Annotated in this window: 95 protein-coding genes and 3 pseudogenes (1 of these 98 running past the window's edge); 55 read left to right on the forward strand and 43 right to left on the reverse strand. The window is 72.4% G+C overall.

Translation table 11 applies throughout. The features are described from left to right. Positions 1 to 482 precede the first annotated feature (482 nt). Positions 483 to 1,298 carry a hypothetical protein gene (locus ACFYY6_RS11980; RefSeq protein ID WP_351523295.1) on the forward strand — a complete coding sequence of 272 codons (816 nt, stop codon included), beginning with the start codon at positions 483 to 485 and terminating at the stop codon, positions 1,296 to 1,298. 262 nt (positions 1,299 to 1,560) lie between these two features. Further along, positions 1,561 to 2,658 (forward strand): glycosyltransferase family 4 protein, encoded by a 1,098-nt coding sequence (locus tag ACFYY6_RS11985; protein WP_351523296.1) that lies wholly within the window; start codon positions 1,561 to 1,563, stop codon positions 2,656 to 2,658. A gap of 25 nt (positions 2,659 to 2,683) precedes the next feature. Here ACFYY6_RS11985 and ACFYY6_RS11990 read toward each other — a convergent pair whose 3' ends face one another. Together ACFYY6_RS11990 and ACFYY6_RS11995 are read right to left on the reverse strand one after the other, a co-directional pair. Further along, positions 2,684 to 4,312, reverse strand: a complete 1,629-nt coding sequence (locus tag ACFYY6_RS11990; RefSeq protein WP_351523298.1) for a PucR family transcriptional regulator — start codon at positions 4,310 to 4,312, stop codon at positions 2,684 to 2,686. A gap of 118 nt (positions 4,313 to 4,430) precedes the next feature. Further along, complete coding sequence (locus tag ACFYY6_RS11995) at positions 4,431 to 6,233, reverse strand: glycoside hydrolase family 15 protein (RefSeq protein ID WP_386610167.1); 1,803 nt, start codon at positions 6,231 to 6,233, stop codon at positions 4,431 to 4,433. Between the two features lie 425 nt (positions 6,234 to 6,658). Between ACFYY6_RS11995 and ACFYY6_RS12000 the strand changes: the two genes are divergently transcribed. From ACFYY6_RS12000 to ACFYY6_RS12065, 14 genes and pseudogenes are all read left to right on the forward strand, one after another. Beyond that, positions 6,659 to 8,344 (forward strand): CTP synthase, encoded by a 1,686-nt coding sequence (locus ACFYY6_RS12000; protein ID WP_389192910.1) that lies wholly within the window; start codon positions 6,659 to 6,661, stop codon positions 8,342 to 8,344. 89 nt (positions 8,345 to 8,433) lie between these two features. Then, a complete protein-coding gene (locus tag ACFYY6_RS12005; RefSeq protein ID WP_351523302.1) occupies positions 8,434 to 9,060 on the forward strand; it encodes an NUDIX hydrolase in 627 nt (208 codons plus the stop codon). Positions 9,061 to 9,277: 217 nt separating this feature from the next. Continuing rightward, complete coding sequence (locus tag ACFYY6_RS12010) at positions 9,278 to 11,341, forward strand: tetratricopeptide repeat protein (RefSeq protein ID WP_389192913.1); 2,064 nt, start codon at positions 9,278 to 9,280, stop codon at positions 11,339 to 11,341. 143 nt (positions 11,342 to 11,484) lie between these two features. Continuing rightward, the gene (gene ald, locus ACFYY6_RS12015) at positions 11,485 to 12,600 is read left to right on the forward strand and encodes an alanine dehydrogenase (protein ID WP_351523340.1); all 1,116 of its coding nucleotides are present in this window, start codon (positions 11,485 to 11,487) and stop codon (positions 12,598 to 12,600) included. 415 nt (positions 12,601 to 13,015) lie between these two features. Then, positions 13,016 to 14,134: a ParA family protein gene (locus ACFYY6_RS12020; RefSeq protein ID WP_351523306.1), complete on the forward strand. Its 1,119-nt coding sequence runs from the start codon at positions 13,016 to 13,018 to the stop codon at positions 14,132 to 14,134. Then, positions 14,131 to 14,721, forward strand: a complete 591-nt coding sequence (locus tag ACFYY6_RS12025; RefSeq protein WP_351523342.1) for a hypothetical protein — start codon at positions 14,131 to 14,133, stop codon at positions 14,719 to 14,721. The genes ACFYY6_RS12020 and ACFYY6_RS12025 overlap by 4 nt, the downstream gene beginning before the upstream one ends. A 132-nt stretch (positions 14,722 to 14,853) precedes the next feature. Next, positions 14,854 to 16,077: a segregation/condensation protein A gene (locus ACFYY6_RS12030; protein WP_389192916.1), complete on the forward strand. Its 1,224-nt coding sequence runs from the start codon at positions 14,854 to 14,856 to the stop codon at positions 16,075 to 16,077. After that, positions 16,074 to 16,721, forward strand: coding sequence for an SMC-Scp complex subunit ScpB (gene scpB, locus ACFYY6_RS12035; RefSeq protein ID WP_389192919.1), 648 nt, complete (start codon positions 16,074 to 16,076; stop codon positions 16,719 to 16,721). The genes ACFYY6_RS12030 and scpB overlap by 4 nt, the downstream gene beginning before the upstream one ends. After that, a complete protein-coding gene (locus ACFYY6_RS12040) occupies positions 16,721 to 17,827 on the forward strand; it encodes a pseudouridine synthase (RefSeq protein ID WP_351523312.1) in 1,107 nt (368 codons plus the stop codon). Before scpB ends, ACFYY6_RS12040 begins: the two co-directional genes overlap by 1 nt. A gap of 220 nt (positions 17,828 to 18,047) precedes the next feature. Then, positions 18,048 to 18,707, forward strand: coding sequence for a nicotinamide riboside transporter PnuC (pnuC, locus tag ACFYY6_RS12045; RefSeq protein ID WP_389192922.1), 660 nt, complete (start codon positions 18,048 to 18,050; stop codon positions 18,705 to 18,707). Next, positions 18,704 to 19,783 (forward strand): AAA family ATPase, encoded by a 1,080-nt coding sequence (locus ACFYY6_RS12050; protein WP_351523316.1) that lies wholly within the window; start codon positions 18,704 to 18,706, stop codon positions 19,781 to 19,783. The genes pnuC and ACFYY6_RS12050 overlap by 4 nt, the downstream gene beginning before the upstream one ends. Beyond that, positions 19,780 to 20,514, forward strand: a complete 735-nt coding sequence (locus tag ACFYY6_RS12055) for an NUDIX domain-containing protein (protein WP_351523318.1) — start codon at positions 19,780 to 19,782, stop codon at positions 20,512 to 20,514. Before ACFYY6_RS12050 ends, ACFYY6_RS12055 begins: the two co-directional genes overlap by 4 nt. 119 nt (positions 20,515 to 20,633) lie before the next feature. Further along, positions 20,634 to 21,656: an ADP-ribosylglycohydrolase family protein gene (locus ACFYY6_RS12060; protein WP_351523320.1), complete on the forward strand. Its 1,023-nt coding sequence runs from the start codon at positions 20,634 to 20,636 to the stop codon at positions 21,654 to 21,656. 3 nt (positions 21,657 to 21,659) lie between these two features. Beyond that, positions 21,660 to 22,136 (forward strand): annotated as a pseudogene (locus tag ACFYY6_RS12065) (DNA polymerase beta superfamily protein); the annotation flags it as partial. Between the two features lie 11 nt (positions 22,137 to 22,147). On the opposite strand, the gene ACFYY6_RS12070 reads toward ACFYY6_RS12065, so the two are convergent. Continuing rightward, a complete protein-coding gene (locus tag ACFYY6_RS12070; protein ID WP_389192925.1) occupies positions 22,148 to 22,852 on the reverse strand; it encodes a DNA polymerase beta superfamily protein in 705 nt (234 codons plus the stop codon). Positions 22,853 to 23,478: 626 nt separating this feature from the next. On the opposite strand from ACFYY6_RS12070, the gene aroH reads away from it, so the two are divergent. From aroH to der, 5 genes are all read left to right on the forward strand, one after another. Continuing rightward, positions 23,479 to 23,841, forward strand: coding sequence for a chorismate mutase (aroH, locus tag ACFYY6_RS12075; protein WP_351523326.1), 363 nt, complete (start codon positions 23,479 to 23,481; stop codon positions 23,839 to 23,841). Then, positions 23,838 to 24,923 (forward strand): prephenate dehydrogenase, encoded by a 1,086-nt coding sequence (locus ACFYY6_RS12080; protein ID WP_351523328.1) that lies wholly within the window; start codon positions 23,838 to 23,840, stop codon positions 24,921 to 24,923. The genes aroH and ACFYY6_RS12080 overlap by 4 nt, the downstream gene beginning before the upstream one ends. A 184-nt stretch (positions 24,924 to 25,107) precedes the next feature. Further along, positions 25,108 to 25,824: a (d)CMP kinase gene (cmk, locus tag ACFYY6_RS12085; RefSeq protein ID WP_351523330.1), complete on the forward strand. Its 717-nt coding sequence runs from the start codon at positions 25,108 to 25,110 to the stop codon at positions 25,822 to 25,824. Positions 25,825 to 25,892: 68 nt separating this feature from the next. Continuing rightward, a complete protein-coding gene (locus ACFYY6_RS12090; RefSeq protein ID WP_386610169.1) occupies positions 25,893 to 26,480 on the forward strand; it encodes a lysophospholipid acyltransferase family protein in 588 nt (195 codons plus the stop codon). A gap of 110 nt (positions 26,481 to 26,590) precedes the next feature. Continuing rightward, entirely contained in the window at positions 26,591 to 28,060 is a 1,470-nt protein-coding gene (gene der / locus ACFYY6_RS12095; protein WP_351523334.1) for a ribosome biogenesis GTPase Der, read from the forward strand. Positions 28,061 to 28,279: 219 nt separating this feature from the next. On the opposite strand, the gene ACFYY6_RS12100 is transcribed toward der, so the two are convergent. Next, a complete protein-coding gene (locus ACFYY6_RS12100; RefSeq protein ID WP_351523336.1) occupies positions 28,280 to 28,648 on the reverse strand; it encodes a hypothetical protein in 369 nt (122 codons plus the stop codon). 188 nt (positions 28,649 to 28,836) lie between these two features. Further along, positions 28,837 to 29,637 carry a hypothetical protein gene (locus ACFYY6_RS12105; protein WP_351525990.1) on the reverse strand — a complete coding sequence of 267 codons (801 nt, stop codon included), beginning with the start codon at positions 29,635 to 29,637 and terminating at the stop codon, positions 28,837 to 28,839. 355 nt (positions 29,638 to 29,992) lie between these two features. Between ACFYY6_RS12105 and ACFYY6_RS12110 the strand changes: the two genes are divergently transcribed. From ACFYY6_RS12110 to ACFYY6_RS12120, 3 genes are all read left to right on the forward strand, one after another. Next, complete coding sequence (locus tag ACFYY6_RS12110; protein WP_351525988.1) at positions 29,993 to 31,276, forward strand: glycosyltransferase family 4 protein; 1,284 nt, start codon at positions 29,993 to 29,995, stop codon at positions 31,274 to 31,276. After that, the gene (locus ACFYY6_RS12115; RefSeq protein ID WP_351525986.1) at positions 31,273 to 32,154 is read left to right on the forward strand and encodes a transferase; all 882 of its coding nucleotides are present in this window, start codon (positions 31,273 to 31,275) and stop codon (positions 32,152 to 32,154) included. Before ACFYY6_RS12110 ends, ACFYY6_RS12115 begins: the two co-directional genes overlap by 4 nt. A 511-nt stretch (positions 32,155 to 32,665) precedes the next feature. Next, positions 32,666 to 32,881 carry an I78 family peptidase inhibitor gene (locus ACFYY6_RS12120; protein ID WP_351525984.1) on the forward strand — a complete coding sequence of 72 codons (216 nt, stop codon included), beginning with the start codon at positions 32,666 to 32,668 and terminating at the stop codon, positions 32,879 to 32,881. Between the two features lie 97 nt (positions 32,882 to 32,978). Here ACFYY6_RS12120 and ACFYY6_RS12125 read toward each other — a convergent pair whose 3' ends face one another. Then, positions 32,979 to 34,016, reverse strand: a complete 1,038-nt coding sequence (locus tag ACFYY6_RS12125; protein WP_351525876.1) for a phosphatase PAP2 family protein — start codon at positions 34,014 to 34,016, stop codon at positions 32,979 to 32,981. A gap of 540 nt (positions 34,017 to 34,556) precedes the next feature. Here ACFYY6_RS12125 and ACFYY6_RS12130 point away from each other — a divergent pair. Both ACFYY6_RS12130 and ACFYY6_RS12135 read left to right on the forward strand, forming a co-directional pair. Further along, complete coding sequence (locus ACFYY6_RS12130) at positions 34,557 to 36,311, forward strand: MFS transporter (RefSeq protein WP_389192930.1); 1,755 nt, start codon at positions 34,557 to 34,559, stop codon at positions 36,309 to 36,311. Positions 36,312 to 36,468: 157 nt separating this feature from the next. Next, entirely contained in the window at positions 36,469 to 37,683 is a 1,215-nt protein-coding gene (locus ACFYY6_RS12135) for an acyl-CoA dehydrogenase family protein (protein WP_351525872.1), read from the forward strand. Positions 37,684 to 37,705: 22 nt separating this feature from the next. On the opposite strand, the gene ACFYY6_RS12140 is transcribed toward ACFYY6_RS12135, so the two are convergent. Further along, on the reverse strand, positions 37,706 to 38,149 hold the full coding sequence (locus ACFYY6_RS12140; RefSeq protein ID WP_351523344.1) for a cell division protein SepF: 444 nt from the start codon (positions 38,147 to 38,149) through the stop codon (positions 37,706 to 37,708). Positions 38,150 to 38,458: 309 nt separating this feature from the next. Here ACFYY6_RS12140 and ACFYY6_RS12145 point away from each other — a divergent pair, with 309 nt between their 5' ends. Next, complete coding sequence (locus ACFYY6_RS12145; protein ID WP_351523346.1) at positions 38,459 to 39,760, forward strand: DUF5685 family protein; 1,302 nt, start codon at positions 38,459 to 38,461, stop codon at positions 39,758 to 39,760. A gap of 3 nt (positions 39,761 to 39,763) precedes the next feature. Here the strand turns inward: ACFYY6_RS12145 and ACFYY6_RS12150 are convergent, their stop codons facing one another. Then, complete coding sequence (locus tag ACFYY6_RS12150; RefSeq protein ID WP_386607344.1) at positions 39,764 to 39,934, reverse strand: hypothetical protein; 171 nt, start codon at positions 39,932 to 39,934, stop codon at positions 39,764 to 39,766. A 270-nt stretch (positions 39,935 to 40,204) separates the two neighbouring features. Between ACFYY6_RS12150 and ACFYY6_RS12155 the strand changes: the two genes are divergently transcribed. After that, positions 40,205 to 41,104 (forward strand): S1 family peptidase, encoded by a 900-nt coding sequence (locus ACFYY6_RS12155; protein WP_351523348.1) that lies wholly within the window; start codon positions 40,205 to 40,207, stop codon positions 41,102 to 41,104. Between the two features lie 254 nt (positions 41,105 to 41,358). Beyond that, positions 41,359 to 41,838 carry a hypothetical protein gene (locus ACFYY6_RS12160; RefSeq protein ID WP_073791630.1) on the forward strand — a complete coding sequence of 160 codons (480 nt, stop codon included), beginning with the start codon at positions 41,359 to 41,361 and terminating at the stop codon, positions 41,836 to 41,838. 42 nt (positions 41,839 to 41,880) lie between these two features. On the opposite strand, the gene ACFYY6_RS12165 is transcribed toward ACFYY6_RS12160, so the two are convergent. Beyond that, positions 41,881 to 42,807 carry a DUF4231 domain-containing protein gene (locus ACFYY6_RS12165; RefSeq protein ID WP_351523350.1) on the reverse strand — a complete coding sequence of 309 codons (927 nt, stop codon included), beginning with the start codon at positions 42,805 to 42,807 and terminating at the stop codon, positions 41,881 to 41,883. 274 nt (positions 42,808 to 43,081) lie between these two features. Between ACFYY6_RS12165 and ACFYY6_RS12170 the strand changes: the two genes are divergently transcribed. The 5 genes from ACFYY6_RS12170 to fxsT all read left to right on the forward strand — a co-directional run bounded on the left by ACFYY6_RS12170 (position 43,082) and on the right by fxsT (position 52,079). Further along, the gene (locus ACFYY6_RS12170; protein ID WP_386607345.1) at positions 43,082 to 43,810 is read left to right on the forward strand and encodes a hypothetical protein; all 729 of its coding nucleotides are present in this window, start codon (positions 43,082 to 43,084) and stop codon (positions 43,808 to 43,810) included. A gap of 309 nt (positions 43,811 to 44,119) precedes the next feature. After that, the gene (fxsA, locus tag ACFYY6_RS12175) at positions 44,120 to 44,287 is read left to right on the forward strand and encodes an FxSxx-COOH cyclophane-containing RiPP peptide (RefSeq protein ID WP_360108120.1); all 168 of its coding nucleotides are present in this window, start codon (positions 44,120 to 44,122) and stop codon (positions 44,285 to 44,287) included. Between the two features lie 30 nt (positions 44,288 to 44,317). After that, positions 44,318 to 46,579 (forward strand): radical SAM/SPASM protein FxsBH, inactivated beta-hydroxylase extension form, encoded by a 2,262-nt coding sequence (locus ACFYY6_RS12180; protein WP_351523356.1) that lies wholly within the window; start codon positions 44,318 to 44,320, stop codon positions 46,577 to 46,579. 225 nt (positions 46,580 to 46,804) lie between these two features. Then, entirely contained in the window at positions 46,805 to 48,163 is a 1,359-nt protein-coding gene (gene fsxC, locus ACFYY6_RS12185; RefSeq protein WP_351523359.1) for an FxsC protein, read from the forward strand. Next, complete coding sequence (gene fxsT, locus ACFYY6_RS12190; protein WP_351523361.1) at positions 48,147 to 52,079, forward strand: FxSxx-COOH system tetratricopeptide repeat protein; 3,933 nt, start codon at positions 48,147 to 48,149, stop codon at positions 52,077 to 52,079. The genes fsxC and fxsT overlap by 17 nt, the downstream gene beginning before the upstream one ends. Positions 52,080 to 52,127: 48 nt before the next feature. Here the strand turns inward: fxsT and ACFYY6_RS12195 are convergent, their stop codons facing one another. From ACFYY6_RS12195 to ACFYY6_RS12205, 3 genes are all read right to left on the reverse strand, one after another. Then, a complete protein-coding gene (locus ACFYY6_RS12195) occupies positions 52,128 to 53,003 on the reverse strand; it encodes an alpha/beta fold hydrolase (RefSeq protein ID WP_351629234.1) in 876 nt (291 codons plus the stop codon). A gap of 153 nt (positions 53,004 to 53,156) precedes the next feature. After that, positions 53,157 to 53,363 carry a DUF397 domain-containing protein gene (locus tag ACFYY6_RS12200; RefSeq protein ID WP_351629237.1) on the reverse strand — a complete coding sequence of 69 codons (207 nt, stop codon included), beginning with the start codon at positions 53,361 to 53,363 and terminating at the stop codon, positions 53,157 to 53,159. Then, positions 53,360 to 54,205, reverse strand: a complete 846-nt coding sequence (locus ACFYY6_RS12205; RefSeq protein WP_351629240.1) for a helix-turn-helix transcriptional regulator — start codon at positions 54,203 to 54,205, stop codon at positions 53,360 to 53,362. The genes ACFYY6_RS12200 and ACFYY6_RS12205 overlap by 4 nt, the downstream gene beginning before the upstream one ends. A gap of 246 nt (positions 54,206 to 54,451) precedes the next feature. On the opposite strand from ACFYY6_RS12205, the gene ACFYY6_RS12210 reads away from it, so the two are divergent. Next, entirely contained in the window at positions 54,452 to 54,904 is a 453-nt protein-coding gene (locus ACFYY6_RS12210; protein ID WP_351629243.1) for an ATP-binding protein, read from the forward strand. A 40-nt stretch (positions 54,905 to 54,944) separates the two neighbouring features. On the opposite strand, the gene ACFYY6_RS12215 is transcribed toward ACFYY6_RS12210, so the two are convergent. Continuing rightward, positions 54,945 to 55,460, reverse strand: coding sequence for a hypothetical protein (locus tag ACFYY6_RS12215; protein ID WP_351629245.1), 516 nt, complete (start codon positions 55,458 to 55,460; stop codon positions 54,945 to 54,947). 106 nt (positions 55,461 to 55,566) lie between these two features. After that, positions 55,567 to 56,607 carry an ABC transporter permease gene (locus ACFYY6_RS12220; RefSeq protein WP_351523373.1) on the reverse strand — a complete coding sequence of 347 codons (1,041 nt, stop codon included), beginning with the start codon at positions 56,605 to 56,607 and terminating at the stop codon, positions 55,567 to 55,569. A gap of 192 nt (positions 56,608 to 56,799) precedes the next feature. Between ACFYY6_RS12220 and ACFYY6_RS12225 the strand changes: the two genes are divergently transcribed. From ACFYY6_RS12225 to ACFYY6_RS12235, 3 genes are all read left to right on the forward strand, one after another. Then, positions 56,800 to 60,501: a DNA polymerase III subunit alpha gene (locus ACFYY6_RS12225; RefSeq protein WP_389192937.1), complete on the forward strand. Its 3,702-nt coding sequence runs from the start codon at positions 56,800 to 56,802 to the stop codon at positions 60,499 to 60,501. Further along, the gene (locus ACFYY6_RS12230; RefSeq protein ID WP_389192940.1) at positions 60,498 to 61,535 is read left to right on the forward strand and encodes a hypothetical protein; all 1,038 of its coding nucleotides are present in this window, start codon (positions 60,498 to 60,500) and stop codon (positions 61,533 to 61,535) included. The genes ACFYY6_RS12225 and ACFYY6_RS12230 overlap by 4 nt, the downstream gene beginning before the upstream one ends. 358 nt (positions 61,536 to 61,893) lie before the next feature. After that, positions 61,894 to 62,799 (forward strand): esterase/lipase family protein, encoded by a 906-nt coding sequence (locus tag ACFYY6_RS12235; RefSeq protein ID WP_389192943.1) that lies wholly within the window; start codon positions 61,894 to 61,896, stop codon positions 62,797 to 62,799. 422 nt (positions 62,800 to 63,221) lie between these two features. Here the strand turns inward: ACFYY6_RS12235 and ACFYY6_RS12240 are convergent, their stop codons facing one another. Further along, positions 63,222 to 63,791 (reverse strand): DinB family protein, encoded by a 570-nt coding sequence (locus ACFYY6_RS12240; RefSeq protein WP_389192946.1) that lies wholly within the window; start codon positions 63,789 to 63,791, stop codon positions 63,222 to 63,224. 193 nt (positions 63,792 to 63,984) lie between these two features. Between ACFYY6_RS12240 and ACFYY6_RS12245 the strand changes: the two genes are divergently transcribed. Beyond that, positions 63,985 to 65,532, forward strand: a complete 1,548-nt coding sequence (locus tag ACFYY6_RS12245; RefSeq protein ID WP_386607352.1) for a methyltransferase domain-containing protein — start codon at positions 63,985 to 63,987, stop codon at positions 65,530 to 65,532. Positions 65,533 to 65,627: 95 nt separating this feature from the next. On the opposite strand, the gene htpG is transcribed toward ACFYY6_RS12245, so the two are convergent. The 3 genes from htpG to ACFYY6_RS12260 form a co-directional block, all read right to left on the reverse strand. Next, on the reverse strand, positions 65,628 to 67,571 hold the full coding sequence (htpG, locus tag ACFYY6_RS12250; RefSeq protein WP_351522932.1) for a molecular chaperone HtpG: 1,944 nt from the start codon (positions 67,569 to 67,571) through the stop codon (positions 65,628 to 65,630). A gap of 216 nt (positions 67,572 to 67,787) precedes the next feature. Further along, on the reverse strand, positions 67,788 to 68,282 hold the full coding sequence (locus tag ACFYY6_RS12255) for a DUF402 domain-containing protein (RefSeq protein ID WP_351522930.1): 495 nt from the start codon (positions 68,280 to 68,282) through the stop codon (positions 67,788 to 67,790). Then, entirely contained in the window at positions 68,263 to 69,183 is a 921-nt protein-coding gene (locus tag ACFYY6_RS12260) for a GNAT family N-acetyltransferase (RefSeq protein ID WP_388650210.1), read from the reverse strand. The genes ACFYY6_RS12255 and ACFYY6_RS12260 overlap by 20 nt, the downstream gene beginning before the upstream one ends. A 160-nt stretch (positions 69,184 to 69,343) precedes the next feature. On the opposite strand from ACFYY6_RS12260, the gene ACFYY6_RS12265 reads away from it, so the two are divergent. Further along, on the forward strand, positions 69,344 to 69,721 hold the full coding sequence (locus tag ACFYY6_RS12265) for a GntR family transcriptional regulator (RefSeq protein ID WP_351522926.1): 378 nt from the start codon (positions 69,344 to 69,346) through the stop codon (positions 69,719 to 69,721). 131 nt (positions 69,722 to 69,852) lie between these two features. Here ACFYY6_RS12265 and ACFYY6_RS12270 read toward each other — a convergent pair whose 3' ends face one another. Next, positions 69,853 to 70,956: a DUF5925 domain-containing protein gene (locus tag ACFYY6_RS12270; protein ID WP_388650207.1), complete on the reverse strand. Its 1,104-nt coding sequence runs from the start codon at positions 70,954 to 70,956 to the stop codon at positions 69,853 to 69,855. A gap of 216 nt (positions 70,957 to 71,172) precedes the next feature. Here ACFYY6_RS12270 and ACFYY6_RS12275 point away from each other — a divergent pair, with 216 nt between their 5' ends. Next, positions 71,173 to 71,982 (forward strand): SGNH/GDSL hydrolase family protein, encoded by an 810-nt coding sequence (locus ACFYY6_RS12275; protein ID WP_351522922.1) that lies wholly within the window; start codon positions 71,173 to 71,175, stop codon positions 71,980 to 71,982. A gap of 267 nt (positions 71,983 to 72,249) precedes the next feature. Continuing rightward, positions 72,250 to 72,513, forward strand: coding sequence for a hypothetical protein (locus ACFYY6_RS12280; RefSeq protein ID WP_351522920.1), 264 nt, complete (start codon positions 72,250 to 72,252; stop codon positions 72,511 to 72,513). Between the two features lie 163 nt (positions 72,514 to 72,676). On the opposite strand, the gene ACFYY6_RS12285 is transcribed toward ACFYY6_RS12280, so the two are convergent. Beyond that, entirely contained in the window at positions 72,677 to 73,507 is an 831-nt protein-coding gene (locus ACFYY6_RS12285; protein ID WP_351629268.1) for an ABC transporter permease, read from the reverse strand. Continuing rightward, positions 73,504 to 74,481 carry an ATP-binding cassette domain-containing protein gene (locus ACFYY6_RS12290; RefSeq protein ID WP_389192951.1) on the reverse strand — a complete coding sequence of 326 codons (978 nt, stop codon included), beginning with the start codon at positions 74,479 to 74,481 and terminating at the stop codon, positions 73,504 to 73,506. Before ACFYY6_RS12290 ends, ACFYY6_RS12285 begins: the two co-directional genes overlap by 4 nt. Positions 74,482 to 74,546: 65 nt before the next feature. Here ACFYY6_RS12290 and ACFYY6_RS12295 point away from each other — a divergent pair, with 65 nt between their 5' ends. Then, complete coding sequence (locus tag ACFYY6_RS12295) at positions 74,547 to 75,254, forward strand: TetR/AcrR family transcriptional regulator (RefSeq protein WP_351522914.1); 708 nt, start codon at positions 74,547 to 74,549, stop codon at positions 75,252 to 75,254. A gap of 78 nt (positions 75,255 to 75,332) precedes the next feature. Here the strand turns inward: ACFYY6_RS12295 and ACFYY6_RS12300 are convergent, their stop codons facing one another. The 3 genes from ACFYY6_RS12300 to hmgA all read right to left on the reverse strand — a co-directional run bounded on the left by ACFYY6_RS12300 (position 75,333) and on the right by hmgA (position 78,968). Beyond that, a complete protein-coding gene (locus tag ACFYY6_RS12300) occupies positions 75,333 to 76,595 on the reverse strand; it encodes a type ISP restriction/modification enzyme (protein WP_351522912.1) in 1,263 nt (420 codons plus the stop codon). 192 nt (positions 76,596 to 76,787) lie between these two features. Then, positions 76,788 to 77,555, reverse strand: coding sequence for a GntR family transcriptional regulator (locus ACFYY6_RS12305; RefSeq protein ID WP_351522910.1), 768 nt, complete (start codon positions 77,553 to 77,555; stop codon positions 76,788 to 76,790). Positions 77,556 to 77,639: 84 nt separating this feature from the next. Beyond that, positions 77,640 to 78,968: a homogentisate 1,2-dioxygenase gene (gene hmgA / locus ACFYY6_RS12310; RefSeq protein ID WP_351629275.1), complete on the reverse strand. Its 1,329-nt coding sequence runs from the start codon at positions 78,966 to 78,968 to the stop codon at positions 77,640 to 77,642. A gap of 176 nt (positions 78,969 to 79,144) precedes the next feature. Between hmgA and ACFYY6_RS12315 the strand changes: the two genes are divergently transcribed. Then, complete coding sequence (locus ACFYY6_RS12315) at positions 79,145 to 79,825, forward strand: TetR/AcrR family transcriptional regulator (protein ID WP_351522906.1); 681 nt, start codon at positions 79,145 to 79,147, stop codon at positions 79,823 to 79,825. Between the two features lie 33 nt (positions 79,826 to 79,858). Beyond that, entirely contained in the window at positions 79,859 to 81,763 is a 1,905-nt protein-coding gene (locus tag ACFYY6_RS12320; RefSeq protein WP_351522904.1) for an ABC transporter ATP-binding protein, read from the forward strand. 219 nt (positions 81,764 to 81,982) lie between these two features. Here the strand turns inward: ACFYY6_RS12320 and ACFYY6_RS12325 are convergent. Continuing rightward, positions 81,983 to 82,271: pseudogene (locus tag ACFYY6_RS12325) on the reverse strand (EamA family transporter); the annotation flags it as partial. Between the two features lie 39 nt (positions 82,272 to 82,310). Further along, entirely contained in the window at positions 82,311 to 83,033 is a 723-nt protein-coding gene (locus ACFYY6_RS12330) for an ArsR/SmtB family transcription factor (protein ID WP_389192955.1), read from the reverse strand. 165 nt (positions 83,034 to 83,198) lie between these two features. Between ACFYY6_RS12330 and ACFYY6_RS12335 the strand changes: the two genes are divergently transcribed. Beyond that, entirely contained in the window at positions 83,199 to 83,822 is a 624-nt protein-coding gene (locus ACFYY6_RS12335; RefSeq protein WP_351522900.1) for a TetR/AcrR family transcriptional regulator, read from the forward strand. Positions 83,823 to 83,952: 130 nt separating this feature from the next. Here the strand turns inward: ACFYY6_RS12335 and ACFYY6_RS12340 are convergent, their stop codons facing one another. Continuing rightward, entirely contained in the window at positions 83,953 to 84,414 is a 462-nt protein-coding gene (locus ACFYY6_RS12340; protein WP_351522898.1) for a MaoC family dehydratase, read from the reverse strand. A gap of 192 nt (positions 84,415 to 84,606) precedes the next feature. On the opposite strand from ACFYY6_RS12340, the gene soxR reads away from it, so the two are divergent. After that, positions 84,607 to 85,140, forward strand: a complete 534-nt coding sequence (gene soxR / locus ACFYY6_RS12345; RefSeq protein ID WP_389192958.1) for a redox-sensitive transcriptional activator SoxR — start codon at positions 84,607 to 84,609, stop codon at positions 85,138 to 85,140. A gap of 199 nt (positions 85,141 to 85,339) precedes the next feature. On the opposite strand, the gene ACFYY6_RS12350 is transcribed toward soxR, so the two are convergent. Next, positions 85,340 to 85,951, reverse strand: a complete 612-nt coding sequence (locus tag ACFYY6_RS12350) for a hypothetical protein (protein WP_351522894.1) — start codon at positions 85,949 to 85,951, stop codon at positions 85,340 to 85,342. A gap of 227 nt (positions 85,952 to 86,178) precedes the next feature. Between ACFYY6_RS12350 and ACFYY6_RS12355 the strand changes: the two genes are divergently transcribed. Beyond that, positions 86,179 to 89,007 carry a penicillin acylase family protein gene (locus tag ACFYY6_RS12355; RefSeq protein WP_351522892.1) on the forward strand — a complete coding sequence of 943 codons (2,829 nt, stop codon included), beginning with the start codon at positions 86,179 to 86,181 and terminating at the stop codon, positions 89,005 to 89,007. A gap of 95 nt (positions 89,008 to 89,102) precedes the next feature. Here the strand turns inward: ACFYY6_RS12355 and ACFYY6_RS12360 are convergent, their stop codons facing one another. Next, the gene (locus ACFYY6_RS12360) at positions 89,103 to 90,386 is read right to left on the reverse strand and encodes a DUF1343 domain-containing protein (protein ID WP_351522890.1); all 1,284 of its coding nucleotides are present in this window, start codon (positions 90,384 to 90,386) and stop codon (positions 89,103 to 89,105) included. Positions 90,387 to 90,658: 272 nt separating this feature from the next. Here ACFYY6_RS12360 and ACFYY6_RS12365 point away from each other — a divergent pair, with 272 nt between their 5' ends. The 3 genes from ACFYY6_RS12365 (at position 90,659) to ACFYY6_RS12375 (ending at position 97,472) form a co-directional block, all read left to right on the forward strand. Next, on the forward strand, positions 90,659 to 91,429 hold the full coding sequence (locus tag ACFYY6_RS12365; RefSeq protein ID WP_386607357.1) for an SDR family oxidoreductase: 771 nt from the start codon (positions 90,659 to 90,661) through the stop codon (positions 91,427 to 91,429). Positions 91,430 to 91,727: 298 nt separating this feature from the next. After that, entirely contained in the window at positions 91,728 to 92,330 is a 603-nt protein-coding gene (locus ACFYY6_RS12370; RefSeq protein WP_351522887.1) for a TetR/AcrR family transcriptional regulator, read from the forward strand. Positions 92,331 to 92,492: 162 nt separating this feature from the next. Beyond that, positions 92,493 to 97,472 carry a HEAT repeat domain-containing protein gene (locus ACFYY6_RS12375; RefSeq protein WP_389192962.1) on the forward strand — a complete coding sequence of 1,660 codons (4,980 nt, stop codon included), beginning with the start codon at positions 92,493 to 92,495 and terminating at the stop codon, positions 97,470 to 97,472. Between the two features lie 237 nt (positions 97,473 to 97,709). Here ACFYY6_RS12375 and ACFYY6_RS12380 read toward each other — a convergent pair whose 3' ends face one another. The 7 genes and pseudogenes from ACFYY6_RS12380 to ACFYY6_RS12410 form a co-directional block, all read right to left on the reverse strand. After that, a complete protein-coding gene (locus ACFYY6_RS12380; protein WP_351629291.1) occupies positions 97,710 to 98,924 on the reverse strand; it encodes an acyl-CoA dehydrogenase family protein in 1,215 nt (404 codons plus the stop codon). A gap of 6 nt (positions 98,925 to 98,930) precedes the next feature. Then, positions 98,931 to 99,953: a phosphotransferase family protein gene (locus ACFYY6_RS12385; RefSeq protein WP_351526015.1), complete on the reverse strand. Its 1,023-nt coding sequence runs from the start codon at positions 99,951 to 99,953 to the stop codon at positions 98,931 to 98,933. A gap of 219 nt (positions 99,954 to 100,172) precedes the next feature. Next, complete coding sequence (locus ACFYY6_RS12390; RefSeq protein WP_351526017.1) at positions 100,173 to 100,484, reverse strand: DUF202 domain-containing protein; 312 nt, start codon at positions 100,482 to 100,484, stop codon at positions 100,173 to 100,175. Continuing rightward, a complete protein-coding gene (locus ACFYY6_RS12395; RefSeq protein WP_351526019.1) occupies positions 100,481 to 100,876 on the reverse strand; it encodes a DUF202 domain-containing protein in 396 nt (131 codons plus the stop codon). The genes ACFYY6_RS12390 and ACFYY6_RS12395 overlap by 4 nt, the downstream gene beginning before the upstream one ends. A gap of 43 nt (positions 100,877 to 100,919) precedes the next feature. Next, positions 100,920 to 101,504, reverse strand: a complete 585-nt coding sequence (locus ACFYY6_RS12400) for an NUDIX domain-containing protein (protein ID WP_351629298.1) — start codon at positions 101,502 to 101,504, stop codon at positions 100,920 to 100,922. Positions 101,505 to 101,564: 60 nt separating this feature from the next. Continuing rightward, positions 101,565 to 101,663, reverse strand: a pseudogene (locus ACFYY6_RS12405) (SDR family NAD(P)-dependent oxidoreductase); the annotation flags it as partial. A gap of 16 nt (positions 101,664 to 101,679) precedes the next feature. Continuing rightward, positions 101,680 to 102,573 carry a DMT family transporter gene (locus ACFYY6_RS12410; RefSeq protein WP_351519171.1) on the reverse strand — a complete coding sequence of 298 codons (894 nt, stop codon included), beginning with the start codon at positions 102,571 to 102,573 and terminating at the stop codon, positions 101,680 to 101,682. A gap of 241 nt (positions 102,574 to 102,814) precedes the next feature. Here ACFYY6_RS12410 and ACFYY6_RS12415 point away from each other — a divergent pair, with 241 nt between their 5' ends. Both ACFYY6_RS12415 and ACFYY6_RS12420 read left to right on the forward strand, forming a co-directional pair. Further along, positions 102,815 to 104,470, forward strand: coding sequence for an FAD-binding dehydrogenase (locus tag ACFYY6_RS12415; protein ID WP_351519173.1), 1,656 nt, complete (start codon positions 102,815 to 102,817; stop codon positions 104,468 to 104,470). Positions 104,471 to 104,558: 88 nt separating this feature from the next. Beyond that, positions 104,559 to 105,500 carry a LysR substrate-binding domain-containing protein gene (locus ACFYY6_RS12420; protein WP_351519174.1) on the forward strand — a complete coding sequence of 314 codons (942 nt, stop codon included), beginning with the start codon at positions 104,559 to 104,561 and terminating at the stop codon, positions 105,498 to 105,500. A gap of 134 nt (positions 105,501 to 105,634) precedes the next feature. Here ACFYY6_RS12420 and ACFYY6_RS12425 read toward each other — a convergent pair whose 3' ends face one another. The 6 genes from ACFYY6_RS12425 to ACFYY6_RS12450 all read right to left on the reverse strand — a co-directional run bounded on the left by ACFYY6_RS12425 (position 105,635) and on the right by ACFYY6_RS12450 (position 112,060). Continuing rightward, positions 105,635 to 107,455: an acyl-CoA dehydrogenase gene (locus ACFYY6_RS12425; protein ID WP_386607359.1), complete on the reverse strand. Its 1,821-nt coding sequence runs from the start codon at positions 107,453 to 107,455 to the stop codon at positions 105,635 to 105,637. Between the two features lie 245 nt (positions 107,456 to 107,700). After that, positions 107,701 to 108,708, reverse strand: coding sequence for an amidohydrolase family protein (locus ACFYY6_RS12430; protein ID WP_351629303.1), 1,008 nt, complete (start codon positions 108,706 to 108,708; stop codon positions 107,701 to 107,703). Positions 108,709 to 108,710: 2 nt separating this feature from the next. Next, complete coding sequence (locus ACFYY6_RS12435) at positions 108,711 to 109,232, reverse strand: 3-hydroxyanthranilate 3,4-dioxygenase (RefSeq protein WP_389192967.1); 522 nt, start codon at positions 109,230 to 109,232, stop codon at positions 108,711 to 108,713. Beyond that, on the reverse strand, positions 109,229 to 109,684 hold the full coding sequence (locus ACFYY6_RS12440) for a RidA family protein (RefSeq protein WP_351519179.1): 456 nt from the start codon (positions 109,682 to 109,684) through the stop codon (positions 109,229 to 109,231). The genes ACFYY6_RS12435 and ACFYY6_RS12440 overlap by 4 nt, the downstream gene beginning before the upstream one ends. Continuing rightward, entirely contained in the window at positions 109,684 to 110,448 is a 765-nt protein-coding gene (locus tag ACFYY6_RS12445; RefSeq protein ID WP_351519180.1) for a 4-oxalocrotonate decarboxylase, read from the reverse strand. Before ACFYY6_RS12445 ends, ACFYY6_RS12440 begins: the two co-directional genes overlap by 1 nt. 136 nt (positions 110,449 to 110,584) lie before the next feature. Then, positions 110,585 to 112,060 (reverse strand): 2-hydroxymuconic semialdehyde dehydrogenase, encoded by a 1,476-nt coding sequence (locus tag ACFYY6_RS12450; RefSeq protein WP_073787897.1) that lies wholly within the window; start codon positions 112,058 to 112,060, stop codon positions 110,585 to 110,587. A gap of 293 nt (positions 112,061 to 112,353) precedes the next feature. On the opposite strand from ACFYY6_RS12450, the gene ACFYY6_RS12455 reads away from it, so the two are divergent. Together ACFYY6_RS12455 and ACFYY6_RS12460 are read left to right on the forward strand one after the other, a co-directional pair. Further along, positions 112,354 to 113,703 carry an MFS transporter gene (locus tag ACFYY6_RS12455; protein ID WP_073787896.1) on the forward strand — a complete coding sequence of 450 codons (1,350 nt, stop codon included), beginning with the start codon at positions 112,354 to 112,356 and terminating at the stop codon, positions 113,701 to 113,703. Continuing rightward, complete coding sequence (locus ACFYY6_RS12460) at positions 113,700 to 114,953, forward strand: carboxylesterase family protein (RefSeq protein WP_389192971.1); 1,254 nt, start codon at positions 113,700 to 113,702, stop codon at positions 114,951 to 114,953. Before ACFYY6_RS12455 ends, ACFYY6_RS12460 begins: the two co-directional genes overlap by 4 nt. 126 nt (positions 114,954 to 115,079) lie before the next feature. On the opposite strand, the gene ACFYY6_RS12465 is transcribed toward ACFYY6_RS12460, so the two are convergent. After that, positions 115,080 to 115,343, reverse strand: partial view of an ASCH domain-containing protein gene (locus tag ACFYY6_RS12465; RefSeq protein WP_351519186.1) — the 3' portion only. The gene runs 186 nt beyond the window's last position; 264 of the gene's 450 nt are visible here — the last part of the coding sequence; its start codon lies off the right edge, out of view; the stop codon is at positions 115,080 to 115,082.

Here is a 115,343-nt window from a genome sequence, read left to right on the forward strand (position 1 = left end):
CGGATGGGGTCTCCCCTGCTCGAACGAAGTCGAGAGCTTGGGGAAGGGCTACGTGGGCTTTCGGCCAACGCCGAAGGGGGTCCCCCCTGGCCCTTAAGGCCTTGGGGGAGTACGTGCCGGACGGTGCGACGGGGCAAACGTTGCCGGTCACGGCACTAGTGCCGCGACCGGAAGGGTTCACCGGCTCGCGAGGCCCGGCACGGTACCTCGCCGCGTTGTCGCATCACCCGAGTACGCACCGTACGAGGGCGGTCCTCCGCCTTACGACGCACCGCACCGGACGCCGCGAGCTTCCCGGCAAACCTTTCCGGCCACAGCACTAGCGGACGGACGTCGTCGCGGGCAGGCGTGGCGGCACGGCCGTCCGCGGACTTCACGCCGTGGTCGCCGGTGGGTCGGCCCGGCGCCGGCGGTCGTCCCGTCGTTGCCGTCGCAGGGCTCCGCCGGACGGACCCGGCGGGCCGCCCCGTAGTCTGGCCCGCATGCGAGCGGCCTTCGGCAGAACAGTGGTGTCCGGCGCCGTCGCGGCCGCGGTCGCCGCGGGTGCGTACCGCGCGTTGCGGTCCCGTCCGCGTGAGCGCTGGCGGCGCGTCAACCACGGGGGCCGGAGCGTCGATCTGTACGCGGGACCGGCCGTCGCGCTCGGCGCCGCGGCCGGGGCGGCCGTTCTGCCACTGCCCGCCCGTACCCGGTGCGCCGCGTCGCTCGCGGTGCTGGCGGCGGCGGGCTGCGGTGCGTACGACGACCTCGCCGGTGCCGGCGACCCGCGCCGGGGGTTCGGCGCCCACCTCGGTGCCCTGCGGGACGGCGAGGTGACCAGCGGTGCCGTCAAGCTGCTCGGGATCGGGGCGGCCGGGCTCGCGGCCGGCGCGCTGATGAAGGAACGCCCCGTCGACCGGCTCCTGGCCGGGGTGGTGATCGCCGCGACCGCGCATCTGGTCAATCTGGTGGACGTACGTCCCGCCGCTGCCGCCGTCACCGTGCTCGCGCTCGGGGCCCCGGGGCTGCCGGGAGGCGGCACCGCCGCAGCCCTCGCGGCAGCGCCGATGGGGGCGGCGGCGGCCCTCGTCGGGGACGACCTGGGCGAGCGCACCATGATCGGGGACACCGGGGCCCACGCCCTGGGCGCGGCGCTCGGTGTCGCCGTCGTCGCGGGGCGCGGCCGGGCCGGACTGCTCGTCCACGCGACGGGGCTCGTCGCCGCCGCCGGGTACGGGGAGCGGGTGAGCGGGCTCGTCCGGTCATTGTGGGACCGGGCGGCGTGGGGCCGGGCGGCAACGGACACCGGACGCGGCTGACTCCCGGTCCCGGAGCGCCGTGGTCCGGCGGCGCGGCAGAGGCCCCACCCGCCCGGGCGACGGCCCGCGGGCCACGGGCCTTCGGCCTGTCAGGTCGATGTGGCAACCTCGCGCCGTCATTTCACCCATGGGAGTGGTGCGTCGCGGTCGGTCGCCGGAGTACGCGCGGGACGTTGGCCTGACTGTGCCGGAACGTGCGTACGGACTGGCATCCTTGGCGATGCCCTTTTCGCCGACTCGGGAGCCCCGGGAGCCAACCAACGTGTCACAGCTGCGTACGGTCCACGTCCTGGGCGGCGGCAGCGCGGGCAGCAGCGCCCACGTCAGCTCGCTGGCAGCCGGACTGGTGGCGAGGGGCGTGCACGTCACCGTCTGTGCCCCGGCCGGACTCGACCGGTTCCACCACTTCGCCGGTACGGGCGCCTGCTTCGCTCCGGTGCCACGGCGCAGCGACCCCGCAGCCGTCGCCGCCCTGCGCACCGCCTGCGCGACGGCGGACGTGGTCCACGCGCACGGCCCGCACGCCGCCGTGCGCGCCGCTCTCGCGCTCGGCGGGCGCCGGATCCCGCTGGTCGTCACCTGGCACGCCCGCGCTCACGCCGAGGGCGCCCGGGCCCGGCTGCTCCGTCTCATGGAGCGAAGGGCCGCCCGGGCGGCGGCGGTTGTGCTCGGCACGACCTCGGAACTGGTCGACCGGGCACGGATGCGCGGAGCGCGCGATGCCCGGCTCTCCCCGGTCTCGGCCCCTGTAACACACCCGGACGACCGCATCGATCCGGCCAAGACGCGTGCCGAACTCGGTGCGGTAGGACGGTCATTGGTCTTCTCGTACGGGAGTCTCGTGCCGCACCACGGGTACGACCTGCTGTTCGACGCCGCTCGGGCCTGGCGCGATCCCGGCACCGCGCCCCTGCTGATCGTCGCGGGGGAGGGGCGGCAACGGCAGGCCCTGCAGCGCCGGATCAGGGACGAGGAGTTGCCGGTCCGGCTCATCGGCGAGCGCGAGGACATCGCGGAACTGCTCACCGCCGCCGACCTGGCGGTGCTGCCCAGCCGGTGGGAGGCGCGCTCGGTGCTGGCCCAGCAGGCGCTGCGGCTGGGCGTCCCCCTGGTCGCCACCGCCGTCGGGGGAGTGCCCGAACTCGTCGGGGACGGGGCGGAGCTCGTGCCGTACGGGAACGCGGAGGCGCTCGCGCGCACGGTGACCGGACTGCTCGGCGACCCGGAGCGGCGTGCGCGGCTGGTGGCCGCCGGGCGTTCCCAGGCCGCGAGTTGGCCCACGGAGGACGACACCATCGTCCAGGTGCTCAGCGTCTACGATGAGCTGACGCGCCCTCCGGTGATGCCGCGGGCGCGGTGAGCGGTCCGCCCGCCGCTCCCCGGCATCACCGCGGCGTGTGACGGCGGGCCCGGAGCGCCAGGCTCAGGGCCAGCACCGTCTGGGGGTCGTCCAGATCGGTGCCGAGCAACTCGCCGATGCGGGCCAGCCGGTTGTACAAGGTCTGGCGGTTCAGGTGCAGCTCGCGTGCCGTCTCCGCCTTGCGGCCCGCATGGGCCAGATACGTCTCCAGCGTCGGGAGCAGCGGGGGCCGCGAGGTCCGGTCGTGATCGCGCAGCGGACCGATCGCCCGTTCCACGAACGCCGCCAGATCGGGGTGGTCCCGCAGCCGCCACAGCAGCAGGTCGATGTCCAGTCGCCGGGCGTCGTACCAGGGCCGGTCGCCCAGACCCTGCGCCGCCGTCGCCGTCTCGGCGGCGTGCCGCAGCCCGGCACCGGCCGCCGCCCAGCCACCCGCGACACCCACCACCACGACCGGCGGCTGCGATCCGGCCCGTTCCAGACCGGCGCGTTCCACACCGGCCCGCAGCGCCGCCGCGACCCGGTCCGCGACCGCCGTGCGCTCCGACTCGGCCCGCAGCCCCAGCAGCACCGGAACCCGGCCCTCCACCGGCCGCACCCCGAGCAGCACCGGCACCCCCACCGACGAGAGCTCGTCCAGCACGGCCCGTGCCAGCAGCGCCCAGTTCCCGGACCCGGACAGCTCGGGCGCCAGCCGCATCACCACCGGCAGCAGCGGCGACGCACCCGGTTTGAAGCCGAGTACGCGGGCCTGCGCCGGTGCGTCCTCCGGCGCGATCCGGCCCTCCGAGAGATCCGTCAGGAAGTCGCCCCGGCCACGCGCGGCCAGCTCCTCCTCCTGACGTGCCTGCATCAGCACGACGGCGAGCAGCCCGGCCGCCCGTTCCGCCGCCATCCGGTGCACCGGCAGCAGCGGCCCCGACACGGCCGGCAGCACCAGCCCGGCCCGTACCGAACCGGTCCCCGGACCACCGCCCGGCACGTCCACCAGCACCGAGCCGACGGGCGGCGCCTCACGGGCCGCCCGGCCGCCGCGCAGGCCCTCCCACACCTGGAGCGGATCGGCGCTCACCGGGCCGGACCCGGGGCCCGCCGCGTACAGCAGCTGACCGTCCGCCGTCTCCAGGAAGACCGGGGTGGCCGCGAAGTCCGCCAGGATGCCCAGCACCTGCGGCACCCCGCCGCCGCCGAGCAGCGCCTGGGTGCACCGCCGGTGCACGTCCTCGGCCTGCCGCAGCAGCGCGTAGTGACCGTTGACGATCTCGGTGTGGATCTCCTCGGTCACCGTCACGAACGGCACCTCCCGGTGCAGTTGCACCAGCGGCAGACCGGCCGTGCGGGCGGCGTCGACGATGGAGGCGGGCAGTCGGCCGAAGCGCGGCCCGAGTTCCACCACCAGGGCGGCGATGCCCCGTTCGGCGAGCCTGCGGACGAAGGCCCGCTGTTCCGCGGGGCGGGTGCCGAGCCCCAGACCGGTGGTGAGCAGCAGCTCACCGCCCTTGAGCAGCGAGGCGATGTTCGGCACCTCGCCGGCGTGCACCCAGCGCACCGTGCGGTTCAGCCGGTCGGCGCCGGCCACCACCTCGGGGAGCCCGCTGCGCAGTCCCGGCAGTTCGAGCGCCCGCTGCACGGTGATTCCGCCCTGTGTCTCCACGGGGACTGCACCTTGCGTCTCCACTGGCTCCGTCCTCGCGTTTCCACTCGGGTCCTACGGGTGGTCGCCCCGGTCCGGGAAGATACCGGCCGGGGCGCCGAATCAGGCTGCCGGCCGCTCAGCCGACGTACGCCCCGCTCGCCGTCAGGCGCAGTGCGGTGTCGATCAGCGGCACATGGCTGAACGCCTGGGGGAAGTTGCCGACCTGTCGCTGGAGCCGGGGGTCCCACTCCTCGGCGAGCAGCCCCAGGTCGTTGCGCAGGGACAGCAGCCTCTCGAAGAGCTGGCGGGCCTCCTCGACCCGGCCGATCATCGCCAGGTCGTCCGCCAGCCAGAACGAGCAGGCCAGGAACGCGCCCTCGTCGCCCTCCAGGCCGTCCACTCCGGCATCCTCGCCGTGGGTGGGGTAGCGCAGCACGAAGCCGTCCTCCGTGGCCAGCTCGCGCTGGATCGCCTCGATCGTGCCGATCACGCGCTTGTCGTCCGGCGGCAGGAAGCCCATCTGCGGGATCAGCAGGAGGGAGGCGTCCAGCTCCTTCGAGCCGTAGGACTGCGTGAACGTGTTGCGTTCCTCGTCGTAGCCCCGCTCGCAGACGTCGCGGTGGATCTCGTCGCGCAGTTCGCGCAGCCGCTTCACCGGGCCCTCCGCGTCCCCGGACTCGATCAGCTTGATCGTGCGGTCGACGGCCACCCAGGCCATCACCTTGGAGTGGACGAAGTGGCGGCGCGGGCCGCGCACCTCCCAGATGCCCTCGTCCGGCTCGTCCCAGTGCTTCTCCAGGTACTCGATCAGCTTGAGCTGGAGCCCCATCGCGTAGTCGTTGCGGGTCAGCCCGGTCATGTGGGCGAGGTGCAGTGCCTCGATGACCTCGCCGTACACGTCCAGCTGGAGCTGGCCCGCCGCGCCGTTGCCGACCCGGACCGGAGCGGAGTTCTCGTAGCCGGGCAGCCAGTCCAGCTCGGCCTCGCCCAGCTCGCGCTCGCCCGCGATGCCGTACATGATCTGCAGGTTCTCCGGGTCGCCGGCGACCGCCCGCAGCAGCCACTCCCGCCAGGCGCGGGCCTCCTCGCGGTAGCCGGTGCGCAGCAGGGAGGACAGGGTGATCGCGGCGTCGCGCAGCCAGGTGTAGCGGTAGTCCCAGTTCCGGGAGCCGCCGATGTCCTCGGGCAACGAGGTGGTCGGGGCCGCGACGATGCCGCCGGTCGGCGCGTACGTCAGGGCCTTGAGGACGATCAGCGAGCGGACCACGGCCTCCCGGTAGGGCCCGTGGTACGTGCACTGCTCGACCCACTCGCGCCAGAACTCCTCGGTGGCCTCGAGCGAACCCTCCGGGTCCGGCAGGCCCGGCGGCTCGTGGTGCGAGGGCTGCCAGCTGATCGTGAACGCGATCCGGTCGCCCGGCGCGACCGTGAAGTCGGAGTACGTCGTCAGGTTCTCGCCGTAGGTGTCTGCCGAGGTGTCCAGCCAGACCGAGTCCGGGCCGGCGACGGCGACCGTACGGCCGTCGATCTTGTGCACCCAGGGCGTCACACGGCCGTAGCTGAACCGCATCCGCAGCTCGGAACGCATCGGCACCCGGCCGCTGACGCCCTCCACGATCCGGATCACCTGGGGGGCACCGTCACGCGGCGGCATGAAATCGGTCACCCTGACCGTTCCGCGCGGGGTGTCCCATTCCGATTCCAGGACGAGGGAGTCGCCCCGGTACCGGCGGCGGGCCGCGGACGGGGGCTGTTCCTCGTCCTCCCACGCCGGACCCAGGCGCCAGAAGCCATGCTCCTCGGTACCCAGTAGTCCCGCGAAAACGGCGTGAGAATCGAATCGGGGAAGGCACAGCCAGTCCACTGTGCCGTCCCGGCAGACCAGGGCGGCGGTCTGCATGTCTCCGATGAGTGCGTAATCCTCGATGCGCCCGGCCACGTGCGTCTCCAGTCGAACGGCCATGTCACCCCGTAGGGCATTACTGCGGGTCAGGAGGTCACCGCGAAGGGATTGTGGTGGGGGAAAAGATGTGGGGGAAAACCTGCGAACCCGATACCTCGCCCGCAGCGAGTGTCCGAGCAGGATACGACGCACCCGGGTGGTCCGCGCGACCGTCTTGACAACGGGTCCGTCCCGAACAGTGTGGCGTGGACGGCTTGCGATGATCTCGTGTGGTGAATGTGCGGGATATGGCCGGAAGCAGGCCCCCTTTGTCGCTGATACCCTGGTAGCCCGTGGACCGGTGGTCGTCGGCGACAGCAGACGCGGCCCCCGAACCGCAGCGACTGGCCCCGCCGGGACCCCTCCGGACGGCGAGGCCGGAACGCCCCTCAAGACCGCGACCACGGGAGCCCCCTTTGGCTATGCAGCCCACATCCACGACGACCAAGCACATCTTCGTCACCGGGGGTGTCGCCTCTTCCCTCGGCAAGGGTCTGACTGCCTCCAGCCTCGGCGCCCTGCTCAAGGCGCGCGGACTCCGGGTCACCATGCAGAAGCTCGACCCGTACCTGAACGTCGACCCGGGCACGATGAACCCCTTCCAGCACGGCGAGGTGTTCGTCACCAACGACGGCGCCGAGACCGACCTGGACATCGGCCACTACGAGCGCTTCCTGGACGTCGACCTCGACGGCTCGGCCAACGTCACCACCGGCCAGGTCTACTCGCAGGTGATCGCCAAGGAGCGGCGCGGCGAGTACCTCGGCGACACCGTGCAGGTCATCCCGCACATCACCAACGAGATCAAGCACCGCATCCGCCGCATGGCCACCGACGACGTCGACGTCGTGATCACCGAGGTCGGCGGCACGGTCGGCGACATCGAGTCGCTGCCGTTCCTGGAAACCGTCCGCCAGGTCCGCCACGAGGTCGGCCGGGACAACGTCTTCGTCGTGCACATCTCGCTGCTGCCCTACATCGGCCCGTCCGGTGAGCTGAAGACCAAGCCCACCCAGCACTCCGTCGCGGCGCTGCGCAACATCGGTATCCAGCCGGACGCCATCGTACTGCGCGCCGACCGCGACGTGCCGACCGCCATCAAGCGCAAGATCTCGCTGATGTGCGACGTCGACGAGGCCGCCGTGGTGGCCTGTGTGGACGCCAAGTCGATCTACGACATCCCGAAGGTGCTGCACACCGAGGGCCTGGACGCCTACGTCGTGCGCAAGCTCGACCTGCCGTTCCGCGACGTCGACTGGACCACCTGGGACGACCTGCTGGACCGTGTCCACAACCCCGACCACGAGGTCACCGTCGCGCTCGTCGGCAAGTACATCGACCTGCCCGACGCCTACCTCTCGGTCACCGAGGCCATCCGGGCCGGCGGCTTCGCCAACAAGGCCCGGGTCAAGGTCGAGTGGGTCGCCTCCGACGACTGCAAGACCCCGGCCGGTGCCGCCAAGCGGCTCTCCGACGTCGACGCGATCTGCGTGCCCGGCGGCTTCGGCGACCGCGGCGTCGACGGCAAGATCGGTGCCATCCGGTACGCCCGCGAGCACAAGGTGCCGCTGCTCGGTCTCTGCCTCGGCCTCCAGTGCGTCGTGATCGAGGCGGCGCGCAACCTCGCCGAGATCTCCGACGCCAACTCCACCGAGTTCGACCCCGCCACCGCGCACCCCGTCATCTCGACGATGGAGGAGCAGCTGGCCTACGTCGAGGGCGCCGGCGACCTGGGCGGCACCATGCGGCTCGGCCTGTACCCGGCGAAGCTCGCCGAGGGCTCGCTGGTCCGTGAGGCGTACGACGACGAACCGTACGTGGAGGAGCGCCACCGCCACCGTTACGAGGTCAACAACGCCTACCGCGCCGAACTGGAGAAGAAGGCCGGACTGGTCTTCTCCGGCACCTCCCCGGACAACAAGCTCGTCGAGTACGTCGAGTACCCGCGCGAGGTCCACCCCTACCTGGTCGCCACCCAGGCGCACCCGGAGCTCCGCTCCCGTCCGACCCGCCCGCACCCGCTCTTCGCCGGCCTGGTGAAGGCGGCCGTCGCGCGCAGGGTGGGCGCGCCGGCCGGTGGCGGGCAGGGCGCCGCCTCGGGCAAGTAGTCCGGCGGTACGCAGGTATTAACGTTGACCGGGGTACGGGTCCGACCAGGACGCGTGCCCCGGTTTTCGTTTTCTGCGGAAGGACGTAGATGGGTATCCAGGACACGCCCGAGGAATGGCAGGTCACCGCGACCGAGACGCCCTTCACCGGCAACAAGACCAGTGTCCGCACCGACGAGGTCGTGATGCCCGACGGCACGGTCGTGCGCCGTGACTACCAGGTCCACCCCGGCTCGGTCGCGGTGCTGGCCCTCGACGAGGAGGACCGGGTCCTGGTACTGCGGCAGTACCGCCACCCGGTGCGCCACAAGCTCTGGGAGATCCCGGCCGGACTGCTCGACGTCCCCGGCGAGAACCCGCTGCACGCCGCGCAGCGCGAGCTCTACGAGGAGGCGTACGCCAAGGCCGAGGACTGGCGGGTGCTGACCGACGTCTACACCACGCCGGGCGGCTGCGACGAGGCCGTACGGATCTTCCTCGCCCGGGGTCTCTCCGAGGCGGACGGGGAGCGTTTCGAGGTCTCCGAGGAGGAGGCCGACATGGAGCTGGCCAGGGTGCCGCTCCAGGAGCTGGTACGGGGCGTGCTCGCCGGGGAGCTGCACAACAACTGCCTCGTCGTGGGGGTCCTCTCGCTCGCGTCGGCGCTCGCGGGCGACGGGATCGACTCGCTGCGCCCGGCCGGGGCGCCGTGGCCGGCCCGCCCGTTCGAGAGCTGACGGCCCGTCGGTCCGGGCGGTCCGGGCGGTCCGGGCACCGCGGGCGGACCGGGTGGTACAGGCGGATCGGACCCTTCTGATCGGACAAGGCGATGATCCGAACGGGGGACCTCCGCGCCATGCTCCACACCGATCGTCCACACGTCTGAACTACGCTCGGAACGCCCTGACCGGACCCTCGGCGGGCGACGCGTGCGGCGGAAGTGGAGCGTGGCCCGTGACGGATCAGGCTGTGGACACCGGCAGCCCGGCCGAGACGGCGGGGAGCGAAGGGACGTCCGACGCCACGGCACCCCAATTCTTCGGTCGCGAACGCGAGTTGAAGCAGCTGCACGCCGACATCGAACACGTCGGACTGGACACCCTGGCCGGCCGTAAACCCGCCCGCGCCCGGGTCCTGCTGATCGCCGGACGCCCCGGCTCCGGACGCACCGCGCTCGCCGGGGAGCTGGCCCGCCGGCTGCTCGCCGACGACGACCGCCGCGACGGTCCGTTCCGGGCCCGGCTCACCGATCCGGGCGGCGCCCGCGTCCCCACCGAGCACACCGCGCGGGAACTGCTCGACCAGATGGGCGTGACCGGGCCGCCCGGCGCCGACGGCGACGAACTGTCCGGAATGGTCCGCGAGGCGCTCGCCGGACGCCGCGCACTGCTGCTCCTCGACGACGCCGCGGACGCCGAACAGGTCGACCCGCTGCTCCCCGACGACTCCGACTGCCTCGTCGTCGCCACCTCCGAGGGTCCGCTGACCGGCATCCCGGACGTCCGCCCCTGCACGCTCGGCGGCCTGGACGCGGCCTCCGCCGTCCGGCTGCTCGCCGGTCTCATCGGCGACGTGAGGATCACCGTCGACCCGCGCACCGCGGAGTCCCTCGCCGAGGAGTGCGGCGGGCTGCCGGCCGCACTGCTGATGGCGGGCGGCTGGCTCGCGGCCCACCCCATGGCCTCGGTCGCCGACCTCGCCCGACGGCTCCGCGAGCAGCCGGACGACTCCGAGCGGTCCATCGGTGCCCGCCCCCTGGCCCGGGCCCTGCGGCTGGTCCACGACTCTCTGCCGCCCGCCGCCGCCCGCACGCTGCGCCTGCTCGCCCTCGCCCCCGGCGGGACGGCCGACGTCCACAGCGCCTCCGCGCTCTCGGGCTGCTCCGTCCACACCGCCCGGACGACCCTCGACGGCCTCGTCGCCCTCGGGCTGCTGCGCAGCGACGGGACGGACCGGCCGCAGTACGAGGTGCCCGGCTGCCTCGAACCGCTGCTGTGGACCCTGCTGGAGGCCAGGGACCGGCCCGCGGAGGTCCAGCTCGCCCGGGCCCGGATGCTGGAGCGGACCGTACGGCTGCTGCAGTCCTGCCGGGCGGTCACCGAGCCCGAGGGCTCCCCGGCCCGACGGGGGCTCGCCGCGCTGCCGCGTTCCCTGCGCTTCCCCGGTCCCGACGAGGCCGCCGCCTGGCTGCGGAGCCGTCGGCCCGCCCTGCTGGCATCGGCCCGGCTCGCCGTGGCGGACGGCGGACTCGACACCCTGGCAAGGCGGTTGGTGTCGGCGCTGGTGCGGGCGCTGGCCGTGCACGAGGGCACCGAGGCCGCCGCACCCGACCTGTACGGACTGCACGGCCTGGTCCTGGCCGTCGCCGAGCGGCGGAACCTGCCGCGGGAGCGGGCCGCGGCGCTGCTCAACCTCGCCGACCTCGACGCGGGAACCGGCCGCACGCGGGAGGCGCTGGCCCGCTACCGGGCCGCGCTGGACGCCGGAAGGGCCGCGAAGGATCCGTACGCCACCGGCCGCGCGATGGAATCCGTGGGAGGTGCCTATGCCGAACTGGGGGACTACCAGCGGGCCGCCGACTGGTTCGGCCGGGCCCTGGCCCAGCGCCTCACCCGGGACGAGCGGGCCGACGAGGCGCGGTTGTACGGGCGGCTGGGCGCCGTCCACACCTATGCCGGGAGGTACGGAGAGGCCCTGCGGAACTGGCGGGCCGCCGCGGCCGGGTACCGCAGGCTCGGCGACGTACCGGCCCAGGCGCGGGCGCTGAGCGAGGCGGCCCGGGTGCAGGAGTACGCGGGCCGGCCGCGCGAATCGCTGCAGACCTGCCAGGAGGCCGTGCACTGGGCCGGGCGGGCCGGGGACGTACGGCTCCAGGCCGCGCTCCAGCTGCGGCTGGCCGACACGTTCGAGCGGCTCGGCGACCCGGCCGCGGCCCGGCTGCACCGGGGGCTGGCCGACAGTCTGCTGCGAGGCGAGGGTGCGGCCTACGAAATCCGTAGTGGGGTGACTGAAAATTAGTGCTTTGTAAGGCTAGACAGCGTGAAGTCCTTCATTAGACTGGCTGTACCGCGTGTGTTCGCGGTGTCTCCATTTACGCAGTGTCTATCCGGGTATGTGTAGCCATGTCCGGGTAACCCTCTGAGCCAAGGACCGTGATCGACGTGAAGGTCGGCATCCCCCGCGAAGTCAAGAACAACGAGTTCCGCGTGGCGATCACGCCCGCCGGTGTGCACGAGCTCGTCCGCAACGGCCACCAGGTCCTCGTCGAGCAGAACGCGGGCGCCGGCTCCTCCATCACGGACGAGGAGTACGTCGCCGCCGGGGCGCAGATCCTCCCCACCGCGGACGAGGTCTGGGCCGCCGCGGACCTGCTGCTCAAGGTCAAGGAGCCGATCGCGGAGGAGTACCACCGCCTCCGCAAGGACCAGACGCTCTTCACCTACCTGCACCTCGCCGCCTCCCGCGAGTGCACGGACGCGCTCCTGGAGTCGGGTACGACGTCCATAGCGTACGAGACCGTCGAGACCGCGAACCGCGCCCTGCCGCTGCTCGCCCCCATGTCCGAGGTGGCGGGCCGGCTGGCCCCGCAGGTGGGTGCCTACCACCTGATGCGCTCGGCCGGTGGCCGCGGCGTGCTGCCCGCGGGCGTCCCGGGCACGGCAGCCGGCAAGGCCGTCGTCATCGGCGGCGGTGTCTCCGGCTGGAACGCCACGCAGATCGCCGTCGGGCTGGGCTTCCACGTCACGCTGCTCGACAAGGACATCAACAAGCTGCGCGAGGCCGACAAGATCTTCGGCACCAAGGTGCAGACCGTCGTGTCCAACGCCTTCGAGCTGGAGAAGGCCGTCGTCGAGGCCGACCTCGTCATCGGTGCCGTGCTCATCCCGGGCGCCAAGGCCCCGAAGCTGGTCACCAACGAGCTCGTCGCCAAGATGAAGCCCGGAAGCGTACTTGTCGACATTGCGATCGACCAGGGCGGCTGCTTCGAGGACTCGCACCCGACAACGCACGCCGAGCCGACCTTCAAGGTCCACGAGTCGGTCTTCTACTGCGTCGCGAACATGCCGGGCGCGGTGCCGAACACCTCCACCTACGCCCTCACCAACGCCACGCTGCCGTACATCGTGGAGCTCGCCAACCGCGGCTGGGTCGAGGCCCTGCGCCGGGACGCCGCCCTCGCCAAGGGTCTCAACACCCATGACGGCAAGGTCGTCTACCGCGAGGTCGCCGAGGCGCACGGTCTGGAGCACGTCGAGCTGAGCACGCTCCTCGGCTGACGTTCCGCGCAGTCCGCGGGCTTCGCAGTCCAAGCGGGCCGGGAGGGTGCCTCCCCACCTCCCGTCAACCTCATACGTCGGGCCGGACCTTGCCGAGCAGGGTCCGGCCCGACGCGTGCCCGGACCCGGCCGGCCGTCGTTCAACTCGTCTCGAACGCGGCCCTTCGACCGATTCGTGCCCCCGATAAAGGTGCGTCTCGATGCTCGTGCACTCTTGACAGCGAGGTGTTCGATTGCCGACACGACCGGCCGGGTCCGGTGGATTGTGTTGCTGCGAAGCGGTGACACGCCATAGAGTCGCCAATCGTCGGCATGGTGCCACGCTGACCTATCGATAAGTTTCCTGGTCACTTCCAAGGAGGTAAGACGACTTGTGAATGAGTCGACATTTACTCCCGGGGGTGTTCGTCCAGGGATGCCCGCACGGGGCCGGGGCCCGCACGGGCCGGAGGCTGTCGGCTCCGTCGCTGTCCGCACCTTCGCCACCAACCAGCACATGACGACAGCCCCCCAGATGATGGACGGCCTACACGTGAACGCCATGGCCGGCAACGAGAGTGGCCGAGAGACCGCCCGCTTCGCCGACTTCGACGAGGTGCCCCAGGGGCACTTCTACGACCCCGATGCCGAGTACGAGCCCGATCCGGAGTACGCGGCCACCCTCGCGCCCGACGCTGCCCGCCAGCGCCGCGAGCGGATCGGCCCGACCGGTCGGCCCCTGCCCTACTTCCCGATCCCGGGCCCGCTGACCGACCACGGCCCCGCGAAGATCATCGCGATGTGCAACCAGAAGGGCGGCGTCGGCAAGACCACGTCGACCATCAACCTGGGTGCCGCGCTGGCGGAGTACGGGCGCCGGGTCCTGCTCGTCGACTTCGACCCGCAGGGCGCCCTGTCGGTCGGACTCGGCGTCAACCCGATGGAGCTCGACCTCACGGTCTACAACCTGCTCATGGAGCGGGGCATGTCGGCCGACGACGTCCTGCTGAAGACCGCGGTCCCGAACATGGACCTGCTGCCCAGCAACATCGACCTGTCGGCCGCCGAGGTGCAGCTGGTCAGCGAGGTCGCCCGGGAATCCACGCTGCAGCGCGCCCTGAAGCCGCTGATGGCCGACTACGACTACATCGTGATCGACTGCCAGCCCTCGCTCGGCCTGCTCACGGTGAACGCCCTGACGGCCGCTCACAAGGTCATAGTTCCGCTGGAGTGCGAGTTCTTCGCGCTGCGAGGGGTGGCGCTGCTCACCGAGACCATCGAGAAGGTCCAGGAGCGGCTCAACCCCGAGCTGGAGCTCGACGGCATCCTCGCGACCATGTACGACTCCCGCACGGTGCACAGCCGCGAGGTCCTCGCGCGCGTCGTCGAGGCGTTCGACGACCACGTCTACCACACGGTCATCGGGCGCACCGTGCGCTTCCCCGAGACCACGGTCGCCGGTGAGCCCATCACCACGTACGCCTCGAACTCCGTCGGTGCCGCCGCCTATCGCCAGCTCGCCAGGGAGGTGCTCGCCCGGTGTCACGCCGAGTGAGTCTGCCCGGAGCCGACGAGCTGTTCCGTACCACCGGGGGCATGGGCCTCCAGTCCTCGTCCCCGGTGGACCGGCGGCGCAAGGCGAACGGTGAGGCCCGGGTGCCGGGTCCCGCCGGTGAGAACGACCCCGGGACCGAAGGGTCCGGGACGGGCGCGGCCGAGGCGGCCGACGTCCGGGAGGAGCACACGGCGGCGGACGCCCACGCGGCGCAGCCGCGCGGCCGGGGAGCCGAGGACGAGCGGGGGACGGCGGCCGGGCAGCCGGTGCGCAGGTCCCGGCCGACCGCGTCCCCGGACCGGGAGGCGGCGTCCGTCCCCGCCGTGCAGCAGCAGCGCAGGCGCGGCGGCGGTCGCGGGGCGAACCGGCGGCCCAGCGGCCGGGAGCGCCACGACGAGAAGATCACGGTCTACGTCTCGGCCGAGGAACTGATGGATCTGGAGCACGCCCGTCTCGTGCTGCGCGGTGAGCACGGACTCGCGGTCGACCGGGGCCGGATCGTCCGCGAGGCGGTCGCCGTGGTGCTGGCCGACCTGGAGTCGCGGGGCGACGCGAGCATCCTCGTACGGCGGCTGCGCGGGCGCTGAGCGGGTCGCCGGTAGCCTGCCCGGAGTGCCGCCGCGGCCGGTCGCCCGCCCGGGGCCGCCGCGGGCCGATCGGCCGGACCCTTCGTACGGGCCGCCGCCCGCCGCCCGTATCCCGCTTGCCCCAGGACCCTCATGCCGACGACCGACGAGCCCGCCCGCACTTCCCGCCGCCCCCTGGGCCGCGGCCCGGGCGGCCGGGCCGCGCCGGAGCCCGGGCCGGGGGAGAGGGAGGGCCGGGGGCCCGGGCAGGAACCGGCCCCCGCCCCGCCCGCCGTGGCCGACGTGGCTCCGGGTGGCCCTGCGGCCCATGACGGACGGGCCCCCGACGGGCGGATTCCCGACGGGCGGATCCCCGGCGGTCGCGCCGATGACGGGCGCGCTCATGGTGGTCGGGCCGACGGTGGACGGTCCGACGATGGACGGGCTTCCGACGGGCAGGCGGACGACGGCCGGTTCACCGTGCGGCTGGCGAACTTCGAGGGCCCGTTCGACCTGCTCCTTCAGCTGATCTCCAAGCACAAGCTCGATGTGACCGAGGTCGCGCTGTCCAAGGTCACCGACGAGTTCATGGCGTACATCCACGCGATGGGGCCGGACTGGGACCTGGACCAGACCACCGAGTTCCTCGTCGTCGCCGCGACCCTCCTGGACCTCAAGGCCGCCCGGCTGCTGCCCGCCGCCGAGGTGGAGGACGAGGCGGACCTGGCGCTGCTCGAAGCCCGGGACCTGCTGTTCGCGCGGCTGCTCCAGTACCGCGCGTACAAGCGCGTCGCGGAGATCTTCGACGGCCGGCTGGTGTCGGAGGGACGGCGCTTCCCTCGCACCGTGGGGCTGGAGCGGCACCATGCCGAGCTGCTTCCCGAGGTCGTCATCAGCATCGGGGCCGAAGGCTTCGCCCGGCTCGCCGTGAAGGCGATGCGGCCGAGACCCGAGCCGCAGGTGTACGTCGACCACATCCACGCACCACTGGTCAGCGTGCGGGAACAGGCCGAGGTCGTGGTGGCACGGCTGCGCGGGGCGGGGGAGATCAGTTTCCGGGAGCTCACCGAGGACGCCCCGGACACCCTCACCGTGGTCGCCCGCTTCCTCGCGCTGCTGGAGCTGTACCGGGAGAAGGCCGTCGCACTCGACCAGGACGTGGCCCTCGGGGAACTCCTGGTGCGCTGGGCCGGGGGCGAGGGGGCCGGTCCCGTCGTCACGGACGAGTTCGACGCCGGGAACGGGACCGGGGCACAGGAAGCCGGGAACGGCGCCGAGGCGCGGGACGCGGGGGAGGACGGCGCCGAGGACAGGGCCGGGGACGACACCGGGGGCAGGGCCGGGGCGCGGGACGTCCAGGAGGATGGGAAGGCATGACACAGCAGGGAACCACCGGCTCCGCCGTCGCGGATCTCGCACTGAAGCCCGCTCTGGAGGCCGTCCTCATGGTCGTCGACGAGCCCGCCACCGAGGAACACCTCGCCAAGGTGCTTCAGCGGCCCCGCGCGGACGTCGCCGACGCGCTGCGCGAGCTGGCCGACGAGTACACCGCCGGGCGCCGGGGCTTCGAGCTGCGGCTGGTGGCCGGCGGCTGGCGCTTCTACACCCGGCCCGAGTACGCGGCGGCCGTCGAGGGCTTCGTCCTGGACGGCCAGCAGGCCCGGCTCACCCAGGCGGCACTGGAGACCCTGGCCGTGGTCGCGTACCGCCAGCCGGTCAGCCGGTCCAGGGTCTCCGCGGTCCGCGGCGTGAACTGCGACGGGGTCATGCGGACCCTGCTCCAGCGGGGGCTCGTCGACGAGGCGGGCACGGAACCCGAAACAGGTGCGATCCTGTACAGGACGACGAACTACTTTCTGGAGCGGATGGGCCTGCGCGGCCTGGACGAGCTCCCGGAGCTCGCGCCCTTCCTCCCCGAGGCGGACGCGATCGAGGCCGAGACGCGAGAGGGTGTGCCGTCGTTCGATCCGGACGCACCGGACACCCCCGATACCCACGCAGACGACAAGACGGACTTTTGATGCGAAGCAGTGGCAGGAACAGCGGAAGCGGCGGCGGCCGGAGCGGCGGCGACCGGAATCCCCGGGGTGCCGGTGCCGGTCGCGGCGGTCGGCAGGAGCAGCGTCCCGGCAGGCCCCGGCCGGAGGAGCGCCGCTACGACGTGGGCGCCCCGGGCGGGCAGGGCGGCGAAGGTCCCCGCAAGGGTCGCGGCGCGGCGGCGCGCGGCGGTGCCAAGGGCGGCCCGAAGCCCCCGCAGGCCCGCGACGAACGCGGCGGCGGCCGGCGCGGGCAGGGCGCCCCGTCCCGCCCGCGCGAGCTCGACGCCAAGATCGAGCAGCGCAACCGGGACCGCTACGCGGGCAGGCCCGAGGTCAGGACGCCCAAGACCTTCCCGGGAGCCGAGCAGGAGGGCGAGCGGCTGCAGAAGGTCCTCGCCAGGGCCGGGCTGGGTTCGCGCCGCGCCTGCGAGGAGCTGATCGAGCAGGCACGCGTCGAGGTCAACGGCGAGGTCGTCCTGGAGCAGGGCCGACGCGTCGACGTGCACAAGGACGAGATCAAGGTCGACGGGCTGACCGTCGCCGCCCAGTCGTACCTCTTCTTCGCGCTGAACAAGCCCGCCGGTGTCGTCTCCTCCATGGAGGACCCGGACGGCCGCCAGTGCCTCGGCGACTACGTCACCAACCGCGAGACGCGGCTGTTCCACGTGGGTCGGCTCGACACCGAGACCGAGGGCATCCTCCTGCTCACCAACCACGGTGAGCTGGCCCACCGGCTGACCCACCCCAAGTACGGGGTGAAGAAGACCTACCTGGCCGCCATCCAGGGGCCGCTCCCGCGCGACCTGGGCAAGCGGCTCAAGGACGGCATCCCGCTGGAGGACGGGTACGCCCGCGCCGACCACTTCCGGGTCGTCGAGAACACCGGCAAGAACTACCTGGTCGAGGTCACCCTCCACGAGGGCCGCAAGCACATCGTCCGCCGGATGCTGGCCGAGGCCGGCTTCCCCGTCGAACGGCTCGTCCGGACGTCGTTCGGGCCGATCCCGCTGGGCGACCAGAAGTCCGGCTGGCTGCGCCGCCTCACGAACACCGAGGTCGGCATGCTGATGCGCGAGGTCGGTCTGTAGTCCCGCGGCTCCGTCCGCCGCGCCGCGGCCGGTCCGCGTTCCCGCACCGCCGTTCGTAGCGTCGCGCGCGCTCCCGCGCCCCGTCCGGGGCGCTCCGGCTCCGCCCGTTCCGAGGCCCGCGTCCGGTTCCCGTTCTCGCACGTCGAGCGGGAACCGGACGCGGGCCTTTCGGCATGCCCACTCCTCCTTTATAGTCAGAGTGACTATTAAGGAGGCGGGAGTGAGTCTCGCGGATGTCCTCGATCCCCTGCAGCAACCCCTGGTGACGGTCCTCGGCACCCCGGTCAGCTGGACCGAGGTGCTCGGTTTCGGCAGCGGGGCGCTGTGCGTCTGGCTCGTGGCCCGCCAGCACATCGCCAACTGGCCGATCGGCATCGCCAACAACCTCTTCTTCATCGTGTTGTTCGCCCAGTCCGGGCTGTACGCCGACGCCGGCCTCCAGGTCGTCTTCATCGCCCTCGCCGTGTTCGGCTGGTGGACCTGGACCCACGGGGGTGGACCAGGTGCGCCCGACCTGCCGGTGCGTCGCACCACGCGCACCGAATGGGGCCTGCTGCTCGCGGCGGGGGCGGTGGGGACCTGCGCCCTCACCGTCCTGCTGGACCGTGCCACCGACTCCACCGTGCCCTTCTGGGACGCCCTGACGACCGCGCTGTCCCTGACGGCCACGTACGGGCAGTGCCGCAAGCTCGTCGAGTCCTGGGGGCTCTGGATCGCCGCCGACGTGGTGTACATCCCGCTCTACGCGCACAAGGAGCTCTACCTCACCTCCCTGCTGTACATCGGCTTCCTGATGCTGTGCCTGGCCGGCCTGCGCAACTGGCGGCGCGACCTCGCCGCGCGGCAGCAGCGGCAGCGGCCCGTGGGGGTGACGGCGTGAAGCGCTTCGGGCACGGGCTCGTCCTCGGCAAGTTCTATCCGCCGCACGCCGGTCACCACCATCTCGTGCGCACCGCGCGGGACCGGTGCGAGCGGCTGACCGTCCTGGTCTGCGCCGCCTCCGTCGAATCCGTACCGCTCGCCGACCGGGTGGCCTGGATGCGGGAGACGCACCCGGACGTACGGGTCGTGGGCGCCGTCGACGACATCCCCATGGACCTCCACGACCCGGCGATCTGGGACGCGCACATGGCCGTCTTCACCCGGGCCGTGCCCGAACCGGTCGACGCCGTCTTCACCTCGGAGTCGTACGGGGACGAGCTGGCCCGCAGATTCGGTGCCGTACCCGTCTGCGTCGACCCCGACCGCACGGTCTTCCCGGTCTCCGGCACCGCCGTCCGCAAGGACCCGGTCGGCTGCTGGGACTTCCTCGAACCGCCCGTCCGGGCCGCGCTCGCCCGCCGGGTCGTCGTCCTCGGCGCGGAATCCACCGGCACCACGACGATGGCCCGCGCGCTCGCCGACCACTACCGGCGGCGCGGCGGGGTCTGGGCGCGCACCGGGTACGTCGCCGAGTACGGACGGGAGTTCAGCGAACGGAAGCTGGCCGAGCTGCGCTCCCGGCGGCCCGACGCCCAGTGGGAGGCCGTCACCTTCGGCACGGAGGACTTCCCGCTGATCGCCCGGGCGCAGAACGACGCGGAGGAGACGGCCGCGCGCGCCGGGTCGCCGGTGCTGTTCTGCGACACCGACTCCTTCGCCACCACCGTCTGGCACGAACGCTACGTCGGCGGACGCAACCCCCTCGTCGAGGAGATCGCCGACCGGGTCCCGCACCACCTGTGGCTGCTCACCGATCACGAGGGCGTCGCGTTCGAGGACGACGGGCTGCGCGACGGCGAGGAACTGCGGCCCTGGATGACCGACCGCTTCCGCGCCGAACTCGCCCGTACCGGAAGGCGGTTCGTCGAACTCACCGGGCCCCACCCGGAACGCCTGGCCACCGCCGTCGCCGCCGTCGACGCCCTGCTCGCCGCCGGCTGGGACTTCGCCCCGCCCCTCCCGGAGCGCCGATGACGAGCACCGGTGTCCCCGCGGGCTACGACCCGTACGCCTTCGAACCGTTCGCGGTCACCGTCGATCTCGCCGTCTTCACGGTCCGCGCCGCCCGGCTCGACGTCCTGCTCGTCGAGCGGGGCGAGGACCCGTACAAGGGCTGCTGGGCACTGCCCGGCGGCTTCGTCCGGCCCCGCGAGTCCGCCGAGGACGCCGCCCGCCGCGAACTCGCCGAGGAGACCGGGCTGACCCCGGACACGGCCTCGGCCCTCCACCTGGAACAGCTGCGCACCTACAGCGACCCGGACCGGGACCCGAGGATGCGGGTCGTCTCCGTCGCGTACGCCGCACTCGTCCCCGACCTGCCCGAACCGCGCGGCGGCGGCGACGCGGCCAGTGCCCGCTGGTGGGACGCCGGGGCCACCGGTCCGCTCGCCTTCGACCACGACCGGATCCTCACCGACGCCTACGACCGGATCGGCGCCAAGCTCGAATACACCTGCCTGGCCACCGCGTTCTGCCCGCCCGAATTCACCCTGGGGGAACTCCAGCAGGTGTACGAGACGGTCTGGGGCGTCACGCTCGACCGGCCCAACTTCCGGCGCAAGGTCCTCGCCACACCCGGCTTCGTCCAGGCGGTGGAGGGACCGCCGCGCCGCACCGGCGGACGCGGCAAGCCCGCCGCGCTCTACCGGGCGGGCGCCGCCACCGCCCTGCACCCGCCGCTCCTGAGGCCGGAAGGCCACTCCTGACGCCGGACAGCCGTTCCCGGCACCGCAGGACCGTTCCCGGTCCTGCAAGACCGCTGACGACACCGGAAGACCGCTGACGACACCGCAAGACCGCTGACGACACCGGAAGGAAGAACCACGTGATCGTGACCAGGACCACCACCAAGCAGGCCGCCACCGGAGCACTCACCGGGCTCGCGCTCGGCGACGCACTGGGCTTCCCGACCGAGTTCAACAACGTGCCGTCGATCCTCGCCAAGTGCGGTCCGTGGCGGCAGATGCGGCTGCCGAATCCCGCGTACGTGACCGACGACACCCAGATGACGCTCGCCCTGGCGCGGGGCATACGCACCGCCATGGACCGCGGGCTGCTCACCCCGCTGCGACTGGTCCGCCCGGTGCGCGAGGAGTTCGTCGACTGGTACCACTCGCCCGACAACAACCGGGCTCCGGGCCGTACCTGCATGACCGCCTGCCGGCTGCTCGACAGCGACCGGCTGTGGCAGGAGGCCAGCCGGACCGGGTCCAAGGGCTGCGGCGCCAACATGAGGGTCGTACCGGTCGGACTCGCCCCCGGGCTGAGCGACGAACAGCGCTCCGGCGCCGCCCAGTTGCAGGCGGCCCTCACCCACGGCCACCCGACCGCCCTCGCCGCGTCCGACCTGACGGCCCGCGCTGTGTACCTGCTGGCGCAGGGGGCGGAGCCGATGGGCCTGATCGGGCAGCTGCGCAGTTACGCCTACGAGAACGGCGGACGCTACCTCACGCGCTGGCTCGGCGACCTGTGGCGGTACGCGGGCGACTCGTCCCCGGAGCAGTACATCCGGCGCGGCTGGGAGGAATGCCTCGACGCCCTGGCCCGCGTCCAGGACGCCGTGCGCGACCCGTCCCCGGAGACCGACCCCTGCGAGACCACCGGCGACGGCTGGGTCGCGGAGGAGGCGCTCGCCACGGCCCTGCACTGCTTCCTGCTCTTTCCCGAGGACCCCGTCACCGCCCTGCGCCGGGCCGCCTGCACCCGTGGCGACTCGGACTCCCTCGGCTGCCTCACCGGCGCGTTCGCGGGTGCCCACCTGGGGGCGGGCGCCTGGCCCAAGGAGTGGTCGGAGCGGATCGAGTACCGCAGCGACCTGTTGGCACTGGGGGCGCTCTGGGACGCTTGATCCATGCGCATGGAGACGGAACACCTCCAGGAGGCCGGGCTGCCGGTCACGGACTTCGGCCCGGTCCTCGCCGGGGAACGCGACCCGCTGGTGTTCGTCACGGTCTCCGGGGCGCATCTGTACGGGTTTCCGTCCGGGGACTCGGATGTGGACCTTCGGGGGGTCCATCTCCTGCCCGCGGAGGATCTCCTCGGGCTGCGCCCGCCCGAGGAGACACGCTCGCGGATGTGGGACCGGGACGGGGTCGAGATGGACCTCGTCACCCACGACCTGCGGAAGTTCGTCCGGCTGATGCTGAAACCGAACGGCTACGTGCTCGAACAGCTGCTGTCCCCGCTCGTGGTGCGCACGAGCGGACCGCACGCGGAACTGGTGGACCTGGCCCCCGCCGTGCTCACCCGCCGCCACGCCCACCACTACCGCGGCTTCGCCCGCACCCAGCGGGCGCTCCACGAGAAGACCGGAGAACTGAAGCCCCTGTTCTAAGGCGGTCACCCCTGATCGTGTCGCAGCGCGGACGCCCGGCGGGTGCGCACGAGGAAGTCCTCCACGCGGGAGCGGTCCGGTTGCGGGGGGAGCGGCGAGGTCCGTACGGCCTCGTCGTTCTCCTCCGCCAGACGGGTCATCCGGCGTTCGACCTCCGGCCAGGGCACCTCGCCGCGCTTGACCGCCAGCAAATCCTCCCGGGCCGGCCCCACCTCGATCACGAGCCCGCCGGTGCGCAGCAGATCACGGCCGGTGGTCAGCAGCCGCAGCAGATGCATGGCGTGCTTCCAGCGCGGCGCCCCGTACTGCCGGACGTCCGCCTCCAGCTTCCTGCGCTGCCCCAGCGCGTACCGGACGAAGGTCCGATGGGCCAGCCGGGACAGGAACGCGTCGCGCAGGGAGAGGAGTTCACGGCCCACGTCGTCGATGCGCTCCACCAGCGGCGAGTGCAGGCACTCCAGCACATTGGGGTTGGCGCGCAGGGCCAGTTCGCAGAAGCGTTCCAGCTCCCAGGAGAACTGCTCCTCCGCCGGCCCCTCGACATGCGTCGGCGGCTTGTCGAACCGCCAGAACAGCGGGGTCGGTGCGAGGAAGACGCCGCGCCGGTCGGTGTCACTGCCGTCCGTGGCGAGCCCGAAGGCGCGCGAGCCCATCACACACGAGTAGACCGTGTGATCGCGCACCAGAGCCTCGGGATCGGGGGTGATCATGCCCGCGAGGCTACGCGAGCGGGCGCGTCCCGCGCCGGGAGATTTACGCTGCCCGGACCGCCGCGCCCCCGCCGACGGTCCGGGCCCGTGCGGTGGTCCGCGCCTCCTCCGCGACCGCGGGCCGATGGCGGCTCCGCCGCGTTCAAGTGGCAGAGACCGGGGTTCTGCTCGACATTGTCGATAAAACACCCCTCCGGAAAGGCGGGACCATGGCGGGAAACGACCTCGGCAGCCTGCTCGGCGGACCGCTGGGCGGCGGCCAGGGAGGCGCGGGCGGCGGTGCGGGTTGACCCCGACGGGCGAGGTCCCGGCGGGCCGCTCGATCGAGGAACTGGTCCGGGAGCAGCGACTTCGAGGCCGCTGGGCCCTGTCGTCGAGGTGCCGCCGTTCGGCCCGGGGCCGGGCCGTGCGGCGTCCTGTGCTTCCCCGAGTTCTCGGCTTCGCCCGCACAGGGGAGACCCCATTGATCGCGAGGCTGCGGGGCGCCCGCCCACCGGGCGTGTGCGGGCGTTCCGGCAGCGCGGCGAGGCGCCGCGGCCGTCGTCGGGCGCCCGCCAGGGATCAGCCGGACAGACCTTAGGCTGGTCGCGCGGAAGGATCATGTACGCGAGAGTCGGGAGCACGACGTGGTGGTTCGAGCGGTCCGTGGAGCCGTCCAGCTGGATCAGGACGACGCCGGGCACATGGCCGAGCGGGTCGGCGCCCTGCTCACCTCCGTCCTGGAGCGCAACAGCCTCGTCGCGGACGACCTGATCAGCATCTGGTTCACCGCCACCCCCGACCTGCACAGCGACTTCCCGGCGGCCGCGGCGCGCGGGCTCGGTATCGTCGACGTGCCGCTGATCTGCGCCCAGGAGCTGGACGTCGCGGGAGCCATGCCCCGCGTGGTGCGGGTCCTCGCGCATGTCGAGACGTACCTTCCCAAGTCCGAGATCACGCACGTGTACCTCGGTGCCACCGCCGCCCTCCGCAAGGACATCGCCCAGTGAGAACCGCCCTCGTCATCGGAACGGGCCTCGTCGGCACCTCCGCAGCCCTCGCCCTGGCCGGGCGCGGCATCCAGGTCCACCTCGTCGACCACGACCCCGAGTCGGCCCGCACCGCGGCGGCGCTCGGCGCCGGTACGGACGAGCCGCCCGAGGACCGTGTCGACCTGGCGGTCGTTGCCGTGCCGCCCGCCCACGTGGCCCCGGTGCTGGCGAGTGCCATGCGCGACGGCGTCGCCCGCGGCTACCTCGACGTGGCCAGCGTCAAGGGCGGCCCGCGCCGCGAGCTGGAGGCGCTCGGCGTCGACCTCGCCCCGTACATCGGTACGCACCCGATGGCGGGCAAGGAGCGGTCCGGCCCCCTCGCGGCCACCGCCGATCTCTTCGAGGGGCGCCCCTGGGTCCTCACCCCGACCCGGGACACCGACACCGAGGTCCTCAACCTCGCCCTGGAACTGGTCGCGCTGTGCCGTGCCGTCCCGGTCGTCATGGATGCCGTCGCACACGACCGGGCCGTCGCGCTGGTCTCCCACACCCCGCAGCTGATCTCGTCGATGGTCGCCGCCCGCCTGGAGGAGGCCGACGAGACCGCCGTACGCCTCTGCGGCCAGGGCATCAGGGACGTCACCCGGATCGCCGCGTCCGATCCCCGGATGTGGGTGGAGATCCTCTCCGCCAACCCCGGGCCGGTCGCCGACGTGCTGGCCGGGGTCGCCGCCGATCTCGACGAGACGGTACGGGCGCTGCGCGCCCTGGAGTCCGCCGACGACGAGCGGCGGCGCGAGGGCACCGAGGGCATCGAGGACCTCCTGCGCCGCGGCAACGCGGGCCGGGTGCGGGTGCCCGGCAAGCACGGGGCGGCCCCCGCCTCGTACGAGATGGTGTCCGTGCTCATCAGCGACCGGCCGGGCGAGCTGGCCCGGATCTTCGCCGACGCCGAACGGGCCGGGGTCAACGTCGAGGACGTGCGCATCGAGCACGCCACCGGGCAGCAGGCGGGCCTGGTCCAGCTGATGGTCGAGCCCAGCGCAGCTCTCGGGCTGAGTGCGGCCCTGCGCGAGCGCGGCTGGGCCATACGGCAGTAGGCACTACGGGGCCCGCCCGGGACGGGCCCGTCCCCGGCGGGCGGCGAGCCCGGGGACGGGCCGCCCCGGGCGGCGGTCCCGGGCGGTTGTCCACAGGGGTGCGGAGGACCGTCCCGACACTCGGTAACCTTGTGCGGGGCGGGTTCGCGCGCGCCCCCGTCCGCCCACCCCGTGTACCAGGAAGGTGTCCACCGCCGTGGAAACCGCAAGCGCCGCCGCCCGGACGGCCCCGGCCGCAGTGATCGTCGCCATCGACGGACCCTCCGGCACCGGCAAGTCGAGCACGTCCAAGGCCGTCGCCGCCCAGCTCGGTCTGAGCTACCTGGACACCGGCGCCCAGTACCGGGCGATCACCTGGTGGATGCTGAACAACGGCATCGACATCGAGGACGCCTCGGAGGTGGCGACCGCCGCCGCCAAGCCGGTCATCGTCTCCGGCACGGACCCGGCCGCCCCGACGATCACCGTCGACGGCGCGGACGCCTCGGGCCCGATCCGTACCCAGGAGGTCACCGCCAAGGTCAGCGCCGTCAGCGCGGTTCCCGAGGTCCGCACCCGGATCACCGAGCTGCAGCGCACCATCGCCGCGGCGGCCGAGTGGGGCATAGTGGTCGAGGGCCGCGACATCGGCACCACGGTGCTGCCCGACGCCGACCTGAAGATCTTCCTCACCGCGTCGCCGGAGGCACGTGCCGCCCGCCGCAGCAAGGAGATCAAGGGCTCCGATCTCGCCACCACCAAGGAGGCGCTGATCAAGCGCGACACGGCGGACTCCGGCCGCAAGACCTCGCCGCTGGCGAAGGCGGACGACGCCGTCGAGGTGGACACCACCGAGCTGACCCTCCAGCAGGTCATCGAGTGCGTCGTCACCCTCGTCGAGGAGAAGCGGACCGCGAAGTGACCCGAGCCACCACGGGCTCGCCCTCACCGCGCGGCGCGGCGGTCGGACGCGGGATCGGGATCGGCCTGATGTACGGGCTGTGGAAGCCCCGCGTCCTCGGCGCGTGGCGGGTGCCCGCCACCGGACCGGTCATACTCGCGGTGAACCACTCCCACAACATCGACGGCCCGATGCTGATGGGCACCGCACCCCGGCCCGTCCACTTCCTGATCAAGAAGGAGGCGTTCGTCGGCCCGCTCGACCCGTTCCTGCGCGGAATCGGTCAGCTGAAGGTGGACCGCACGACCGCCGACCGCACCGCCATCACCAACGCCCTCGGGGTGCTGGAGAACGGCGGCGCCCTCGGGATATTCCCCGAGGGCACCAGGGGCGAGGGCGACTTCGCCGCCCTGCGCGCCGGGCTCGCGTACTTCGCGGTGCGCAGCGGGGCCCCGATCGTGCCGGTGGCCGTCCTGGGCAGCACCGAGCGCCGCGGTCGGCTGATACGGGCGCTGCCGCCGCTGCGCAGCCGGGTCGACGTCGTGTTCGGGGACCCCTTCGAAGCGGCGGCGGCGGGCGGCCGCCGGACCCGCGCGGCGCTGGACGAGGCGACGGCGCGGATCCAGGCGCGACTGACCGCCCACCTGGAGGAGGCCCGGCGTTTCACCGGGCGCTGAGGGGCGTCCCGTGCGCCCGCCGAGGGGCACGGGGATCCCTTGCGTAAGACTTGAGTAGTGGGCCGCTCGATGGCGGCCCATCGATGATGAGGCAAAGAGGAACGGACTTCATGAACGACCAGATTCACTCCGGGGGCTCGGACCACGAGCACGGAGCGCTTGGCGACGCCGAGTACGCGGAGTTCATGGAGCTCGCCGCGGAGGAGGGCTTCGACGCCGAGGAGATCGAGGGCGCGATCGACGCCGCGGGGCACGGGCCGCTGCCCGTCCTCGCCGTCGTCGGACGCCCCAATGTCGGCAAGTCGACACTGGTGAACCGGATCATCGGCCGCCGTGAGGCGGTCGTCGAGGACCGGCCCGGGGTCACCCGCGACCGTGTCACCTACGAGGCCGAATGGGCGGGCCGCCGTTTCAAGGTTGTCGACACCGGCGGCTGGGAGCAGGACGTGCTGGGCATCGACGCCTCCGTCGCCGCCCAGGCCGAGTACGCGATCGAGGCGGCCGACGCGGTCGTCTTCGTGGTCGACGCGAAGGTCGGCGCCACCGACACCGACGAGGCCGTCGTCAAGCTGCTGCGCCGGGCCGGCAAGCCCGTGGTGCTGTGCGCCAACAAGGTCGACGGCCAGAGCGGCGAGGCGGACGCCGCCATGCTCTGGTCGCTGGGTCTCGGCGAACCGCACCCGGTCTCCTCGCTGCACGGCCGCGGCACCGGCGACCTGCTCGACGCCGTGCTCGAAGCACTGCCCGAGGCCCCGGCACAGACCTTCGGCGCCGCGGTCGGCGGCCCCCGCCGGATCGCCCTCATCGGCCGTCCGAACGTCGGCAAGTCGTCGCTGCTCAACAAGGTGGCCAACGAGGACCGCGTCGTCGTCAACGAGCTGGCGGGCACCACGCGCGACCCGGTCGACGAGCTGATCGAGCTCGGCGGCGTCACCTGGAAGTTCATCGACACGGCCGGCATCCGCCGCCGCGTCCACCTCCAGGAGGGCGCGGACTACTACGCGTCGCTGCGCACCGCCGCCGCCGTGGAGAAGGCCGAGGTCGCCGTCGTCCTGATCGACGCGGGCGAGACCATCAGCGTCCAGGACCAGCGCATCATCACCATGGCCGTGGAGGCCGGGCGTGCCCTGGTGATCGCGTACAACAAGTGGGACACCCTCGACGAGGAGCGGCGCTACTACCTGGAGCGCGAGATCGAGACGGAGCTGGCGCAGGTCGGGTGGGCCCCGCGGGTCAACATCTCCGCCGCCACCGGCCGCCACATGGAGAAGCTGGTCCCCGCGATCGAGACCGCTCTCGCCGGCTGGGAGACCCGTGTCCCCACTGGACGGCTGAACGCGTTCCTCGGCGAACTCGTCGCCTCCCACCCGCACCCGATCCGCGGCGGCAAGCAGCCCCGGATCCTCTTCGGCACCCAGGCGGGCACCAAGCCGCCGCGGTTCGTGCTGTTCGCCTCCGGCTTCCTGGAGCACGGCTACCGGCGCTTCGTCGAGCGCCGACTGCGTGAGGAGTTCGGCTTCGAGGGCACGCCGATCCACATCTCGGTGCGGGTCCGCGAGAAGCGCGGTCGCAACAAGTAACGGCCAGGGGCCGACAGGGAGCGTCGTCGTGCGGCTTCGGCCACGAGGTGGCGGAGGGAGCCGATGCGGCACATCGGCGGCCGACGACAACGCGGTGAGAGCAGCCGCAGAGCGGCGTGAGCCCGCTCACGGTCGCCCCCGGCCGTGACGTCCGGGCGCGCGTGACGGAGCCCCGGACCGATTCGTGAACGGATGCGGTCCGGGGCTCCGTCATGCGGTTCAGACGCCGCGCGAGCCCGGCGGGAGAGCGGCCTGGGCCCGCCCGGAATGCCGTCCCACCCGCTGCCAGGCGGCGGGACCGCCGGTGTGGGAGGCCGCGCCGCCATGGCGTCCGGTGGACCCGCCGTGCGCGGAGGACGCGCTGTGTACGGACAGGCCGGTGGAGAGGCCCGCCGGGTGACCGGAGGAGTGGCCGGTCAGCGGGGAGCGCCCGCCGAGCAGTCCGAGGCCGAAGGCCACGAAGCCGAGATTCTCCTCGCCGCTACGATCGCCCGGCAGCGCCCGGAACGACCGGCGGTACTCGGAGTACAGCGCGTCGTAGATCGGGGTCTGGGACTGACCGCCCGAGGGCTCCCGCGAGGGGCGCATGGCAGGGATCGGGCTCGGGCGTTGACGGGAGGAGTCGTATGAGTGCACGTATCTGCCAACGACCCCGGGGTCCGTCGGATGCGGGCCCGGCCGAGAATTAACTGTTCGCCGCAGCCTCGGGCCTGTCTTCGGGCCGCCGCACGCCGTGCGGCGGCCCGAAGACAGGCCCGGGCCCCGGTGAGCGCGAATCAGGTCCCGGCCAGCGGCATCGCCGCGGCGACCAGGAGGCCGTTCGCGGCGGCCTTGTCCAGGGCGTCGCGCAGCAGGTCCTCGCGGGGCTGCTGGCCGATCGCCCCCGCCGGGGCGGCGTAGACGAGCACCGTCCGCGTCTTGTTGGCCGCGGTCCGCCAGCCCTCGGTGACCTGGAGCGGTGCGTGCGCCTGCCACCAGGCGACCTGGGGCCCGCCGTCGGTGCCCGGCTGGAGCACGGCGTGCAGCCGCCCCATGGCGAGCAGGATCGACCAGCCGGGCAGGGCCGCGGGCACCTGCTCCATCCGGTGGACCGGCTGGAAGCCCTGCTCCAGGAGCAGTTGGAGGAACTCGTCGCCCCGGCTGCCGTCCGTGCCCGGGCGGACGATCGCGCCCGTCGGCTCGACGACGAGCGCCGGGTGGAGATCGTCGTCGATCAGCACGAGTCCGCTGGTGATCCCGAGGACGGCCTGCTCGGCTCCGATGCCCTCCGGAAGCACCCGCCGGCCCTGCGGCTCCGCCTCCCCACCGGCGATGCTGCGCACCGCGCCCTGCAACTGCTCCTCCGCGACCCTGACGACCTGCGAGGGGATGCAGCTCGCATGGGCGAAGGCGAGGACGGCGGTCTCCTCGCCGACGAAGAGGACCGTGCTGGTGCGTTCCTGTCCGGAGTCGCCGGGGGTACGGCACGAGGTGCAGTCGTAACTGCCTGGGGTGTTGTCGCCGACGAGCAGTCGGTCGGCTTCGGCGTCGCCGATCTCGGCGCGTACGTCCTCGCTGACGTCGAGCATGCGCGGCACGGGTGGCTCCTCGAACTCGGTGCGTGCGCCGGGCGCTTCCCGGCTCATGAAAGGGACAACGGGCGATCCGAGGCAGGGGTCACGCGAGAAAGGGAACGTAATCGAACCATCTGACGTAGAGAGTGAATCTCACGTTCCGAGGGGTGATTACGCCCCATGTGTGCCGATTGATGCCGGGCGAGGTGAGCCAATCTGCTGTGCAGCGGTTCACCGATACATCGATAAATCAGGAAAACAGGTGAACGCAAAGGTGGCTGAAACTGGTCCAGGCACGGAATGAACCGATGGCCGATCCGACCCGTCCTGGCAAGTGCGGCCCGCCGTTGACCCGCCGAACCAGGAGCCATGGCACTTCATGCACATCTCTTTCCTGCTCCACAACGCCTATGGAGTCGGGGGCACGATCCGTACGACGTTCAACCTCGCCGGGACGCTGGCCGAGCACCATGACGTGGAGATCGTGTCCGTGTTCCGGCACCGGGACGTCCCGGTGCTGGGTGCCCCGGGGGGCGTCCGCCTCGGTCACCTCGTCGATCTGCGGAAGAAGAGTCCGACCTACGACGGCGACGCCGCCGACCACGCCCGCCCCGCGTCCGTGTTCCCACGCGGCGACAGCAGGTACCGGCAGTACAGCAGGCTGACCGACGCCCGGGTGGCGGACCATCTGCGCTCCCTGGACGCGGACGTCGTCGTCGGCACCCGCCCCGGGCTCAACGTGCAGATCAGCAGGCAGACCCGGCGCGGGCCCGTACGGATCGGGCAGGAGCACCTCACCCTCGACAGCCACGGCTACCGGCTGCGCCGCGAGATCGGGCACCGCTACGCCCTGCTCGACGCGATCACCACCGTCACCGAGGCCGACGCCCGCGCCTACCGGGCCGGGTTCAGGCTGCCCGGCGTGCGCATCGAGGCCATCCCGAACAGCGTGCCCGTCCCGCGGATCGCACCCGCCGACGGCACCGGCAAGTGGGTCGTCGCCGCGGGCCGGCTGCACCGGGTCAAGCGGTACGACCTGCTTGTCCGCGCGTTCGCCGACGTGGTCGCCGTCCGCCCGGACTGGCGGCTGCGCATCTACGGATCCGGCGACGCGACCGGGAACGAGCGCCGGGCGCTGCTCGCGCTCGTCGGCGAACTCGGCCTGCACAACCACGTGTTCCTGATGGGCGCGGTCGATCCTCTGGAGGCCGAGTGGCCCAAGGGGTCGATCGCCGCGGTCACGTCGGACCGCGAGTCCTTCGGCATGACCATCGTGGAGGCGATGCGCTGCGGCCTGCCGGTCGTCGCCACCGACTGCCCGCACGGCCCGCGCGAGATCATCGGGGACGGCAGCGACGGACGGCTGGTGCCCGTCGGCGACCCGGTGGCGCTGAAGGACGCACTCCTCGGCCTGATCGAGGACGACGAGGCCCGGCGGCGCTTCGGGCGCGCCGCGCTGGCCGCGTCCGAGCGCTTCGACCCGGCGCGGATCGCCGAACGCCACGAGCGGCTCTTCACCGAACTCGCCTCCCGGGTCCCGCACGACCGCTCCCACGGCGCGCTGCGCACCACACTGCACCGGTCCCGGAGCGCCGTGCTGGACGGGGCGTACGCCGTGCGCCACAAGACCGCAGACATCATCCGCAGGAGGAAGTCCGCATGACCGTCCCCGCAGAACGTACGACCCTCGCCGCGGAGCGGCGGGCACCGCTGGCCGACTGCGTCGCGGGCCCGGACGGGTCGATCACCTTCGAACTCGACGTCCCCGCCTGCGGAACCGACGGCCCCGGCTCGGGCCGTGACGGCGGGGAGGCCCCCGAGCTGCTCCTCCGGCTGCGCGGCGGGAGGGGCGACGGAGCCGTTCTCCGGCTTCCCCTGGCCCCGGTGGAGGAGGGGCGGTTCCGGGCGGTGCTGCCGAGCACGGTGGAGCCCGCCGAGGGCCGCTGGGACGTCCATGTGCGGCGGCCGGGCGCGGGCGACGGCGGGGAGACGGCGGTCGAGCCCGGCATCAGGGACCTGCGACTGCTGATGGACCGTGTACCGGAGGGCGGGCGGGTCGCGGTCCGTATCCCCTACCCGACCGCCGACGGTCGGCTCGCCCTGCACTGCTGGATCCGCTCACCGCACGCCGAGGCCGGGCCGGTGACCTTCGAGGGGAACGGGATGACCGTCGAGGGCACCCTGTACGGGGTCGCGCTCGGCGACGGCGCCCATGTGGAGGCGAGGCGGACCGGCGCCCCCGACCGGGTGTGCCGGGTGCCCGCCGACGGGAGCGACGGGGCGTTCGCCTTCACGCTGCCGTTCGACCGGCTCGTGGACGGGCCGGTGCGCGACGAGCGGCTGTGGTCGCTCTGGCTGGTCCCCGGGGCCGGGGAACGGGCCGGAGCGGTGCGGATCTCCCGCCTCCTCGACGACGTGTGGGACCGCAAGAACGTCTTCGTCTACCCGGGCCGCGACATCGGGGAAGGGGCCCGGGCCACTCCGTGCTACACGGGCGACAACGACCTCTGCGTACGGGTCGGACCCGGCCCCGGAGCCTGACCGGGGAGGTCGGGGCGGCCACCGCGGACCGGTCGCGGACCCCGGGCCTGCCGCGGTCCTCGGCCGTCCGTGACCGGTGGGGCCGGAACACCGGGGCGGTCCTCGGCCGCCGCCCGGACGGCGTACCCGTGCCCGCCCGAGCCCCGCCGTCCCGGGATGCCGCCGCCTCTCCCCGCGCCCCGACCCGAATTTTGTGACCAGACGATAAGGGTGCCATAAGGAAGCGTGAATTCCCCGTGGTGCGACGTTCGCCTCGGATATTGGGCGGAGAAATTCCGATTCCTCGGGGCGACGTGATTCCCGCGATTTTTCGCACCCGGCGCATGATTTCCCGAAGTTTTCCGATTACCCTCCGTCGGGGCGTGGACGGTGTGTTCGGGGCGCGTGACGACGCCGGAACCGATGTCGTGATCCTGTGACACAAGTGTGACCGGCAAGGGATGTGCGGATGACGTGCGACGGATCCGGTCCCGGCTTTCCCCGCGGCTCCCGGACACCTACGGTGAGGGGTATGGCGACTTCGTCGAACCGTCCCGTCCAGCCCCAGGACTCGCCCGGCACGTACGTCGGCCTCGCCGCCGACGCGGCCGAACGGCGGGCCCGTACGCGCGGCTGGACCACCGTCAGATCCGTGCCGCCGGGCACGGTCATCACCATGGAGTTCCGGGCCGGGCGGATCAACTTCGAGGTCGCGGACTCGGTCGTCACCCGCTGCTGGGTGGGCTGAGCCCGGCCGCGGCATGAGTGAGGGCCCCGACCGTGTCGGGGCCCTCACTCATGCCGGGGGGAGGCGGGGTGCGTACCGGCCTCACCGCCCGCGGGGGTCAGCCGCCGGTCACCGGCCGGGCCGACGCCGCTCCGCCGCGCGGCACCCGGTCCGGGTGCGGCGGCCGACGGCTGCCGGTGGGAGTGACCGGGGTCCGCTCCGAGCGCGGCAGATGGACCTGGTGCGACGGCGGGCCCGAGTGGGCGAGCGGCCGGGTGCCCGCGACCGCGGTGGTCGCCGGGGGGCCGCCCACGGCGACCGGCTCCGGCACCGGACCTCCGGCCGGGACGTCGTCGCCGTCCGGCAGCGGGAACGCCTCGGTCCGGGGGCCCGCGACCGGGACGGGTACGGAGGGCACGGGACGGCCGAGCCCCCGCAGGCTCTCGCGCTGCGCGAAGATCCAGGTCTCGGTCCGGGCGATGAGCGGCTCGACCCAGGGCAGCGCCAGCAGGATCAGCAGCCCCGCGGCCCAGCCCAGCAGCACATCGCTGAGCCAGTGCGTGCCGAGGTAGACGGTGGTGAGCCCGACGCCGAGCGAGACGATCGCCGAGAGGGCCGACAGGTAGCGCCTGGCCCTCGGCGTGGTGGCCAGATAGGCGAGGATCCCCCAGGTCACCACCGCGTTGGCGGTGTGACCCGAGGGAAATATGTCGCCGCCGGCGAAGAGTTCCGCGGAGCCGATTTGGGTCGCGTAATGCGGCCCGAGCCGCCCCAGGCCGATCTTGACCGCGCCGACCGTCGCGTTGAGCAGCAGCAGCGCCGCACCGAGCGTCAGCAGGGGCCGCAGCGTGTGCTGCCGCCAGGAGCGCCAGCCGAGCCAGCAGGCGACCATGGTGGCGGTGGGGCCGCGCTGGCCGAGCACGACGTAGTAGTCGAGGAACGCATGGATTTCCGGCCATTGCTGATACGGCCGGAAGAGCATGACCTTCCAGTCCAGCGCCACCAGCCAGGAGGAGACCAGCACGGCGACGACGATGGCGACATAGAACGCCAACGTCCCGCCGAAGAGAGCGACACGGTGACGGCTCATCCGCGGCGGGTCTATCTTCGGCGGCTCCGGCTCCCGGTCCAGGCGGGCAAAGATGTCGGTACGCACCCAATCGACGTTACAGCGAGTGAGTGCGCGACCAGGGCGTTCAGGTCTCTTTGTGATGACGATGTGATGTGGGCTATGTCTCGGAAGGGCCTTAATTCCTGACCCTGAGAAGCGTATCGACACGCTTTTGCGTCATTCATTTCGCACTTATTTCGGAAGGGTGCTCGGTGCGGGCGGAAAATCCCAGGAGGTGTCGGTACGAAAACAAACCGCACCACAGAAGGAAGGACGGACGGTGCCCGTCCGGTCACCGAAAGTTCCCGGGTCGGGCCCGGCGATCGCTCCGCGGGCCGGGGCGAGTACCTTCTGTGCCGGGCGCGGAGGTCGTTCGCGCGGGCCGGAGGGGCGAGCGCCACCCGCCGCTGGCGCAGGCCGCACTCCACGGCCCGTCGAGGTATGAGGTGGACCACGTGTGAGTTCTCCGAACTCGCGTACGCTGACGGATCACTCGCCCGTCGATGCCGGGCCCCGAGGGGCGGCGCGTCCGCCGCGTACCCGGCCGGCCCGCCGAGCGCGAGGGACCTTTTGGGAGGTACATGCATGTCCGGGACGACCACAGCCCGAGCCCGGTCACGCCCGGTGGGCGGCGGTGCCAATCGATGGGTCGTCCTCGTCGTCCTCTGCCTCAGCCTGCTGCTCGTGGCGCTCGACGCGACCGTGCTGCACGTCGCGGTCCCCTCCCTCACCGAGGACCTGCGGCCCAGCGCCGTCGATCTGCTGTGGATCGTGGACGCCTACCCGCTGGTCTGTGCCTCGCTGCTGATCCTCTTCGGGACGCTCGGCGACCGGGTCGGCCGCCGCCGCGTCCTGCTGCTCGGTTACGCGCTCTTCGGCATCGCCTCCGGGATCGCCGCGCTGGCCGACACCCCCGGCTTGCTCATAGCGGCGCGCGCCCTGCTCGGCGTCGGCGGGGCGATGATCATGCCCGCCACGCTGTCGATCCTCCGCCAGGTCTTCCCCGACCGCCGTGAGCGGGCCGTGGCGATCGGCGTCTGGTCGGCGGTCGCCGCCGTCGGGGCCGCCACCGGGCCCGTGGTCGGCGGCTTCCTCGTCGAGCACTTCTGGTGGGGCTCGGTCTTCCTGATCAACATCCCGCTGATGGCCCTGGTGCTGCCCGTCGGCCGCCTGCTGCTGCCCGAGTCGCGTGGCGGTGGCGACGGCCCGTGGGACGTGTTCGGCGCACTGATGGCCGCGGCGGGGGTGCTCGGCGTGGTGCTCGGAGTGAAGCGGGCGGGTGCCGGGGAGGGGCTGCTCAGCCCGACCGCGCTGGTCCCGCTGCTCGTCGGGGCGGTGCTGCTCGTCCTGTTCGCGCGCCGCCAGAAGCGGCGAACGCATCCGCTGATCGACATCGGGATGTTCGCCAGGCCCGCCTTCTCCACCGCGGTCGGCTGCATCGTCGTCGCGATGCTGGCCCTGGTCGGGCTGCAGCTGATAGCCGTGCAGTACCTCCAGCTCGTCCTCGGCCTGAGCCCGTTGGAGACCGGTCTGCGGCTGCTGCCGCTCACGTTCGCCGCCATGGCGGCGGGCGCCACCGGCTCGTACACCCTGCACCGCGTCGGGCCGCGCCGGATGGTCGGCTGGGGTTTCGTGCTCACCGCCGCCTCGGTGCTGGTCCTGACCGCGATGGGCCGGCACGACCGGCCCGCCCTGCTGGCCGCGGCCTTCGTCGCACTCGGCTTCGGGCTCCAGACCACGCTCTTCGGGGCGTACGAATCCATGCTCAGCGACGCCCCGGCCGACCGGGCGGGCGGCGCGGCGGCCATCGGCGAGACCTCCTACCAGCTCGGCGCGGGCATGGGCATCGCCTTTCTCGGCAGCGTCATGAACGCCGCCTACGCCCCCGGACTCGCGAAGCTGTCCGACAAGGGCGTCTCCGCCGCCGACAGGGAGGCCGCCGCGCACTCCCTCGGCGAGGCGTACCAGGTGGCCGACAGGATCGGCGGTCCGCTGGGGGAGTCGCTGCGGACCACGGCCTGCGGCTCCTTCATCACGGGACTGCACGTCACGCTGCTGGTCAGTGCGGCCCTCCTGCTGCTCGGGGCACTCGCCGCGCTGCGGCTGCCGCGCAGGACGGAGGATCCGGCCCCGTCCGCCGAGCCGGAGGACACGCCCGCCTCCCCCGTCGGACCGGAGGGCCCGGCCACGGCCCGCCGTGTGACGGAGGGGGCCGGTGCGGGCGAAGGGGTTCCCGAGGCGCGTCAGGCCCTTTGCGAGGGCTCCGCGCGACGTACGCTCCCGGCGCCCGCCCGCCGCAGGCCCGCGGAAGCGACCGGCTCTGGACGGGCGGGGCACTGACCCGTAACGTCGCCTCGACGCCATGACCCACACCGCTGGTTCCGGGTCGGCCGGCCCACGGTGCGGGGAGCGGGACCGGCCGGGTGCGCACCCGGCTCCGTGACACCGCCCGCGCCGTCCGGCCCGGCGACACGCGAGCCGCCCGGAGGCATTCCCCATGTCCACCACCCCGTCCGCGAAGCTCCCGCCCTTCGACCCCGCCGACCCCCTCGGCATCGACGATCTGCTCGGCACCGAGGACCTGGCCATCCGCGACACCGTCCGTGACTGGGCGGCCGACCGGATCCTGCCGCACATCGCCGAGTGGTACGAGAACGGCGAACTGCCCGGCATCCGTGAACTGGCCCGCGAACTCGGCTCGCTCGGCGCCCTCGGGATGTCCCTGAGCGGCTACGGCTGCGCGGGGGCCACCGCCGTCCAGTACGGGCTGGCCTGCCTCGAACTCGAGGCGGCGGACTCGGGGATCCGCTCGCTGGTCTCCGTACAGGGCTCGCTCGCCATGTACGCCATCCACCGCTACGGCTCCGAGGAGCAGCGGCGGCGGTGGCTGCCCGGCATGGCCGCCGGGGAGATCATCGGCTGCTTCGGCCTCACCGAGCCGGACCATGGTTCCGACCCGGCCGGGATGCGGACGTACGCCCGGCGCGAGAGCGGTGGGGACTGGGTGCTCACCGGCCGCAAGATGTGGATCACCAACGGCTCGGTCGCCGGGGTCGCCGTCGTCTGGGCGCGGACCGACGAGGGCGGGCCGGGTGCCGGGATCCGCGGGTTCGTCGTGCCGACCGACGCCCCGGGCTTCTCCGCGCCGGAGATCAGGCACAAGTGGTCCCTGCGCGCCTCGGTCACCAGCGAACTGGTCCTCGACGAGGTGCGGCTGCCGGCCGATGCCGTGCTTCCCGGGGTCACCGGACTGAGCGGCCCGCTCAGTTGTCTCGGCCACGCCCGCTACGGCATCGTCTGGGGCGCCATGGGCGCGGCGCGCGCCAGTTTCGAGGCGGCGCTCGGCTACGCGCGGACGCGGGAGCAGTTCGGCAGGCCCATCGGCGGCTTCCAGCTCACCCAGGCAAAGCTCGCGGACATGGCCGTGGAACTGCACAAGGGGATCCTGCTCGCCCACCACCTCGGGCGGCGGATGGACGCGGGCACGCTCCGCCCGGAGCAGGTCAGTTTCGGGAAGCTCAACAACGTGCGGGAGGCGATCGGGATCTGCCGCACCGCGCGCACGATCCTCGGCGCCAACGGGATCTCGCTGGAATACCCCGTGATGCGCCACGCGACGAATCTGGAGTCGGTGCTCACCTACGAGGGGACCGTGGAGATGCACCAGCTGGTGCTGGGCAAGGCGCTCACCGGGCTCGACGCGTTCCGGTAGGACGGTCGGGGGAGCGCCCTGCTCAGCTCTGGTTGAAGAAGCCGTCGGCCGGCCGGCCGACGGCTTCGCCGCTGAGCACCTGGGTGTCGGCCGGGGTCAGCAGGAAGACGCGGGTGGCCACCCGCTCGATCGAACCGCGCAGCCCGAAGGTCAGCCCGGCGGCGAAGTCCACGACGCGCTTGGCGTCGGTGGGGTCCATGGCCGTGAGGTTGACGATCACCGGCACGCCGTCCCGGAACAGCTCCCCGACCGCCCGGGCGTCCCGGAAGCTGTCCGGGGTGACGGTGGCGATCCGACGGTCCGTCTCCTCGGCCTTCCCGGCGGTCGCCTGCACCCTGGGGTCGGTCACCCACGCCTGACCGGTCCCGGTGTGCGCGACCTCGGCGTACTCGTCGTCGTCGTAGTACCGCTCGTCGTTGTCCTCTACGAGGCCCAGCCAGGCACTCGCCCTGCGCACCGATCCCATGGACGCCTCCTCTCACCGCGGTTCCGTGTTGCTCCGCATCTCTTTCGTATCCCTATGGTCGTCCATGATGCGGATCGTGCGCCAAGTGGATAGTCGGCGCGCAGGGGATTCGTGACGGTACTGGTGCAGAAGATGTGGCGGTTCGTCAGGGTTTGCCCTACATCGATGGTCTGAAAGAAAGAAAATGTGATGCACCGGTCCGTACGGGTGACATGCAGCACGTACGGGTGAACGGATGGCTCGATTACGATGCTCGTCGCGCGGGTGCACGAACCCGGCGCGACAGTGGACGACATTCGGGGGATCGTCGTGTTCGGAATCGTCAGGCCCTGCGCCCATCGCCTGTCCGAGGGGATGAGGACGGAGTGGATGGCCCATCTCTGCGGGCTCTGCCTCGCGCTTCGCGCGGACCACGGGCAGTTCGCCCGCCTCGTCACGAACTACGACGGCCTGATCGTCTCAGTTCTGACGGAGGCTCAGTCCGAGCGCACCACGGGGTGGCGCCGGACAGCGGGGCCCTGTCCGCTGCGCGCCATGCGGACCGCTCCGGTCGCCCGGGGCGAGGGGGCCCGGCTGGCCGCGGCCGTCTCGCTGGTGCTGGCCTCCGCGAAGGTGCGGGACCATGTCGCGGACGGGGACGGCTGGATGAGGCGCCGTCCGGTCGCGGCCGCGGCGCGCCGGGTCGCCGCCGGGTGGGACCGGGCAGGCGCGCGCACCGGCGCGCAACTCGGATTCGACACGGCGCTCCTCGTCGACGCGGTCGACCGGCAGAGCGGCATCGAACTGCTCGCCGGGCCCGGAACGCCGCTGCTGACGGTCACCGAGCCGACCGAGACCGCCACCGCCGCGGCCTTCGCCCACACCGCGGTGCTCGCCGGGCGGCCGGGGAACGCGGAGCCGCTGGCCGAGGCGGGCCGCCTCTTCGGACGCCTGGCGCATCTGCTGGACGCCGTGGAGGACCAGGAAGCTGACGCGGCGTCGGGCTCCTGGAACCCGCTCACCGCGACCGGCACCTCCCGGGACGAGGCCCGGCGGCTGTGCGACGACGCCGTGCGCGGCGTGCGGCTGGCGCTGCGGGACGCCGAGTTCACCGACGGCAGGCTGGCCCATGTGCTGCTGGCCCACGAGCTCCGGCAGTCGGTGGACCGGGCTTTCGGTACCACGACGTGCTCGCACCGGGCGGACGGCGCGGCGCCGTCCGGGAACCTCCGCGGCACGGACACGGACGGGACCGTCCACGGCGTGGCCGAGGACGGGATCGCCGCCGCGCCGGGCACCGGGCCGGCCGGATCATACGGGCCGCCGCCCGGCAACCCGTACGCCCCGAGCCCCGGCAACCCGTACACCCCGGGGCCCGGTGGCCCGCCGCTGCCGCCCGAGCCGCCGCGCGACCGGCGCGGGCTGATCGCGGGCTGCCTGGTGTGGGCGGGGCTGGCCTGCACCTGCCAGATGTGCTGCGGCACGTTCGAGGACCCGTGGACCCATCAGCGCCGTGAGGGGCTGTGCCACCAGTGCGACTGCGGCGACTGCTGCGAAGCGTGCAACTGCTGCAGCGGCTGCGGGGACTGCTGCGAGTCCTGCAGTTGCTGCGACTGCGACTGCAGCTGCTGACGGTCACTCGATCGCGGGCGGGGAGATCCGCGAGGACGCGAGCGCCGACGCCGTGATGCCCCACTTCCGCAGGATCCGGTCGCAGGTGCCGTCCGCCTTCAGGCTGACCGGATGAACACCGGACCGCCGCCCGGCAACACCCTCCCCTTCGCCGCCGAGGCGGGCGAACGCCACCGCGTCGACCGCTGAACCGACGCCCCGTCGTCCCCTTCCGGAACACCGGCCCCGGCGGCTCCGCACGCCGCCGGGCCGGTGCACGGCGGAACGCGCCAGGGGCGGTCGGCCCCCTTGCGTAAGAAGTTGACCCCTTGAATACTCCCGTGCAGCGCTTGTCAGGAACACGGCATGTTTTCGCCTCCGGTGGACCGTCGTGCGAACGACTGCGCCTCACGGGTCCGGCCACCCCACGGGCGGGCCCCCGACTTCCCTCGGGAGGAACGAAAAGTGAGGATCAAGCGCACAACCCCCCACGGCGACATCGTCAGACGCGGCCGGGCCGTCGCCGTCGCAGCGGGCCTCGTCGCCCTCGCGGCCCTGACGGTCCCCAGCGCCCAGGCCGACTCCGCCACCAATTCCGGCGCCGCCCGGCTCGCCGCCGCGAGCGACGCCGTGCTCGAGGCCGACGTGGCGGGCACCGCCTGGAGCGTCGACCCGAAGTCCGGCACCGTGGTGGTCTCCGCGGACAGCACGGTCTCACAGGCCGAGATCAAGCGGATCAAGCAGTCCGCCGGCGCGAACGCGGACGCCCTGCGCATCGAACGCACCCCCGGGAAGCTCACCAAGCTGCTCTCCGGCGGCGACGCGATCTACGCCCCCGGCTGGCGCTGCTCGCTCGGCTTCAACGTCCGCAGCGGCAGTACGTACTACTTCCTGACCGCCGGTCACTGCACCGACGGCAACCCGCCCTGGTACACCAGCTCCTCGCAGACCACCAGCATCGGCCCGACGGTCGGCTCCAGCTTCCCGACCAACGACTACGGCCTCGTGCGCTACGACAACACCTCCGTCCCGCACGACGGCACCGTCGGCAGTGTCGACATCACCGGCGCGGCCGACGCCACGGTGGGCATGTCCGTCACCCGTCGCGGCTCCACCACGGGCACCCACAGCGGATCCGTCACGGGTCTCAACGCCACGGTGAACTACGGCAACGGGGACGTCGTGTACGGCATGATCAAGACCAATGTGTGCGCGGAGCCCGGCGACTCCGGCGGTCCGCTCTACTCCGGTTCCAAGGCGATCGGCCTCACCTCCGGGGGCAGTGGCAACTGCTCCTCGGGCGGTACCACCTACTTCCAGCCGGTCACCGAGGCGCTCAGCGCGTACGGGGTCAGCGTCTACTGACCCCGCCGCTCCTCCCGCACCCCCTGCTGCTCGCGTTCGTCCCGCGAAGGCGAGTACGGCATCTGCTCGGGCGACACCCTGCAGAGAGAGGAAGCCCCTGCCCGAATGCTGGGCGGGGGCTCCCGCTCACCCCGCGCCTTTTGAGAGGATGTGGGGCAGGTCGGTCATGCAGGAGCAAACGGGGGCGGATGCTGTGCCTCCCGGAGGGTGTCCTCCGGGAACCCCCGGCAGACACCCCAGGGGGTTGCGGATCCGTGAATCGCATCGGAGTGACCGGTCATCGCAGCATTCCGCAGGAGGCGCACGCGCATGTGCTGGCGGGCATCCAGACGGTCCTGCGCGGTCTGGAGGGCTCCCTGGAAGCGCTCTCCAGCCTGGCGGTGGGGGCGGACCAGATCTTCGCCGACCTCGCCCTGGCCCGCGGCGCCGAACTGACCGTGGTCGTTCCCAGCGGTGACTACGAGTCCTCCTTCGCCGACGCGGCCGAACTCGCCCGCTACCGGGCCCTCAAGAACCGCGCGGCCCGCGAGGTCCGGCTGGACTTCCCGCACTCCACCGACGAGGCGTACTACGCGGCGGGCGCGTACATCGCCGACCACTGCGACCGGCTGCTCGCCGTGTGGGACGGCAGGCCGGCCCGCGGCCTCGGTGGCACCGGCGACATCGTGACGTACGCCCGCCGTCTGGGCCGCCCGGTCACCGTGATCTGGCGCGAGGGCGTGGAGCGCGGCTGACCGCGGTCCGCGTCCACCCGCCCGTGAGCGATTGACGCCCCCTCACATCTGGTGGCGGGCCAGCCAGTCGGTGTGCTGCGGGGAGACGATGCGCTCGGTCTCGAACACGGCACGCGGCCACTGCCGCTCGGTCAGCGTCGTCTCCATCGCCACCTGCATCGACTCCAGGTCCTGCTCCACCAACGAGTGGGCCGAGATCAGCGGGTGGTGGCGGCGGATCTCGGCCCACGCCAGACAGGCCGCAGCGGCGGCCGACAGGACCCCGGTCAGGGCGAAGGACTGCATGACGGAGAATGTCCGCAACAGGGCGAACAGCAGGGCCAGCGCGGTCAGTACGGCGATCGTGCTCGACCAGAGCAGGGTGGCCCGGCGCGACACCTCCTGGCGCCTGCGGTACCACGTGCGCTGCTCGATCAGCCGGTCGCGCACGTACGTCTCCTTGCGCACGGTGAACGCCTTGTTCCGCAACTCCCGCATGGAATCCGTGATCAGACCGCCCGAGTCCGCCGTCAGGTCGCGGGGATCGGTCCAGCCCACCTTGCACAGCTCCTGAAGCCCCTCCTCGAGGCGGTTCGCGAACACCGCCTCGGGATGCGGCGTACTGGTGTCGAAGGGGGCGCCGTGCACCGAGTAGCGCCAGCACATCGACTTGATGAACTCCGCGGCCGAGCGGTTGAGCTGCCATTGCGACTTCGCCCTGCGCCGGGTGGCGAGGTAGGTCGTGATCAGCACGCCCGTGTAGGACAGCACGCCGATGGCGTCGACGAGTTGGAAGGTGCCGCCCAGCTCGGCGCGCCAGGGCAGGGCCGCCGGCACCGTGCCCAGGACCAGCAGGATCAGCTGGACGCGGGTGGTGTTCACCGCCTCCCGCTGGCTCGCGACGGCGATCGCGTCCGTGTGGTGGAAGAGCTCCGGCAGGTCAGCGTTCCTGAACACCATGCTCTGGAGCGGTCCGGGAATCGCCGTCATGTTCACTCCCCGTCTGAGGTGATGGAGGCGTTCTGCGGTGGTGGAGGCATGAGGGTAAGTGGCGTCACCGGGCGCGGCAACGGCCCCGGCCGCGCAACGGCTGTTTTCGGTCCCGCCCGGCCGATTCCGGCCCCGTCGCGCCCCGTTCCCGTCCGCCGCACCCTTCTCGTGCGCCCCGAAGCGTTGTGGGAAGGGCGGTCAACTGGCAATATTTTAAGGTCAGTTACCACTGATGCACCTCTCGGTTTCCGTTGTCGCGGGGGAGAAGTCGAGAATGAGTCAGGCAGGCCGTCAGGGCGCGGATCCGGGGTCCGACGCCCAGCGACGGATCCGCAGGAGCCCCTTGCTGTTCGCCTTGCCGATGGCCCTTCTCCTCCTGCTGGTCGCCGTGCTCGGCTGGGAGACCGTCCGTGCCAACGTCTCGGCCGGGGCGCGGACCGAGTGGCCGTGGCGTCTGCAACTGCTCGACGGGGAGGCGCTGGGCAGCCTGCTCGCCGTCGCGGCGGGAGCCGTGCTGGCCCGCGCGCAGTACGCCCGCACGGTGCGGCCGTACCTGGGCTGGCGGGCCGCCTGGGTGACCGGCGAGATCACGCGGGACGTGCCCGCGTGGCGGGTCGGGGTCATGAACGGCGGCCAGCACCTCGCCGTCGTCGAATCCTGGGACTGCAGGGTGGTGATGAGGGGCGCGCGGGACCTCCCGGACGCGCCGTGGGGCAGCGTCCCCGCCGCCTGCGACGAGCTGGCAGGGGCCGGCCTGGTGGCCGGTGAGGACTTCCGGCTCATCGACTTCGGGGCGGGGTTCCCCCTGGTGGGGGCGGGAAGCCACGAGACGGTGCTGGTGGGGGCGTTCTCGGAGAACTTCGTCGGCCGGGTCGAGTCCGTGTACGTGCGCGCCAGGATCACGGACGTCGTGGGCGACACCCACGAGCGGATCATGGACTGCATGAAGGGCGTACGGGCGACCGAACCCCCACCGGCCGACGGGACGCCCCGCCGGCTGTGACGGAGAGCCGCCCGCCGTGCGAAGGCACTCCCCGCCGGCCGTCCGCACGACCGGTGGCGCGACGGTCGCCGAGCCCGGATGCGCGGGCCCGCGCGCACCTCTTCCACCGGCGCATTTCTCCCGGTCGCGGGCGCCCGCGCGGGTGCTTCCCGTGACGCCTGATGCGTTCTGTATGCCACTCGCGTGACGAGTGGATCTCCGCGGTTGCCAAGCCCGTTGAGGGGAGTAAAGTCGTTTCGCCGGGCACTGTGATGATGCGGAAACCGGCTGCTTTGTTCATGATCCGGAACACACCCCTCAAGGATGGCCGTGAAGACCTCAGAATCCCCTCGTGCCTTCGCTGTCGCGAAGAAGGGCCGCATGTCGCTCGCCGAGATCGACACCCGCGGCGCAGAAGCCAACCGGAAGCTCGGCCGCGTGTTCTCGGCCCCCGCAGACCGCCACACCCAGGCGTCCACCTTCAGTTCCGCGCTCTGATTCGCGCCGCATGCTGGCTAGACTGAGGGAATGACAGGACCCCTGGTCCCATTCCGCGAATTCGTGCTCAAAGTGCACAGCAGGTGCGATCTTGCCTGCGACCATTGCTACGTCTACGAACATGCAGATCAGAGTTGGCGTACCCGCCCCAGAACAATCTCTGACGAAGTCATCTTCCGGACAGCTCAGCGCCTGGCCGAGCATGCCTCAGCGCATGCGTTGCCCTCCGTGTCAGTGATCCTGCACGGAGGGGAGCCCCTACTGGCGGGCCCCGCCCGATTGCGCCGCGTCTGCGAAGCGCTCACCTCCGCCTTCGAGGGCGTCGCGGAGCTCGACCTCCGCATCCACACCAACGGGACCCAGCTCAGCCCGCGTTATCTCGACCTCTTCGACGAGTTCGGCGTCAGGGTCGGCATCTCCCTCGACGGCGACCGCGCCGCCAACGACCGGCACCGCCGCTACGCCGACGGACGCAGCAGCCACCCCCTGGTCCTCAAGGCCGTCGAACTGCTGCGGCAGGAGCGTTACCGGCACCTCAACCTCGGCCTGCTGTGCACCGTCGACATCCGCAACGACCCGCACGCGGTCCTGGACGCGCTCGTCGAACTCGAACCGCCGCTCATCGACTTCCTGCTGCCGCATGCGACATGGGACCAGCCGCCGCTCCGCCCGGACGGATCGCCCACGGCCTACGCCGACTGGCTCCTCGCGGTCTTCGACCGCTGGGAGGAGCGGGGGCGTCCGGCACCGGTGCGCATGTTCTCCTCGGTGTTCTCCACCCTGAGCGGGGGGCCCAGCCTCACCGAGTCCCTGGGGCTCGCCCCCACCGACCTCGTCGTGGTGGAGACCGACGGCCGGCTGGAACAGGTCGACTCGCTCAAGAGCGCCTACGAGGGCGCGGCCGCCACCGGATTCGACGTCTTCGGCCACACCTTCGACGAGGTGGCCGCCCATCCCGGGGTACGCGCCCGCCAGCTCGGGCTGGCCGGCGTCGGCGAGACCTGCCGGCGCTGCCCGGTCGTGCGGTCGTGCGGAGGCGGTCTCTACACCCATCGCTACGATCCCACGGGGCCGGACGGCGCCTTCGACAACCCGTCCGTGTACTGCGCCGACCTGGAGGCCCTGGTGCGCGGCATCGAGGCGCGCACGGCGGAGTCCCTCGTCGCGCCCGCGGTGACCGACACCGTCGAGCTGGCCGCCGCCCAGCAGGACCTCACCCGCACCCTCCTCGCCCGGTTGAACGCCGACATCGGGCGGCGCGGCGGCGAGGAGTGGGCGACCGCCTGGGAGCTGGCCGCCGCCGTCGAGGAGTCCGAGGAGGGCGCCCGCGGCCTGGACGAGGTGCTGGCCCTGCCGTACACCCGTAGCTGGCTGCTCCACGCGCTGGAGCTGGTCCACGAGCGCCGCGGGGCCGTACGGGTGGCGCGACGGCTCCCGGCGTACCTCGCGTCGGCCGTCGTGCGGGCCGGACTGGATCTGCCCGTACGGGTGCGGTTCTCGGACGGCCGTCTCTTCCTGCCCGGCCTCGGCGAGGCGCGGGTCGGGGCTGTGGGGGAGTGCGGCACGGCCCTGGTGCGGGGCACCGGGGACGGCTTCGTCGTGCGGCACGAGGGTGCCGGTACGGACGTCGTGCGGCTGCGGGAGGCGACGCCCGCATGGCGGCCGCTGCGCCGGTCGGCGGCACCCGGCCCGGTGCCGGAACCGTGCCCCGGTCCGGTGTCCGCGTTTGTGTCCGGCCTGGTGCTCGACGACCTCGACCCGTTCCGCGACTGCTTCCCCACGCCCGCCGCGCCCGCGCTCGACGACCGTGCCGCCGCCGCCCTGGCGGCCAGGATCGACGAGGCGTGGGCGGTGATCGGGTCGAAGGCGCCCGGACGCGTCCGGGAGATGGCGGGTTTCCTCACCACCCTCACCCCGCTGACCGGGCTGGGCCCTTCGGAGTGCTCCGTCGGACGGCACGGACAGGGCGCTCTCGGGATCCCCGTGGACGGCGGCCCCGAGGAGCTGGCGTCCGGACTGCTCCGTGGTTTCCGGCGAGCCGAATTGCGGGCGCTTCGCGATGTCACGGATCTTTACGCGGCAGACGGCTCCTGGGACCATCGAATGCCCTGGCAGGAAGAGCCCGTTCCATTTTCCCGGTTGCTGTCCGACACCTATGAACGGATCGCATTGGGGGCTTTCGGGTCACGATGGCTGGAAGGCGTACCGGAGGCACTTGACACGCTGGAGAGAGCCGCCGAACTGACCGTTCACGGGAAACGGCTGTTGGACCTGATGCGAAAAGAGATCTGAGGGAATTCGAAGTCGATATTCCGTTTGAGTCGGGACGTCTGAGCAACGCCGGTACACACGGGACAAGTGGGAGAAAGGGTCGCAGACCGAATTCGATCAAGGAAAAGATCGAATGAATCCGGGAACCTATGACCGGAAACCGGCGTTGAATGACCGAACGCCATGGGGGTGGAGCAACGTCCGCTCCGGAATGATGAATTCGCTCGCATTCATCTCTCTCCTCGGATGCGGGTGCTCACACAGGACGGGGGTCGTGTGCACGCAACAACGCAACAGCGAGCGGCGGACCATCGGCCGTACTTCTTCTTGAGCTATGCCCATACACCGGGGTACGGCCGTGGAACCGACCCCGACATGTGGGTCGAGCGGCTCTTCCAGGATCTCTGCGGCCATGTGATGGCCATGACCGATCTGCCCGCCGGCGCGTCCGCCGGGTTCATCGACCGGGAGATAGGCGCCGGCGAGGGCTGGTCTGAGCGACTGGGCGAAGTCCTCGCCACCTGCCGGGTGTTCGTTCCGCTGTTCTCGCCGCGCTATTTCGCCAGCGAGATGTGCGGCAAGGAGTGGTACGCCTTCGCGCAGCGCGCCATTCACCATCGAGCCCGCTCCAACCAGCGCGCCGAGGCGATCGTCCCGGCGCTCTGGGTCCCGGTGCCGCCGAGTCAACTCCCGGGCCCCGCCGAGCGGTTGCAGTTCAATCACCGCGATTTCGGCGACCGCTACGTCAGCGACGGGCTGTACGGACTCATCAAACTCCGGCTTTTCGCCGAGGAGTACGAGCGCGCGGTGTACGAACTCGCCAAGCGCATAGTCAACGTGGCGGACACCATTCGGCTCGGCACCGGGCGCCCCGTGGACTATCGCATGGCCCCCAGCGCCTTCGGCCCGCCCAACAGCACGGTCGCCCCCCGTCCGATGCAGGTGACGATAGCGGCGCCCACCCGGCACGACCTGCCCGAGGGGCGCAGTGCCGACTACTACGGCGACACCCCGCAGGACTGGAACCCCTACCACCCGTCCTCGGTGCGCCCCCTGGCCTATGTCGCCGAGGACCTGGTCCGTTCCCTCAACTACCAGGCCACCATCTCCTCGTTCGACGAGGAGTCCGGGCACCCGGAGGGCAAGCAGGCACCCAGCCGGCCGGAGATCCTGCTCGTCGACCGCTGGGCCCTCCAGGACGAGGACAGGCGTAGGCGGCTCGCCGCCTTCGACGCCGAGAACCGTCCCTGGGTGACGATGGTCGTGCCGTGGAACCGGGAGGACCAGGAGAGCCGGGCGGCCGAGGCGGAGCTGACCGAGAAGCTCGAACGGACCATGCCGACCAAGATGCGCCAGGGCCGGGCCTTCTGCCGGGCCGCCGCCAAGGGCGTACCCAGCATGGAGGCGTTCGGGCAGATCCTGCCGCAGGTGGTGGAGGTGGCGGCCCAGCAGTACCTGCGGCACGCGGCGGTCTACCCGCCCGCCGCCGGTGGCGGACAGACCGAACGGACACGCCTGATGGGGCCGATGGCGCAGACGAACTACATCCCCGAGACACACGACCCTGCGACGGATGCGGAGGACACGGATGACGGCCGGTCGTGACGGGCGCATCGTCACCTTCTACTCGTACAAGGGCGGCACCGGGCGCACCATGGCCCTGGCCAACACCGCCTGGATACTCGCCGCCAACGGACAACGGGTACTGGCCGTCGACTGGGACCTGGAGGCACCCGGGCTCCACCGGTTCTTCCACCCGTTCCTCGACCCCTCGACACTCGGCGCCACCACCGGTGTCATCGACCTGATCACCGAGTACGCGTGGGCCGCGACCAGTCCCGCCCAGCGTGCCGACGACTGGCACCGCGACTACGCCCGCATCCAGCCGCACGCGGTGTCCCTCGCACCCGAGTCGCTCGGCTGGGAGTTCCCGCACGGAGGCACCCTCGACTTCGTCTCCGCGGGGCGCCAGAACCGCGAGTACTCCGCGACCGTCTCCACCTTCGACTGGGACAACTTCTACGACCGGCTCGGCGGCGGCCACTTCTTCGATGCCCTGCGCGACGACATGAAGGCCAACTACGACTACGTCCTCATCGACAGCCGGACCGGCCTCAGCGACATCGCCGACATCTGCACCGTCCACCTGCCCGACGTCCTCGTCGACTGCTTCACCCTCAGCGACCAGTCCATCGACGGCGCCGCCTCCGTCGCCCGGCAGATCTCCGAGCGCTACACCGGCCGCCCCATCGCCATCTATCCCGTCCCGATGCGCATCGACGAGGGCGAGAAGGAGAAGGCCGACGCCGGACGGGCCCTGGCCCGGCTGAAGTTCGACCGGCTGCCGCGCGATCTGTCCGGGGACGAACTCACCGCCTACTGGGGCGCGGTGGAGATCCCCTACCGCCCCTACTACGCGTACGAGGAGACCCTCGCCACCTTCGGCGACGAGGCCGGCCTCACCAACTCGCTGCTCTCCGCCTTTGAACGGCTCACCGCCGTCATCACCGACCGCCGGATCACCTCGATGCCGCCGGTCGCCGAGGAGGTGCGGCTGCGCATCCGGGACGCGTTCACCCGGCGCAGGCCGGCCCTGCCCGCCGATCTCTTCCTCAACTACGTGGCAGAGAACCGGATGTGGGCCGACTGGGTCGAGTCCGTGCTCACCCGGGCCGGGTTCCGGGTCGTGCCGCGCGACGTGTCGGCGGAGCGGGAGACTCCCGAATCCGCGTTCTCCGCGGAGACCGCGACCCGTACCGTCGTGCTGCTGTCCAACGCGTACCTCAAGTCGCAGCGCGCGGTGAGGTTCTGGGAACGGACCGTGGCGGAGGATCCCGGCGGCGGCCGGCGCCAGCTGCTGTCGTTCAGGGTCGGGGACGTACGGCTGACCGCCCAGTACCTCGACCGCAACCCGGTCGACCTCTTCCGGCTGGACGAGGTGCACGCCACCGCCGCCCTGCTGCGCGCCCTGGACCGGCCGGTGCAGCTCACCGACGGGGTGGCACCCGGACCGCGCTTCCCCGGCACCGTCCCCAGGATCTGGAACGCGCCCCCGCGCAACCCCGGCTTCACCGGCCGCTCCACGGTCCTGGAGCGGATGCGCGACCAGCTCGGCGGCGGCATGGCCGTCGTCCTGCCCCAGCCGCAGACCCTGTACGGCCTCGGCGGCGTCGGCAAGACCCAGGTGGCCCTGGAATACGTGCACCGCTTCATGGCCGACTACGACCTGGTCTGGTGGATATCGTCGGAGCAGATCGACGACGTGGTGGCCTCGCTCGCGGAGCTGGCCGTGCAGATCGGCGCCCAGGGCGGCGACGACATGGCCGCCGCCTCCCGGGAGGCGGTGGACCTGCTGCGGCGCGGTGTGCCCACCGAGCGCTGGCTGCTGGTCTTCGACAACGCCGACGACCCCGAGCGGCTCAGGCGGTACTTCCCGCAGGGCGGCTCCGGACACATCCTGGTCACCTCGCGGAACCAGTCGTGGTCGCAGCACGGCGACGCGCTGCCCGTCGACGTGTTCCTGCGCGAGGAGTCCATCGAGCACCTCCAGCGCCGGGCGCCGGGACTGAGCGCCGAGGACGCCGACCAGGTGGCCACCGCGGTCGGTGACCTGCCGCTCGCCGTCGAGCAGGCGGCGGCGTGGATCGCCGAGACCGCCACCCCGATCGACACGTATCTGGAACAGCTGGCCCAGCAGGCCCCCGAGGTCCTGGCGCTCAACCAGCCGGACGGCTACCCGCAGCCGGTCGCCGCGACCTGGAACATCTCCATCGAACGGCTCAAGGAGCGCTCGCCCGCCGCGGTGCGGCTGCTCCAGCTCTGCGCCTTCTTCGCCCCGGAGCCGATCTCGGGCAATCTCCTCTACAGCAAGGAGATGATCGAGGCACTGAAGCCGTACGATGCCGCGCTCCAGGAGAAGCTGGTGCTGGGCCGGGTCATCCGGGAGATCGGCCGGTTCGCCCTCGCCAAGGTCGACCAGGTGTCCAACTCCATCCAGGTGCACCGTCTCGTCCAGGCCGTCATCCGGGCACAGCTCAGCGAGGAGGAGCAGCGGGACGCCCGGCACGCCGTCCACCGCATTCTCGCGGGTGCCCGGCCCGATGACGACGAACCCATCGACAACCCCTCGACCTGGCCGCAGTTCGCGACCATCTGGCCGCACCTCGCCCCCTCCGACGCCCGCAACTGCAAGGAGCCCGAGGCCCGCAGGCTGCTGATCGACCGGGTCCGCTACCTCTGGAAGCGCGGTGAGTTCAGGACGGCGGGAGCGCTCTGCGAGGAGCTGCGCGCCATCTGGAAGGAGACCTTGGGCGAGCGGGACATCCAGTACCTCTACCTGTGCTTCCACCTCGCCAACATCTACCGCTCGCGCGGCCGTTACGTGGAGGCGCGGGAGCTGGACGAGATCACCCTGTCGGTGCAGCAGGAGGTCCTGGGCCCGGAGCATCCGCACACGTACATGAGCACCAGCAGCCTGGCGACGGACCTGGGCACGCTCGGCGAGTACACCAGGGCGATCGAGCTGGCGACCGAGGCCACCGAGGGGTTCAACCAGATCTTCCACGAATCGCACCCCAGGACCCTGGCGGCGGCGAACAACCTGGCGTTCACCCTGCGGTCCATCGGACAGTACGCGCGGGCCCGGGAGATCGACCAGGACGTCTTCGACCGGAGGGTCGAGGTCCTGGGGGCGGAGCATCCCTACAGCCTGTCCTCGGCCATGAACCTGGCGCGTGATCTGCGCGATGTCGGACGGTACGAGGACTCCGTCAACATCCTCAGCCGTACGTACGACAGCTACAAGGCCACGCTCGGGCGCGCCTTCCCCGGCACGCTGAGCGCCGCGAAGAGCCTGGCGGTCTCGCTGCGCAGGGCGGGCAGACTGGAGGATGCCCGCCGGCTCACGGTGGCCACCCTCGCCCGCTACCGGGCCAAGTACACGGCCGCCAACCCGGAATGGCTCGCCTGCGACCTCAACCTGGCGGCCGACCTGTACGCGGCCGGCGAGACCACCGAGGCCAGGGAGACCGCGCAGCAGGTCGTCGACCAGTACATGAAGGTGCCGGGGGAGAAGCACCCGTACACCCTGGCCGCCCTGAACAACCTCGCCGTCTACCACCTGGGGGTCGGCGCGGTGGAGGAGTCGGAGCAGGTGCTGACCCGGGTGGTCGCGGCGATGCGGGGGGTGTACGGACAGGAGCACCCCAACACCCTGTTCTGCGTCATGAACCTCGCCAACGCGACCGCCGAACTGGGCGATCTGGAGATCGTGCTGAAGACCGAGCGGAGACTCGCCGGGCAGCTCAGGCATGTGCTCGGGGCGCACCACCCGGAGACCCTGGCCATGATGTCGAACATGGCGGTCACGCTCGACGCGATGGGGCGCGCGGAGGAGGCGGCGCTCCTGCGGGCGGAGACGGGCGACGAGCTGGCCCGGCAACTCGGCGAGGACCATCCGATGACCCGGATCGCGCGGGACGAGCGCCGGTTCGAACGCGAGCTGGAACCGATGCAGGTGTGAGCCGTCCGGGGGTGTCCGGCGCCCGTCGGACACTCCCGGGGCTCCGCCTCAATCCGTGACCGGCTCCAGCAGCCAGTTGAGGATCCGGGGCAGGGCGTGCAGGGCGTCGAAGTGTGCGGCGGCCGGTTCCACCACGACGGTCGAGTTCGGGATGCGCTCGGCCAGCCAGCGGGAGTGGCCCACCGGCGTGAACACGTCCTTCTCGCCGTGCCACAACATCACCGGACCGGGGATGTCGGCGGGATCGAAACCCCACGGCCGGCTGAACGCGATCGCGTCGTCGATCCATCCCCACGCCGAAGTGCGCAGCGCCTCACGGTAGTTGCGCAGCAGCATGCTGCGGACCCCGGCGTCGTTGACCACCATCCGGTCGGAGTCGGTCAGCTCCCGGCGCAGGTCGTCGATGAGCCGGACCGGGTTCTTCCTGATCACCGCGGACCGCGAGATGAACGACTCCGCGAGCCCGTCGGGATCGGTCGCCGCGGTGGAGTACGCCAGCACGTTGGATGCGGCCATCCCCTCGAACCAGTCGAGTCCGTCGGCGCCCCAGGGAGCCAGCCCGACCAGCGCGGCGGTACGGGTCACCCGCTCGGGCATCAGCGCGGCACAGGCCAGCGCGTGCGGAGCGCCCCCGGACCGGCCCACCACGGCGAACCGTTCGAGCCCGAGGTGGTCCGCGATGGCCCGTACGTCCTGCACGGCATCGGCGACGCAGCGGCCCGGCAGCCGGTCGGAGCTCCCGTAGCCCGGCCGGTCGTAGGCGATCAGTTGTGTCTTGCGCTGATACAGCACCATGCCGCGCGGAGCCGGACCGAGCCTGCTGCCGGGCATCCCGTGCAGCAGGAAGACCGGTCTGCCGTGCGGATCACCCAGGCGCTCCACCATCAGATGCCGCCCGTCCTTCGCGTGCACCCGGCTTCGCACTCCGTGCCTCCTCCGTGTGGTGCGGGCACGGCGTGCCCGGCTTCCCGCCCCGAATTGATGATGGCTCATCAGAGCCCTTACCGGGACGGCGTGTTGGGAAACGAGGGAGGTCTTGGGGGAGCGCGTTCGCCGTATTGCCGGTGCCTCGCCGGGCTAACCGCGGGCGAACGTGACGAATGCCGCCCATTCGCCCCGTTCGACCCGGAGCACGGGTCCGGCGCCCGCCGCCTTCGAGTCACGTACGCACACGGTGTTGTGGTCGACGGCCACCTCTACGCAGTCGCCGCCGCCCGATCCGCTGTAGCTGCTCTTGAACCAGCGCAGCTCGTCGGTGTTCTCGATTACCTGCTCCACGCTCATGTCTCTCCCAGCAGCTGTTCGATGAGCCGAGCAGTCCCTTCGACATTCAGGGCCTGCGACCGAAGCTTGCCATACCGCAAACCGAACGTGCTGACCTCTGCCGGATCACTGACGACACTGCCGATCTCCTGGGATTCGATGTATCCGAGACGGCGTAGTTGCTTCGTCTCCATCAGTACGAAGGGCCCGTCGAGACCCACGTGGAACCCGTTTCCGGCAGGCATGACCTGGATCTCGACGTTGTGCAACATTCCGACTTCAAGAAGGTGTTGCCACTGTCCACGCATCAGCGCGGCGCCGCCCACGGGGTTGCGCAATGCCTCCTCGCCGATGATGAAGGAGAGCTCCGCCATGGGGTCCCGAGTCAGCAGCTTCTGCCTGCTCAGGCGGGCCTCCGTATGCTGATCGATGACGTCCGTGCTGAGCGGTGGGCAATGAGAGGCGAACAGGGCTCGTGCGTACGGCTCCGTCTGCAACAAGCCCGGTACCAGCAGCGGATCGTAGGAGAACCGGCTCATCGCCTCCGCTTCGATGAGCGCGAAGTTGCGGAAGAACCGTGGGAGCTTCGCTCGGTCCACGTCGGCCTGAAGGACCTGCAACAGCCCGCCCGAGGCGAGAGTCTGGTCCGCCGCTACGGTGAATGCCTCCTTCGCGGCGCGTCGCCCCTGCTCGACGGAGGCGACCTGTTCCTGGGAGTAGCCGATGGCATCGCCGAGCGCCTGCTGGTTCATCCCGGCCTGTTTACGCAGGTGCTGGAGGAGTTTGCCGTAGGCCACCCACACCCCCGGCAGGTCGCTTTCCTCCTTCGTCTTCGCTGCACGGCTGTTGCGTACGTCGCGCATGGCCGTCACCACTCCTTCCGTCACCGTTCCGCCGGTCCCAGGCACCTGTAGCGTTCCTCAACTCCACTACGGCTGGGAAAGGTTCAACGGGGCAGCCATTTCCGGAGATACGGTGACCGTCCCGTACTGCACCCGTACAGGACTCGTACAAATCGGGGTGCGACCTCCACGACGTGTCCGTACCGCCGACGTCTCGTACGGCCGTCGTACCTGGTCAGCGGGTGATCACCCGCTCACGATGGTCCGGTGACGCAACATGCAAACACCCATGAACCAAGCACGTCCACGGCCGAGTTCAGGATCCAGCTGAGCAGCACCAGGCGCGGCGCACGGCTGGCGCGCACTCTCGCCGTGCAGCAGCTCACCGAGTGGTGGGGCGTTCCGCACGATTCCGAACCGGTCCGGACCGTCGCCCTGGTCACGGCCGAGTTGGCGTCCAACGCCATCACCCACGGACGCCTGCCGGGGCGCGACTTCCGGTTGATGCTCCGTCTCCTGCCTCAAGCCATCCGCATCGAGGTGACGGACACCCGCCCGGACCACCTCCCGCCCCAGTCACCACCCGGCCCCGTACCCACCGACGCCGACTCGGGTCGCGGTCTTCTTCTGATCGGCGCCTACGCGAACCGGTGGGGCTGCACCGTGCGCGACGGCCTCACCAAGACCGTCTGGGCGGAAGTGGCGCTCCCGGGGAGCTGAGCCCGGCCCGGCAGCCGGGCCGTCCGTGGGGCGCCCGGGGTCAGACGGCGGGCGTCGACTCCAGGTGGTACGTCGTGTCGACCCAGAAACCGTTCGTGGCCCTGGCCCTGATCTCCAGCACGTACTGTCCGGGGAGCAGGGGCGCGACGCCTCCCCAGAGGCCCCACGTGTAGCGCTGGGTCGACTCCGTCCTGAACGACGCGGTGAACTCGCGCAGCGGCAGCGGAACGCCGTTCAGCGACGCGCTGGCCTCCACGACGGTCATGGACAGGGGCACCCTGGAGTACGACCTGGGGTGCTGCATGTTGAGCACGGGAAAGAACAGCGGCCGGTCCGAGGGGGCCGCACAGCGCCGCACCACCCGGCCGCCGTACGTGCCGGCGAGGAACCAGAGGTCGTCCGGCTGGTTCCAGTCGGCGTGCTCGCCCGTCGTGTCCTTGACGGGATCGCGGTCGTCGGGGGCGGACAGGGCCCACGTCCACCACCGGCCCGAGAGCTCCCCGCCCTCCGCGTCGCTCAGCTTCCAGGTGCCGTCCGCCGACCCCGTACCACTCATGACACACCCCTCCCACGTGCGGCCCCTCGCCCCGGGGCCTGCTCCGAACAAGCGGACAGTACTCCGGGGCGCAGGCCCGGCGAGCGGCGGGCGCGGTGTTTACGGATCAGTCCTCGACCACCGAGCCGAACGGCGGCGGGGCGTCGGCGATGTCCTGCGGGGTGCGGCGCATGGCGATCAGGAAGGTGACGAGGGTGCCCACCGCCGCCCAGGCGGACAGCACCAGCAGCGGCCCGCTGATCGCGTTGCCCTTGAAGTAGGCGATCGAGCGGGCCACCCAGGTACCGGCTCCGGGCGGCAGCGCGGGGCCGATCGCCCGCCAGAAGTCCGGGAGCATCGGCAGCGGGAAGGCGCCGCCGGCGCTCGGGTTGCCCGCGATCACCACGATCAGGACGGCCAGGCCGATGCCGACGATGCCGGTGAGGGCCTGGAGGGCGAGGGTGAGCATGCCGACCGCGAAGACGGTCAGCGCTCCCAGCCCCGACAGGCCCCAGAAGCTTCCGGGCAGGGCGCCGAGAATCGGGCCGATGATGAGCGCGCCGCCGATTCCGCCCAGTACGGAGTAGAGCGCCATGACGCCGGTCCGGATCAGTGCGCGCTGCCGGTTGGCGGGTTTGGCGCCGGCGCTGATCGCCAGGATCGAGGCGCAGAGATAACCGCCCACGCACCAGCCCACCACCAGGTAGAAGGACGAGATCCCGTTGAAGTCCTGGTCGGAGGCGGGGGCCAGGTCCACGGACCGCACCGTGCGCTGCTGGGCCTGCTCCACCTTGGTCAGGGTCTTGGTCAGGGTGTCGGCCATGGCGGTGCCGCCGCCGGAGGCGACGAGGACGGTGTCGGTGGTGCCGGTGGGGTCGACGATCAGGGCGCCGTCGATCTCGCGGTTCAGGATCCGCTCGCGGGCGGTGGCCTCGTCGGCGACCGCACGGGGGTCCAGCGGGCCGCCCGGGAGGTTCTTCAGCTCGGTCAGGAGCTGTGCGGACATCTGCTGGGGAGCGACGACCCCGAAGGGGATCTCCGTCGGCTTCGGCTTGTGCAGGGCCCCGACGTAGGAGGCGATGAACAGGAGTTGCAGTGCGAGTACACCGATGACGAGCACTGCGGCTCGTGGAGTGACGGCGTTCTTCACCTCGTCGACGAAAGTCATGTCCTCACAATCCGGGGTATCGGCTGTTAGTACAGGAAAAGTAGGCCAAACGGTTGAACGGTACACGGATGTGGGTGCGGGTGCGCCCTGTCGCCGCTCGCGTGTCCCTCGATTGTCGTACGAATGTTCGAAAAGTGGTTTATGGTGGAAGCGAGGGGTGGTGGTGAGTACGGATCGGTCCAGGAGGTGCGGATGCCCGGGTTCACGCATCTGCGTACCGTTTCCGGGTTCTCCCTGCGGTACGGGGCCTCGCACCCGGAGCGGCTGGTGGAGCGCGCCGCGGAGCGGGGGATGGACGCGCTCGCGCTGACCGACCGCGACACGCTCGCGGGAACGGTCCGTTTCGCCAAGGCGTGCGAGCGGGCCGGGGTGCGGCCGATCTTCGGGACGGAGCTCGCGGTGGGGGCCGCGACGGGGACCGTGAAGGCGGAGCGTGCGAGAGAGGGTGGCGGTGCGCATCAGCTGCGGACCCCCGCCCGGGGTGGTGCCTTTGTCGACGAATCGGCCCCCCGGGTCACCTTTCTCGCCCGGGACGGCGCGCGGGGATGGGCGGAACTGTGCCGCCTCGTCACCGCCGCGCACGCCGGGGCCGGGGGCGTGTACGCCGGAGCCGGAGACGCCGCGTACGCCGGTACCGGGCCCGCTCGCGCAGGGCGTAGGGGCGCCGCGCACGCCGGTGCCGGACCTGCTTCCGGGGCGCGCGCGGGCGTGAGGACGGGCGCGAGGCCGGGGCAGCCCCTGCTCGACCGGTCCGCGCTGCCCGGCGAAGGGCTCGTCGTACTGCTCGGCCCCGCCTCCGACGTCGGCAGGGCGCTGGCCGCCGGCCGTCCGGACCGGGCCGCCGCACTGCTCGCCGCCTGGCGGGAGATCCACGGCGACGCCCTGCGCCTCGAAGCCGTCCACCACGGGCGCGAGGGCACCGGCCCCGGATCGCTGCGGCTCGCCGCCCGTACCGTCGGCTTCGCCGCCGAGCAGGGGGTGCGGGCCGTGCTGACCAACGCCGTCCGGTACGCCGATCCCGGGCAGGGGCCGGTCGCCGACGTGCTCGACGCGGCTCGCCTGCTGGTGCCCGTCGATCCCCGCCGCGCCCCGCTGGACAGCGGCGAGCGCTGGCTGAAGGGCGCCCGCGCGATGGCCGAGACGGCCGAACGGATCGCCTCCGCCGCCGGTCTCGGCCAGGGTGCCGGGGCGCGGCTGCTCGCGGAGACCCGGCACACCGCCGAGGCCTGCGTCGTCGACCCCCGGAGCGATCTCGGCCTCGGCACCGTCCACTTCCCCGAACCGCACCTCGTCGGCGCCGCCCACCGCACCGCCCAGCGGGTGCTGGCCTCCCGCGCCGCCGCCGGAATGGTGCTGCGCGGCTACGACCGCAGGCGCGACTACTGGGAGCGGATGCGCCGGGAACTGGACATCATCGCCCACCACGGCTTCGCCTCCTACTTCCTGACGGTGGCTCAAGTCGTCGACGACGTGCGGGCGATGAACGTACGAGTGGCCGCCCGGGGATCCGGCGCGGGTTCCCTCGTCAACCATCTCCTCGGGATCGCGCACGCCGACCCGGTCGAGAACGGGCTGCTGATGGAGCGCTTCCTCTCCAAGCGCCGCGCCGTGCTGCCCGACATCGACATCGACGTCGAGTCCGCCCGCCGGCTCGACGTGTACCGCGCGATCATCGGACGCTTCGGCGCCGAACGGGTCGCGACCGTCGCCATGCCCGAGACCTACCGGGTGCGCCACGCCATCCGGGACGTCGGCGCCGCGCTCTCCATGGACCCGGCCGAGATCGACCGGCTCGCCAAGGCGTTCCCGCACATCCGGGCCCGTGACGCCCGCGCGGCCATGGCGGAACTGCCCGAACTGCGCGACGTGGCACGGGAGAAGGACCGCCACGGCCGACTCTGGGAACTGGTCGAGGCGCTGGACGCCCTGCCCCGCGGCATCGCCATGCATCCGTGCGGGGTGCTCCTCTCGGACGCCTCCCTACCGCATCGGGTGCCCGTCGTGCCCACGAGCGGGGAGCACTTCCCGATGGCGCAGTTCGACAAGGAGGACGTGGAGGACCTGGGGCTGCTCAAACTCGACGTCCTGGGCGTGCGGATGCAGTCGGCGATGGCGCACGCGGTCGCCGAGGTCGAGCGGGCCTCGGGCCGGGCCGTGGACCTGGACGCCGTGCCGCCGGGCGACCCGGAGACGTACCGGCTGATCAGGAGCGCCGAGACGCTGGGCTGCTTCCAGATCGAGTCGCCGGGCCAGCGCGATCTCGTCGGCCGGCTCCAGCCCACCGGCTTCCACGACCTGGTGGTCGACATCTCGCTGTTCCGGCCCGGTCCGGTCGCCGCCGACATGGTGCGGCCGTTCATCGAGGCACGGCACGGCCGGGCGCCCGCCCGTTACCCGCACCCCGATCTGGAGCGGCCGCTGCGCGAGACGTACGGAGTGGTCGTCTTCCACGAGCAGGTCATCGAGATGCTCGACATCATGACCGGCTGCGGACGGGACGAGGCCGACCGGGTGCGGCGCGGACTGTCCGACCCCGAATCGCAGGACCGGATCAGGGTGTGGTTCGCGCAGCGGGCGGCGGAACGGAAGTACGACATCGAGGTGATCGCCCGGACCTGGGAGATCATCGAGGCGTTCGGCAGTTACGGCTTCTGCAAGGCGCACGCGGTCGCCTTCGCCGTACCGACGTACCAGTCGGCGTGGCTCAAGGCGCACCACCCGGCGGCCTTCTACGCCGGGCTGCTCACCCATGACCCGGGGATGTATCCGAAGCGGCTGCTGCTCGCGGACGCGCGGCGGCGCGGGGTGCCGGTGCTGGGCCTGGACGTGAACCGCTCGGCGGCCACCCATCGAATCGAACTGGTGTCTGACAGTGGGACAGCGGTCCTGTCCGGGAACGGGGCCGGGGGCTCCGGGGAGGGCTCCGGGGTCTGGGGAGTGCGGCTCGCGCTCTCGGACGTCCATGGCATCAGCGGGGCCGAGGTCGCCCGGATCGAGGCCGGACAGCCCTACACCTCACTGCTGGACTTCTGGCAGCGGGCCAGGCCGACCAGGCCGGTCGCCGAACGGCTGGCCCAGGTGGGTGCGTTGGACGCGTTCGGCGCCAACCGGCGCGATCTGCTGCTGCACCTGTCCGAACTGCGCCACGTCCGGCGGGGCGCCGGTGCCGGTGAGCAGCTTCCGCTCGGAGGCGGCCACCGGACCGGTCCGATCGGGCTGCCCGACCTCAACGAGGCCGAACGCCTCAGCGCCGAGCTGGGCGTCCTGAGCATGGACGTCTCCCACCACCTGATGGAGGATCACCACGCGTTCCTGAAGGAGCTCGGGGCGGTCTCCGCCAAGCGGCTGCGCGAGGCGCGGCACGGGCAGACCGTGCTGGTCGCCGGGGCCAAGGCGGCCACCCAGACCCCGCCGGTGCGCTCTGGCCGGCGGGTCGTCTTCACCACCCTGGACGACGGCACCGGCCTGGTCGACCTGGCCTTCTTCGACGACAGCCACGCGGCCTGCGCGCACACCGTCTTCCACTCCTGGCTGCTGCTGGTGCGCGGCGTGGTGCAGCGGCGCGGACCGCGGAGCTTGAGCGTGGTCGGTTCGGCCGCCTGGAACCTGGCCGAACTGGCCGAACTGCGGCGCACCGGCGGGCTCGACGCGGTCGCCGCCCGACTGGCGGAGAAGCCCGGGGCCGAGGAATCCCCGGACCGGAAGCCTTCGGCCGGTGTCAGTTCCTCGTCCGGGGAGCCCGCTGCCGAAACCCACGCGCCCGACGGCGAGGGACGCCGCGTCCGGCTGCCGACGGGGTACGAGATGAATCCCTGGTCGGACCTCCAGCCGCCCGGCGAGGGCGTCGCCACCGGTAGGAAGCTGTGGCACCAGAGCCCGGGGAGCGCGGGATGAGTGGCATCGAACGGGACCTGCCTGGAGTGCCGGGGACCGGGGTGCCGGGCATTCTGTACCTGCGGTTCCGTATGGTCGGCGGCGGCCCCCCGGACGATGTCCGTTACGAGGAACTGCTCGCCCTGCTCGGTACGTTCACCCCGGTGGTCGAGGCGGTCCGGCCCGACGGGGCGCTCGCCGATGTGCGCGGCGCACTGCGGTACTTCGGCCAGGACGCGAGGGGGCTGGCCTCGGTGATCCGGATCCGGGCGCTCGCCCTGCACGGCGTGGACTGCGCGATCGGGGCGGGGGAGAACCCGATGCTGGCCCGGGCGGCGGCCCGCCGGGCGGCCCCCGGAACGACCTTCGTGGTGCCCCGGGGCGGGGGAGCGGGGTTCCTCACCGCCGAGCCGGTCACGGCGCTGGACGGAGTCGGGGCGGCGACGGCCCGCACCCTGCGCGGCTACGGGCTCGACTCCGTCGGCCGGATCGCGCAGACCCCGCTCGGCACCCTGCAACGGATCACCGGCGCACGGACCGGGCGGGACCTGTGGGAGCGGTCGCGCGGCATCGACCGCACGGTGGTCGCACCGGGCGCCGCCGCCCGGTCGGTCACCGCCGAACGCACTTTCCCGCTCGATGAGTTGGACCAGGAGCGGCAGCGCCGCGCGATCCTGTCGCTCACCGAGGAACTGGGCGCCCGGATGCGCGCGGACGGGCAGGTGTGCCGAGGGCTCACGGTCCTCGTGCGCCATGCCTCCCGGACCGGGTACACCACGCTGAGTCGAACCCGTACGCTTCCGGAACCCACCGCCCACTCCGCGGCGCTCACCGACCTCGCGTACCGGATCCACGACTCCTTCGGACTGCAGCGGGCCCGGGTCCGGGGGATCGCGCTGCGCGCGGAAGGCCTGATGGACGCCGAACGGGCCGCGCACCAGCTCTCGTTCGACCCGGCGGACGAACGGGCGCGCCGGATCGAGGCGGTGGCGGACCGGCTGCGGGACAAGTACGGCCCGCGGGCCGTGATGCCGGGACGCCTCGCGGACGGCTGATCCCCGCGCGGTCCGACGGCTCCCGCGCGGCCCGCCGCCCCCGCGCGGCCCGCAGGCGTCCGTGCGCTGTCCGCAAGGGCCCGTGCCGGCCGTCGATGGCGAACACCGCCGACGCCGTCTTCGCGAAGAAGCCCGCGCCGCCCGTGCCGGGCGTCGACTTCCGCACCGCCGCCCAATGACCGTGCGACTCCGTCGTATCGGTGAAGCCATCAGCTTTTACCGACGCGTAACTTCCCATGCCTCCCTACCCATGCGTAATTTGGCCTGAGCACACGAAAGGTCAGCCGTCAGAACTTGTGGTCCGGGCCGCAGGGCGCACACCCATCGCAACTCCCTTGAGCCGCAAGGAGACCACACGATGCTGCCCCGGACCCGTGCGTCACGCGTTCTCCGCGCCCGGAGAACCCTTGCCGCGCTGCTCCTCGCCGTCGCCGCAGTCGCCACCTCCACGGCCGCCGCTGCCGCCACCCCCACAGCCACTGCTCCCACCGCCGCCACGGCCACGTCCCGCGGCTGGAACGACTACTCCTGCAAGCCCTCCACGGCCCACCCCCGGCCCGTCGTCCTGGTCCACGGGACCTTCGGGAACTCGATCGACAACTGGCTGGCCCTCGCCCCCTACCTCGTCAACCGCGGATACTGCGTCTACTCCCTGGACTACGGCCAGCTGCCCGGCGTACCGCTCTTCAACGGCCTCGGCCCGATCGACAAGTCGGCCGGCCAGCTCGCCGTCTTCGTCGACAAGGTGCTCGCCGCCACCGGCGCCTCCGAGGCCGACCTCGTCGGTCACTCCCAGGGCGGGATGATGCCGAACTACTACCTGAAGTTCCTCGACGGGGCCGCCAAGGTGAACGCGCTGATCGGGATCGCCCCCGACAATCACGGCTCCACCCTCCTCGGCCTGACGAGACTCCTGCCGTACTTCCCGGGCGTGGAGCACCTGCTCAACACCAACACCCCCGCCCTCGCCGACCAGGTGGCGGGCTCCCCCTTCCTCACCAAGCTCAACGCGGGCGGCGACACCGTGCCCGGAGTCCGGTACACGGTCATCGCGACCAGGTACGACGAGGTCGTGACCCCGTACCGCACGCAATTCCTGGACGGGCCGAACGTCCGTAACGTGCTGCTCCAGGACCTGTGCCCGCTCGATGTCTCCGGGCACGTGGCGATCGGCACCGTCGACCGGATCGCCTATCACGAGGTGGCGAACGCCCTCGACCCCGCCCGCGCCACCCCGACCACCTGCGCCTCGGTCATCGGCTAGTGCCGCTCCCGGCAACGTTTGCCCCGTCGCACCGTCCGGTACGCACTCTCCCAAGGCCTTAAGGGCCAGGGGGGACCCCCTTCGGCGTTGGCCGAGATCCCACGTAGCCTGCTACGAGGGCTTTCGGCCGCCTTGCGATCAATGGGGTCTCCCCTGCTCGAACAAGGCTGAGAGCTTGGGGAAGCACCGGACGACGCTCCTTCCGGTCAAACCTTGCCGGTCACGGCACTAGTGCTGCGAAGGTCCCGTCCGGCGCTACTTTCGCAACACGCCCTGGCACTGCGACCGCCCCCTTTCCCGGCCCGGTCCGGGAAGTTCCGCGGATGCCACGGCCGGGACACCAGGACCGCCGTGAAAGCGGATCGCGGTGTCCCGGCCATGGCCGACCGCATCGGCCGGCGCGCGGGCGCCCCGCACGTCCATCAGGTCCGGTGGGCGGCCGGTGGCCCGCCGACCGCCCGCTGGAGGCGGAGCTGGCCGATTTCCGCCGCGTTCTTCATCAGTTCCGCGTTCACCCAGGCGACCATGTGCGCGACGGTGTGCCGGGGGTCGTTCCGCCACGGGAACGGGGCGGTCGCGGCCAGATCGGCGTCGGTGAGCCGGTCCAGCGCCGTCAGCCAGTCCTCGCGCAGACCGCGCAGCCATGCGACGGCCGGCTCGCCCGCGCCCGGCCAGACGACATCGCTGCGCGCCCGGGGCGTTTCGCCCCGGACGTGGTCGAGGGTCACGCCCCACCACCAGCCGATGTGCCAGCTCAGCCATCCGATGGTCGGCACGGGAACGGGATCGGGTTCGCTCTCCGCCCAGTCCGGCACCCACGTCCCGTCGTCGTCCCGGTGCAGCGTCCAGCAGAGCGCGGCGGGCTCCCAGAGGAAGTCCTCGGGTTCGATCCTCTCCAGGTGGTATTCGAACAGCGACCAGGTCAGGTCGAACTGCCAGCGCAGCACTTCGAGGGCGCGCTGTGGGGCGGGTCGATTCGGCGAGGCACTCATCGGCCGACCCTCGCACGGCATCGGGTCCGTAGAGAAACGGGTTTCGAACGGGACCCGCACGGGTTTCGAACGGGACCCGCACGGGTTCTGCGAGCGGCGCGGGCCCCCGAGTGCGCCCCCGAGCTCCCGGGCGGACAGCCCGCGCCCCCTCTCCCCGGGCACCGTTGTCGGTGGTGGATGGCACGATCGAACCATGACGACGATCGACTGGGACTCCGCGGCCGACTCCTTCGACGAGGGGCCCGACCACGGGCTGCTCGATCCGGTGGTCCGGCACGCCTGGGCGAGGCGGCTGGAGGGCTGGCTGCCCGGCGCGCGTTCCGAGGTGCTCGATCTGGGGTGCGGCACCGGAAGCCTCGCGCTGCTCGCCGCCGGGCAGGGGCACCGGGTCACGGCGGTCGACCGGTCGCCGCGCATGGTGGAGCGGGCGCGGGCCAAACTCGCCGGGACGGGGAGCGAGGTCCTTCTCGGGGACGCGGCACGGCCCCCGGTCGGCGGACAGCGGTTCGATGTGGTCATGGTCCGGCACGTGGTGTGGCTGCTGCCCGATCCGGTGGCGGCCCTGCGCCACTGGTTCGGCCTGTTGCGGCCCGGTGGCCGGCTGGTCCTGATCGAGGGCGTGTGGGACGGGGCCGGTCTGCCTGCCGGGCAACTGACCGGGCTGCTCTCGGAGTTCACCGAGCGTGTCCACCACGAGCCGCTCTCCGGCGACCCGGACCTGTGGGGCGGGCGGGTCGACGACGAGCGCTACGCGCTGGTGGCCCGTGCCGAACCGCCTCGGCGGCACACCGAGGTCGTCGACGTGCACCTGATCCTTCGCCGCGGCCCGGATGTCCTGCTCGCCCGCCGGGACGGGACGGGATACGCGGACGGGCTGTTCCACTGTCCGTCCGGGCACGTCGAGGACGGCGAGGACGTCCGCGAGGCGATGATCCGCGAGGCCGCCGAGGAGATCGGTGTCGAACTCGGCCCGGACGAGCTGCGGGTCGCGCTGGTCATGCAGCACCGGGGCCCCGGCGGCGGACCCAGAACCGGCTGGTTCTTCGAGGCGGAGTACGACCCCGCCCGCCCGCCGTACAACCGCGAGCCGGACAAATGCTCCGAGCTGGAGTGGTTCCCGCTGGACGCGCTCCCGGACGACAGCATCGCCTACTGCCGCGCGGGGCTCGACGGCTACCGGGCGGGGGACCACTTCCTGATCCACTGGCACGAGGACGGCGACCCCGTGGCCTACCAGCCGCACGGCGCCCGCCGCGCCGTCCCGCTGCCGGCCGGGGGGACGGGCACCGGAGGGGTGCACCACGTCGAGCTGTGGGTGCCCGACCTGCCGACCGCCGAGCGGGGATGGGGGTGGCTGCTCGGTGAGCTGGGCCATGTCCCTTACCAGCACTGGGAGCACGGGCGTAGCTGGCGGCGCGGCGACAGCTACGTGGTGGTCGAGCAGTCGCCCGACCTGACCGGCCGGACGCACGACCGGTGCCGCCCCGGGCTCAACCATCTGGCATTCCACGTCCGGGACCGGGCCGCCCTCGACGCCCTGGTGGCCGAGGCTCCGGAACACGGCTGGCGGCAGCTCTTCCCGGACCGCTACCCGCACGCGGGCGGGGACGAGCACGTCGCCGCGTATCTGGAGGACGCGGCGGGCTACGAGGTGGAGCTGGTCGCCGGGGTCGGACAGGCCCGCCCGGCACCGCAGGAGCCGGACCCGTACACCGACGTATGGGAACGCGTCCGGGACTGACGGATGCCCCCGGGGCACTGCCCCGGCGGGCATCCGTCAGAGCGGTCACCGGCCGGGGTGACGTCACCCCGGCCGGTGGTGCGGCGGGCCCTCGGTCACAGGGCGCGTTCGAGGCGGTCGGCCATCAGCCGGACGAAGCGCGCCGGGTCGCCCAGCTCCCCGCCCTCGGCCAGCAGCGCCAGGTCGTGCAGCAGCTCGGCCGTCTCCTCCAGACCGGTGGTGTCCTTCTCGGCACGTTCGGCGTAGGCCCGGTTGAGTCCGCCGACCAGCGGGTGTTCCGGGTTGAGTTCGAGGATGCGCTTGGCGTCCGGGACGGACTGGCCCATCGCCCGGTACATGTTCCGCAGGGCGGGCGTCACGTCGTGCGCGTCCGAGACGATGCAGGCGGGCGAGACGGTGAGGCGCGAGGAGAGACGCACCTCCTTGACGGTCTCGCCGAGCCGCTCCGTCATCCAGGAGAGCAGATCCGCGTACTCCCGCTGACGGTTCTCCCGCTCGTTCGCCGCTTCCTTCTTCTCCTCCTCGGTGCCGAGGTCGATCTCGCCCTTGGCGACGGACCGCAGCTTCTTCCCGTCGAACTCGGGCTCCGCCTCGACCCACACCTCGTCGACCGGATCGGTCAGCAGCAGCACCTCGATGCCCTTGGCCCGGAACGCCTCCATGTGCGGGGAGTTCTCGATGGCCTGCCGGGACTCGCCCGTCAGGTAGAAGATGTGCTCCTGGCCCTCCTTCATCCGCTCCACGTACTGCCGCAGCGTGGTCGGCTCGCCCTCGTCATGGGTCGTGGCGAAGGAGGCGATCTTGAGGATGGCGTCGCGGTTCTCGAAGTCGCTCAGCAGCCCTTCCTTGACGACGCGGCCGAACTCCCGCCAGAACGTGGCGTAGCGCTCCGGGTCGGCGGTCATCATGTCCTTGACCGTCGACAGCACCTTCTTCGCCAGGCGGCGGTGCATCATCTGGATCTGGCGGTCCTGCTGGAGGATCTCGCGCGACACGTTGAGCGACAGGTCCTGCGCGTCGACGACGCCCTTCACGAAGCGCAGGTACGGAGGCATCAGCGCTTCGCAGTCGTCCATGATGAAGACGCGCTTCACGTACAGCTGGATGCCGCGCTTGTACCCCTGCATGAACAGGTCGTGGGGCGCGTGCGACGGGATGAACAGCAGCGCCTGGTACTCGAAGGTGCCCTCCGCCTGGAGCCGGACGGTTTCGAGCGGGTCGATCCAGTCGTGGCTGATGTGCTTGTACAGCTCGTGGTACTCGTCGTCCGAGACCTCGTCGCGCGAGCGCGCCCACAGGGCCTTCATCGAGTTGAGGGTCTCGGGCTCGCGCGGCGCGTCGTCGGAGCCCTCCTCGGCGTCCTTCGCGTCGGCGTCGGTCTCCGTGACCATCCTGATGGGCCAGGTGATGAAGTCCGAGTACCGCTTGACGATCTCCCTGATCTTCCACGGGGAGGTGTAGTCGTAGAGCCGGTCCTCGGTGTCCTCCGGCTTGAGCCGGAGCGTGACCGAGGTGCCCTGCGGGGCGCTGTCGACGGTCTCGATCGTGTACGTGCCCTCGCCGGTCGACGTCCAGCGGGTGCCCCGGGTCTCGCCCGCGCGCCGGGTCAGCAGTGTGACCTCGTCGGCCACCATGAAGCTGGAGTAGAACCCGACCCCGAACTGGCCGATCAACCCTTCGGCAGCGGTGGCGTCCTCGGACTCCTTGGCCTCCTTGAGTTCCCGCAGGAACTTGGCGGTGCCCGAATTCGCGATCGTCCCGATGAGCTGGACCACTTCGTCGTGAGACATGCCGATGCCGTTGTCCCGCACGGTCAGCGTGCGGGCCTGCTTGTCGGCCTCGATGTCGATGTGGAGGTCGGACACGTCCGCGCCGAGCGAGTCGTCGCGCAATGCCTCCAGCCGCAGTTTGTCGAGCGCGTCGGAGGCGTTGGAGACGAGTTCGCGCAGGAACACGTCCTTGTTCGAGTAGATCGAGTGGATCATCATCTGCAGAAGCTGGCGCGCTTCCACCTGAAACTCGAACGTCTCAGTGGGCATATCCGTGATTCCTTCTCAGGTCACCGGGTGGGGAACTGACCTGAGCACTTTAATTGAGCCGATCATCACGGACAGTCGGTTCTCCGAGGTTGGCCGTGCTCGATCGTTCGTCCCCCGCCCGTGCCGCCCGGCCCCGGCCGCCCCGGCAGGGCCGACGCACCGGGGCCGACCGGGCGGAGGCGGAGGACCGGAAGTCCGGCCCGACCGCCGGACGCGTCATCCGAGCAGTGCGGCGAGACCGTCCGTCCTGGCGAGCAGCTCCAGCTCGTCCAGCGCCCGCCGGGCCGCGTCGGCCGCCACCGGATCACGCTCGGCGAGACCGCTCGCCTCGAACTCGTCCTCGTCCAGCCGCAGCACGGACGACCCGTCGGCCGACACCCACAGGTCGAGGTCCAGGTCCTCCACCATCAGCTCCCCGTCCCGCAGCACGGCGGGCCGGGTGATGTCGCAGTACCAGCCCTTGAGCCCGCCCGACCCGGACCGGACCTCCTTCACCGCGAACCAGCGGTCGCGCCAGTAGTGCTCGGTGAACACGTCCCCGGGCTCGAACCGTACGAAGCCGAAGTCCCGCACCCCCGGCGCCGCCCAGGGCGCCCGTGCCGTGATCCGGGTGCCGTCGTCGCGGACCAGGCCCGCCGGATACCTGATCTTGGTCCGCCCGGCCTTCACCAGGGCGACCACGAGCGAGGACTCAGCCGAGCTCACGGACATGCCGCACCTCCGTGGCACAGATCTCGTAGCCGAACCAGCGGTTGACCGCCAGCATCGGAGCGTTGTCCGCGTCGTTGCCGGTGTACGCGTCCGTGTACCCGGCCGCGCGCGCCCGGCGCAGCGAGTCGTGCTTGGCGAGCTTCGCCAGCCCGCGGCCCCGGTACGCGCGGCGGGTGCCGGTCATCCCCGACATGTAGCGGGTCCGGCCGTCGGTCCGGGCCGCGGTGAACGCCGCCACCTCTCCGTCCACCGTCACGACCGACGTGAGTTCGTGGTCGAGCGCGGGGTGGCGCCAGGTCTGCCGGAGCCAGTGCTCGTAGTCGGACAGTTCGGCCGGGGTGTCGCTCGGTTCGTCGGCCGTGGTCTCGGCGTCGGCCTCGAAGAGCGGGCGCGGGTCGTCCGCGAAGTCCGCCCCCGTGCGCAGCTCGACGCCCGCCGGGACGGCCGGGCGGGGCGGCAGCGCGCCGCCCGCGAGGTCGAGGCGGAGGAAGTGCGCCGAGCGGCTCGGCGCGTAGCCGCGCTTCTCCGCAAAGGCACGGTTCGACGGGGTGTCGAGCACCCAGGTGTAGACGGTGCGCGCCCCTTCCCTCGCGAGGTGCTCCTCCGCCGTCCGCAGCAGCAGCCCTCCCGCGCCGCGCCCGGTGCGGTCCGGATGCGTGTACGGGTCGCAGAACGCCAGGCCGGGTTCGGGGCTGTCGGACGCCAGCCCGGTCCGGGCGATCGCGATGATCTCCCCGTCCTCCTCGGCGACCAGCAGTCGGCGGCGCTCCTCGGACCGGGCGGAGGCGAGGTCGAAGGAGACCTGCTCGGGGGTGGTCACGATGTAGGGCATTGCGGCATGCCCGACGCGCGCCCAGGCAGCGGCGTCTGCGGGCAGGAAGTCGCGAACGAGGACAGTCATGGGCCGGACGCTACGCGGGGGTGCGTCGCACCGCCTCCGATTTTCCGGCATCGGACCAGTGGTGGAACGGTGTCGGGATCGCCACGCGACGGCGGTGGGACGGCGACGGCACCGTGGCGGACGTCGGCGGCGGGGGGCCGCGGTGGTGGACAATCGGTACGTGACTCTCAAGATCGTCCTTGACCCGGCCTCCGGGACCGCCCCGTACGAGCAACTGCGCGCGCAGATCTCCGAATTGGCCCGTTCCGGCGCGCTTCCCGTCGGTTTCAGACTTCCGACCGTACGCGGCTTCGCCGAGGAGCTCGGCCTCGCCGCGAACACCGTCGCCAAGGCGTACCGGGCGCTGGAGACCGACGGCGTGATCGAGACCCGGGGCCGCAACGGCACGTTCATCGCCGCGGCCGGTGAGGCGGCGGACCGTCACGCGGCGTCCGCCGCTCGCGAGTACGCCGATCAGGCGCGACGGCTGGGCCTGTCGCAGGCCGAAGCGCTGTCGCTGGCCGAGGAAGCGGTGCGTGCGGCTTACGCGGCGCACTGAGCCGGCGCGCGGGGAAGCACCCGCCGGACCGCTCGCCCGGCGAGCGCCACGGGGCCCGTGCGGGAACGGGCCGGGGCCGGGGGCGTCGGATCCGCCTGGGGATGCCCGGATCCGCCGGAGGTGTCGGGCCGTCAGAGATAGAGGCCCGCGTCCGCGCCGGAATCCTGCCTCGGCACCGACGCGGGGCCGCTGCCGCGCCGCAGCGCGTACAGCTCGGCGAGCGTGGCGCCCTCGCGGCCGAGTCCCTCCTCCGCGCCCAGCCAGCCCACCGCCTCCTCGCGGGTCAGCGGGCCCACCTCGATCCTGGCGAGGCAGCGGCCGGGCCGGACCACGGCCGGGTGGAGCCGTTCCAGGTCCTCGTTGGTGGTGACGCCGACCAGCACGTTGCGCCCCTGGCCGAGCAGTCCGTCGGTGAGGTTCAGCAGCCGGGAGAGCGCCTGGCCCGCCGTGTGCTTGGCCTCGCCGCGGATCAGCTCGTCGCAGTCCTCCAGGAGCAGCAGCCGCCAACGGCCCTTCGCCGTGCCCTCGTCCTCGCCGATCGCGATGTCCATCAGATAGCCGACGTCGTTGAACAGCCGCTCCGGGTCGAGCACGCAGTCGACCTGGCACCAGTCCCGCCACGAACGCGCGAGCGTGCGCAGCGCCGACGTCTTGCCGGTGCCGGGTGGGCCGTGCAGCAGGAGCAGCCGGCCCGCGATGTCGTCGGGGGTGATCTTCATCAGCCGGTCCATGGCATCGGCCACCGGAGCCGTGTAGTTGCTCCGGACCTCGTCCCATGCTCCGGCGGCGATCTGACGGGTGGTGCGGTACGGGCCGCGGCGCGGTGACACGTACCAGAACCCCATCGTCACGTTCTCGGGCTGCGGTTCGGGTTCGTCCCGCACGCCCTCCGTCGCCCGGTCGAGGATCTCGCGCGCCAGCTCCGCGCTGGTCGCGGTGACCGTGACGTCGGCGCCCCGGTTCCACCGGGAGACGAGCAGGGTCCAGCCGTCGCCCTCGGCGAGCGTGGCGCTGCGGTCGTCGTCCCGGGCGGCGCGCAGCACCGTGGCGGCCGGGGGCAGCAGGGTGGCATCGGCCTTGACCCGGTCGAGGGAGGAGCTGTGCGAGTAGGGCTGCTCGCCCGTCGCGAAGCGGCCGAGGAACAGCGCGTCCACGACATCGGACGGCGAATCGCCGTCGTCGACGGTGAGCCGGATCGGCAGCGCGGACTCAGGGGTGGAGGACATGGCGCTCATGATCCGGCAACGGGAGGCCCGGCGCACCCGGGTTTCATCACCTTTCTCCCCGTGTCCGACAGGTCGGCCACGGACATGACACGACATCAAGGGGGCGCGCGGAAGAACTCCTTCGAGCAACTTGGCATGCACACTTCCAAAGGTGGGGCCGGTGCTGCTACCACGGACACGGCAGACCAAGGCGGAGATCCTGCCGGTCGGTCCAAGGGAGGTTCCATGAAGGTGTCCAGACTCGTGGCGTTCTCGTCCTCGCTCCTGCTCGGTGCCGTACTCGCGTTGACCGGGGCGGCCACCGCGTCCGCCGCGCAGTCCGTCCAGGGGGTCGACTACGTGGCCCTCGGCGATTCGTACTCCTCGGGCGTCGGCGCCGGGAGCTACGACAGCGCCAGCGGGTCCTGCAAACGCAGCACCAAGGCGTATCCGGTGCTCTGGGCCGCTTCCCACTCGCCCTCGTCCTTCTCCTTCACCGCCTGCTCGGGCGCCCGTACCAGCGATGTGACCTCCGGTCAGCTCGGGCCGCTGAACTCCTCGACCGACCTCGTCTCGATCTCCATCGGCGGCAACGACGCGGGCTTCGCCGATGTGATGATGACCTGTGTCCTCCAGTCGGAGGCCACCTGTCTCGGCCGGATCGCCACGGCCCGCAGCTACGTCGGCGCGACCCTGCCGGGCAACCTCGACTCGGTGTACTCGGCGATCCGCGCCAAGGCGCCCTCCGCCCGTGTGGTCGTCCTCGGCTACCCGCGCTTCTACAAGGTCGGCGGCAGCTGCGCCGCCGGTCTGAGCGACAAGGTGCGCACCGCGATCAACGACGCCGCCGACCTCCTCAACACGACGACCGCGAAGCGTGCCGCCGATCACGGGTTCGCCTTCGCCGATGTCGCGGGGAAGTTCACCGGGCACGAGATCTGCTCCGGGGACGCCTGGCTGCACAGTGTCAACTGGCTCAACATCGGTGAGTCGTACCATCCCACGGCGGCCGGACAGTCCGGCGGCTACCTGCCGGTTCTCGACTCGGCGGCCTGATCCCCGCCGTAGGACGTGCCGGGCCCGACGGGCCGGTGCGAGGGTCGGGAGGCCCTGTCCGCGGCGTACTCGTCCGGCCTCCCGTTGTCCAGGGCGGGGCGGAGGCTCAGCAGCGGCCGACTCGCCCTGGAACCGGACGGGTGTGGAGAGTGATCGTCGACCTTCGGACGGCGCGCCCGATCCCCCGGGCGGGATACACGAGTGTCCTCGCGGGGGGTTAGGGTTAGCCTGCCCGGGCCGGGTGCCCTCGTACGGGTGGGGAGTGACATGGAACAGATAACGGTCCGCAGCAGGCCACGTGTGCCTGCCATCACATGCGGGAGCAGTGCGACCAGTTCGCGCCTCGACCGCCATCTCGCGGTGCTCGGCGGTCCTGCCGTGCCCCGGCGGGAGGTCGCCGAGGCCACGCTGCTGATGCGCGAGCTGACCTCGCGCGAGGTCGGACACAGCCGTCGGAGCAGGAGCGCGCGGGTCTCGCTCTTCGCGCCGCTGAGCCGGCTGCGCCGCTCGCTCTTCGGCAGCCGCCACTGACCCGACGGCCCGTCACCACCGCTCATCGGCCGTGCCCGGGCCGATCGGGCGATCGTTCGTACCGGCCGCGCGCCGCTGCCGACCCTCCCGTCATCCCCGGGGTCCGCAGCGGCGCTTCGGCGTACTCACCGGCCGTCGGTCCGGACGGCGCGGTGCGCGGGTGTCATTCGCCGCCGCGCGCGTGGCGTCGTACGGTCAGCGGCACGAAGACCACGAGGAGCGCCACCGACCAGGCGAGCGTCCCCGCCACCGGGTGGGCGACCGGCCAGGCGGCATCGGCGGCCGGTGACGCGTTGCCGAACAGATCACGGGCGGCGGCGGCCAGGGCGCTGATCGGATTCCACTCCGCGACCGTGCGCAGCCACCCCGGCAGGTTGTCGGTCGGGATGTACGCGCTCGACAGCAGCGGCAGGACGAACGTGGCGCTGCCCAGTTGACCGGCCGCCTCCTCGTTGCGGATCAGCAGGCCCAGCCAGCAGCCCAGCCAGGACGTGGCGAACCGGAGGAGCAGCAGCAGCCCGAAGGCGCCCAGGGCGCCGAACGGGCCGCCCTCGATCCGCCAGCCGACCGCCAGTCCGACCAGGATCAGCGGGACCATGCCGACGGCCGTGGTCAGCAGGTCGGCCGCGGTCTGTCCGAACGGCACGGCGAACCGGCTCATCGGCAGCGTGCGGAACCGGTCCATCACCCCGCGGTGGCAGTCCTGCGAGGCCTGGAACATCCCGGTCATGACACCGTTCGCGGCCGTCGCCGCGAGCAGGCCCGGCACCAGGAACGCGCGGTACTCCTGCCCGGGCACGGCCAGGGCGCTGCCGAAGACGTAACCGAAGAACAGCAGCATCGTGATCGGCATGGTCTGCGTCAGGATCACGACGCCGGGCGCGGCCTTGATCCGCTGGAGGTGGCGGACCAGAACGGCCAGGGCGTCGGCCGCCGGGGCGAACGGGGCGGCAGGGAGGTCGTGGTCGTGGACGGGTGCGGTGGTGCCGCTCATGCTGCCGTCTCCTTCGGTGGCGGGGCGGTGCGGACGTCGCCGCGGGCGGTCAGGCGGAGGAAGACCTCGTCGAGCGTCGGCGGGCGCAGACTCGCGTCGATCACGGGTACGCCCGCGGCGTCGAGTTCGCGCACGACGCGGGGGAGCGTGAGCGTGCTGTCGGTCGCGACGGCACCGGCGGTGCGGCGCTCGCGGTCGATCACCGGTTCGGCCCCGGTGAGCTGGTCGAGGGCGCCCGCGGCCGGGGCCAGCGCCGACTCATGGGCGACGACCACCTCGGCGTAGCTGCCGATGAGCGACTTCAGTTCGGCGGGGGTGCCGCGGTGGGCGGTCCGGCCCCGGTCGATCAGCACGATGTCGTCGGCCAGCTGATCGGCCTCCTCCAGGTACTGCGTGGTGAGCAGGACGGTGGTTCCCCGTCCGGTGAGTTCCCGGACCGCGGCCCAGATCCGGTTGCGGCTGTGCGGGTCGAGGCCGGTGGTCGGCTCGTCCAGGAAGAGCACCCGGGGGCGGGTCAGCAGACTGGCCGCGAGGTCCAGCCGGCGGCGCATGCCGCCCGAGTAGGTGCGGGCCGGGCGGTCCGCGGCCTCCGTCAGCCCGAAACGCTCCAGCAGTTCGTCGGCGCGGGCGCGGGCGGCCCCGCCCCGGAACCGGAGCAGCTTCGCGAACAGCCGCAGATTCTGCCGCCCCGACAGTTCGCCGTCGACCGAGGCGTTCTGACCGGTGACACCGATCGCCGCGCGCACCGCGTGCGCCTCGCGCAGCACGTCGTGGCCCGCGACCCGGGCGCTGCCGCCGTCCGGGACCGTCAGCGTGGTGAGGACCCGGACGGCGGTGGTCTTGCCCGCGCCGTTCGGCCCCAGCACCCCGCAGACGGTGCCCTCGGCGACGGCCAGATCGAGCCCGCGCAGGGCGTGGACCTCGCCGTAGCGTTTCTCCAGACCTTCACTAAGTACAGCGTACGTAGTTGTCATGCCGCCCACCGTACCGCACTACGTACGCTGTACGTAACTAGGATGGTGGGGCGAGGTGATGATCGATGGTGGGGCGTCCCGCTGTACCCGAAGTGATCTGGGCGCGCCCCGAGCGCGCGGGCCGCGGCCCCAAGCCGGCGTTCAGCCGTGCCGACATCGCGGCGGCGGCGGTCCGCATCGCCGACGCGGAGGGCTTCGACGCGGTGTCCATGCGGAAGGTGGCGGCGGAGCTCGGCTGCGGCACGATGTCGCTCTACAACTACGTGCCGCGCAAGGAGGACCTGCACGAGCTGATGCTCGACGCGGTCAGCGGCGACTACGAGTACCCGGAGCCGTCCGGCGACTGGCGCGCCGATCTGATGGCGCTGGCCCATCAGGCGCGCGCGATGATGCACCGCCACACCTGGATGCCCCGGCTGATGTCACCCGTCTACGGCTTCAGCCCGAACGCCCTGCGGTACCTGGAGTACGCGCTCAGCTGCCTGGACGGGGTCGACGCGCGGTTCGGCGAGAAGATGGAGCTCGTCGCCATGGTCAACGGCGTCGTCACCACCTATGTGGCCAACGAGATCGCCACGGCGGAGCGCAGCCGGTCGTTGCCCTGGTCCGAGGAGCGGGAGCATGCGGTGCGCACCGAGTACCTGATCAGCCAGATAGCGACCGGGAAGTACCCGCGGATTGCGGCCGGGTTCGCCGAGGACCCCGGTCCGATCGATATGGACGGGGTCTTCGACCGGGCGCTCGGGCGGGTGCTGGACTCCTTCGGCCGATAGCTCCGCCCTGCGGTCCGGCCCGATCCGGCGGCGCCGCCTCGTGCCCCTCTTCGGTGGGGTCGTCCTTTCCCGCGCCGGTCACAGCAGCGCGAACTGCCCGTCCGGTCCCTCCTCGCGGTGGTCGAGCACGGAGGCGGGGCGGCGAGCCGCGTCCGGGACGGGCAGCACGCCCGCGGCCCGGAGGTCCTCCGCCGTGAGGTGCGGGCCCTCGGCCGGCTCCTCCCGCTCGGGGCGGAGTTCGGCGAGCAGGGCGAGCACCGTGACCAGTTCCAGCAGTTCCGAGGTCCACTCCTGGGGCCAGGCGCGCGGCCGGATCGCCTCCAGGCCGGCCACGTCCGGCGAGCGCTCCGCGCCCGCGCCTCCGGCCCCGTTCGCCCAGGACGCCGCGCGGCGACCGAACCAGAGCTCCAGCACCCGGACCCGGCCCACCCGGAACTCCCACGCCCCCGCCGGTACGGGCGAGACGCGGCCCGTGCCCAGCAGGAGCGCCTCGTCGACCGGGTCGTACTCCAGGGCCGTCGGCGCGGACGGCACCGAAGCACGCACATAGGGCCGCCGTCCGCCCGGCAGCCTGGGACGTTCCCCGCCCCGGGCGCCGCGCAGATGCAGCCGCAGCAGCTCCTGCCCCAGCTCCACCCCCGCCGACCAGCGCGCCGTGTCGGCGGGCAGCGGCACCACGCATCCGGCGGGGGACTGGCGCGCCGCCGCGAGGATCCACGCCAGCACGGACCGGGCGGTGACCCCGTCCCCGTGGCGGTCCTTCAGCAGGGCGAGCAGCCCGGGAGCCAGATTGGGTTCGAGGCCGCCGGGGCGCCGGTACAGCGGCCGGATCCGGCCCGGCCGGCCCGCGGGCGAATGACCGTCCGGCAGCAGTGCCGTCACGGACAGCGCGGGGCCGGTGTCCTGCGGCACGTACCCGTGCTCGACGACGAAGAACTGATGTCCGTCGGCCACCCGCCACAGCTCGGGGCGGGCGGCGTCGATCAGCCGGTGGTCGGGGATCAGCCACTGCTCGTCGAACGGGCCGTGGGCGATCCGCACCGGCGCGGGGCACGGCCCCTCCTCGCGGTCGAACGGGCCGGTGCCCGTGGCCTGTCCGGGCAGTGCCGCCACCCGGCTTCGGGGATCACGGGAACGGGTGACCCGGAACAATCGCTCGTGCTCGTCCCGCGCGGCCTTCGTCAGCCGGTCCCAGCGGGCTCTGAGCGAGGCGGCGTCGGGGGCGGTCACCCAGGCGCGTCCGGTGCGCAACGGCCTTACGGACCAGGGCATCAGGTCGTCGAGGAGCGGGGCACCGTCGCCCCGGGCGTCATCGGAGCCGCCCGCCGCCCGTGCTGCCACCGTGTCGTCCTCCCCGTCGCCACGTCGCCCGCGTGCCTGCCCCGGCATCGTAACCGCGCCCGCCGGAGTGCGGCCGGTGGCGCTCGCCCGGCGCCGGCGCACGCGGCACGGGCGCACCCCGGCGGGCGCGTACCAGGCACGGGGGCGCGGACCCGGCGCGGGTGCGTCCGGCGGCCCCGTCGTGCCGGCGCGTCAGTGCGCCTCCACGGTGACCGAGAAGGAGAACCGGTCGCCCCGGTAGCGGATCCGTGCCACGTCCACCACCCGGCCGCCCTCCTCGTACGTCACCCCCGTGTAGAACAGGATCGGGCTGAGCAGCGGCACCCGGAGGAGTTCGGCGGTGACCGGGTCGGCGAGGCGCGCCTCGACGGTGTCGGTGATGCGCGCGATCCGGACGCCGACGCGGTCGCGCAGCACCTTGGTCATCGGCCAGCGTTCGAGGTCGGCGACATCGAGCCGCGCCGCCACCTCGGGATGCACTGCGTTCTCCGCCCAGTTGGTGGGCTCGTCGCTGTCCTCGTCCCGGCGCAGCCTGCGATAGCTGACCACCTCGGAGCAGCCGGGGAAGTGCTCGCCGAGCTCGCACGGCACGGCCACCGGGCCGTGGTCCAGGACCGAGGTCCGTTCGCCCGACTGCTGGGCCACGATCGCGTCGATCGAACCCAGCAGCCGGACCGGGGAGACCCGGCGGGCGCGCGGTTCGATGAACGTGCCGCGCCGCCGGTGCCTGCTGATCAGCCCCTCCGTCTCCAGCTCCTTGAGCGCCTGCCGCATCGTCAGCACGCTCACGCCGTAGTGCGCGGCGAGCTGCTCCTCGGTCGGCAGCCGCTGCGAGGCGTCCGCCGCGCGCCCCAGTATCGAGGCGCGCAGCGACTGCGAGACCTGGTACCACAGCGGCAGTTTGCGGTTCAGGACCAGCGAATCGGGGGCAAAGGCCGGCACCGGGGGCGTCTTGGGCATCTGGGGCACCTGAGTCACCTGGTATCTCCGTACTGCGACACAGCGGACGCGACGATGCGTGGGCCGCGTGGTGGCGGTCCTCGCCTACGGCCTGAAGTTGCGGCTCAGACCCTGCCACACGTCGTCGTAGCCGCGCTGCAGATGGTCGGCACCGGCCGCCTGCGCGGTCGCGGTCACCGGCCAGCGGGTCTCGAACATGAAGGCCAGGCCGTCGTCGATCTTCTGCGGCCTCAGCTCCGCCGCGCTCGCCCGGTCGAAGGTCTCCCGGTCCGGGCCGTGCGCCGACATCATGTTGTGCAGCGAACCGCCGCCCGGCACGAATCCGCCCTTCCCGGCCGTCTTGGCGTCGTACGCGCCCTCGATCAGGCCCATGTACTCGCTCATCACGTTGCGGTGGAAGTACGGCGGCCGGAACGTGTCCTCGCCGACCAGCCAGCGCGGGGCGAAGACGACGAAGTCGACGCCCGCCAGACCGGCGGTGTCGGACGGCGAGGTCAGCACCGTGAAGATCGACGGGTCGGGGTGGTCGTAGCTGATCGACCCGATGACGTTGAAACGGTGCAGGTCGTAGACGTACGGGGTGTGGTTGCCGTGCCAGGCGACCACGTCGAGCGGCGAGTGGTCGTACGTCGCGGACCAGAGGTTCCCGCAGAACTTGTTGATCACCTCCACCGGGCGGTCGTCGTCCTCGTACGCGGCGACGGGCGCGAAGAAGTCCCGCGCGTTCGCCAGGCCGTTGGCACCGATCGGGCCGAGATCGGGGAGGACGAACGGGCGGCCGTAGTTCTCGCAGACGTAGCCGCGGGCGGTGGCGTCGAGCAGCTCCACCCGGAAGCGGACCCCGCGCGGGATCAGCGCGACATGCCCCGGTTCGGCGCGCAGCAGTCCCAGTTCGGTGCGGAGCAGCAGGCCGCCGCGTTCCGGGACGATCAGCAGCTCGCCGTCCGCGTCGCTGAACACCCGGTCGGTCATGGACGCGTTGGCGTGGTAGAGGTGCACGGCCATACCGGCGCGCCGCGTCGCGTCGCCGTTGCCGCCGAGGGTCCACAGACCGGCCAGGAAGTCCGTCCCGGCCGCGGGCTCGGGCAGCGGGTCCCAGCGCAGCCGGTTGGGGTCGGGCACGGTCTCGGTGAACGGGGCGGTGCGGATCGCGCCGTTGTCGACGCGGACGAACGGGGGATGGGCGGCCGAGGGGCGGATCCGGTAGAGCCAGGAACGGCGGTTGTGCGCCCGCGGTTCGGTGAAGGCCGAGCCGCTCAGCTGCTCCGCGTAGAGCCCGAGAGGGGCGCGCTGGGGCGAGTTGCGGCCGTGCGGCAGCGCCCCGGGAACCGCCTCCGAACTGTGCTCATTGCCGAATCCGGGGGAATACCCGAGCCCCTGTGCCGTCTTCCTCGCCTGCTCGATGCCACTCATGTGCGCTCCCGGTGCCGAAGAAATCCTATGGACAACCGTAGGAATCGGAACGTGGCTCGTCAACGCCATTCGGTGACAAGCAGGGGGTTCCGTGGCGGTGCAGGCGCGAGACGGCGTCCCGCGGTGGCGCAGGCGCGCCGCACGGGGGAATCCGGGCGGCGGAGGGCCACGGCATCATGGAGCCCGTGCCCCCAGCGAACAGCCACCTCCGCCGCGTCCCGGTCCAGCGGCGCAGCGCCGAACGTCTGGCCCGGATACTCGACGCCTGCGCCGAACTCCTCGACGAGACGGGGTACGAGCGGCTGTCCACCCGGGCCGTCGCCCTCCGGGCCGGGGTGCCCATCGGTTCCGTCTACCGGTTCTTCTCCGACAAGCGCGCGTTGACCGACGCACTCGCCCGGCGCAACCTGGACAGCTACGCCGAACGCGTCACCGCCCGGCTGGCCACCGTCCCGACGACCGACTGGCAGAGCGCCATCGACGCCGTGCTGGACGAGTACCTGGCGATGAAGCGCGCCGTGGCCGGCTTCGCCCTCGTGGACTTCGGTGCCCCCGCCCCCGCTCCCGACGAGGACCCGGCCGACGACGCCAACCACCGGGTGGCCGTCCGTCTCACCCCGCTCCTGGCCGGGTATCTGGGCCCGGTGCCGGGTCAGGACCTGCACCGGACGATCCTGGTGTGCGTCGAGGCCGCGGACGCCCTGCTCCGACTCGCCTTCCGCACCGATCCGTCGGGGGACGACGCCGTCGTGGCCGAGACCCGCGTCCTGCTCCGGGCGTATCTCGCGCAGGTCCTGGACCGGCGGACGCCGCACGGATCCCGGGCCGGTGACGGGCGGCGGACGGCCGGGCGTTGACCTCAAGTCCGCTGGAGGTCGTACGTTCCAGCCATGAGCATGGAAACCACCGCGTGGACACAGCTCCACAACGTCATGAACGCGCAGGCGGACCGGCGCCCCTTCGACCGCGCCACCCTGCGGCGCGTCGCCGCCTTCGCCCGCCCCCACCGCCGCCGGGTCGCCCTCTTTCTGCTCGTGAGCGTGGCGACGGCGCTGCTCGCGGTCGCCACCCCCGTACTCGCCGGCCGCGTCGTCGACGCCATCGTGACCGGCGGGGACACCGGCACCGTCACGCGCCTGTCCCTGCTCATCGCCGCGATCGCCCTCGCCGAGGCGGCACTCGGACTGGTCGGCCGCTGGCTCTCGGCGAACCTCGGCGAGGGGCTGATCCTCGACCTGCGCACCGCCGTCTTCGACCACGTGCAACGCATGCCGGTCGCGTTCTTCACCCGTACCCGCACCGGCGCGCTCGTCAGCCGGCTCAACAACGACGTCATCGGAGCCCAACGCGCCTTCAGCAACACCCTGTCCGGCGTCGTCGGCAATGTCGTGACGCTGCTCCTCACCCTCGGCGTCATGCTCTCCATCTCCTGGCGGATCACCGTCCTCGCGCTGGTGCTGCTGCCGGTGTTCGTGCTGCCCGCCCGGCGCATGGGCACCCGGATGGCCAGGCTCCAGCGGGAGGCGGCGGCCCACAACGCCGCGATGGGGACGCGGATGACCGAGCGCTTCTCCGCGCCCGGCGCCACCCTGGTCAAGCTGTTCGGCCGGCCCGCCGACGAGTCCGCCGAATTCGCCGCCAGGGCGGGGCGGGTGCGCGACATCGGGATTCGTACGGCCATGGCCCAGTCCGCGTTCATCACCGCCCTCACCCTCGTGTCGGCGCTGGCGCTCGCCCTGGTCTACGGGCTCGGCGGGTACTACGCGCTGCGCGGGCAGCTGGACGCGGGCGCGGTCGTCGCGCTGGCCCTGCTGCTGACCCGCCTGTACGCGCCGCTCACCGCGCTCGCCGGGGCGCGGGTGGAGGTGATGAGCGCCCTCGTCAGCTTCGAGCGGGTCTTCGAGGTCCTCGACCTCGAACCGCTCATCGCGCAGAAGCCCGACGCCCGGGCGGTCCCCGAGGGACCGGTGTCCGTCGAGTTCGACCGGGTCCGGTTCGGATACCCGGCCGCCGACAAGGTCTCCCTCGCCTCACTGGAGGACGTCGCGAGCCTCGACACCCGGGGCGGCGGGGAGGTGCTGCGCGGAGTCTCGTTCCGGGCCGAACCCGGCCGGACGGTGGCGCTCGTCGGTTCCTCCGGTGCGGGCAAGTCGACCATCGCGCAACTGCTGCCGCGCCTCTACGACGTGGACGAGGGCACGGTGCGCATCGGCGGCGTCGACGTGCGCGACCTCTCCGCCGACAGCCTGCGCGACACCCTCGGCATGGTCACCCAGGACGGCCACCTCTTCCACGAGTCGGTCCGGGCCAACCTGCTGCTCGCCCGGCCCGACGCCACCGAGGACGACCTCTGGGACGCGCTGCGCCGCTCGCGGCTGGACGGACTGGTCGCCTCGCTGCCCGACGGGCTCGACACCGTCGTCGGCGAACGCGGCTACCGGCTCTCCGGCGGCGAACGCCAGCGGCTGACCATCGCCCGGCTGCTGCTGGCCCGCCAGCGCGTCGTGATCCTCGACGAGGCCACCGCCCACCTGGACAACACCTCCGAGGCGGCCGTCCAGGAGGCCCTCACCGAGGCGCTCGCCGGACGCACCGCCGTCGTGATCGCCCACCGCCTGTCCACCGTGCGGTCGGCCGACCTCATCCTGGTGGTGGAGGACGGACGGATCGTGGAGCGGGGCACCCACGACGAACTCCTCGCGGCCGGGGGCCGGTACGAGGAGCTCTACCGCACCCAGTTCCAGGATTCCGGGGCCGAGCGCCAGGGGTCCGGGAGTCCGCTGGACCGCGTCTGAATCCGTGGGTCCGTCGGACCGTGCCGGGATCCGTGAGTCCGCTGGACCGCGCCGGGAGCCGGGAGTCCGCCGGACCGCGTCCGGACCCGTGAATCCGTCGGACCGGCGCCGTGGGACGGGGACGTCAGTGGTGTGCGCCGCCGTCGGCCGCCAGGCCCGGCATCAGGAGGGCGAGTGCGTGGCCCGTCCCGGCCGGGGCGTCCTCGGGGTCCTCGGTATGGTCATCGGGAGCCCGACCACGACGGCGCCCACGAACGGCACTCCCATCCCCGCCACCAGCCTCCCGGGCGGTGCCTCGCCGAGCACCCGGGAACCCGGCGGCGCGATCAGCAGCGGGCCGAATGTCCACCACCATCGCCGCCGTGCCCGCGTCCACCAGCCGCTCGGCCTGGCCGAGCACCACGGTGCAGAGCCCGAACCGGAGCAGCCCGGACCACAGGATCCCCCGGCCACAGCACCGGGCGGCCCGCGGCGGAAGCGCCTCGCGTCGCAGCGTGGGGGAGGGGATGTCGTCATGGGCGACCGTAGGTGCGCGACGGTTCGGGCCCTACCGAAGGATGGACGGCTCGATGCCCAGGTGCTCGTGCAGTGCCCGTTCCCCGTCGGCCGTCGCCCGCACCGCCCGGCCGGACCCGATCCGTACGCACCACCCCGTGCCCAGCGCGTGCCGGCACAGCGCCGCGCCCGCGAGCCCCGCCAGATGCGGCCTGCGTTCGGTCCAGTCCAGGCAGCTCCGTACGAGCGGACGCCGCGACCCCGACTCCAGGGCGATCCCCAGCGTCGCGAACCAGGCGACGCCGTCGGCGGTGAGGGCGAAACCCGTGTCCTGCACCAGCAGTCCGCGCGCGGTCATGGCGTCCGCGATCGCGATGCCGATCCGCCCGGCGAGATGGTCGTAGCAGGTGCGTCCGCGGGCCAGCGCGCTGCCCGCGCTCGCCGCGCTCAGGGCGCGCGGGCGGTCGGCCGCCGCGTCGGGGGCGACGCGGGCCGCCAGGTCCTCGACGAGATGCGCGGCCCGCTCGTCGGCGAGCCGCACATAACGGTGGCGGCCCTGCCGTTCCTCGGCCAGCAGCCCGCCCGCGACGAGCCTGCCGAGATGCTCGCTGGCGGTGGACGGTGCCACCGAGGCGTGCCGGGCCAGTTCGCCCGCCGTCCAGGCGCGGCCGTCGAGCAGGGCCAGGCAGAAGGCCGCCCGGGTCTCGTCGGCGAGGAGCGCGGCCAGGGCGGCGAGCCGGGGCGCGGCCGGATCGGGATGTGACATGCGTGCCATGTGTTCCAGGATGCGCCGGGGACGTTTCGACGGCTGCCGAAACGTCCCCGCGCGCGACGGCTGCGACGCGTAAGCGGATGCCTACCCTCCACCCGAAGGGGCCCTAAGCGCTTGCTCAGGTTCGGGGTATGGTGTTCGTCCTGTTGACGAGAGGGGCGAGTGATCATGAGCACGGCGGAGGAGACCGACGGCGACCGCGCGCCGTGGGCCGAGGTGACGCCCGAGGCGGCCAGACGGCTCCTCGTCGCCGCCGTCGACGCCTTCGCCGAGCGCGGGTACCACGCCACCACCACGCGGGACATCGCGGGCCGGGCGGGAATGAGCCCGGCCGCGCTCTACATCCATTACAAGACGAAGGAAGAACTGCTCCACCGCATCAGCAGGATCGGTCACGACCGTGCCCTCGCCGTCCTGGAGGCCGCCGCCGACGGGGACGGCACCGCCGCCGAGCGGCTGGCCGAGGCCGTACGGTCCTTCGTCCGCTGGCACGCGCAGCAGCACACCACGGCCCGCGTGGTCCAGTACGAACTCGACGCGCTCGGCGAGGAGCACCGCGCCGAGATCGTCGGGCTGCGCCGCAGTACCGAAGCGGTGGTGCGCCGGATCATCGACGAGGGCGTGGAGGCGGGGGAGTTCGACGTCCCCGACGTCCCCGGCACCGCCCTCGCGGTGCTCTCGCTCTGCATCGACGTGGCGCGCTGGTTCAACGCACGGGGCAGCCGGACGCCCGACGAGGTCGGCGAGTTCTACGCCGGTCTCGTGCTGCGCATGGTGGGCGCCGAGCGGTAGCGGCGGCGGGGCCGGCCGGGGGCCGCCCCGTACCCGGCCGGGAGCGACGGTTCCGGCCGCACCGGCCGGCCCGGGTCGTATCCCGCCGGGCGCGCGGATTCGGGCCGCGACCGGTTGGGGACGCGTCCGGTCAGAAGTAGTAGCGCGACACCGATTCGGCCACGCACACCGGCTTGTCGCCGCCCTCGCGCTCGACCGTGACGAGGGCGGTCACCTGCACGCCGCCCCCGGCCTCCTCGACGTTCTTCAGCAGGGCCGTCGCGCGCAGCCGGGAGCCCACGGGCACGATGGACGGGAAACGGACCTTGTTCGTGCCGTAGTTGATCCCCATCTTCATGCCCTCGACCCGCATGACCTGCGGTACGAGGGCCGGCAGCAGCGAGAGCGTGAGATAGCCGTGCGCGATCGTCGTGCCGAACGGGCCGGTCGCGGCCCGCTCCGGGTCCACGTGGATCCACTGATGGTCGCCGGTGGCGTCGGCGAAGAGATCGATCCTCTTCTGGTCGATCTCCAGCCACTCGCTGTGCCCGAGCTGCTCGCCCACCGCGTCGCGCAACTCCTGCGCGGACGTGAAGATCCTCGGCTCCGCCATGTCCCTGGTCCTGCCTTCCGCTCGCGGCCGTCCGGCGTCGCGCGCCCGTGGGCCGCGCGCCCGTAGTGAGGAAGCCGGGCGAGGGGCGACACCCTTCGCCCCGGGCTGTCCAAGCGCTTGCTCAGCATGGTTGGCGGGTGAGTTCCTGTCAACGACGGACCGGCCCGGGGAGGGACACGTAGGGTTGGGGAAGTGCCTCAGATTCCACATTCACTCCAGGAACTCACGGTCGGCCAGCTCTCCGCGCGCAGCGGGGCAGCCGTCTCCGCCCTGCACTTCTACGAGGCCAAGGGGTTGATCAAGAGCCGCCGGACCAGCGGCAACCAGCGCCGCTACACCAGGGACGCGCTGCGCAGGGTCGCGTTCGTGCGCGCCGCGCAGCGGGTGGGCATCCCGCTGGCCACCATCAGGGACGCTCTGGCCGAACTGCCCGACGAACGCACCCCGAACCGCGACGACTGGGCGCGGCTCTCGGCGGCATGGCGCGCCGAACTGGACGAGCGCATCGCACAGTTGGCGCGGCTGCGTGACCACCTCACCGACTGCATCGCCTGCGGCTGCCTGTCGTTGGAGACCTGTGTGCTCTCCAACCCGAACGACGTCTCCGGTCAGTGGATCAGCGGCTCGCGCCTGATGCCGGAGCGCCGCGCGGACGACGGCGGGCGGAGGGGCGGGGCCGAGGAGGACGAGGCCCGGAAGAACGGGAATCGGCGGGACGGGGCGTAGGAGGGCGGGGAGTGGAAGGGGATCTGCGGTGGATCGCTCCGGTGGATCGGCCCGGCGGCAGGGCGCCCGCGACACCGGGCGGCGGATCGCCCGTCGGTCCGACGGCGTCGAGTCCCGCGCCAGGTCTTCCGCGCGCCCCGGGCCCGTTCGTGGGCACCAGGTGGGCGTTCGGGTGGCGTACCGGTGACGTGCGGCGCGGTCACGCCGCCGACGCGAGGTCCCGCCGCCGCGCGCCCCGGGCCCTCGCCAGCGCCCCCGGTGTGAGGACCGGACGGGGCACCAGGATCCCGCACCCCGAGCAGACCGGTCCGGTCCACTGCTCGCACACCGGATCCGGCCGCCACTCGATCTCGTCGCACCCGCACACCGGGCAGGCCGTGCCCGGCCCCGCTTCCAGGGCGGCGATCAGCCGGTCGAGGACCTCGGCGAGCGGCGCCGAGGGATGAACGGCCGGATCCGCGCAGCGGGCCACCCCGTACCCGCCCCAGGCGCGCCGGTGCCAGTCGTCGAACACGACGGGTCTGCGCAGCCCGTCGTGCTTCTCGCGTCTGCGGCGCGCGGCGAAGGACGCCTCGTAGCCGAGCCAGGCGGCCCTGGCCGCCTCCAACTCCTCCAGCGCGCCCACCAGGCGCACCGGATCGGGGGAGCGGTCCTCCGGCTCGAACCCGTGCCGTGTGCACAGGTGGTCCCAGGTCGCCCGGTGTCCGTAAGGGGCGAACCGCTCCAGGCACTTGCGCAGCGAATACCGCCGCAGTGCCAGGTCGCTCCCCGGGTCGCGCACCTGTCTCGCAAGACTCCGGAATCCGGCCACTGCGCCATCACCTCCGTCGCTCGTACTTCGGCGTCAAGAGATAGACGAACGGGCGCCCGTTTGGGATCCCGCGACGGGCAAGAGTGTCCGGAAAGCGAGATGAGCGTCTGTCACGCGGAGCGGTGGCGGCGGCATGTGACGATTCGGAAAAGGTGATCGTTGCTCATCTTACCGGCCGGTCGTACCGCCGGTAACCTCCGGCCCATCGGCCACCCGGAGGAGTGCGCATGCCCCCACGCACCATCATGTCCACAGCCGCCGCCACGGCGGCCGTCCTCGCCCTCGGTGTCACCCTGCTGGCCGCGGCGCCGCAGTCCGGCGCCGCGGCGGCGGAGCCCGCACCCGTCACCGACTACTGCCAGGGGCAGTGCGACGACATCCTGCCGCCCGGCCAGAACGGCAACGCCACACTCGTCGAGATCCTCGGCAACAAGGCGTTCGGCACCCACCCCGCCCACAGCGACGACCAGATCGACCGCTACGACGGCCTGGTGGCCGGTCACACCGCGCTCACCGACCAGAAGCTGACGGACTTCTTCAACGACGCCTCGTTCGGCGTCCCGAAGGACCGGGTCGAGTCGGTCGTCTCGCCCCGCGCCGACGTCACCATCACCCGTGACAAGGCCACCGGCGTCCCGCACATCAAGGGCACCACCCGCTACGGCACCGAGTTCGGCGCCGGATACGCCGCCGGGCAGGACCGGCTCTGGCTCATGGACCTCTTCCGGCACATCGGACGCGGCCAGTTGACCTCGTTCGCCGGGGGCGCGCTCGCCAACCAGGGCCTGGAGCAGCAGTTCTGGCCGCAGGCCCCGTACACCGAGGCCGACCTGGAGGCCCAGGTCGCGTACATACGGACCCATGAGGGCCCGCGCGGCGAGCAGGCCATGGCGGACGCCCAGGCGTACGTCGACGGCATCAACGCGTACCGCGACAAGTCCAAGAACGGCCGGTACTTCCCCGGCGAGTACGTGCTCACCGGCAAGATCGACGCCATCACCAACGTCGGCGAGATAGAGCCGTTCAAGCTGACCGACCTGATCTCGATCGCCTCCGTGGTCGGCGGCCAGTTCGGCGGCGGTGGCGGCGGCGAGGTGCAGGCGGCGCTCTCGCTGCTCTCCGCCCAGCAGAAGTACGGGGTGGCCGAGGGGACCAAGGTCTGGGAGTCGTTCCGGCAGCGCAACGACCCCGAGGCGGTCCTCACCGTCCACGACGGCACCGCGTTCCCGTACGCGGGCAAGCCCGACAAGGCGCGCGGCACCGCACTACCCGACGCCGGGTCCGTCACCGTCGAACCGCTCGTCTTCGACCGCACCGGCTCGGCGGGCACCGACCGCAAGGCCCCCGTCAAGGCCCCGGCGAACCTCAGGAAGGCCCAGGGCATCTACGACGACGGCGTCATCCCCGAGGGCTCGCTGCCCGGGTCCGGATCCGGCGCGCAGAAGCGCGGCATGTCCAACGCCCTGCTGGTGTCCGGCAAGCACACCGCGAGCGGGAACCCGATCGCCGTGTTCGGCCCGCAGACCGGCTACTTCGCCCCGCAGCTGATGATGCTCCAGGAACTCCAGGGGCCGGGTATCAGCGCCCGCGGCGTCTCCTTCGCGGGCGTCGGCATGTACGTTCAGATGGGCCGCGGCCAGGACTACGCCTGGAGCGCCACCTCGGCGGGACAGGACATCACCGACACCTACGCCATCGAGCTGTGCGAGCCCGACGGCTCCGCGCCCACCAAGGACTCCACGCACTACCGCTACCGGGGCACCTGCACCGCCATGGAGACGCTGGAGCGCACCAACTCCTGGAAGCCGACCGTCGCCGACTCCACGGCCGAGGGCTCCTACCGCATGCAGGTCCGGCGCACGCACTACGGCGTCGTCACCCACCGGGCCACCGTCGGCGGCAAGCCCGTCGCGTACACCTCGCTGCGCAGCACCTACCGCCACGAGGCCGACTCGATCATCGGCTTCCAGATGTTCAACGACCCGGACCTGGTCAAGGACGCCGCCTCGTTCCAGCGCGCGGCGAGCAACATCGACTACGCCTTCAACTGGTTCTACGCGGACTCCCACACCGCCGCGTACTACAACAGCGGCATGAACCCGGTGCGCGCGGCGGGCGTCGACCCTGCGCTCCCGGTGAAGGCCGAGCGGGCCTACGAGTGGAAGGACTTCGACCCGGCCGCCAACACCGCCGCGTACACCTCGTTCGCCGAGCACCCGAACTCCAACGGCCAGGACTACTACGTCTCCTGGAACAACAAGCAGGCCGAGGGGTACTCCGCCGCAGGCTTCGGGCTCGGCGCGGTGCACCGGGGCGATCTGCTCGACGACCGGGTGGCGAAGCTGGTCGCGGAGGGCGGCGTGACCCGGGCCTCCCTCACCCGGGCCATGGCCGAGGCCGGGATCACCGACCTGCGCGGTGAGCAGCTGCTGCCCGAGCTGCTGAAGGTGATCCGGTCCCGTCCGGTCACCGACCCCGAACTGAACGGTGTGGTCCAGCAGTTGGAGTCCTGGCGGGCGGCCGGCTCGCAGCGCAGGGAGAACGGCTCAGGCTCGCACGGCTACGCGCACGCCGACGCGATCCGCGTCATGGACGCGTGGTGGCCCCGGCTGGTCGAGGCCGAGTTCCGGCCCGGTCTCGGCGACGACCTCTACCGGGAGCTGACCGCGGCCCTCGCCACCGACGAGTCCCCGGCGGCGAGCCACGGCGCCAGCGGCGCGCACAGCGGCTCGGCGTTCCAGTACGGCTGGTGGGGCTTCGTGGACAAGGACCTGCGCAAGGTCCTGGGGCAGCCGGTCAAGGGCCCGCTGGCCAGGACCTACTGCGGCGGCGGTGACCTCGGCGGCTGCCGCGACGCGCTGCTGGCCTCGCTGAAGGAGGCGGCGGCGCAGCCGGCCACGCAGGTCTACCCGGGCGACGACACGTGCAAGGCCGGGGACCAGTGGTGCGCGGACGCGATCGTGCACCGGGCGCTCGGCGGCATCTCCCAGAAGACCATCCACTGGCAGAACCGTCCCACGTACCAGCAGGTGGTGGAGTTCCCCGCCCATCGGTGAGCACGGAACCCGTACGCCGGGTGGGGACGGAAAACGTACGCCCGGGTGGGTCCGGACCCGCGGGTCCGGACCCACCCGGCCCGTCCGGCGCAGCCTCAGCGGTACTGGAGGTACTTCTTCCGGACGGCCCGGAACGCGGCGAGATCCGCCGCCCAAGCCCCCACCACCTCGTCCGTATCGGCCCCCGCGTCGATCATCGTGCGGACCCGGGTGTTGCCGGTGAGCTTGTCGATCCAGTTGTCGGAGCGCCACTCGAAGCCGCTCCAGGTCCGCTTCGCCGTGACCAGCAGCCCGATGCCCGTGCGGACCGGATCGAAGGCGGCACGGTCGTGGACGTGCACCTGCACCCCGCCGACCGTCTTCCCCTGGAACTTGGAGAACGTCGGCGCGAAGTACGCCTCGCGGAACGCGACCCCCGGCAGGTCCAGCGCGTTCGCCGCGGCCGCCCAGCGGTGGTCGATGCCCTCCGCGCCGAGCAGCTCGAACGGCCGGGTCGTGCCGCGCCCCTCGGAGAGGTTCGTGCCCTCGAACAGGCATGTGCCCGCGTAGACCAGCGCCGTCTCGGGCGTCGGCATGTTGGGGCTCGGCGGCACCCACGGCAGGCCGGTCGTGTCGAAGAAGTCCGAGCGCCGCCACCCGGACATCTTCACGATCCGCAGGTCCACCGGCCGCTCCAGGAACTCCCGGTCGAACAGCAACGCCAGCTCGGCCACCGTCATGCCGTGCGCCTGGGCGATCTCCCGACGACCGACGAACGTCGCGAACGCCGGGTCGAGGACCGGCCCGAGCGCCGCCCGTCCGGTCACCGGGTTCGGCCGGTCCAGCACCACGAACCGCTTGCCCGCGAGGGCCGCCGCCTCCATGCAGTCGTACAGGGTCCAGATGTACGTGTAGAAGCGGGCACCCGCGTCCTGGATGTCGAAGACGACCGTGTCCACGCCGGACGCGGTGAAGACGTCCGCGAGCGGCTGCCCGCTCTTGAGGTACGTGTCGTAGACCGGGAGTCCGGTCGCCGGGTCCTCGTACCGTCCTTCCGAACCGCCCGCCTGCGCGGTGCCGCGGAAGCCGTGTTCGGGGCCGAAGACGGCGGTCAGGTCCACCCGGCCGTCCGGGTGCATCACGTCGACGATGTGGCGCACGTCGGAGGTGATCCCGGTCGGGTTGGTGACGACCCCGACCTTCTGGCCCTTCAGCAGCGCGTAGCCGTCCGCCGCCAGCCGGTCGAAGCCGGTGCGGACCCGCCCGCGGCCGTTGCCGCCACCGTGTCCTCGGCCGGCCGCGGGGGCCGCGGTCGCCGTCCCGCCACTGCCTGCGGCCGTCGCCGCGAGGGCGCCCACCGCGCCGCCGGCGGCCAGCAAACCACGTCTGGACAGGCTCATTCGGCTACCTCCGTGATCGCGACGTCTGTCATGGTCACGCACGCTAGCGCGTGATCAGGCCATACGGAACGAGCCGGACGTGACCAGTGCGGCGGGGGCGACGGCGGTGCCTCCCCGGGCGGCGCCGCCTCGGCGGAGGCGGAACGACCCGCGCGACCGGCCGCTCGGGCGCCTCCCGCGCGTGGACCTCTCGGACGGGCGGCGACCTCTTCCGTTCCCACATACCGACTGGTTAGTCTGCCGGGTGCAGTCGGCGGAGAGAGGCGGTACCGATGAGTGGCACGGTGCGGGGCGCGGGCGTGGTGGTCACCGGGGCCGGAGGCGGCATCGGGGCCGCGCTGGCCCGTCGCTTCGCGGCGGAGGGGGCGCGGGTCGTGGTGAACGACCTGGACGAGGCGCGGATCGGTGGTCTGGCCGAGGAGATCGGTGCCGTCGCGGTCGCCGGCGACGCCTCGCGGACCCTGGACGCCGTCCGCGACGCGCTGGACGGCACCGTCGACGTCTACTGCGCCAACGCCGGTCTGGCCTCGCCCGGTGACGTCTTCGCCGAGGAGGAGGTCTGGGCCGCCGCCTGGGACGTCAACGTCATGGCCCATGTCCGGGCGGCCAGGGCGCTGCTGCCCGGCTGGCTGGAGCGCGGCGCCGGCCGGTTCGTCTCGACCGCTTCCGCCGCCGGGCTGCTGACGATGATCGGCGCAGCGCCGTACAGCGTGACCAAGCACGGTGTCGTCGCCTTCGCCGAATGGCTGTCGCTGACCTACTGCCACCGCGGCGTCAAGGTGCACGCCATCTGTCCGCAGGGCGTGCGCACCGACATGCTGACCGCCGCCGGATCGGCCGGTGAACTCGTCCTCGCGCCCACCGCCATCGAGCCGGAGGCGGTCGCCGACGCGCTCTTCGACGCCATGGCCGAAGACCGCTTCCTCGTGCTGCCGCACCCCGAGGTCGCCGGGTTCTACCGTGCCCGGGCCGACGACCCCGACCACTGGCTCGGCGGCATGAACCACCTCCAGCGGAAGTGGGAGGAGAGCGGCGGCGCCTGACCGGATTCGTCCGCACGGATCGCGGGGCCCGATTCGTCCGCACGGACCCGCAAGGACCCGCAGGGACCCGCGCGGACGGGAGTCCCGCCGAGAGAGGGGGTGCCGATTTGGCGGCTACGGGCAGGGGTGTCCCATATATCACGGGCCCGCGCGTCCGGGACGCCGACCGGACACCCGGGGACCGCGAGTGGGAAGATCCTCGGGCGCCGACCGCGTTCCCCTCGGTGGACCGCATCGCACGCGGCACGCACGGCGCACGGCGCGGACCCGCGCACAGGACGGAAGGAAGGCGACGGCCATGACCAAGGTGACGGACGGGGAACCGGAGGAACCGGCCCCCGTACCCCGACGGCTGCTCGCCGCCGCCACCCGACTCTTCGCCGAGCAGGGCTACGACCGCACATCCGTCCAGGAGATCGTCGAGGCGGCGGGCGTCACCAAGGGCGCGCTCTACCACTACTTCGGCTCCAAGGAGGACCTGCTCCAAGAGGTGTACGCCCGGGTGCTGCGCCTCCAGCAGGAACGCCTCGACGCCTTCGCGGGCGCCGACGCCCCGGTCGAGAAGCGTCTTCGCGACGCCGCGGCGGACGTGGTCGTCACCACCATCGAGAACCTCGACGACGCCGCGATCTTCTTCCGCTCCATGCACCATCTGAGCCCGGAGAAGAACAAGCAGGTGCGGGCGGAGCGGCGCCGCTACCACGAGCGCTTCCGGGCCCTGGTCGAAGAGGGGCAGCGCAGCGGCGTGTTCTCCACGGCCACCCCCGCGGACCTGATCGTGGACTACCACTTCGGCTCGGTCCACCACCTGTCCACCTGGTACCGGCCCGACGGCCCGCTCAGTCAGCAGGAGGTCGCCGACCACCTCGCCGACCTGCTGCTGCGCGCCCTGCGCCCGTAGCCACCAGCCGGTCTCCGGCGGCCGGGGCACGCTCCACGCACGAGTTACGAGCACGGACGCGGCACAGACCCACGGGCACGACCACGGACACGGTCACGAGCCGCGCCCGGGAAGCCGGAATCCCGTTGACGGCGGCCGGAGCACCGTCGTTAGCATCCGACGGTGAGGCCACCGAGCGACGCGCAGACCGATGAACAGTTCCACGAACGGATACGGGAAGAGATCCACGACGCCGTACGCCGGGCCGACGCCGCCCGGTTGTCCGCGCTCCTCGACGCCCGGGACTGCCCGCCCGCCCTGCTCGGGCGCCTGATCCGGCACGAGGATCCCGGCCTGTGCGAACTGGGGCTCGTCCTGCTCACCGAGCGCGTCACGCCCGACGGCCCGTCCGACGGGGCGGAGGGGGCCGAACTGGCCGGACTGCTGCCCGGCACGCCGACGGGGCGGCCGGAGGCGGACCTCCTCCTCGCCGGACTTCATGAGCGGCTCGCCCCGTACCTGCGGGGCCGTCCCCGCCCGGCGTGGCGCACGGCGGGGCTCCCGGCCCGGGTGCGGATCGCGTGGCTGTGCGCCGACCTCCTCGACGAGCCGAGGCTGATCCGCGAGGAGACCCGCGGCGAACTCCTCTACCAGGCGGTACGGGCGCTGGACATCGCCCGCGCGCCCCGGCCGGCCCGGCTGGTGGACGAACTCGCCGGCAGCGGGGACCCGGTGCTTCGCGCCGAGGCGCTGCGGCTCGCCCGGCAGGGCCTGCGCGCCGGACTCCTGGCACCCGCACGGGTCCGCACGACCCTGACCGCTCTGATCGCCACCGACGACGCCCCGGCGGCCCCTTCCGCCGACACCGCCCCGTCTCCCGCCCACACCGCCCCGGCTCCCGCCGACGGTCCGCCGTTCCTCGACGGCGGCGCCCCCGTCGTCGCCGACGCGCTGCGCGAACTCGGGGAGCCCTGGGCCGCCACCGAACCACTGCCGCCGGGACACCTGTCCCCGTTCCTCACCGCCGCGTCGGCCCGCACCGGGCCCGGGACGCTCGACGCGGCGCTCACCGCCGCCGCCCGCCACGGCCACGGGGCGCTGCTGCGACGGGCCGTCGCGGATCCCGGCCTTCCGCCGGGCGCGCGCCGACGGGCGATGGAACTGCTGGGCGGCCGGGCGGACCGCGACGACATCGGCGATCTCCTGGCGGTCGCCGCGGAGGATCCGCTGCTGCTCGGACGGCCCGCGCTCGCCTGTCTGCGGGGCCTCCACCGGCGCGGGCACTTCGTGGCCGATCCGCACGCGCGGGCCGTCGTCGGCCTGGCCCTGGCCGATCACTCGATTCCGCCCGACGAGGCCGCGACCATCCTGTTCACCTGCCGGGCCGAGACGTTCCGGAGCCTGACCGACGCGGACCCCGCTGATCCCGGATGGCCGCGACGGCTCGCCCTGCTGGTGGCTCTGGCCGGACAGGGAACGGACGAGCTGCCGGTCGGGGAGGCGATCACCCGCGTACTCTCCTCGGCTCCCGACCCCGGCCCGTTCCTCCGCGCGATCCGCGAACTGCGCCACCGGCGGGCCGAGGAGGCCGTGATCGCGCTGCTGCCCTCGGCGCCCGCCGCCGCTCTCGACACGCTGGAGGCCATCGGCGGGCGGCGGACGGTACGGGCGCTGCGCGACGGCCTGGGCCTGACCGGGGCGCCGCCCGCAACCCATCTGTACGCCGTGCGGCACCGCGCGCTCGAACTGCTGTGGCAGCTGACCCGCGACCCGGAGCAACGGCAGGCCCTGCTGGTACGGCTCGACCCGCTCGATCTTCCGGCACGTGTGGCGGCGGACCTCGGCGGACCCGACGAGCGGGAACTGGCCCTGTTGCGCTCCCGCCCGGACCCGGACGGGCCGGTGGCGGCGCTGCGGCGGACAGCGGCGTACGGCGGCGCGGGCACCCTGCCGGCCGTCGCCGACCTGCTGTTGCGCATCGTGTCCGACCTGGCGGCCGGCCGGCTGACCGCGCCCGTCACCGGGCCGCACGACCGGGTCCGGCCGGGCGCCGAACCGGTGGTGCCCCAGGAGGTTCTGGACGCCGTGCACGCTCTGGGCCGTCGGCTGTACGAGCGGGGCGCGATCCGGCCGGTGTGCCTGCTCGACGCGGCGGACGCGCCGGAGGCCGGTCACGCGCTCGTCGCGACCACGGCCCTGGACCTGCTGGAACGTCCCGGCCTCGGCGACCACGAGCGGACGATCCTGCTGGAGCTGCTGGGCAGGGCACCCTGGTCCGGCACCCGGGCCCGGGTCCACCGGCTGCTGCGTCACCGCGACCGGCATGTGCGCAAGCACGTCATCGCCCTGCTCGCCCGCGACTCCGGTGGCGTGGACGCGCCCGGAGGCAGGGGCACGCCCTCGGGTGCGGACACGTCCGCCGACGGAGACAGGGCCGACGCCGAGGACGCGCGGGCGCTGTCGGCGACCCTGATCGCGCTGACCCGCGCCCCGGACGTCCAGACCGTCCGGCAGGCGCTGCTCGCCCTGGGCCGGGCGCGCGCCCACTGGGCGTCCGAGGCGATCGCCGCCTGCCTCGACCATCCGAACATGAACATCAGGAAGACGGCCGCCGAGGCGCTGGCCCGCGCCGGCACCCCGGCAGCCGTGCCCCGGCTCCTGCACGGGCTCGGGCACCACGACAACCCCGGGCTGCGCGACGCGCTCGTCGAGGCGCTGCGCAACGTCCTCGGCGACGCGTACGCGGCGACGCTCCTCGCCGCCGCCGAACACAGCGGCGACACGCGGAGCCGGGACCGGCTCCTGGAAGCACTTCACGGCACCCTCACGGCGCGTTCGGTCCTCGCCCTGGACGACCAGGGGTCACCGGTGGCGGCCTCCCTGCTCGCCCTGGTCGCGGCCGGGCGCGTCGGCCTGGCATCCGGGACGGTGCCGGACCTCGCCGCGGCCATGGCCCGGCACGGGGTCGCCGCGCCGGACGAGGTACGGAGGCCGCCGACGGACGACGGGACCGACCACGACATCACGACACTGGTGACCGGGGGCTGGGACCCGGCGGTCGCGCTCCGCCTCGCCGGGCGCGCCGACCGCCCCCGCCCCGAACGGGCGGCGCAACTGCGGCCGATGCTCGGCGACCTGCTCCGGCTGGCCTCCGCGCGCCCCGCGGCCCGGAAGGACGTGGTGCGACTGGCGCTGCGTGCCTGCCCCGGGCCCCGGACGGCCGACGAACTGACGGCGTACGCCCGCTCGGTCCCGGTCCTGCTCGCCACGCTCACCCAGGCCCGGGACGAGGACCGGCACGACCTGATAGCGGTGCTCGAAGAGGTCGCGGCCGAGCTGCCGGCGGCGGCCAGACCGGCCGTCGTCGCCTCGGTACGGGCCCTGCGCCCCGCGCCCGCGGCCCCGCACAGGTCCACGTTGACGCTGCTGCGCCGGCTCGACGCGGTGCTGGTCCGGGCCGACCTCGACCGGGCGCTCGACGCGGCCCGGCTCGGCGCCGACCCCTGGAAGGCGGTGACCGCCGTGCTGCGCGAGGCGTTCGCGGTCCCGGAAGCAGGCTCCGCCCGGTCGGACGGTGGCCGGGCGGAGGACGGCCCGGCCGGTCCTTCCCCGGCGCCCGGCTCGTCGCGGCCCGGACGAAGCCCCGTCCGCGGAACCGCCGTCGGCGCGGCCCCGCCCGCCGGGCTCGGAACCGACGGGACCTGGGCCGTGGGCGACGAGGCCGACAGGGCCCGGGCCTGGCGGGCGGCGCTGCACGGGGCGACGCGCACCCCGGCCGCGCTGGAGGAGTTCCGCCGGCGCGACGACGGCTGGCTCGGCTCCCGCGGCCGGCTGGCCGCGCTGATCGAGGCCCACCACGGGGCCGACCCGGGGATCCGGGCCGCCCTGCTCGACTGGATGACGCTGCTCCAGCCGCTCGACGCGCCGCCCTGGACCATCGCCGAGACCGCCCGCACACAGCCCCCCGCGCCCCGGCGCGTACGGGGCGACGACCTCGACGGGCCCCGCTCGACCCCGCTGCGCGCACGCCTGCTCGCCATGCTGGAGTCCGCCTCCGCCGACCACAGGGCGACCGCCGCCCGCGCACTGGTGACATGGCCCGAGCCCGACACCCGGCGGGCCGTGCTGCTCGCGTTCCTCCGGGGGCGCGTGGATCTGCCCGTCGACAACGGCCTCGCCCGTGTGCTGACCGCGCTCGACCCGGCGGACCTGCGCGGCGACGGCATCCTGCGCGACCGGGTGGCCCTCGTGGCCGCGAAGCTCGGCCCGGGGGAACGGGAACCGCTGGTGCCGCTGCTGCTGGAATGGTGGGAGCAGGCCCCGCCCGCCCTGCGACCGGCGCTCGTGGGCGCCCTGCGCGCCCACCCCGCCGACGCGCTCGCCCGCGCCCTCGAAGGCCGCCTCGACGCCGGAGCCTGGGGCTTCCTCGACCTGCTCGTCGGCCGTCGGCTGCTGCGCACCCCCGCGCTGACGCGCGTTCATGAGCGGCTGCGCGCCGAAGGATGCGACGCGCTCGCGGACCGGCTCGTCCTCGTCGAGGGCCCCCTGCGCGACCCGGATGCGGGACGACGGGACGCGGCGGCGCGGGCGGAGCTCCGCGCCCGTACACCGGCCGCGCCCGCCGGGGCGCCGCGCCGCGCCTCCCGGCGGGAACTGCTGGAGCTGGCCCGCACCGGCACCCCGGACCGGGCCTGCCGGGCCCTGACGGAACTCGCCGACGCGCACCCCGGACCGGAACCGGACCGGGACCCCGAACTGCGCGAGCTGCTCGATGAGTTGCTGCTGCGCTCCCGGGGCAGGGTCCGGCTGCGCGCCCACCGGGCCTCACGGGTGATGCTCGACCGCGACACGCATCTGCGCCACACCGAGCTCCTGCTCGACGACCCCCGGAGCGACGTGGTGCGCTCGGCGGTCCGTACGCTCTGCCGCACCCGCTGGCGGCCCGCGATCCCTGCCCTGACGGCCCTGCTCACGCACCCGCGTCCGGCCGTGCGCGAGGCGGCGGCCGACGGTCTCGCCGGGATGGGCGAGGCGGCCGTCCCCGCCCTCCGCCACGCCGCCGACCACGCCCGCCCCGACAGGCGCGCCCGCTACACGTCCGTGCTCGACCGGATCACGGCGGCGCGGCCCGCAGGGCGGCGGCCGGGCCCGTCCGGCGACTGAGAGCGACGGCACCCGGCGGCCCGGCCGCGCGCCCGCCGGGCGCAGGTCCCCCGCGGGCCCGCCGCAGCGCCGCCTAGTGCTGTGGCCGGAAAGGTCTGCCGCGAAGCTCGCGGCGTCCGGTGCGGTGCGTCGCAAGGCGGAGGATCGCCCTCGTACGGGACGTACTCGGGTGATGCGACAACGCGGCGAGGTGCCGTGCCGGGCGTCGCGAGCCGGTGAACCTTTCCGGTCGCAGCACTAGAGGTACCTCTTGATCTCCCGCCGCGCCAACGACCGCTGGTGCACCTCGTCCGGCCCGTCCGCCAGTTGCAGGGTCCGCGCCGCCGCCCACAGCTCGGCGAGCGGGAAGTCCTGGCCGACCCCTCCGGCGCCGTGCAGCTGCACCGCCCGGTCGAGGATGCCGACCACCGCGCGCGGGGTGGCGATCTTGATCGCCTGGATCTCCGTGTGCGCGCCCCGGTTGCCCACCGTGTCCATCAGCCAGGCCGTCTTCAGCACCAGCAGCCGCAGCTGCTCCACCGTCACCCGCGCGTCCGCGATCCAGTTCTGCACCACGCCCTGCGCGGCGAGCGGCTTGCCGAAGGCCGTACGGGACACCGCGCGCCGGCACATGAGCTCGATCGCCCGCTCGGCCATGCCGATCAGCCGCATGCAGTGGTGGATGCGGCCCGGCCCCAGCCGCGCCTGCGCGATGGCGAAGCCGCCGCCCTCCTCGCCGATCAGGTTCGCCGCGGGCACCCGCACGTTCTCGAACACGACCTCCGCGTGCCCGCCGTGGTAGTGGTCCGCGTAGCCGTACACCCGCATGGCGCGTCGTACGTCGACGCCCGGGGTGTCGCGGGGGACCAGGATCATGGACTGCTGGCGACGGATGTCGGTCCCGTCGGGATCGGTCTTGCCCATCACGATGAAGATCGCGCAGTCCGGGTTCATCGCCCCGGAGATGTACCACTTGCGGCCGTCGACGACGTAGTGGTCGCCGTCCCGCTCGATCCGGGTCTCGACGTTCGTCGCGTCCGACGAGGCGACCTCGGGCTCGGTCATCGCGAACGCCGAGCGGATCTCCCCGGCGAGCAGCGGCTCCAGCCACCGCTTCTTCTGCTCGTCGTCGCCGAACTGGTGCAGCACCTCCATGTTCCCGGTGTCCGGGGCCGCGCAGTTGAGCGCGGTCGGCGCCAACTGCGGCGACCGGCCGGTGATCTCGGCGAGCGGGGCGTACTGGAGATTGGTCAGCCCGGCACCGTACTCGGCATCCGGCAGGAAGAGGTTCCACAGCCCCCGCCTGCGCGCCTCGGCCTTGAGATCCTCGACGACCTGCGGGGTCTGCCACGGGGACGACAGGAGCGCGCGCTGTTCGTCGGCGGTCCGCTCGGCCGGGTACACGTGCTCGTCCATGAAGGCGAGGAGCCTGCCGCGCAGCTCCTCGGTGCGCGCGTCGAATGCGAAGTCCATGGGTGGTCAGCCTTCCTGGAGAGTGGTGAGGCCGTGCTCGATGAAGACGGGGACGAGGTCGCCGATGCGGTCGAAGCCGGCACCGACCGTCCGGCCCAGGGTGTAGCGGTAGTGGATGCCCTCCAGGATCACGGCGAGCTTGAACCAGGCGAACGCGGTGTACCAGGCGAGGGCGGAGGTGTCCCGGCCCGACCGGGCGGCGTAGCGCTCGATCAGCTCGGCCGGGGAGGGATGTCCGGGCGCGCCGCTGGTGGTGGAGACCGGGGAGTCGGCCAGCCCGAGGTCGGAGCTGTACATCACCAGCAGGCCCAGGTCGGTCAGCGGGTCGCCGAGCGTCGACATCTCCCAGTCGAGCACGGCCCTGATCCGGTCGTCGTCGCCGATCAGCACGTTGTCCAGGCGGTAGTCGCCGTGCACGACCGCGGGCGCGGGGGAGTCGGGCAGCGCGCGGCCGAGCGCGGAGTGCAGCTCGTCGACACCGGGCAGCTCACGGTTGCGGGAGGCGTCCAGCTGTTTGCCCCAGCGGCGCAGCTGACGGTCGAGGAAACCCTCGGGCCGCCCGAAGTCGCCGAGTCCGACGGACGCCGGGTCCACCGCGTGGAGCTCGACCAGGGTGTCCACGAGGCCGAGCACGGCCGCCCGGGTGCGTCCGGCGCCCAGCGGAGCGAGCTGCTCGGCGGTGCGGTACGGGGTGCCCTCGACGTACTCCATCACGTAGAAGGGCGCCCCGAGCACCGAGTCGTCCTCGCAGAGCAGCACCGGTTCCGGCACCGGCACGGCGGTGGGATGCAGGGCGCTGATGACGCGGTGCTCGCGCCTCATGTCGTGCGCCGTCGCCAGTACGTGCCCCAGCGGGGGTCTGCGCACGACCCAGCGGCCGGTGCCGTCGGCCACGAGATAGGTCAGATTCGACCGGCCGCCCTCGACGAGCCGGGCTTCGAGCGGTCCGTTCACCAGCCCCGGCCGCTCGCGGTCGAGATGCCCGCGCAGCCGGTCGAGGTCGAGACCTGGCGGATGGACTGGGCTCATGGTGCGCACCTCCGGGATGAGAGACGGTCGGAGTTCATGATGCCGACCAGTCGGTATGTCGTCCAGCGGCCCCCGGGGATTCGGGGCGCGGGGGGTGCCGGGGGCCGGTGATGGGGTGAGGTACGGGGCAGGCGGAGGGCACGGGGGATGGAGGGAGGCGGGGGTACGGGGCGGCGGGAAAGGCGGCCGCGACCCGGTGGCACGTACGCGCGCCGGTCCTCAGAACACCAGGCCCGCGGCGAACACCGCCAGCGCGATCACGCACGCCGCCGCGGCCAGCGCGCCCCGCGTCGGCAGCGGCCGGGGCCGCCCGGTCGCCATCCGGACCATCCGGCGGTGCGCCAACAGCAGGAAGGCCAGCCAGGCGAGCGCGCTGAGCGCGACGGCGACGAGGGCCGCGGGGCCCGCCCCGGCGTGCAGCGCCTGCCGGACCGCCAGCAGCGCCACCACCGTGCAGGACAGTGTCGTGCGCCGCCACGCCAGCCTGGTCCGCTCGGGCTGCAGCCCGGGGTCGCGCGCACCGTCCGTCACCGGCTCTCCCAGCCGAAGAGGACCACCAGCACCATCGCCACGGCGACCACGGCGACGGCCAGCCCCAGCAGCGTCGGGAACCGGGAGACCGGCAGGTCCTCGCCGCGCCGCATGGCCCGTTCGCAGCGCACCCAGTGGTTGATCGCCCGCAGCGCGCACAGCACACCGGACGCCAGCAGCGCCAGCGCCAGACCGGCCCGGACGCCCCACGCCAGCTCCGGAAGGAACTGGTCGACCGCGAAGCCGCCGCCGATCAGCGCGAGGGCCGTGCGGAGCCAGGCGAGGAACGTCCGCTCGTTGGCGAGCGAGAACCGGTAGTCGGGGGTCTCGCCCTCCTCGCGGATGCGCTGAGGCGCGAACCACAGCCGCAGTCCTCGTACGAATTCGTTCATGCCCCAACCCGTCCGTCGTCGTACCGATGGCCGCCGACCCGGCTCAGGACGCCGCTCCGCCCGCCCGGAAGGCGCGCAGCCGGTGGTACGCGTCCAGGCCGTCCGGCACCCACTCCCAGTCGTCGAGCCGGCGCTCCAGTTCGGCGTCGGTGAGGAAGGCGTGCCAGGCGACCTCCTCGGCCTGCGGGTTCACCGGCAGCTCGCACCGTACCTGGTACACCCGGCTCCACCAGGAGTGTTCGGCGCTCGTGTAGAGGAACGAGAACAGCGGCTCGGGCCGGGGCAGGCCGCGCACGCCGAGCTCCTCCTCGGCCTCCCGCAGGGCCGCTTCGTCGTAGGACTCGCCCGCTCCGACGACCCCGCCGACGAACATGTCGTAGTGGGACGGGAAGACCGGCTTGGTGGGGGTCCTGCGGTGTACGAAGAGCCGGCCCGCGGCGTCCCTGGCCTCGATGAACACACAGCGATGGCGCAGGCCCCGCGCGGTCGCCTCACCGCGCGGGGCCTGCCCCACGACCTCGTCGTTCTCGTCGACGATGTCCAGGATCTCGTCGGAAGGGGTCCGGGGAGGGGTTCCGGTGGAAGCGATCGCGCCAGTACCGGAAGGGATCTTGTCGGAAGAAGCCATACCCCTCATCCAACAGCAGATCCCCCTTCGTGATCACTGCCCCGTGACGTCTTCGTGCGCGTAGCTGGAGGTCAGGGCCGGTCCCATCAGCCCGGCGGCCGAGGAGATGTTGACGATCGAACCGCCGCCGTTCTCCCTCATCACTGGGATCACGGTCCGTGACCGGACGCGTGTTTCAGTTCGGCTGGAGGCTCTTGTGCCGGTGCCTGCCCACCCGCCCCTCCGGCATGGCCGGATGCAGTCCCAGCAGCACGATCCCGACGACGATCGCCGCGAGTCCCGACGCCTGCCAGGCCAGCGCGACCGCATCGGTGCGCAGGCGGTCGCCGAGGAACCCGACCCCGCAGGCGATCCCGGCCAGCGGCTGGGAGGCGGTCAGCGGCGGGAGGGAGACCCGCAGCGGGCCCGTCTCGAACGCGCTCTGGACCAGGAGCAGGCCCGTCACCCCCAGGACCACCACCCCGTACGGCTGCCACGCGGTCAGCGCGGCCGCGAAACCCCCCTCGGTGATCCGCTGGCCGGTCAGCCGGGTGAGCGCGTCCTGCAAGCCGTACAGCAGGCCGGCCGCCACCGCGAGCAGCGCCGGGGCGGCCCCGGAACGGTGGCGCTTGGCGACGGCGGTGAGCAGCAGGGCGGCGCCCACGACCACGCCGATGACCAGCCAGTGCCGCAGCGGATCGGTCACCGCCTCGCCGCCGCGCGGCTGGCCCGCCACCAGGAACGCGGTGACCCCGCCCGCCAGCAGCCAGAGCCCGGACCAGCCCTGCCGGCCGAGGCGCTGCCCGGTGCGGTGGCGCGACAGGGCCATCGCGAAGAGCAGATTGGTGGCGAGCAGCGGTTCGACGACGGACACCTCGCCCTTGCCCAGGGCCAGCGCGCCCAGCACCATGCCGCAGACCATCAGCCCGATCCCGGCCAGCCAGCTCGGCACCCGCATCAGATCCAGCAGCAGGCGGGGGGAGAGGTAGTCGCTCCTCGGCGCGTGCGAGGCGGCGTCCTGCTGGAGGACGAAGCCGAAGCCCAGGCAGCAGGCGCCACTCACGGCGAGCACGAAAACCAGCACCGACACGCTTCTACCCCAAGGCAGGCCGGAAATGGGTGATTTGTTTCGACGATAGCGCCTGTGACCGCCGAGCGCGGTCGGAGTGCCGCCGACCGGGCGGTTGACGTCGTGGCGGCCGGTGCCGAAGATCTGACGCACGAGTAACTTCCGCTGAATCCCGGCGTTCGGGCCGGACGCCGACGTGGCCCGGCGGTTCCCGCCGACGAAGCCATGAGGCCCGGCCGGACCCCCGACAAGGATGGAACCCATGGCGTACGACGCTGACGTGATCGTGATCGGGGCAGGGCTCGCGGGTCTGGTGGCCACCGCCGAGCTGGTCGACGCGGGCCGGTCGGTGATCCTGCTCGACCAGGAGCCCGAGCAGTCGATCGGCGGCCAGGCGCACTGGTCGCTGGGCGGACTGTTCCTCGTCGACTCGCCCGAACAGCGTCGGCTGCGGATCAGGGACAGCCATGAGCTGGCTCTCCAGGACTGGCTCGGCACGGCCGGTTTCGACCGCGAGGAGGACCACTGGCCGCGGAAGTGGGCCGAGGCGTACGTCGACTTCGCGGCCGGTGAGAAGCGGTCCTGGCTGCACGCCCAGGGGCTGCGGATCTTCCCGGTCGTCGGCTGGGCGGAGCGCGGCGGCTACGAGGCGACCGGCCACGGGAACTCCGTGCCCCGCTTCCACATCACCTGGGGCACCGGCCCCGGCGTGGTCGCCCCCTTCGAGCGCCGGGTCCGCGCGGGTGCGGCCAGGGGGCTGGTCCGGTTCCGGTTCCGCCACCGGGTCACCGGCCTCGGCCGTACCGCGGGCACCGTCGACACGGTGACCGGCGAGGTCCTGGAACCGAGCGCGGCGGCCCGGGGCACCGCGAGCAGCCGGGTGGTGACCGGCGCCTTCGAGCTGCGGGCCCAGGCGGTGATCGTCACCTCCGGCGGCATCGGCGGCAACCACGACCTGGTGCGCGAGCAGTGGCCCCGGCGGCTCGGCACCCCGCCCGCGAAGCTGCTCTCCGGCGTGCCCGCCCATGTCGACGGGCTGATGCTCGGCGTCGCGGAGAAGGCGGGCGCCCGCCACATCAACCGCGACCGGATGTGGCACTACACCGAGGGCATCGAGAACTGGAACCCGATCTGGGACAAGCACGCCATCCGGATCCTGCCCGGCCCGTCCTCGCTCTGGCTGGACGCCCGCGGCAGGCGGCTGCCCGTCCCGCTCTTCCCGGGCTTCGACACCCTCGGCACCCTCGAACACATCATGAGGTCCGGCCATGAGTACACCTGGTTCGTCCTCGACCGGAAGATCATCGGCAAGGAGTTCGCGCTCTCCGGCTCCGAGCAGAACCCCGACCTGACCGGGAAGTCGGTCCGCGACGTGATCGGGCGGGCCCGCGCCGACGTACCGGCACCGGTGAAGGCGTTCATGGACCACGGGGCGGACTTCGTCGTCGAGAAGGACCTGTCCGCCCTGGTGCGCGGGATGAACGCGCTGACCGGCGAGGCGCTGATCGACGAGGCCGAGCTGCGCCGCGAGATCGTCGCCCGCGACCGGGAGATCACCAACCCGTTCACCAAGGACCTCCAGATCACCGCGATGCGCGGGGCCCGCGCCTACCTCGGCGACCGGCTGATCCGCACGGCCGCACCGCACCGCCTCCTCGACCCCGCGGCCGGCCCGCTGATCGCCGTACGGCTCAATATCCTGACCCGCAAGTCGCTCGGCGGGCTGGAGACGGACCTGTCCTCCCGGGTGCTCACCGAGGGCGGCGGCCCGCTGCCCGGTGTGTACGCGGCGGGGGAGGCGGCCGGATTCGGCGGCGGCGGGGTGCACGGCTACCGCTCGCTGGAGGGGACCTTCCTCGGCGGCTGCGTGTTCTCCGGCCGCGCGGCGGGACGGGCGGCGGCGAAGGCCGTCGGCTGAGGACCGTCCCGCGCCGGCCCGGCCCTCGTGGGATGTCCGGAACCGGCCCGTCCGGTGCGGGGGCGCGGATCGCGGATAGAGTCGGGGAGTGAAGATCCCGCGCCTCCTCGACGGGCGGCTGAAGTTCCGCCACCTGGTCCTCGTCGACGCGCTCTCGCGGCAGGGAAGCGTCGTCGGCGCCGCCGCGGAGCTGCACGTCACCCAGCCGGCCGCCACCCGCAGCCTGCACGAGCTGGAGGAGATCCTCGGCGTCCCGCTGTACGAACGCGGTCCGCGGGGCGTCACCGCCACCGTGTTCGGCGAGGCGTTCACCGAGCACGCGCGGGCGGTGCTGGCCCAGCTGGCCCAGGCGGGCCGTCATGTCGTGGAGCTGGCCGACGCCGACCGCGGCACCGTGATCGTCGGCACCCACCTGGCCGGATCCAACGTGCTCCTCCCGAGGGCCATCGCGGACATCAAGAAGAAGCGCCCCTGTCTGACGGTGGTCGTGCGGGAGGCGTCGCCGGAAGCGCTGCTCCTGGACCTGGAGGCCGGCCGCATCGACTTCGTCGTCGGCCGGCTCACCGTCCCCTCCGACGAGCGGATCGTGCGCCGCAAGCTCTACGACGAGTCGGTCGAACTCGTCGTCGGGGCCGGGCACCCGCTCGCCGGGCGGGACCCGGTGGACCTCGCCGGGCTGGCGGACTACCCGTGGATCCTGCCGGGGGCCGAGACTGCGCTGCGGCGGGAGATCGAGGAGTTCTTCGCCCGGCACGGCATGCAGCTGCCGATGAACCGGGTGGAGACCACCTCTTTCCTGACGGTCCGTCAACTCCTGCTGGAGACGGATGTCGTCGCGGCACTTCCCAGCCTGATCGTCCAGGACGACCCGCGGCTCGTCCGGCTGGCGCTGCCGCTGGACCCGATCAGTCACAGCGTCGGGCTGACCCTGTCGGCCGCCCGCGCGCTGGGCCCCTCGGCGCAGGCGGTGATCCGGAGCCTGGAGGACATCGCCGCCCACATGTCCCCGCAGGCCGTGGACGGCGACTGACCCGTTCCGGGCCCGGAGGGGCCTCGGGCGGTGGCGGACGGGCGGTGCGCCGAGCCCGTCACCGGGGCGGCCACCCGGAGCACCGGTCCCGAGCACCGGTCCCGCGCACCGGCCCTCCGCACCGGCAGGGGTTCTCACCGGGGCGGCAGGATGCCCTCGAACGCGTCCGGACGGTTGATGGGGTGGTCGAGGAGGACCTCGTCCACGGCGGCGAATCCGTCCGTGAGGGTCATGGCGTGGGGTGCGAGTTCCTCGACCACGCACTCGGCCACGTCCGGGAGCCGCCGTACCTGTTCGTGGGTGAGGTGTCCCTCGGCGAGCAGGTCCCCGCTGTGGGCCGCCACCCGGCGCAGCGCGAACAGGCGGTGCAGCAGACGTAGTTGGCGCTGTGCCTCGGGGTGGGAGGCCTGGTCGGCGGCGTCCTGGAGAGCCTGGGCCGCCTGGCGGTGCGCGTGGGCGTCGACCAGTTCCAGAGCCGGTGTGACCGTGGCGTTCCACCGGTTGAGGGGGTTGCCGGCCGCTCCGCCGCGCAGCCGGGTCCGTGCGCGCCGGTGCCATATGCCCTCGATGTCGGCCAGCAGGTCCTGGAGGAAGAGCGGGTCGTCGAGCTCGCGGGCCTCGGGCGGCGTGCCCTGGGGCTCCTTCGGGGTGAAGTGCCCGAGGAGCATCTCGCCGGCGGCCTTGACCCAGACGACGAGGTTGTCGCCCTCCGCCGTGATGGTCCCCTCGTTGGCGGCGAGCTGCCCCGCGATCCCGTTGGCGAGGAACAGCCCCTGCGCGCCGCAGCGCTCGCGGCACTCGGTCATGACGTCGCGGGCCCGCCAGGTGATCCACCCCTTGGCGACGGCCGCGAACCGCTCCGCGTCCTCCCGCTCGGGCCCGGTGGCCCCCGCCCATCGCCGCACCGCGGCGCGGTGCAGGAACGTCGCCGCGTAGGTGGTGGCGATCGCGTCGAGGAGCGGGGTGTGGTGGCTGCGGTGGGCGAACAGCGGAACGCTGCCGCCCGCCGTCACCCCGGACGTCCGCCTCGTGTGGGCGTGCCGCACCGCCACGGCGAGCGCGTGACGGGTGACCCCGAGGCTGTAGGCGCTCATGCAGAGCTTGCCCGCGGTGACGCGGCCGATGGACTGGAGGAACCGCTTGCGGGGGCTGCCGATCGAGCTGGTGAAGACGCCTTCCGGTGTGAGGCGCCCGTGTTCGGCCTGCAGCAGCGCCTCGTACGGCAGTCGGACCTGATCGAAGGAGGTGACGCAGTGGTCGACGGGGGCGGTGGCGGTCTGCGGCAGCCTGCGTATGTCGACGCCCGGCGTCGGCAGCCCGTTCTCGTCGCCGAGCGGGGTGAGGAACAGGAAGACGCCCCGGTCCTGCCCGTCCGTCATGAGACGGGCGGCGACGACGGCGGTCTTGGGGCCGCCGGTGGGACTCGTGTTCGGCATGAACTTGCGGGCGCCCGCGTGGGGCGTGTGCAGCACGAACTCGCGCGAGGCCGGTTCGTACGTGGCGGTGGTCTCCAGCTGTGCGGCGCTGTTGCCGTGGCCGGCCTCCGTGCACAGGAAGGTTCCCGTACGCCTTAAGTCGACGAACTCGCCGATCTCGCGGTCCGGGCCCGCGGGGTGGTCGAGGAGGCTGCCGAGGAAGAGGTTGTAGTGGATGCTCGCGACCGTTCCCAGCCCCGCGTCCACCGGCCCGACCCATTCGTGCAGCGCCGTGAGGCGTTCCACGTCGGCGACGAACTCCTCGGGGCTGTCGAGCGCGTCGTTGATCAGACGCAGACGCTCGTAGGAGAGCGCGGCGCGTTCGTCGGGCAAAAGCCCTTCCCGGAAGCGGAACGGCTCGGTGCCGAACAGCTTGCGCCAGGGCTCGTGGAGGCTCTCCCGTTGTTCGCCGAACAGCGCCCGCGTCAGCGCGGCGACGGTGGGAGCGGCCTGGTCGGAAGTGGGCGAGATGTTGATCATGAAGGGGAACGCTAGCTCATACGTTCGGTGAACACGGTGTGATGATCATGACGATTAGAAACCTCCGAATGACGGTAGGTAGTCGTATTGCGGTGCCGCCGGTCTGGTCCGGGACCGCGGGGCGTGAGGGCGCCTCCTCCCGCGACGACCGCGGGGTCCCGATGCCGTACGCCCGGGGCCGCGACAACGGAAACCGGCCGGCCGAGGGGCCGTTCGCCCCCGGACCGGCCGGTTTCCGTGATCATTCAGCCCTGCGGACCGTCCAGCCCCAGGAACCGTTCCGCGTTGCCGTACGTGATCAGCTCCCGGCTGTGGTCGTCCAGGAAGGAGCTCTTGCGGACCACCTCGCCGACCGGCCGTTCCCCGAGCGGGTACGGGTAGTCGCTGCCCACCATCACCCGCTCCGCGCCGACCGTGTCGACCAGGAGCCGCAGCGCGCGGTCGTCGAAGACCACCGAGTCGACGTAGAACCGGCCCAGGTAGTGCGAGGGCGGGCGCTCCGAGGTGCCGATCACGTCGTTCCTGCCGTACCAGGCGTTCTCCATCCGGCCGAGCCAGAAGGCGAAGGACCCGCCGCCGTGCGCGAAGCAGATCTTCAGCCGCTCGTCGATCCGGTCGAAGACGCCGCCCAGGATCAGGGCGAGGATCGACAGATGGGTCTCGGCGGGCATGGCCGTGAGCCACTGCGCCATCCACCGGTCCAGACGCGGCGAACTCGCCATGTCCCAGGGGTGCACGAACACAGGCACGTCGAGCGCGGCGCAGTGCTGGAGGAAGGTCACGACGCCTTCGCTGTCCAGGTCCCGGTCACCGACGTGGTTGCCGATCTCCACGCCCCGGTGGCCGCCCGCGATGCTGCGTTCCAGCTCGCGGCAGGCCGCGTCCGGGTCCTGCAACGGCACCTGGCAGAACGGGATCAGCCGGTCCGGCGCCGGGGCGACGATCTCCAGCGCGAGATCGTTGAAGATGCGCGCTATCTTCGCCGCCTCGGCGCCGTCGCGCCCGTAGCTGAAGAACGCCGGGGTGGGGGAGACCACCTGACGGTGTATCCCGTCCGCGTCCATGTCCCGCAGCCGCGTCCCGGCGTCCCAGGCATCGGACCGGATCCGCCGGAACTCCTTGGAGCCCATCATGATCACGGCGTCCGACTCGGACTCGATCCGCAGCCAGGGCGCGTCCGGTCCGGCCTCGGCCGTCAGATCCGGCCAGCCGCGCGGGACGTAATGGGTGTGGATGTCGATCGTGCGGTCCACGCTCAGCCCTTCCCGGGGTGCAGGACACCGCACTCCTGGCACGTACGCGCCTTCTCGTCACCGTAGAACTCGGTGAAGACCGGCGGCAGGTCGGCCACGATGTCCCGCACCTGGAGCTCCACCTCGTGGATCCGCGCGGAGCAGCCGGGGCAGTACCACTGGAACTTCTCCAGGGTCCCCTCCTCCCGCACCCGCTCGATGACCAGCCCGATCGAACCGGCGTCGGGCCGCTGCGGGGAGTGCGGCACGTTGCCGGGCAGCAGCCAGGCCTCGCCCTCCCGGATGTGCACGGTCCGCGGCCCCTGATCGGTCATCAGGTCGACGTGCATGTCGCCCTTGACCTGGTAGAACCACTCCTCGTACGGGTCGACGTGGAAGTCGGTCCGCTGGTTGGGACCGCCGACGACCTGGACGATGAAGTCCTGGCCCAGGGACATGGTGCGGTTGTTCACCGGCGGCTTGAGCAGGTGCTCGTGCTCGGTGATCCAGCCCTGGAAATCGATGACCGGGGGAATGGCGGTCATGAGGACACCTCCGTGCTGTGCGCCGTGGCGGTCGTGCGGGGCCGCGGCAGATGCGCGACGGCCTGGATCTCGATCAGCAGATGGGGATGCGGCAGCTGGTGCACCGCGACGGTCGTACGGGTCGGGCCCCGCTCGTCGAAGAACTCGCCGTAGACCTCGTTGTATCCGCCGAAGTCGTTCATGGACACCAGATAGGTGGTGATCTGCGCGATGTCGGAGAGCTCCGCGCCCACCTCGGCGAGGATGTCGCGGATGTTCTCGATCACCGCCCGGGTCTGCGCCCGGATGTCCAGGTTCGTGGTGCCGAACGCGTCGGCCTCCACCCCCACGAACGTGTTGTCGGGCCGGCGCGAACTGGTGCCGGATACGAACACCAGGTCCCCGACGACCTTCACGTGCGGGAACCGCCCGCGCGGGGCGGCCTTGCCCTCGATCACCCGTGAGCCGTTCATCAGCACCCCTTCATCGTGACGGACCCGACGCCCGCCACCTCGCACTCGGTGATTCCGGCCGTCAGCGGCAGCGCCGCCGTGGCCGCGCCCGCCAGCACCACCTGGCCCGCCTCCAGCGGGATGCGGCGGCGCCGGGCCATGTCCAGCAGCGCGTGGAGCGCGTTCACCGGGTCACCGAGGATCGCGGCGGTCGAGCCCGTCGCCTCCTGACCACCGGTGCGCAGCCGCACCGCGCGGTCGGCGACGTTCTCCACCGGCCGCCACGGGCCGATCGCGAAGGCGGACGCGGAGGTGTTGTCCGCGACGACATCGGTGTACGTGAACCGGAAGTCCCGGTACCGCGAGTCGATGACCTCGATGGCCGGAGCCATCGCGTCCACGCAGGACACGATGTCCGCCGACGGGTCGTCCAGGTCCACGTCCCGGGAGATCCGGTACGCCACCTCCGGCTCGGCCTTCGGGTGGATGAAGCGCGACAGGTCCACCTCGCCGCCGTCCGCGATCCGCATCGCGTCGGTGAGCCGCCCCACGATCACGTCCGAGACGCCCATCTGCGCCATCTTCGCCTTGCTGGTGAAGCCCAGCTTCACGCCCACGATCCGCTCGCCGCGCGCCTCGCGCAGCGCCAGCAGACCGGCCTGCACCGCGTAGGCGTCGTCGATGTCCAGCTCATGGCCGTCGGCGAGACTGGGGGTGTCCCTGCGGGACGTCTGCGCCGTGTCCAGCCGTTGCGCCAGGATGCCGGTCAGTTCCGCCGATATCACTGGTCGTTCCTTTCCTTCGGGGCCCGTGCCGTATCCGCGCGGCGCGGGCCGGGGTCGTGACGACCGGTCGCGGGGGCCCGGTCACCGGTGACCGGACCACGTCGATCGCTCACGGGCGATCGGCCACGTCGACCGGTCACAGCTGCACGCACACGTTCGTCGGTTCGGTGTAGAAGTGCAGGGAGGACTCGCCGCCCTCGCGGCCGATGCCCGAGAGCCCCATGCCGCCGAACGGGGAGCGCAGATCGCGCAGGAACCAGGTGTTGACCCAGGCCATGCCGACGTTCATCGCCTGCGCCACCCGGTGCCCCCGGCGCAGGTCGTTGGTCCACACCGAGGCCGCGAGGCCGTAGTCCGTGTCGTTGGCCAGAGCGATCGCCTCCTCCTCCGTGTCGAAGGGGATCAGGGCGGCCACCGGGCCGAAGATCTCCTCGCGCACCGCCCGGTGCGCGTTGGTCAGGCCCGTCCACAGCGTCGGCTCGATCCAGGAACCGCCCGCCAGACCGGGGCCCAGCTGCGGCACGCCGCCACCGGCGAGCACCTTCGCCCCGTCCCGCTCGGCCAGCTCGAAGTAGCCCAGCACCTTCTCGCGATGGGCCTGCGAGATCAGCGGGCCGGTGGTCGTCGACTCGTCCAGCGGGTCGCCCAGCCGCAGGCCCCGGGCCCGCTCGGCGAGCCCCTGGGCGATGTCGTCGAAGATCCCGCGCTGGACGTAGACCCGCTCGGTGCACAGGCAGACCTGGCCGGTGTTGGTGAAGACCGACCTGGTCAGTCCGTTCAGCGCCTCGTCGATGTCGACGTCGTCGAAGACGACCGCGGCGTTCTTCCCGCCGAGCTCGAACGACACCGGGCGGACCCGGGGCGCGACGGTCCGCATGACGTGCGACCCGGTCGCGGACGAACCGGTGAAGGTCACGCCGTCGATCCCGGGGTGCGAGGTCAGGTACTCCCCGGCGGAGCCGCCCCCGAACCCGTGCACCACGTTGTACACCCCGGCCGGCAGCCCGACCTCCGCGAGCACCTCGGCCAGCAGTGCGGCGGTGGCCGGGGTCTCCTCGCTGGGCTTGACGACCACGGCGTTGCCACAGGCCAGAGCCGGGGCGACCTTCCAGGTCAGCAGCAGGAGGGGCAGGTTCCACGGGACGACGACCGCGACGACGCCGAGCGGCTTGCGGACCGCGTAGTTGAGCGCCTGACGGCCGTCCGCGAGATCGGTGACGAAGGACTCCTGCCCGGCGGCGGCCACCACGTCGGCGAACGTGCGGAAGTTCGTCAGGGCGCGGGCGACGTCCAGCTCCCGCGCCTGCACGACCGGCTTGCCGGTGTCCGCGACCTCCGCGGCGACGAACTCCTCGAACCGCTCCTCGATCCGGTCCGCCGCCCGCCGCAGCAGCGCCGTGCGCTCCCGCACAGGTGTCGACGCCCACCCGTCGTGCAGGGCCCGGCGGGCCGCCGTCACGGCACGGTCCACCAGCTCCCGGTCCGCCTCGTGCACCCGGGCGAACGCCCGGCCGGTGGCGGGGTCGGTCTTCTCGAAGCTGCGGTTCTCGTCGGGCTCCACGAACTGCCCGGCGACGAAGTTGCGGATCCACCGCCCAGTCTCTGCCGTCATGGGTCCCACTGTGATCCCCGCCGTCATGCCGTACAAATGCGATTTCTGTGGAGAGGTATAGCAGATTCGGCATACCGGCCGGACGGTGCCGGTGGACGGCCGAGTCGACGTGCCGATGTCGGAGCGGTCACCTCCGCTATACCCGAACAGGTATGGCGAGTCCCCAATTGGTTATTTGTGCGTCATGTCTCAGGGCATCAGGATCCACCGTTAACGACGGGTGAAGCCAGGCCGTCGTAGCGGCTGTCCGGAGCGAACCGCCCCAGCCCGCCATCCAAGTGATAGGTCACCCCGTGAACACTTCACCTCGCGAAGAAAACCCGGGCGAAGCCCGAGCCACCGCCGGCAGAACCGCGCTCGCCACGCTCGCGGGCACGACGCTGGAGTGGTACGACTTCTTTCTCTACGGCACGGCCGCGGCACTCATCTTCAACCAGCAGTTCTTCCCGTCGCTGAGCCCCGCCGCCGGCACCCTCGCCGCGTTCAGCACCTTCGCCGTCGGATTCATCGCCCGCCCCCTCGGCGGACTGGTCTTCGGCCACTACGGGGACCGCATCGGCCGCAAGGCGACGCTGGTCGTCTCCCTCGTGCTGATGGGCATCGGTTCCACCCTCATCGGAGCCATCCCGAACTACGACACCATCGGCTTCTGGGCCCCGGTCCTCCTGGTCGCCCTGCGCATCGTCCAGGGCATCGGCCTCGGCGGCGAGGGCGCCGGAGCGACACTGATGTCGATGGAACACGCACCGCGCGGCAAGAAGAACCTGTACGCCGGCTTCCCGCAGATGGGCACGCCCGGCGGACTGGTCCTGGCCAACATCGTCTTCCTCACCACCAACGCACTCGTCGGCGACGCCGCCTTCACCTCATGGGGCTGGCGCATCCCGTTCCTGCTCAGCTTCGTGCTCGTCGCCGTGGGGCTGCTGATCCGGCTGCGGGTGACCGAGTCCCCGTCGTTCGACCGTGCGCGTGCCCGCGACGAGGTGGTCAGGTTCCCGCTGGCGGAGTCCTTCAAGGTCGGCCTGCCCCGGCTGGCGCTCACCCTGTTCGCCGTCGTGGCGAACTCGGCCGTCGCCTACGTGTTCATGGTCTTCACCCTGTCGTACGGCTCCCAGCACCTCGACTACGACAAGCAGTTCCTCATCGTGAGCGTCACCGTCGCCGCCGCCCTGTGGTTCGCGACCATCCCGGTGTGGACGAAGATCGCCGACCGGCACGGACGGCGCACCATGTTCATCGGCGGATCCGTCGCCATCCTTGTCTGGTGCGTCGCCTTCTTCCCGTTGCTGAACACCGGAAACTCCGCGCTCGCGGTGGTGGCGCTGCTCGGCATGGGCCTGATCATCCCGGTCACCCACTGCGTGCAGGGCAGCATCATCGTCGACACCTTCCCCGTCAACGTCCGCTACTCCGGCACCTCGCTCATCCTCCAGGCCGGCGCGATCCTCGGCGGCGGTCTCGCCCCCATGATCTCGACGGCGCTCCTCAACTCGGGCGGCTCCTCGACCGGGGTGACCTGGTACCTGGTCGCGATCTGCTCGGTGAGCCTGGCGGGCGCCGTCGCCCTGTTCCGGCTGGTGCCGGAAGGGGCGCCGGAACCGGCGCGGGTCCCGGCCGAGTCGGTGCCCGGGAGCGCCGCGTGAGCGGCGCGCCGAGGTCCGGTCCGGGCGAGGGCGCGGACCGGACCGGTGCCCGGGTCCACCGGTCGGGCCCGATCCGCTACGCCGTGGCCGAGCGGTTCGGCCGGCCGCGGCCGGTGGCCGGGCACGACACCCGCCCGGCGAGCGGCGAGATCTGTCCGCAGCCGCCGTCCCGGCTCGACGCGGTCATGGGCCCCCCGCTCGACCGGCGCCCGCAGGGCGAGGACTGCCTCGGCCTCACGGTCACCACGCCCGCCCGCGACGGCCGGGGGCGGCCGGTGATGGTCTGGTTCCACGGCGGCGGCTTCAGCAGTGGCGGCGGCCTCATGGACTGGTACGACGGCGGAGCGCTCGCCGCCGAGGGCGACGTCGTGGTGGTGTCCGTCAACTACCGCCTCGGTGCGCTCGGTTATCTCTGCCTCGACGGGCTCTGCGAGGGCGACCTGGGCCTCTACGACCAGCTCGAAGCGCTCCGGTGGGTGCACCGGCACATCGCCGAGTACGGCGGCGACCCCGCGGACGTCACCGTCTTCGGGCAGTCCGCCGGGGCTCTCTCCATCCGGCTGCTGATGGAACTGCCCGAGGCCCGCGGGCTGTTCCACCGCGCGATCCTGCAGAGCGCCCCGCTGGCGATCGCGACCCGCCCCCGTGCGGAGGCGACCGCCCTCGGACGCCTCTTCGTCGAACGGCTCGCGGTCCACGCCCCCGGCGCCGACCCGCGCACCGCCGCCCCCGCCGCCCTGCTCGCCGCGCAACGGGACACCGCCCTCGCCCACCGCGCCCGTTCCGGCTCCACCCTGGAACCGCCGTTCGGACCGGTCCGGACGCCCGGCGCGGAACTCGACGCGGGGGTGCGCGGCATGGACGTCCTGTACGGCTGGAACGCGGACGACATGACGGCCTTCCCCGACGAGCCGAACGAGGACGGCGACCCGGCCGGACCGACCCGCCGGATGTACGAGGAACCGCTGACCGCCCTCGGGCAGCGGCTGGTGCGCGCCGGGGCCCGGGTCCACGCCTACCGGCTGGACTGGCGCCCGGCGGGCTCGCCGTTCGGTGCCACCCACTGCCTGGAACTGCCCCTGCTCCTGGGCACCCGGGCCGCCTGGCGGAAGTCCCCGATGCTGGGGGACACCGGATGGGACGAGGTGGACGAGCTGGGCCGGGCGATGCGCGCCGCCTGGACCGGCTTCGCGCGCACCGGCCGCCCGGGCGCCGTCCCGCCGCCCCTGACCTGCCGGAAGGTCTCCTGACCTGTCCGCGGGCCCGGTCCGGTTCCGGCCCGGCTCCGGGGCGGGGCCCGCAACACGGGCCACGGGCGCGGCCGGGGACGGGGCCCGGATCGCGTTCCCGGGAAGGCGGGTGAGGCCCGGCCGCCCCTACCGTTCCGCCGTGCCCGCCACGGGGGCCGACAGCTCGACGACCCGGAACCGTTCGGCGACGACCATGGTGTCGTCGTCCACGGTGAAGCCCGGGTCGCCGAGCGCCTCCCGCATCTCCGCGCCGTGCCAGAACCTCTCGTGGTCCGCGCGCCACTCGGCCACCGAGGCGTGCCCCTCGCCCTCGTCGATCACATGCGGCAGATCGATGTCGCCGAGGCGCAGCACCCGTACCTCGGTCACCTCCAGCACCGCGATCTCACG

Origin of the sequence: Streptomyces sp. NPDC001750 (assembly GCF_042892615.1) — a bacterium.
In the GTDB taxonomy this organism is placed as follows: Bacteria; Actinomycetota; Actinomycetes; order Streptomycetales; family Streptomycetaceae; genus Streptomyces.

Bases quoted from the DNA above. Each gene is read 5' to 3' on its own strand.
- ACFYY6_RS11980 (WP_351523295.1), top strand. From the start codon at position 483: ATGCGAGCGGCCTTCGGCAGAACAGTGGTGTCCGGCGCCGTCGCGGCC.
- ACFYY6_RS12000 (WP_389192910.1), top strand. From the start codon at position 6,659: ATGCAGCCCACATCCACGACGACCAAGCACATCTTCGTCACCGGGGGT.
- ACFYY6_RS12005 (WP_351523302.1), top strand. From the start codon at position 8,434: ATGGGTATCCAGGACACGCCCGAGGAATGGCAGGTCACCGCGACCGAG.
- ACFYY6_RS12020 (WP_351523306.1), top strand. From the start codon at position 13,016: ATGCCCGCACGGGGCCGGGGCCCGCACGGGCCGGAGGCTGTCGGCTCC.
- ACFYY6_RS12030 (WP_389192916.1), top strand. From the start codon at position 14,854: ATGCCGACGACCGACGAGCCCGCCCGCACTTCCCGCCGCCCCCTGGGC.
- scpB (WP_389192919.1), top strand. From the start codon at position 16,074: ATGACACAGCAGGGAACCACCGGCTCCGCCGTCGCGGATCTCGCACTG.
- ACFYY6_RS12040 (WP_351523312.1), top strand. From the start codon at position 16,721: ATGCGAAGCAGTGGCAGGAACAGCGGAAGCGGCGGCGGCCGGAGCGGC.
- ACFYY6_RS12055 (WP_351523318.1), top strand. From the start codon at position 19,780: ATGACGAGCACCGGTGTCCCCGCGGGCTACGACCCGTACGCCTTCGAA.
- ACFYY6_RS12070 (WP_389192925.1), bottom strand. From the start codon at position 22,852: ATGATCACCCCCGATCCCGAGGCTCTGGTGCGCGATCACACGGTCTAC.
- ACFYY6_RS12090 (WP_386610169.1), top strand. From the start codon at position 25,893: ATGTACGGGCTGTGGAAGCCCCGCGTCCTCGGCGCGTGGCGGGTGCCC.
- der (WP_351523334.1), top strand. From the start codon at position 26,591: ATGAACGACCAGATTCACTCCGGGGGCTCGGACCACGAGCACGGAGCG.
- ACFYY6_RS12100 (WP_351523336.1), bottom strand. From the start codon at position 28,648: ATGCGCCCCTCGCGGGAGCCCTCGGGCGGTCAGTCCCAGACCCCGATC.
- ACFYY6_RS12110 (WP_351525988.1), top strand. From the start codon at position 29,993: ATGCACATCTCTTTCCTGCTCCACAACGCCTATGGAGTCGGGGGCACG.
- ACFYY6_RS12115 (WP_351525986.1), top strand. From the start codon at position 31,273: ATGACCGTCCCCGCAGAACGTACGACCCTCGCCGCGGAGCGGCGGGCA.
- ACFYY6_RS12120 (WP_351525984.1), top strand. From the start codon at position 32,666: ATGGCGACTTCGTCGAACCGTCCCGTCCAGCCCCAGGACTCGCCCGGC.
- ACFYY6_RS12130 (WP_389192930.1), top strand. From the start codon at position 34,557: ATGTCCGGGACGACCACAGCCCGAGCCCGGTCACGCCCGGTGGGCGGC.
- ACFYY6_RS12135 (WP_351525872.1), top strand. From the start codon at position 36,469: ATGTCCACCACCCCGTCCGCGAAGCTCCCGCCCTTCGACCCCGCCGAC.
- ACFYY6_RS12140 (WP_351523344.1), bottom strand. From the start codon at position 38,149: ATGGGATCGGTGCGCAGGGCGAGTGCCTGGCTGGGCCTCGTAGAGGAC.
- ACFYY6_RS12165 (WP_351523350.1), bottom strand. From the start codon at position 42,807: ATGACGGCGATTCCCGGACCGCTCCAGAGCATGGTGTTCAGGAACGCT.
- ACFYY6_RS12170 (WP_386607345.1), top strand. From the start codon at position 43,082: ATGAGTCAGGCAGGCCGTCAGGGCGCGGATCCGGGGTCCGACGCCCAG.
- ACFYY6_RS12180 (WP_351523356.1), top strand. From the start codon at position 44,318: ATGACAGGACCCCTGGTCCCATTCCGCGAATTCGTGCTCAAAGTGCAC.
- fsxC (WP_351523359.1), top strand. From the start codon at position 46,805: ATGCGGGTGCTCACACAGGACGGGGGTCGTGTGCACGCAACAACGCAA.
- fxsT (WP_351523361.1), top strand. From the start codon at position 48,147: ATGACGGCCGGTCGTGACGGGCGCATCGTCACCTTCTACTCGTACAAG.
- ACFYY6_RS12200 (WP_351629237.1), bottom strand. From the start codon at position 53,363: ATGAGCGTGGAGCAGGTAATCGAGAACACCGACGAGCTGCGCTGGTTC.
- ACFYY6_RS12205 (WP_351629240.1), bottom strand. From the start codon at position 54,205: ATGCGCGACGTACGCAACAGCCGTGCAGCGAAGACGAAGGAGGAAAGC.
- ACFYY6_RS12215 (WP_351629245.1), bottom strand. From the start codon at position 55,460: ATGAGTGGTACGGGGTCGGCGGACGGCACCTGGAAGCTGAGCGACGCG.
- ACFYY6_RS12220 (WP_351523373.1), bottom strand. From the start codon at position 56,607: ATGACTTTCGTCGACGAGGTGAAGAACGCCGTCACTCCACGAGCCGCA.
- ACFYY6_RS12225 (WP_389192937.1), top strand. From the start codon at position 56,800: ATGCCCGGGTTCACGCATCTGCGTACCGTTTCCGGGTTCTCCCTGCGG.
- ACFYY6_RS12230 (WP_389192940.1), top strand. From the start codon at position 60,498: ATGAGTGGCATCGAACGGGACCTGCCTGGAGTGCCGGGGACCGGGGTG.
- ACFYY6_RS12235 (WP_389192943.1), top strand. From the start codon at position 61,894: ATGCTGCCCCGGACCCGTGCGTCACGCGTTCTCCGCGCCCGGAGAACC.
- ACFYY6_RS12240 (WP_389192946.1), bottom strand. From the start codon at position 63,791: ATGAGTGCCTCGCCGAATCGACCCGCCCCACAGCGCGCCCTCGAAGTG.
- ACFYY6_RS12245 (WP_386607352.1), top strand. From the start codon at position 63,985: ATGACGACGATCGACTGGGACTCCGCGGCCGACTCCTTCGACGAGGGG.
- htpG (WP_351522932.1), bottom strand. From the start codon at position 67,571: ATGCCCACTGAGACGTTCGAGTTTCAGGTGGAAGCGCGCCAGCTTCTG.
- ACFYY6_RS12255 (WP_351522930.1), bottom strand. From the start codon at position 68,282: ATGTCCGTGAGCTCGGCTGAGTCCTCGCTCGTGGTCGCCCTGGTGAAG.
- ACFYY6_RS12260 (WP_388650210.1), bottom strand. From the start codon at position 69,183: ATGACTGTCCTCGTTCGCGACTTCCTGCCCGCAGACGCCGCTGCCTGG.
- ACFYY6_RS12270 (WP_388650207.1), bottom strand. From the start codon at position 70,956: ATGAGCGCCATGTCCTCCACCCCTGAGTCCGCGCTGCCGATCCGGCTC.
- ACFYY6_RS12275 (WP_351522922.1), top strand. From the start codon at position 71,173: ATGAAGGTGTCCAGACTCGTGGCGTTCTCGTCCTCGCTCCTGCTCGGT.
- ACFYY6_RS12280 (WP_351522920.1), top strand. From the start codon at position 72,250: ATGGAACAGATAACGGTCCGCAGCAGGCCACGTGTGCCTGCCATCACA.
- ACFYY6_RS12285 (WP_351629268.1), bottom strand. From the start codon at position 73,507: ATGAGCGGCACCACCGCACCCGTCCACGACCACGACCTCCCTGCCGCC.
- ACFYY6_RS12290 (WP_389192951.1), bottom strand. From the start codon at position 74,481: ATGACAACTACGTACGCTGTACTTAGTGAAGGTCTGGAGAAACGCTAC.
- ACFYY6_RS12295 (WP_351522914.1), top strand. From the start codon at position 74,547: ATGGTGGGGCGTCCCGCTGTACCCGAAGTGATCTGGGCGCGCCCCGAG.
- ACFYY6_RS12305 (WP_351522910.1), bottom strand. From the start codon at position 77,555: ATGCCCAAGACGCCCCCGGTGCCGGCCTTTGCCCCCGATTCGCTGGTC.
- hmgA (WP_351629275.1), bottom strand. From the start codon at position 78,968: ATGAGTGGCATCGAGCAGGCGAGGAAGACGGCACAGGGGCTCGGGTAT.
- ACFYY6_RS12315 (WP_351522906.1), top strand. From the start codon at position 79,145: ATGGAGCCCGTGCCCCCAGCGAACAGCCACCTCCGCCGCGTCCCGGTC.
- ACFYY6_RS12320 (WP_351522904.1), top strand. From the start codon at position 79,859: ATGAGCATGGAAACCACCGCGTGGACACAGCTCCACAACGTCATGAAC.
- ACFYY6_RS12330 (WP_389192955.1), bottom strand. From the start codon at position 83,033: ATGGCACGCATGTCACATCCCGATCCGGCCGCGCCCCGGCTCGCCGCC.
- ACFYY6_RS12335 (WP_351522900.1), top strand. From the start codon at position 83,199: ATGAGCACGGCGGAGGAGACCGACGGCGACCGCGCGCCGTGGGCCGAG.
- ACFYY6_RS12340 (WP_351522898.1), bottom strand. From the start codon at position 84,414: ATGGCGGAGCCGAGGATCTTCACGTCCGCGCAGGAGTTGCGCGACGCG.
- ACFYY6_RS12355 (WP_351522892.1), top strand. From the start codon at position 86,179: ATGCCCCCACGCACCATCATGTCCACAGCCGCCGCCACGGCGGCCGTC.
- ACFYY6_RS12360 (WP_351522890.1), bottom strand. From the start codon at position 90,386: ATGAGCCTGTCCAGACGTGGTTTGCTGGCCGCCGGCGGCGCGGTGGGC.
- ACFYY6_RS12365 (WP_386607357.1), top strand. From the start codon at position 90,659: ATGAGTGGCACGGTGCGGGGCGCGGGCGTGGTGGTCACCGGGGCCGGA.
- ACFYY6_RS12370 (WP_351522887.1), top strand. From the start codon at position 91,728: ATGACCAAGGTGACGGACGGGGAACCGGAGGAACCGGCCCCCGTACCC.
- ACFYY6_RS12380 (WP_351629291.1), bottom strand. From the start codon at position 98,924: ATGGACTTCGCATTCGACGCGCGCACCGAGGAGCTGCGCGGCAGGCTC.
- ACFYY6_RS12385 (WP_351526015.1), bottom strand. From the start codon at position 99,953: ATGAGCCCAGTCCATCCGCCAGGTCTCGACCTCGACCGGCTGCGCGGG.
- ACFYY6_RS12395 (WP_351526019.1), bottom strand. From the start codon at position 100,876: ATGAACGAATTCGTACGAGGACTGCGGCTGTGGTTCGCGCCTCAGCGC.
- ACFYY6_RS12400 (WP_351629298.1), bottom strand. From the start codon at position 101,504: ATGGCTTCTTCCGACAAGATCCCTTCCGGTACTGGCGCGATCGCTTCC.
- ACFYY6_RS12415 (WP_351519173.1), top strand. From the start codon at position 102,815: ATGGCGTACGACGCTGACGTGATCGTGATCGGGGCAGGGCTCGCGGGT.
- ACFYY6_RS12425 (WP_386607359.1), bottom strand. From the start codon at position 107,455: ATGATCAACATCTCGCCCACTTCCGACCAGGCCGCTCCCACCGTCGCC.
- ACFYY6_RS12435 (WP_389192967.1), bottom strand. From the start codon at position 109,232: ATGACCGCCATTCCCCCGGTCATCGATTTCCAGGGCTGGATCACCGAG.
- ACFYY6_RS12440 (WP_351519179.1), bottom strand. From the start codon at position 109,684: ATGAACGGCTCACGGGTGATCGAGGGCAAGGCCGCCCCGCGCGGGCGG.
- ACFYY6_RS12450 (WP_073787897.1), bottom strand. From the start codon at position 112,060: ATGACGGCAGAGACTGGGCGGTGGATCCGCAACTTCGTCGCCGGGCAG.